Source organism: Ectobacillus panaciterrae DSM 19096 (genome assembly GCF_000430785.1).
Lineage (GTDB): Bacteria > Bacillota > Bacilli > Bacillales > Bacillaceae_G > Ectobacillus > Ectobacillus panaciterrae.
On record NZ_AUMR01000005.1, the window covers coordinates 1 to 114,978 of the forward strand.

Consider the following 114,978-nt stretch of genomic DNA (forward strand, 5'->3'; position numbering starts at 1 on the left):
TTCAACTGGAATTTGGGAGGAATAAGTTGAATCAAATCTTTTGAATCTTCTCCTTCCAACAGCCGGTTGAAGGCATACCGCGTGGCACAGCCATACACGCGCATCAGGTTGTCTAACTCCTCATGTCTCGGTACAAGGGCTTTACAAATACGCGTGACAAACACATGAGTCACCCCCCGAACATCGTTTCTTATCTCTAAGATAACAAACAAATGTTCGAAAGCCTTTTCGATTTGGTAAAAAATGTGTAAAGATACGATTTACAACCAGGATTCACCTCCTTTTCTAGGAATGACAAACAAAATTATGTTACTTTTATACGATATAATACGGTTTTGTACGGTTTATAAAGAACTGTCTACACCTCCCCCACTTGAAGTGGGGGTATTCTCGCCTAATTTATGATAAACGTTTTCATGTATTTCTATTTCTCCCTTCCTATGAGGCTCATAATAATACGAATAATTTTGTTAAACTGCTTAACGTAAGATTCCTTTACTTTTTGCCTCGCCAATCCACAAAGGAAATTCATTCAACAAGCGGTCATATAGTACATCATCACTGATGCTTTCAATATCTTTTATATGGAAAAAATTAGCGTTGTCTATAAATCTGCCTTCCATAGTATCCAGATTTTCCAGAACTTCAAAATTGGCATTACCGATTCCGACAAATTGCCAAAATATCGGTTTATTTGAGGACTCCACAACAGGCTTTTTAATGGTTCTTTTGCATCCTCCATCATTAATGAACACGATAAATGCCGGTTCTGCACTTGGTTCCTCAATAGTGTATTTTTGAATTACATCTTCCATAACTGGCGGCTCATCATTTCTGCCAAATTTATGAATAAGGGAGTTAGATAGAATCGTATTTTCAACATAATTCTCAAAATCCCTTTCAGTTACCGGTTTCAGTCTCGCGAACTCATTATCATAAACCCAAATATCTAGCGCACCGTCATCATCAAATTGACTAGCCACAGCCAGGATTCTTTCTACGACTTTCTGGACGGTTCCGTTTTTATACAGCGTTCTCATAGAACCGGAAATGTCCAGCACCAATCCTACCTTAGCTACGACTCCGGAGAGCTTCTTCTTTTCAAGAACAATATTTACATTTTTCTTCATTAAATTAATTGCACTCATAGCGACACCTCATTCTGTTTGTAATTATGATTTTCTGTACAGGCCAGTTGTTGCAGAAGCGCTGCACCAGCTAATTGCAGTATCTCTTCAGAAGCTAAAATTCCTGATTGTGACGTTCGAATAATATGCTTACTAAGAGTCATACGGTCCAATTCTCCATGTACAGGAGAAAATGCAAAATCTGCTACCTCAAGCATAGGTAAGTCCAACAACGAGTCGCCTGCAGTGGCTACCTTCTTTTTATTTGTCATTTTCTTGATGTATTCAACTGCTTCCCATTTATTTACGGGATTCGGAACGAAATACAACTTCCTTCCCTGTAAGGAGTACGTCCATCCATTTTGCGTCAACCATTCGCCAAATGCTTCCAATTCATCATGAGGAATTCTATCCTGCGCGACAATGGCGTAACAAAACAAATCATCTGCCGTTTTTTGAGTTAAAACCCATTCTTCATGATAAATTTCTTTAAACTTGTTAAGAATGGCCTCTTTAGGCTGACACTCAAAGAGCTTGTTACGGATCTTCTGACTCCACTCCTTATCAACCATCCCTTTATGTAAAATATGCCCTCCGTTGCTAGTCACTGCGTATTCAGGAATAATTTCGTGCTGAAACAAAGAAATACGTCGATACTGTTCTATAGTTCTAGTAGTTACAGGTACAAATAGAACTTGATTGGCTAAATTCTTCAACATGCTGATAGCTTTACGTGTCATGAAGGAAATTTCCTTTCCCTCCAATACTTCAATAAGTTGTACATCCGTTTCTCCCATTTCACACCGAAACGCTTTTTTTGAATAAATGAGCGTTTGATCCAAATCGCTTGCAAACATCATTCTGTGTTTCCTCCCAAAGATTTGATTAGACCGCAACAAGAATAGGACATACGCGGGTAAAGCTCTACAGGTACATTTCTCTCCTTTGCAAGAAGCAAAATATGATGTAAATTCGGATCATCGTAATTGCTAACGAGAACTTTCCACGGCACTCTACGCAACAAAACTCTCGTCGTTTCTCCGACCCCTGGCTTAACTAGATTCATATTTTCAATTCCAAATTCCTTTTGAATGCGTTCCACCTCCTGAAGACCACTCCAAGTTGGTTTGCTAAAAACTGCTCGGAGTAGACCCAGTTCAGTTGAGATTTCATTCTGTACAAGCGGAAATTGTTTCGCAATGGTATTGATGAAATGATTTGAGACGTCTTCTCCCTCAAGTTCCCTATAATACTTTACACCGTGAAAATCGTCAGAGCCTATATACAGTTTGTTTAAAATGGTACGACTCACCAGACCGGAAACAGTGGCATTCAAACATGCGCTTGGAATTAAAAAATCCTCCCGTGTTCCAAAGATTGCGGCACAATGTCCTGGATCTGCTAAAACAGCTATGCAAGCATCTAATTGTTGATTGTATATTTCATTCAACCGCGCAACAGCCTGTTGTAATTCCTTTGTAATTGCCCCTTTTCCAGTCCATCCATCAATGAACTGAATACGTTGGTTTGGATGGTTTTGAAAAATATATTGCATTGCATTCTCGTCGATACCTCTGCCGCGAATAATGGAAACACTGTAATGCGGAAGAGAAAGGCCATGTGTTGCCAATATATAACGTTTGATTAAAATCCCTATTGGCGTACCCGCTCTCGCCAGGGATACCAAAACCGTCTCCGTTCCTTTATTTTCTATAATCTGCTCTGCCACAACTCCGACGGCTACGGCGAGCTTTTTTTTATACATCTCAAGCGAAGAATGAAATAGCTTCATATACTCCTCTGATGGTTTGTATTCCACAGGCAGCATTTCAGAATAATGCGTTCCAGATTGGATCGCTCTTTCGCGTTCCTCCGTTGAGCTTTCCAGCATACTAGAACTTAGATCTTTTAATAGAAATGTAACGTCTTCTTGCAAATAGCTGCCGACAGGCATGAGTGTTGGCAAAGAAGTTGTAAAAGCCATTTTATTCACCTTCACTTTCTTTGTTTTTTCCAAATGACACAACATGAATATGTGAAATGGTCTGACTCAGCCTGTCAATAATGGGGCGAATTTTCGTTTCTGGCAATTCCCTTTCCAGAAACAGAAACACTTCATCGTACATGTCAGGTAACACATTATAAAAATAGTTAGTTATTGTATGGTCTTCTGGACATTCATAAGAAAAGAGTTGCTTAATGACGTAATGGTTTGCTTCACAGCTATAAATTGGACTTCTTGTAGTAGATTGATACGCTACTCCTTCTCCCATTTCCGCCGCTATACGCATAGGCACATACATAAATTCTCCAGTCCCTAAACAAAGAGTCTTCTTGCCTTTTCGTTTTTCCGCTAACAGCTGCCCCGCTTTACTAATGAATGCATCTACTTCTTCTTTTTGATTGCTAGAAAGTCCAAATCTTCCAGTATAAGCAATATATCGACTGCTTGCCGCTCCGTTTTCCATTGGTAAAGCTGTATAAGCAACCATTGGAACAGAAAGCGAATTTATATCCACATGCTCAACTGTCGCATTATGCGAGTGAGTTGGTACTTCATATGCTGCTTCTGTTACAGGCTGTCCTTCCGCTTGGATTGTTCCGGCAACAAGCGACACAGCATGGATAGTAATACCCAATCGACTTTCCATCGCTTTAAACTGTTCCTTCTCTTCCGGCGAACGCCAATCTAAGATAGATACAATAGCGTACTCCTTTCGAGGATATCTGCTTTGAATGGACTCAATAATATTTAGCGTCGTTTTTCCTGTCGTGATTTCATCATCCACCAGAACTACAGGATTCGTATTATTTAAATATTGATCGTCTACGTAGACCCGATGTGACACCGCATGAGAATGTTCTTCTTCAAAAGTAATGACAGGCTCTAATCCATCTACTGCTTCTCTCGTTGTATGGAGAAATGTTGCGTTCTTAAAACAATTAAATACCGAATGCCCCAATGCAGTTGCCGTTTCAGCGAACCCGATGAACAGAGTCTCCCGAGACAGCGTAAAAGAAAAGTCTGTAACCATGCCTAACGTTTGCTCATCGCAAGCACCAGCCTGCATTGCAGCTATAATCTCTTTCTTGAAAGGATGAGATTGCAAGCACACCATTTCCATGTATCTCGCAGAGAGGGCAGCTCCTGTCAGTAGAGACAGACTTGGCTGAACAGGTAAGTGCTTCCCTAACACTTTGCTTACAAATAAAAAGGCTCGCTTTTTATTAATTCGCGCCGCCATGCCAAACAAGTTTTGAAGCCGAATAGCGTACGGATTTATCTGAATCTCTGTCGAAACACGAATCGTATCCAGGATATCAAACGAATATGCGTTCTTCTCTTTTGCTGCTGATGAGATTAATAAAAGATTGTTGTTCATGAAACACTCCATAAATGTTTGACTTGATTAAGATTTTGTTCGCCCAGTTATAGTGCGGTTTTACTTCATTCATTTTATTGGCATACGAGCTTTTCATGACACCATTGAAGCTTTCAGCACTTTCAATTATAGCCTTCGCATCCAGATACTCTTCCTTCGTAACAACCTGTAAAGATTGAACTGTTTTAATATGAGAGGGATGAATAATTGTTTTTCCCACTAAGCCATTTACTTTATCGAGGAGAACTTCTCGAATCAGTCCGTCCTCTAAGCGGTTGGTGATTTCAGTTCGTATCTGTAATCCCGTCTCCTCTGCACCCTGTCGAAAAGGAGTTTGTCTAATCCGCTGCTTCAAAATCTTTGGATTTCCGTTAAAATATTCCCAAACGGCTCCGGAAATCACATATTCATTTTCACTTCTTCCAAAAACGTTTAAAATATCTGCCATACAATCCCTGATGACCGCAATATCATATATAGTAGTCTCGTTGTTCCTGCGAATCCCATACAGTCCGCTAAAATCAGTGCCTCCGATTCTCACATTCAAAACAGAATCATGGTGTTGATCCAGCAATGCTTTTATACCCAATAAGGTCTGCATTCTCGATTCCCGATATATAATTTCAGGAGACTCCAGTATAGGCATACCGTAAAATTTTTGAGAATAGCGATCATTTACATCTTGCAATGTTTGAAAATATAGCTCTCCATTTTCCGGTAAGAACTTTGGCAAAACAAACCCGCTCAATATATATGCAGCACTCCCTAATTCAGCTACTAGTGCAGAAATCTGTAAGGTATTTCGTACTCTAATAAAGATTAATGGGAGGTTACTTCGGCTCAATACACCCGATTCAAGTGCTCTTGCTAAATTCTGTAATTGGGTAATCACATTTAGTTCCGCTTTTTTCACTTCATGATCTCCAATGGAATCTTCTAAACAAAGTACCATTGACGTTAATCCCGCATAACTACCACTTAAATATTTACCAGAAAGTACATCTTTAGAAATGTGTTCTCTCGTCCCCGGTGTGTATAGCAAGGCTCCCAGGGCATATGCTAATATCTTTTTTGGAGTATGTTTTGAAAACTCCATCGGCTGCCGATAAAAAATGTTATGTTTCTCCTGCTCTCCCACATAGTAAAAATGTTTCAATTCTTCATATTCCTCCCCCAACTCAACACGCTGTTTCTAATTATGTACTCGATGGTAAAAAATGTTTGAAAAAACAAGGGAAAGAGCCGTGCTCTCTTCCCTCGTTAGCTGCATTATTTACTAGATTGTATGTCTTTGTTTGAACCCTTTCTAACTGCATGTACGATGAATGTAGCTAAAAAGACCCCTATTAAAATACTGAAGAACAACAATTCTTCTACATGGAAACCAAATGCTGCTCCAATCATTTTGAATCCAATAATTGCAATTAGGACAAAAGCTGTTGTTTCAAATTCAGGAATTTTTTCAATCAATACCAAGAATAACTGAGCTACTCCGCGCATCATCAGTACCCCCAGCATACCGCCTAAGAATAGTACCCAAATTTGATCGGATACACCAAAAGCAGCAATAACACTATCGATACTAAATGCAATGTCTATCATTTCAACAGCCAAAACGGTTCTCCAAAAGCCCATTTTTTTATTTTCGACTTCGTCATCATCGTCATTTTTCTTAATAAAGTGCTGTAGAGATAACCATAAGAGATAAAGACCGCCTGCAATTTTAATCCATGTAATTTTGATTAAGAATACTCCGAGACCAATCGCCAAGAAGCGGAACGCATAAGCTCCTAAGATACCGTAAAACAAGGCCTTTTTCCGCTGCTTCTCCGGCAAATGCTTCACCATTACCGCTAATACAAGAGCGTTGTCAGCTGAAAGTAACCCTTCCAAAATGATTAAGCTGCCGATTACGCCCCAGCTTGCAGGATCTGTAAGTACTTGTTGAATAGCTTCTAACGAAAAGAAAGAAATGTAGCTATCAATTAACTTCTGAAAAAAATCTGTCATAAAAAGTCATTTCTCCTTTTGTTTTGAACACAGGTTATTTTGAACCCTCAACCCAGTTCATATTCCAGCCGAAAGCTCTGTCCATTTCTTTATGCCCGCTAAAATATTGGACTAATTTTCTCACTTTAAAGGTTTCATCGCTTACGTTTTCCAGCATAGCGATGGCACACATACCTAATCCATTCCGGTGCTCATCCATTTTCACTACAATATCAGGACCATTCTGTTGTTTAATTGTCACTACACCATCTACTTGAGACCAATTCGCCGCTCCTTCGTATATGTAAGCAAAAATTAAAATACGCTTCAAATCACGAACCTTATTGCCATTGATGCGAAGATTTTCTCCATTTTGAGAAGCGCCTGTGCGATCATCTTGATCCAAGTGAATATAAGGTATGCTCTCATAAGAACCAAACGTATTGCCTAACGCTTGTACAACTCCTTTTCGCCCTGCTTTAAATTCAAATAAGCAACCTAAATCAAGGTCAACTCCTCGCTGAGATGTACCAAACACAGTAGCAAAAAATCCGCCTGATTGCTGGTTGCTTTGCTGATTCCAATTTAAATTTACAGCAATTTCACCAAGAGGTTTGGATGTTTTGTTAAGATTAATAGCGTCTCCCGATTTTTTTAACTCAATCTTGGAAAGATTGATCGAAGCAGAATTATTAGAATCTAATACCGGCTGTTGTGGCGCCTTCTTCTCGAAGAACATTGGAGGTAAGTGAGATAATCCGTAGCTTTCAGCCAAGGCAATCAAGCCTCCTTCCAGTCCTCTTCCAACAGCACCAAACTTCCATTCGCCTTTATAGCGATATATTTCTCCAAGAACAACAGCTGTTTCAACAGAAAACTCCTTACCTAACTCATAGCGACATATTTCTTGTTTCGTTATCTTATTGCTTATACGCACGAAAGCACGGTTTATTTGCCCAAATGTTTGCTGTCTCTTCGTTGCTTCATGAATAGTAACAGCCAACACAATTCGCTCAATTTGAGGAGGGATTTTTGAAAGATGAATCATAATCTCTTCATCATCACCTTCTCCTACACCAGTACGGTTGTCCTTAGATAAAATAACACCGCCTTGAGAAGCTGTTAAATTGTTGTAATAAACAAGATTTCGCTGAGAAACGATTCTGCCCGTTGTGTCAAGCAACAAAGCGGATGCATCCAAGTCAAAATCATGGGACAAACTTGGATTTACATCCCATCCAAGTCCCACTTTAATAGTTGTTAAAGAAGGAGACTGTTTGGTCAAGTCTACCTTTTGTCCTTTTACGAGAGCAATCAATGATAGCCCCTCCTTTAATAGAGGGTGCTTTATCTAAAGCACCCTTTTGTATGATTTACATTCTATTAAACTTGCAGACCATAGTTACGGCATAAGTCGGCTAATCCCCCAGAAAACCCGCTGCCAATTGCATTAAATTTCCAGTCACCACCGTGTTTATACAATTCACAAACTACGATTGCCGTTTCAATAGAGAAATCTTCTCCCAGATCATAACGAAGAACTTCTTGATTCGTTTCAGCGTTAATCACACGAACAAATGCATTGGATACTTGTCCAAAGTTTTGGCTGCGTGCATCCGCATCGTGAATTGTGACAGTAATTCCGATTTTTTCCACATGAGATGGCATTAACGAGAAATCAACTATAATTTGCTCATCATCCCCTTCTCCTTCTCCAGTACGGTTGTCACCTGTATGTTCTACAGCCCCATTCGAGCTTTTTAAATTGTTGTAGAAGATGAAATCACTATCATTCAATACTCTACCATTTGCATCTGTCAAAAACGCAGAAGCATCTAGGTCAAAGTCATGACCGCCGTTGTATTTGTTTGTATCCCATCCAAGTCCAATAACTACTTTCGTCAATCCGGGATTTGTTTTTGTTAAATCAATTCGTTGACCTTTTGATAAAGAAATAGACATATATACTGTGCTCCTTTTTTATATAAATTTAATAATTTATAAACGAATTTGTGAGCCTATATACAAGTGAATAAAAAAACGTTGATAGTGGGGAGAGATCATCCGGCGACGTGCAGAAGCGGTCAAACCTTTGTAGTGGTTCATGCAAAGGTAAACCAGAGAGAAGAAGCATACCATACTCCCTTTTCGTTGCACATAGCACATGGACATGTCGAAATTATAATTCACTCATATATACTTTATTAAGCGTTTAAACCATAATCGTTTACAAGAGAAGATAAACCGCCTTGGTAACCGCTGCCGATTGCGTTGAATTTCCATTCGCTATTGTGACGGTATAACTCACCTACAACCACAGCTGTTTCAATAGAGAAATCTTCTCCTAAATCGTAACGAATAAGCTCTTCTCCGTTTGCCTCGTTTAAAATACGAACATAGGAGTTGCTGACTTGTCCAAAGTTTTGGCTGCGAGTTTCCGCGTCATGAATTGTAATCGTAAATGCGATTTTTTCAATATTGGCAGGAACGTGCGGAAGATTGATTTTGATTTGCTCATCGTCACCTTCACCTACTCCCGTACGGTTGTCACCTGTATGTACAACTGAACCATTTGCGCCAGTCGCGTTGTTATAGAAAATGAAATCAGTTTCGGAAGCGCATTTGCCGGCACCGTTTAAAAGAAAGACAGAAGAATCTAAATCAAAATCATGTCCGCCGTCATATTTGTTAACATCCCATCCAAGGCCAACAATGATGTTAGTTAAACCTGGATTTGTTTTTGTTAAATCTACTTTTTGACCTTTTGATAAATTAATAGCCATGCTTAATCCCTCACTTTTTTGTTTTGGTTTTAAATCTTATATAATCAGAAATAACGGTTTGCGATTTCACTAATAGAAGTATCTTTTGTTCCCTGTCCAACCGCTGAAAATTTCCACTCCCCATTGTGTCTATAAATTTCACCCGGGAATAGAGCCGTTAATCCTGGCATCACAATCTATATCACTACTACCAAAACTAAAAAAACCACCTTTTTTTACGGCATCCCCCCCTAAACCGACCATAATAGAAGAAAGTCCTGCTCTTCCTTTGGTTAAGTCAATCTTTTGCCCCTTTTGTAAGCTTATAGCCATGCTTTCACACTCCCTCGCATCAATTTAACGTGATATACTGAAATTTTAACATGTTATAGCTTAATCCCCAATACATTTTACATTTTAATACAATTACTTTACCTTAATATAATAATATTAATTAAAACTTTACATTTTATAAAAAATATTGACAATATATTATTTAATTTTGGTTTTTTCTCATTATATACAAGTGAATAAAAAAACGTTGATAGTGAGGAGAGATCATCCGGCGACTTGCAGAAGCGGTCAAACCTTTGTAGTGGTTCATGCAAGGGTAAACCAGAGAGAGGAAGCGAGTGCAGGCTTTGGTTCTGTATAGCAGCGGTTCATATGTCGAAATTATAAATCATTTATATATAGAAACGATCGGGCATATGCTGCCGGGCTTCCATCAATAGACGGACGGGAAAAACGATCAGCGCAAAGCATACTTTAAACAAATTTGCGGGTCCGATACTGTTCAAGTTTCTTTGCCGTCGTCTCCAGATGCAGCGGAACTATTTTTAGGTCAGCTGTTTGCTTTAAGCCGAAATCGCCTGAGAGCGGACCGGATTACAGATATATTCTAGTACTGTTAAGATGAAAATCGCTTTCGTTTTTAGAGATGATTTTCATCCTTTCTTTCACATAAAGACGTCGTTAAGAAAGATGATCTTTAGGAGAAATATCTTTTCTGCCGTTGTCCTTGAGGATTTCTTTTACCTCTCCTTCATCCCCTTTCGCATTGATTACTTCCACAAGTTTAATCAAATCTTCTACTTCATTTTGTTCCTCTTCACGTTTCATTTTTTCCTCCTTCTGCATTTTCTCTTAGCTTTCCCGTCATTCCTAACAGCATTCCTCTCGACTGCAACTTCATTATTTCAGAATAAGATATTGCATTCTTATAATTCACACGCTATAATTACCCTTGACTTTATCAAAATCCAATATCAAAAAATCCTCATCAATCCGATGAGGTAGAGGTCGCGGCTTTTATGAGTATGACGGATGAGACACAGAGAATGTCTTTGACTCCGCCAAGAAAGGAAAAGCTGCCGAAGTTCGTGTTTATCTCTGAGAACATGGGCTGGGGCTGTATCCGAACAGGAACAGAACTGTCACGCTTACGAATAACCAGGGAGTGTGATGCGCTATCTTACGGAAGGCATGATGCGGGTAGTATATAACTGTCGCCAGGTCTTTGGGCGGCTTTTTTTATTCCCCACTCCTTCCAAAATTCTGAACAAGGGAGTGTTTTTTTATGGAAAGCACAGCAAAAAATAACACTGCAAGTACTACGTCATCTCAACCTTCAAACGAATTGAAGCGCGGATTGAAATCCCGTCATTTAACGATGATTTCACTCGGCGGCACAATCGGAACAGGCTTATTTTTAGCAAGCGGCAATTCCATTCATACAGCTGGGCCCGGCGGGGCTTTATTGTCTTATGTAGCAATTGGTATCATGGTTTATTTCTTAATGACAAGCCTCGCGGAAATGGCAACGTATATGCCGGTTACAGGTTCTTTTAGCACGTATGCGACAAAATTCGTAGATCCATCTTTAGGATTTGCGCTAGGCTGGAATTATTGGTACAACTGGGCGATTACGATTGCGGCGGAATTGGCTGCCGTGACGATGATTATGAAGTTTTGGTTCCCGAATACGCCTTCCATCATTTGGAGTGCTGTGTTTTTGGTAATTATGTTTCTTTTAAACTATTTATCTGTTAAAGGTTTTGGTGAAGCAGAATATTGGTTTTCAATGATTAAGGTCATTACTGTTATTGTATTTTTGATTGTCGGCACGCTTATGATTTTTGGTATTATGGGCGGCGAGGCGGTCGGTTTCAAAAACTTCACAATCGGCGACGGTCCGTTCCACGGCGGATTCATGACGACTCTCGGTGTATTTATGGCTGCCGGGTTCTCTTTCCAAGGTACGGAGCTTTTAGGCGTGGCTGCCGGTGAAACGGAAGATCCGCGCCGCAGCATTCCGCGTGCGATCCGCAGCGTGTTCTGGCGTATTCTGTTGTTTTATGTGTTAGCAATCTTTGTCATCAGCTTACTCATTCCTTATACGAATGAAAATCTTGCGAACAGCGATGTAACGGTAAGTCCATTCACGTTAGTGTTCGATAAAGCAGGTATCGCTTTTGCGGCTTCTGTGATGAACGCGATTATTTTAACAGCGGTATTATCCGCAGGAAACTCCGGCATGTACGCTTCCGCTCGTATGCTTTGGGATATGGCGCGCGAGGGAAAAGCGCCGAAATTCTTGGCTAAGCTTGATAAACGCGGCGTGCCTGTGAATGCGTTGATTGTAACTGCTGCTATTGGTGCAGTTGCATTCCTAGCTTCTTTATTCGGCGATGGCGTTGTGTATACATGGCTCCTGAATGCTTCCGGTATGTCCGGCTTTATCGCTTGGCTCGGCATTGCTATCAGCCACTATCGATTCCGTAAAGCATATATCGCCCAAGGACTCGATGTAAAGGATTTGCCGTATCAAGCGAAATGGTTCCCGTTCGGCCCTTTATTCGCCTTTGTACTTTGCTCTGTCGTGATTCTTGGACAAAACTACACGGCATTTACAGGCGGCTCTATCGACTGGAACGGTGTGCTCGTATCTTACATCGGTCTTCCGATTTTCCTTGTGGTATGGCTCGGCTATAAATTTAAGCATAAAACAAAGGTTGTTCCTTTAAATCAATGTGAATTTGAATAATACATGAAAAAACCACTTCTTCTGAAGTGGTTTTTTCTTACTATGAAACTTGTAAAAGAAATTGCTTTTTCTTTTCATTGTATCTAAAGTAAAAAATAAGATGAATTTTCACTCGGAAAGGAGACTGTGTATGTCTTACGTAAATCAACCCGACGGCATATTTCCGTCTGTCTGTTCTTTAGATTGCCCCGATCAGTGCGGCTTGCTTGTGCATAAAAAGGACGGCAAAATCGTCAAGGTGGAAGGCGATCCGAATCATCCGGTCACACAAGGGAACATTTGCAATAAAGTCCGGCATATGGCAGAGCGTATATACGATTCAAAACGGTTGCAGTATCCGATGAAGCGCGTCGGCGCAAAAGGCGAAGGAAAGTTTGAGCGCATCACTTGGGAGGAAGCGATTGCAACAATTGCTTCGCACTGGAAAGAGCTCATTGCATCTGAAGGGCCGGAAAGCATTCTTCCTTACAGCTTCTACGGCAATATGGGGATTTTGAGCGCTGAAGGGATGGACCGCCGCTTTTTCCACCGTCTCGGCGCAAGCAGATTGAACCGGGCAATTTGCAATGCGGCCGGTTCGCAAGGCTACAAGTATACGATGGGCGACAGCTTCGGCACGGACCCCGAAGATACAGTGCACACGAAGCTGTTCATTTTTTGGGGCGTCAATGCAGTGAGTACGAATATGCATCAAATCGCGCTTGCGCAAAAGGCCCGTAAAAATGGGGCTAAGGTGATTGTAATTGATGTTCATAAAAATCAAACCGGCCGCTTCGCGGATTGGTTTATCCCGATTCTCCCGGGTACGGATGCGGCACTTGCGCTTGGGATGATGCATATTTTGTTTGCTGAAAATATGACGGATGCTGCATTTCTTGAACAATACACAGTAGGTCATAAGGAGCTGCAGGAGCACGTCAAGCAGTATGATCCTCATACGGTTTCTGCGATTACGGGCGTACCTGTGGAAGATTTGTACCGCTTGGCAAGAATGTACGTTGAGACGTCCCCTTCTCTCATTCGCATCGGAAATGGACTGCAGCACCATGATAACGGCGGCATGACCGTACGGACAATTTCTTGCCTTCCTGCGCTTACGGGACAATGGCTTGTAAAAGGCGGCGGTGCAATAAAAGGAAACTCTGGCTTTTTAGCGACTAATACGACAGCGGTGCAACGGCCGGACTTACTGGAAAATAAAAAAACGCGTGTCATTAATATGAATTTGCTTGGAAACGCGTTGCTGGAGTTGGATCCGCCTGTTCGTTCTTTGTATGTGTATAACTGCAATCCCGCGATTGTGGCGCCGGAGGCAAACAAAGTGCGGCAAGGGCTCTCTCGTGAAAACTTGTTCACCGTGGTTCACGACTTATTTCTGACAGAAACGGCTCTGTACGCAGACCTTGTTCTCCCTGCAACTTCCGCCTTTGAAAACACGGATTTGTACACTTCTTACTGGCATCATTATATACAAATCCAAAATCCGATCATTGAACGCTGCGGAGAAAGCAAATCGAACATGGAGATTTTCTGTTTGCTGGCACAAGCAATGGGATTCGATAACGAAGCGTTTGTGGATACGGAAGAAGCGATAATTCGTCAGGCTTTAGATAACCCTGATAACCCATATATAAAAGATATTACGTATGAAGCGCTTGCTGAAAAACAATATGTAAAAGCGAACCGGACTGTGATTTTTCCAGAAACACTCTCTACCCCGAGCGGGAAAATCGAACTGTATTCCCAGTTGATGGAGGATGACGGCTATGCGCCGCTTCCTGCATATATACCGCTCCCGAAAGAGTCCGAATTGCCGTTTTTATTCGTACCGGGACCGAACCATAACTTTTTGAATTCGACTTTTTCCAATAATGAAAAACATACGCAAATGGAAAAAGAGCCGCGTCTTCACATGAACAGTGCCGATGCTTCGCAAGCAGGCATTGAAGACGGAGACGTTGTGCACATTTGGAACGAGCGCGGCGCGTGCGAACTTAAAGTATCGGTTGGAGAAAACGTGCTGCCCGGCGTACTCGTAAGCCAAGGACTTTGGGCTGATCTGCCGGGAACGAAATATACAGTGAATGCTCTGACGCCGGACCGGATTGCGGATATGGGCGAAGGCGCGGTGTTCTTTTCCGGGCGTGTTGATTTGAAAAAAGTTCATGAAGTTAGCTTTAGATAAATGAGTTTTAGACATGTAAAACAGAAAGCGGGCACATATGTAATCGGATATGGGCCCGCTTTTTTATGTCATAAAAATACTCATACTCATTTAAATCACCCCAAACTTTCCCCATTATTTTGAAGGATAATTCCTTGCAAAAGCTGAATAAGAACATGTAAGTTTCCTATGAGATGGAAAAAGATAATGTGAACTGAGAGGAACAATTTTCATGAAACTTGACGGAAAAGAAATTTATATACGTTTTACAGAAGAAGCGGATGCAGAGGACGTATTGCGTCTTCAAAACAATAACCGGAATTTTTTTCAACTGTATTCACCTAAAAAAGAAGAATCCTTTTATACGTTGGAGACTCAATTAAAATCTATTCAAGAGGCAATTGAGAAAAGGAAGAATGATCAATTCTATTCATTCGCTATGTTTCATAAAGCTACAAATGAATTAATTGGACTTGTTACTTTCATGGATATTTTACGAGGAGCGCTGCAAAGCTGCTTCATCGGCTATTTTTTAGATCAGAAGCATAATGGGAAGGGCTATATGACCGAAGCAGTGAAATTGGTCGTGCAGTATGGGTTTGAGCATCTATCTCTCCATCGAATCGAAGCAGGCGTTATGCCCCATAATATCGGCTCGATCCGCGTTCTTGAAAAAGCCGGTTTTGAAAAAGAGGGTATTGCCAGAAAAAACGTAAAGATTAACGGAAAATGGGAAGATCATCAAGTATTGGCCATCATAAATGAAAACATGTAAATCGTACTTCGTTAGAAATCATAAATCCCACAACACAAAAGAGAGGAACCTTTATGCTCCTCTCTTTTGCATACACAGCTAAATATCCAAACGATAAAGAAGAACAGCCTACCATTGCTACCTTAATGTGAAACTGGTACAAAAGGGTTAAGAAAAAAACACTAGGGATCTCCTAGTGTTTTTTTCTTTTATGAACCTGGAGAAATTTCCTCTCCTGTCTTTAAATCAATGACATTTGTGTTGTTTTTCGGTGTCGGGATCGTTTTGCTTTTCGGCGCTTGTTTCTTGTTTTCTACCCAATCTACAAGCAAGTCAAAGGATTGATGAACGTATGGAAGTAATGGCTGCATTTCTTTTGTGGCATCTAGGCCGCTGTTCCATACTAAACCGTCGACATGGTTCCCTTTCTCAATTGTGTACAAACGGTGCAAGTTCTGCTTTCCCGCTTTCTTCACCAAATCGTCATAAGCATTCGCATGAACGGATGGAAATATCAGCGCATCCCATGATCCCGTGATACTGATTAGCGGCACATTGATGTTCCCTGTATTTTGAATCTTTTTGACGTTCTGCTTCACGCTGTCTGGACGGGACATATAGTCATAGTTTTGGAAAATATAATCGTATGTGCGATCGCGCAAGCCATTTTTGAAGTTCAGATAGTTGCGCCAGTCAATTCGATTCGGTGCGGTTGGATCCACTTCATCACGATATACATTTAAAGTAACGAACCAATATGCTTGATCATGATAAGCCCACAACTTTTCACTGCCCTTCGGCAAGCCGGCCTTGTACATTTGCTCTGTCGCTTTCTGTTTTTCTTCGCCAGAACCGTAGATAGCTTTTTCAGCGTTGTTCACAACGGTCGTTAAAGAACTGATTAAATTCGGATCATTTGCTCTCCACATCACGCCTTCCCAGTCGATGCCCCCGTCAAATAAAGGCGCTTCTTTTGTTTGCTTCGGATCATCATGTTCAAGCGCATACCGGACGACATAGCCTCCGTTTGAAATGCCGACTGCATAAGTAGGGATAAGATGATACGGTTTCACAAGCTTACTGGCAGGATTTTTACCTTTTGCTGAAATGAGTTTAGAGCGATAGTGGAGAATTAAATAGTCTTGGGTTGCTCGCGTAATTTGCCGGAAACGCTCATTCCATTCTATAATGCTGTCATCCTCTGAAACTAGCGCATTTTTCGTTTTAGCAAGCGGATCGGTCGGATCAACTTCACCTTGCGTTCCTTTATCAATGGCTGCAAATGCATACCCTTTTCCTAGCACAAAATCGCTGAACAATAAATCTGTAGATGTTTCATTTCGTGTTCCTGGAATGCCTGCAACGACCAATTTTCCGTTCCAATTGTCCGGCACCCGAATGACAAACTTCGCGTCCTCGAACATACCGTTCACTTGGACACCAGTTACCTCCCCCGGCTTGTACATGCTGTACCAGCCTGTCCCGGCTTCTTTGTTTCCCCAGTTATAAGGAGTAAGTCCTGCATTTCCAAAAAGAGCGGCAGCCTCATACTGCACAGGGTTTTTCGTTGTAAGCCAGTTTCCATTCTTTCCGTCAAATGCCGTGACCTTCACATCTTGCGCACCCGGTATAACCGAAACATAAGCAGCGGAGACGTTTGTTTCCCATACTGGCAAAGCTGTTGGAAACAGCAAAGCCGAAGCTGTCGCAAATGCAAGAAGTTTACGTTTTATCAAAGTAAATTCCCCTTTCCCCCTCATTTCAGTAAACGCTTTCAATAAATTGTATTGCAACCTGCTGTAACATGCCCTCCTTATCTATCATGCGCTACTCATACATAAGTTGTTAGTAAAATTATACCAAACTGATGTATAGACAACAACTATCAATATACAAATATACCGATATTTTACAAGATTGGAAAACTGCAGAATGCTTATTTCGTCTATAATGAAGCTAAATGAATGATCCACCGGAAAAGGGGAACGTGCATGAAGCTGTTTTTAGATTTTTTTGCTTACGCCGGCATTGGAGTTGTGATACTGTTTGCGGGCCTGGTTATGTTTGAAATCACGACGAAAACGAAGGAATTTGAGCTGATCGGCAAAGGCAACCAGGCAGCTGCGATGTCCATCGGCGGCAAGCTGCTCGGATTGGCTTTCGTTCTTGGATCCGCGATTGCCAATTCTGTTTCCTTAACGGATATGCTCATTTGGGGAGCTGTTGGAATTGCTGCGCAAATCATCTTCTTCTACTTGGCAGAGCTCGTAACCCTTCGCTTCAGCATTAAAAATGCAATTGAGGCGGTCGGCATTATGGCTTTGCTTTTATCGCTTTCTGTCGGCTGGTTGCTTGCCCAATGCTTGACATACTGAAACACACGCATATCGCGTGTGTTTTTCTTTTGTTGCCGCTGTTGTATATGAATGAACAAATAAGGCGAGGATGAAAAAGAGTATACAAAAAGGAGCGAACCCTATGGATGAATACAACGAGCATCATCATAAAGAAGAATACGCCGCAGAAATTTCCCCCGGCTACCGTCAGGATATAAGGACAGAAGAAGGACAGCGCTTGTCCCCGTTTCTTGTCGGACTTAGTGTATTTGTGGTCGTTTTGCTTGTGTTGCTGATCTCTTACTTTCAATAGGCATGTGACACACATGCCTATACTATAATGATTCCTAATCCATTGAATGACTTCACGCGAGCGGCTCCATCGAAGCAACTATCGTACTCATTTCCATCATTGTTTCTCGCCAATGCCTGTGCTTGCTCCCTATTACAAATTGTGTTTTATTCTTTTTTGTTTTGTTCACACTAACCAAGAAAGGAGTGAGTTCTATGAAAGATAAAAACTTGCAGACAAATGCACCAAAGCAAAAATCAATCGGGGTAACATCCGCTCTAAATACGAAAAATCCTTATAAGAGCGAAACGATTTATCCCGGCGACTCCGTAGATGAACATAAAAAGCTTGAGCAGGCAAATATGTTTTTAAACGAAAGCGCTCTGAAGCAGCAAAACGAAAATCTATAATAAGAAAAGCTCCGCCTTCGAGGTGCAGAACATCATATCCCATTTGCTTCTCTCCCTTTCCAAAGATTCCGCTCATTTTTTGTAGAAAATGAGTAAAATGTACAAGCTTTCTAAGGAGCCAAGCATATACTTATAGTGGACATAGTTCTTTTCAACCCTCTCCAGTCCGGAGCTTTGGCAGCTGCTTTTGCAGCTGCCCTTTTTTATATTATAAGTTTATAAATCAGGGCAGCTGACTCCGCCGGCTCTGTTTTGCGTTATTACTATTATTCCGGCTTCAGCAAATTGTCTGCTATTTGCAAAAACATTTGCGCACCGATAACGAGAGCATCTTCATCAATATCAAATCTCGGATGATGGTGAGGATATGTTGTTTCTTTTTGTGTATTTCCAGATCCAAGCTTAAAGAAGCAGCCCTTTGCTTTTTGCAAAAAGGCGGAAAAATCCTCTCCCCCCATAGACGGCGGAATATAGGCAACCGCTTCTTTACCGAACAGTTCAACAGCGCTTTGCTCGACAATCCTTGTCACGCTGTCTTCATTGATTACCGGACGATAGCCGTAGCGATATCGATAAGAGTAAGATGCTCCGTGAGCTTCTGTGATTCCCTTTACAATCTGTTCTATTTTTTGCTCTGCATCCTTGCGCAATGCTTCGTCAAAGCAGCGCACTGTACCAAGCAGCTCTGCCGTGTCCGGTATAATATTATCTGCTGTTCCTCCTTGAAACTGCGTTACAGAGACAACGCGCTGCTCAAATGCACCTGTCCGGCGCGAGACGATGTGCTGCAGATTTGTAATGATTTGCGCGCCGATGACAATCGGATCGACTGTTTCCTGCGGATGAGCCGCATGCCCGCCCTTTCCTTGTATCTTAATTTCAAACACATCCGGTGCAGCCATCATCGGGCCGTATACGATTCCGATTTTCCCCGTCTCGAGTCCTGACATAAGATGCAGACCGATAACAACGTCTACCCCATCCATCACGCCCGCCTGCACCATTTCTTCTCCGCCGCCCGGATATTGCTCTTCTGCATGCTGAAAGAAAAACCTTACTTCACCCGCTAAATTCTCCTTATGTTTTGCAAGGATTTCAGCTGTTCCCAACAAAATGGCTGTATGACCGTCATGACCGCACGCATGCATCACGCCCGGCACACGGGAAGCATAGTCTGTTTTGTTTTCCTCTCGAATCGGGAGCGCATCCATATCTGCACGCATCCCAATCGTTTTACCTGGCCTTCTTCCTCTTACTATAGCCACCACGCTGTAAGGCGTCGGGCGCGAAAGCTCTAAACCGCCGAAGGATTGCAATGTGTCATACACAAACTGGGATGTTTTTTCTTCTTGAAACGACAGTTCAGGATTTTGGTGCATATATCTTCTCCAAGCAATTAATCGTTCCTTTGATATATCATTTTTCCATTCTTTCACCTAGCTTCCTCCATTCAATACATACATTTCTGCCGGAACTCGCAATATAGAGCGCCGCCATAAAAATTTCCAAATTTCATATACATTTATTTTAGAATGTACTATACTAATTTCTGTTTTATTTGCCTTTTTCCTCTTCTGCTCATATGCTATATATAGGTATATGACAAAAATGTAAGGTAAATTTGTTGCGGAAGGGATTTTCTTTTTACCGTATTAGTGCTACTATCAGAAAAGAAAACCTCTCCCCTCATCCATAAGGTGGAAATTCTTTGTTTTACATATACCGGAAATGGGAGAGGCTTGTTTATAGGAGGAACACATGAAAGCGATTAAAGAATTATGGACTCAGCCGCTGACGCAATGGATTTTTAAAACCTTTTATTATCTCGCAATTCTCGTAGCGCTTCTGTGGCTTTACGGATTTAAAGATACGAATACAAGCACATTTATCTATAATGAGTTTTAGGGTGGGGTAAGAACATGAAATTATTAGAACAAATCGACCAGTGGGCGGCTTCGCATCCAAACCAACCTGCTTTTGTTTGGAGAGATCAACAGCTTACTTATGGTCAGCTGAAAACGTATTCTGATGCTCTTGCGCATTGGATTGCAAATGAATATAATGACGACACGCCTATCATGGTATATGGTCATATGCAGCCAGAAATGCTTGTTTGCTTCCTCGCTTGCGTGAAAGCAGGACATGCTTATATCCCTGTTGACATGTCCATTCCGCAGGAACGCATTGTACGCATCGCGGAAAATTCCGGCGCGAAGCTGATGCTTGCCCCGGCGGGCGTATCCGTGCCCGATCTGCCAGTCCGCACGGCAGATATGAGCGAATTAAAAGACATCTTCTCTACCTATCAAAACCAAGCCCCTGCTTCAGAATTGGCTGTGCAAGGAGAAGATAACTTCTATATTATTTACACATCCGGAAGTACAGGAAATCCAAAAGGCGTGCAAATTACACACGACTGCTTAAGCAGCTTTGTGAACTGGATGACGGAAGATTTCAACCTGCAGACAGGTCAAGTGTTCCTGAACCAAGCGCCGTTCTCTTTTGACTTATCTGTAATGGATTTGTACCCTTCCCTTGTAACGGGCGGAACGTTATGGGCAATCGATAAAGATATGATTGCAAAACCGAAGGAACTCTTCGCTTCTTTGGCGCAATCCGGCATTGAAGTTTGGACATCCACGCCGTCATTTGCGGAAATGTGCTTAATGGAGCCTTCCTTCTCTGAAGGCATGCTTCCTTCGTTAAGAACATTCTTGTTCTGCGGAGAGGTGCTTTCTAACGATGCGGCTCGTCAGCTCTCACAGCGCTTCCCGAGCGCTGCAATCATGAATACATACGGTCCGACTGAAGCAACCGTAGCGGTTACTGAAATTGAAGTAACTCGCGATATACTGGAGCAATACCGCTCTCTTCCTGTAGGACGCTGCAAAAAGGACTGCCGCATCCTAATCATGAAGGAAGACGGCACAGTCGCAGAAGACGGCGAAAAAGGCGAAATCGTCATCGTGGGACCAAGCGTAAGCAAAGGCTACTTAGGAAGCCCTGAACTGACTGAAAAAGCATTCACTGTCATCGACGGCGAACGTGCCTATAAAACAGGAGATGCGGGTTATATAATCGACGGTCTTCTTTTCTATAACGGACGATTGGACTTCCAGATTAAGCTGCATGGCTATCGTATGGAACTGGAAGAAATCGAGCATCATTTACGTACGAGCACATACGTGCAAGCCGCAGTTGTCCTGCCGATTAAAAAGGACGACAAATACGATTATTTGCTCGCGGTTATCGTTCCGACAGAGCATTCCTTTGAAAAGGAATTCCAGTTGACTTCCGCTATAAAAAAAGAAATCGGCGCTTTGCTGCCAAACTATATGATTCCAAGAAAGTTCATGTATCAATCATCTATTCCGATGACGGCAAACGGAAAAGCAGACCGCAAAAAATTGTTGAGTGAGGTTACAGCATGACCCCTTATGCAACGTTTTACTACTTTGCCATCTTAGCGATTTTGCTTGCGCCTACTGTAATCGCAGGACTGCGCGGAAAATCTCTGAGAACGTACAACTCAGTTGTAACAGTCATCATTTTGGCAATCATTTTTGCAGGCAAACCGGCACAGGCTGTTTCGCTTATTATATTCACTGCTTGGCAGATTGTGCTTGTGAAGGGCTATTTAGCTCTTCGTAAGCGGGACAATAAAGCCGGCACCTTTTATATAGCAACCGTTCTTTCCATTTTGCCGCTCATCCTTGTAAAAATCATTCCGTTTTTCCATATGTTGAGCGCAATCGGATTCTTAGGAATTTCGTATTTAACCTTTAAAGCGGTACAGATGATTATGGAGATCCGCGACGGGCAAATTAAAGAGGTCTCTCTTTATGACTTTCTTCGTTTCCTGTTGTTCTTTCCGACCATCACATCCGGTCCGATCGACCGCTACCGCCGTTTCCAAAAGGATATTGCGAACACCCCGTCAGGAGAAGAATACAAAGACCTGTTATATATAGGAATCAACCGAATTTTTCAAGGCTTTTTATACAAATTTATCATCGGCTATTTAATTAACAACCATATTCTGTTAACCGATATTGTGAAGCATGGTACGTTCGTATCCAAGCTGATTTACATGTATGCGTACAGCTTTTACCTATTCTTTGATTTTGCCGGCTACAGCGCTTTTGCCATTGGCGTCAGCTACTTAATGGGCATTAAAACACCGGAAAACTTTAATAAACCGTTTTTAAGCCGCAACATTAAAGATTTCTGGAATCGCTGGCATATGAGCTTGTCATTCTGGTTCCGCGATTACGTGTACATGCGTTTTGTTTTCTTTATGACGAAGAAAAAAATCATTAAAGACCGCTATCTCGTTTCCAACATCGGATTCTTTCTGAATTTCTTCCTGATGGGAATGTGGCACGGGCTTCATGTTCACTACATTATTTACGGATTGTACCATGCATTATTGTTTATGCTGTTCGATTGGTTCGAACGCAAAAACAAACAGCATAAATTTTGGCCGAAAAACAAATGGACGCATGCCCTTGCAATCATCATTACGTTCCACTTTGTAGCTTTTGGCTTCCTGATTTTCTCCGGCAAATTAATATAATGTTGCTTTTTGTCGGAGAACGGTTAATATAAATCTATGGAATGATATAAAAAGGAGAATCTTATCATGGCTGAATTAAGAGAACAAGTATTAGACCTTCTAGAAGAAGTTTGCGAAAACGATATCGTAAAGGAAAATCCCGATGTTCTTCTATTTGAAGAGGGTGTTCTTGATTCATTCGGAACGGTTTCTTTATTAGTAGAAATTCAAGAGCGTCTTGGCATTGAAGTTTCTATCTCTGATTTTGACCGCGATGAATGGGCTACACCAAATATGATTGTTAAGAAGCTGGCTGAAATGAAATGAAGCGAACGAACTTTGGTCCCATCCTTCTAGCATTAGCCATTTTTGGCATTTTGCTGTTCATGCCAAGCCGCTATTTGCTTCCGCTTATCAGCGATCAAAAGGTAGAACATGCTGCTGATGCCTTGAACCCTGCTATGTTTCAAGGAACAGCGCTGCAAAAGAAAATGCTCGAAGATAAGAAATACCTTCCAATGTATGGTTCATCTGAATTGTCTCGACTTGACGTGTATCATCCGTCTAATTACTTTAAAGCAAACCCGGACGGTTTTACACCTTTTCTAATTGGACGCGGCGGGACACAGTCCCTTGTGCAATTCATGAACCTAGCAACGACAATAGATGAGCTGAAGAATAAAAAAATTGTGTTCATCCTCTCTCCGCAGTGGTTTACGGCCCAAGGCTTGGACGACACACACTTTTCACCGAACTATTCCTCTTTGCAGGCATATGAACTCGTATTTAACAAGGAGCTTAAGCCAGCTATGAAGAAACAAGCGGCAAAGCGCCTTTTAAAGTTTAAAATAGTGCGCAAAGATAAACTTCTTACGACCATGCTTGAAGGCATTACGCATGATGATATGCAGCATACATGGAAGGCTCGTGCGGTTACACCGTTTGCCTACACATACCGAAACATATTGGAACGCAAAGACATTTTTCAGGCTGTCACTGAAAGAAATATCCCTAAGAATAATGTAGATCCGCATTTAAAACATCTTTCTTGGGATCAGTTGTATCAGCATGCCGAACAAACAGGGAGAAATGAATCCCGCTCCAATCCATTCGGAATTGTAGATAAATATTATGACAGTAAAATCGCAGCGAAATTGCCAGAGTTAAAGGGGTATAAGGCAACAGAGTCTTACGACAAGTCGCCGGAGTATGGAGATTTGCAAATGATTTTGGATTTATTGAAACAAACACATACAAAAGCGTTGTTTGTTTCCATTCCAGTGAACGGCCCTTGGTATGACTACGCAGAATTTCCAAAAGAACGACGCCAAGTGTACTATAACAAGATTCGTAATTTTGTTGAAAAAGATGGATTCCAGGTTGCCGATTTATCGGCTCATGAGTATGATAAATACTTTATGAAGGATACGATTCACGTAGGCTGGAAAGGCTGGGTATACATTGATGAAGCGTTAAAAAGCTTTCATCAAGCGAACTAAAAAAACGCAGCACGGTTCCCGTGCTGCGTTCTTTTTTATTTATGGATGATTGCCATTCGCTCATATGCTTCTTTGACGACACGCTGCACGATATCATATGCAGATTCCTTACGCGCCATGGGAGAAGCTTGCCCTGCCCAGAGCGACATATACTCCCTGTTCTTTTGCGCAGCAGCTTCCTTTCGTATATCTGTTGTCAGCGCGTTTTGAATTGGATACGGCGGGAGCGCATGCTCAACGCTTTGCAGTGCAGTCATGAACTGATTCTCAATACCGCGGGCATATCGGCCTGAGAAAGCCCGTGTCAAGCCTGTGCTTTGGTCGCCGCTTTCTAGAACAGCCTCCTGATGCACAGGGTGTGTGCCGCTTTCTGTACAAGCAAGAAATGCCGTTCCCATTTGTACGGCATCCGCTCCAAGAGCTAAAGAAGCCGCTAATCCTCTTCCGTCCATAATGCCGCCGGCCGCTATAATCGGGATGTGAGGAAGGGCATCGACGAGCTGCGGGATGAGAGCCATTGTCCCGATCATAGAGCTTTCGACAGTTCCTAAAAATGTGCTGCGATGCCCGCCCGCTTCGCTTCCTTGTCCAACGATCAGATCCGCTCCCATATTAGCCAGGATCTTCGCTTCCCGCACATTTGTCGCTGTTCCGATTATTTTTGTTCCCTTGCTTTTTAATGCCTGCAGCTCCGTAAGATCAAGTACATCAAATGCAAAGCTGAATACCGGAATTTTTTCCTCTATTAAAACTGCCAGTTTTTCCTTATACCCTTCCTCTGCAATTGCATAATTGGGAGATTGTATTCCTAGAACACTTCGAATCGGCTCCAGTAGTTCTTGTGCTTTTCGTATGTCTTCCTCATTTGCTTGTACACTTCTTGTGATAAGCAAATTTACCGCAAACGGCTTCTTTGTCTTTTCACGAATGTCTCGGATTGCTTTTCGTATTTCCTCCGGACGCATATAGCCTGCGCCGAGCGTGCCGAGCCCTCCTGCATTGGATACAGCCGCCACTAAATCAGGTGTGGTAACCGTTCCGGCCATTCCTGCTTGAATAATTGGACATGTAATGTGAAGCAATTCGGTTGCTCTTGTTGTATATTTCATGATTTTCTCCTCCTTCTTTTTCCGCTTTAAACTTCTCTTTCTATAGGAAAAACCCTTTTTCTTATGGAATATATTTTTATAAAGGAGGAAGCGAAATGAACAAACCGAACGCTCTACAAGCAGGTGACACCGTCATGATTGTTGCACCGGCAGGTCCTGTCCATGCAGAAAAAGTATGGAATATAAAGCAGCGTTTAGAGAAAATAGGACTGAATGTGTGGCTTGGACGAAATATGTTTGAACAAAACGGATTTTTGGCCGGGGAGGATGCGGCGCGCCTTGAAGACCTGCAGGAAGCCATTTCAAACCCGAATGTAAAAGCTATTTTCTGCTCAAGGGGCGGGTATGGAAGCGCACGGCTGTTTCCTTACTTAGACGTGTCACCGCTTCGAAGTCATCCAAAAATCTTTTGGGGCTACAGCGACATTACGTTTTTGCACATTGTGTTTCAACAAGAAGCAGGGCTCGTCACGTTTCACGGCCCAATGATGGAGGAATGCGGCTCTCCTGACGTGCCGGATCTCACCTTTTCCTCCCTGCAGCAGCTGTTTTCGCCGGCACCCATTTTATTGCAGGCTGCCGAACGAGATGTATATCCGCCGTTTTCCTATCCTGTCAGAGCTCCGATAACAGGCGGAAACTTAACAGTGTTAGTAACAACGCTCGGCACTCCTTATGAAGTGGATACGAGAGGAAAGATTCTTTTGCTCGAAGATATTGGCGAAGAGCCGTATCGCCTGGACCGCATGATAAATCAGCTTCGCCTCGCCGGAAAATTTGATGATTGCGCCGGAATCGTGCTCGCTGATTTTCATGATTGCGAGTCAAAACCGGGCAGACCTTCTTTATCGCTGCCGGAAATTATGTATAATCATATTGTCCCGTATCGTATCCCGATTTTAAGCGGATTCCCGGTAGGACACTGCAGCCCGAACCGCGGTATTCCGCTCGGAGGCTACGCTGTGATGATGGGACGAGAGCAAGCGCTTCTTATTGAGTCTGGTGTGGTATAAGAAAAGCGGAACCGGCTCGTTCAGGTGCAGAACCAGAGGTTCTCCGCCCTAAAAAGCGCTTTTTGCTTTTTGGCGGCGGAGGTTCTCTGATGGCAGCACCTAGCCGGTGGAGCTAGACATTAAGAAAAGCGGAACCGGCTCGTTCAGGTGCAGAACCAGAGGTTCTCACCCCTTAAAGGCGCTTTTTGCCTTTATCCCGCTCTAAGCGTCCGTAACTTAGATGTTTAGACAAGGTGGACAAACGGACGCTAAGAGCCCGATTGATTCAACTAACATCTGTGGAGGAAAAACACCTCCACAGATGAAGTTTCATCTTATGCGGGTGAGGTTCTCTGGTGGCAGCACCTTGCCGGTGGAGCTATATATGAGTGAATGATAATTTCGACATGTCCATATGCTATGTGCAACGAAAAGGGAGTATTGCATACTTCTTCTCTCTGGTTTACCCTTGCACGAACTACTACAAAGGTTTGACCGCTTCTGCACGTCGCCGGATGATCTCTCCCTACTATAAAAAGACGTTTTTTTCACTTGTATATAGACATGCTTCCCTATCGTATACTTTCTTATCTCTTGTTTTATTTTTTCTTCTTATTATTGTTCTTAGAAGAGTTATTATTTTTAGCAGAATTATTGTTTTTAGCAGAATTATTGTTTTTAGTAGACGATGCGTTTTTCTTGGAATTTTTGTTATTCGCCAATTTCCTCAGTTCCTTTCTTAGTCAAGCTACTATTAATATATTGTGAACGAAAAAAATGGCGACACCTTTCATAAAAAAAAGAAGAGGAATTTCCTCTTCTTAGTTGTTCGTATAATAGGTGAAGATTTTGCCGCTTGCAATATCTTCAATCTCATCCGATGTGAACGTCTTGTCTACTTCCGAGCCGATGTTTAATACAACAGCAGCCTTAGGGTCTACAATATCAAACAGCTCTTTGCCGCGAATTGTAATGGCCGGCATGTCCTTCAGTGTTTCTTCCGGCATCGCCCCACGCATATAATCCAAACGCGTGAAGATCGGCAAAACCCATCTGCCGTCTCCTTGGAAATAGCGGAGGTTCACAGTGCCTGTCGCTGCTCCTTCTTCTGCTTCTACTGTTCCAAACGTATATAAATGCGCTTCCAAAAGTGCTTCATAAAATTCTTTTCGTCTTTTTTCATTTGTTTTTGCCATGACTAAAAGCGTTTCAACTTTTGTTATGGCCGGATATTCTGTCATAAGGCCTTCATCCTCGCTTCTCTTGATGATGTTATAAATCATTATACAAAATATTCTTATTTTTTCCCACAAAAACTTTATGCTGCCAGCATAACCAGCGCCAACAGCAGCAAAGCAGCCGGAAGAATAATAAGCTCCATGTATACAATGCGCTTAACGAAAAGCCAAGCCTCACATGCCCCCAGCTTTTCATCCAACTTCTTCTCTAATGCAAGCATTTTTGTACGCAAATGCTCCAGCTCTTCCCATATAGTTTGCTCCGTATGTACAGTCATCAGACTCTCCTTTCGGGCCATGCTTCTCTATTTATCATAATACAGTCTCCTTGTTTTTCCTATGCAAAATTCTTCTGTAAAAAAACATTTCTTTCGCACAAGAATTTTTATTCAAAGAACACTAATAAAAAAAAGCAATAATATATCCAAAAGAGAATAAATATGTTATATTATGAATAAAAATGTATCAGTTAGCACAGAGAGGAGCTTCACTATGAAAATTTGGTTTTATGAACAAGATGAAAAGGATGCGGATTTGTTAGGCATTTGGGACAATGTTCCTGTTATTCCCCGCATTGGGGAAAAGATCGAGATTATTGATCAAACCCGCACTGTTGCAGATATAAAATACGTAAAAAAAGGCGGCAATTTTAAAGTCGAAGTCATTGTAGCGTAGTAAGAAAAGCGGAACCTTCGAGGTGCAGAACCAGAGGTTCTCACCCCTTAAAGGCGCTTTTTGCCTTTATCCCGCTCTAAGCGTCCGTAACTTAGATGTTTAAACAAGGATGAAGTTTCATCTTATGCGGGTGAGGTTCTCTGGTGGCAGCACCTTGCCGGGGGAGCTGGACATCCCCCAAACTTTTATACTTTCTTATGTTATAAAAAAGGAGACCTGTTGAAGGTCCCCTTTTTATTTTTTGAGCATGGCATACAACTTCATACCCTGCCGATGAAAGGTTCCATACATTTGAAACTCGGACTTTTCATACAGCTGAATAGCTCTTTTATTGAAAACAGCTGCGGTCAGTCTCAATTATGTTGAAACATTTTCTTCCATTGAAAAGAGCTTCTTCACGAAATTCTCGGCCGACTTTCCTCCGCTTTCGTTACAATAGCCTTGTTCCCCTGCACCTCAAGCCTTACATAGTCCTCTTCCTGCAATTTAAGCTGATTTACAATCTCATCCGGAAGCTCGACTGCCATGAAGTGATTGGTAATAAGCACTTTGCTGTATACGCCTTTGTCAGGATGAAACAGCTCTTCCTTATAAATCGGCTGCAATACGGGCAGCCCTTTTTCGGCAGCCATTCTCCATGTTTTTCGGATAAACGGCACAATCCAAAACAAACTGAGCACGACGGCGCCGATGCTAATGCCCAGCTCCGGAACAGATCGCAAATCCGAGAGCTTAACAGGACCATCTGTTTGCAGCATATCGCTGCTCCCGATTTGAATGAAGCTGACAATCAAGTTATTGAGCGCATGAACGACCATACCTGTCAGCAAGCTCTTCGTTTTAATATAAAGCAAGCTCATGATGACTCCGAATATGGCTGCCCCGATTATGTCGGAGTGCCCGAGTCCGAATAAAACGGATGACACAATAATAGCTCTTTTGACCCCCCATTTATAAGCAAGACGATTCAAAAAGAAACCGCGGAATACCAGCTCCTCCATAAAAGGCGCATACACGCATGCAGAAATGACGCTGTATATGACGGTAAATGTGTTACTGTTATCTATAATTCCTTCCGCATTCATCATATCCAATATAAAATTCGGCGCAAGATACGATAAAATATAAAATTGCACGGTTGAAATGCCGGATGAAAAAATCATTCCCATCACCGTCGCAATACCTATCAGCTTCCAATTCCACACTTCCGGTTTATCAAGGAAGCTCTTAAACTGTACGTTATGATCCTTTGTTTTATAAATGAGCCATAGGATTGGAAAGATAAAAAAGACAAGCGTATCGCTGATAATTGTATAAAGGCTGTCACCGAGCAGCCCGAACGAGGAGAGAAACGATAACGGAATATAAACAACCGCCGCGGACAACAGCATCCAAAGAAAGAAACTCCGAAGTTTAATATGCGCAAATGCTGCAGAAATAGAAAACACCCCCATCAATCTCTGTTTCTCTTTTCCATTTTACAGGATTTTGTTTCGTTTTTCTTTCTTATTATAAAAAAACTCTCTGCTAAGCAGAGAGTCTATAAAATATCTCGTTTTTGAAACACAGCTGCGGCTGTGATAAGAAATGCTCCTATATAAGCAGCAACAAGAAGCAAGGATGCGGTCATACTGAAATCGGCAAACATAGGCTTCATTCCATGATTCACAAGCGGATTGCTGTCATAAATGCTCGGATATAGATGGAAAACAAACAAGAACTTCGCCCATTTGTAACCGCCCAGCAGCATCATAACGATATTTTCCGAAAACAAAACAAATATCGCCGCTACAATTGGAATGACAGCGCTGCGAAACAGGGTGGCAAAAAGGAAAGAAAATGTTGCATAGAAGATGAGTCTTGGAAGTTGATAGACTAGAATTTTGCTGTATATTCCCGCTGTCAGATTCGTTTCGCCGCCAAATGCAAGGCTGCCGAGCAAAAGGGAAACTGCCGCCGCGAACATCACCATCAACACGATTGCCAATATAACAGTGATATACTTAGAGAGCAATATGAACACACGCTTTTGCGGACGAATTAGCAGCTGCTTGATAGTACCCTTTTGAAACTCTTCCGCCACTATTTTTGCGCCCAATACAACTCCGTATAATGCAATGAAAGACAGCAGGCTGTCAACGTTCATGTTTGCAAAATCAAGCAGAGAATCCACTTTCAGTTCTTGTGGAAGCCACTTCTTGGCAACAACAAGAGATATACCGGAAACCACAACTAAAAATATGGCAAAAATATAAGAGCCTTTTTTGGCATGAAGCTTTAAAAACTCGTTCCGTAATACATTCATTATGCTTTCGCCCCTTCTATTAACGTTAAAAATTCTTCTTCCAGCGACTTATTTTGGACGCCCACACCGTATACACGAACTTCGTTTAAGATCAGCTGCTTCACAAGCTCAGGAATTTCTTCTCGGACAGCCGTCACAAGAACGGTGTTTCCTTGTAATTCTCCATTTAAAATATCCCGTGCACGAACGGCAGGATCTGCTTCGAATAAAACGGAAACAGCCCCTTGTTCATCCTGCTGTTGCTTTAAGCTGTATTCTCTTACAAATTGACCATTTTGTATAATAACAACACGGTCGCACATCAGCTCGATCTCGCTCAGCAAATGGCTGGATACAAGCACGGCAATGCCTTCCTCTTTCGCTAAGTGCTGCAAGTAATCCCGCAGCTGGCGAATGCCTGCCGGATCAAGCCCGTTCGTCGGTTCATCCAAAATCAATACCTTCGGACGATGAAGCAGAGCCTGCGCAATTCCTAAGCGCTGCTTCATTCCCAGCGAATATGTTTTTACTTTTTTATGAATGGCATCCGCCAAATCCACAAGCTCTACAATCTCTTGGATGCGGGCAGACCCTATAGCTGTGGCAGCCATATTGGCAAAATGTTTTAAATTTTGCATGCCCGTCATATATTCATAGAGCTCCGGATTTTCAACGATGGCACCGATATGAGCCAGCGCTTTCTCTCTTTCCGTGCGAATGCTGTGGCCGTTTATTTCAATATCGCCTGCCGTCATGGAAATGAGTCCTGTTATCATCCGAATCGTCGTTGTTTTACCGCTTCCGTTCGGTCCTAAAAATCCGTATACCTCTCCCTCCTGCACCTCGAAAGAAAGGTCGCGTATAATTTCTTTCTTGCCAATCTTTTTGTGTACATTTCGCAGTGATACAACTCCCATATAATCTCCTCCTAGTTCTCCACTTGTTTTTCAATGAGAAAAGCTGTGCCTGCAATGAGTAATATCAGGCACACAATATTAAATATCACACCGTATAAGTGCAACGTACTGGGAAAAATACTAACCGTTAATTGGCCTGCCCCGTCCCCGTATCCGACTTTATTAACATCTTCAAGCAGCGCCCAGTTTGGGAAAGCACCTTCAACAAGTGACCTGATAAAATTCAGGACGGCATTCACAACAAAGAAAAAGATGGCACAGACAATTCCCTTTGCTTTCGCTGCAATCGGAAGAGAGTGAGCTAGAACAATGGCAAAAAAGAGCTGTACAAGCATAGCGTAGCTTTCTGCATATCCGATTATACTAAACAGCCCTTGTTGAGAGGGATTCGCTGTCAGCAGCTGCCGCAAGCCTGCATGAATTTCTGTTTCTCCCGCTGAAGCATGCAAAAGTATATGCATAGCTCCCAGCCCTATTATTTGTACTACTGCGGCCGTAATGGTCCAATACAGCAATGCAGACACAAGATACGTCCATCCGCGAACCGGAATCATTCTTGTCAGCGGATTTTTTATCAACTGCCGAAACATAGAAAACGTCTGAAGCAACAAAAACAGCATTACGGCGAAAAAGGTGAGAAAGGCGCCAACAAAGCTCATCACTTCTCTTGTTTCCTGCTCCGCGCCTAGCATATGAAATACTTTCATATTTAAGAAGATAAGAAGCTGTATCACCACAAAAACAAGCAATACTGTCAGCAAGCTTCTGCTGTTGCTTTTAAATTGATATTGCAATAGCTTTATCATGAGCCAAATACCTCCTTGAACAACTCATCCACTGCCTTTCCTTTTTCAAAGCGCAGCTTCTCCACATTTTCATGTAGCACAACTTCTCCGTCTTTTAAAATAATTACTTCATCAAACAGCTTTTCAATTTCATGGATAAGATGAGTGGAAATAATCATCGTCCGTTCTTCATGGTAAAATTCAATAAGCATATCTAATATTTGTTCCCTGGCAACCGGGTCGATCCCGCCGAGCGGCTCATCTAATACATACAGTTTGGCATTCCTCGACATCGTTAAAATCAATTGCACCTTTTCGAGCGTTCCTTTTGATAAAGAAGCAATTCTGTCCTCTTGCGAAATATTCATGGACGCAAGCGTGGTCACAGCTTTCATCGCATCGAAATCCGCAAAGAAATCATGATAAAAAGCTATCGCATCCTTCACTTTCATCCACTGATCCAAAAACGGGCCGTCCGGCATAAAAGACACGATTTGTTTCGTCTCCAATCCCGCTTCTTTTTCATCAATCATAATTGTTCCTTCACTTTTATGAAGAAGACCGGCTAATAGCTTCAATAAGGTCGTTTTGCCGCTTCCGTTGCTTCCGACCAATCCAATGATTTTACCCGGTGTCAAAGTCAGATTAATGCCGTTCAATGCTGTTTTAGAACCGTACTTTTTGGATACGCCTTCTAGCTTAACAAGATCATTCATGCCTCTTCTCCCTTCTTCTGCAGTGATGACCGAACAAGAACAACAATTTCCTCCTCTGAAAATCCTAACGCGTTCATTCCGTTAATAAAGGCAGTTAAAAGCTCTTTGGACATGTCTTTTTTCATCTCCATAATTCTTCCCCTCTCCTTCGTTACGTACCTGCCCATTCCCCTGCGTGTTTCTATAATGCCTTCCCGCTCCAGCTCTTGAAATGTACGCTGAATCGTATTTGGATTAATCTGCAATTCACCGGCCAGCTCGCGCACGGATGGAACCTTATTTCCCTCATGCAAGCGCCCTGTCACAATCTCTTTCTTGATGTAGGTCATAAGCTGAATATAGATAGGTATGTTTGGATCAAATTCCATTTTCATACTCCCCTCCTAACGTTCTAGTGTATTAGTTAAATAATACACTAATATATGTATGCTGTAAATATATAGAAGTAAAAAAGAAAAAGCCCATTTTATGAGCTTTTTTGTGACGTATTTCAATATGTTGTAATATTTTATCCTGCAAAAAAGAGGTACGTGCATAAAATGTAAGGAATATACAATTATAAAGCTCGCAAAAGGAAGTGTTACAATGAAAAGCTTATATGTGGTATGCTATGAAAGTTCGCCAGAACGCATGCTTTCCCCTTCCATACAAGGCCAAATTCACCAGGTGAATGACTACCTATGCCGACTCGGCATTCAAAAAATTGTATCCGGCTCCTCTCCCCTTGCTTTGCAGCTTATTGAGCCCTCAGCGAAACAGCTTTGCATCCCTATCTTTGTTCATAACCCATTTCATTCTCGAAAGACGGAGCACGCTGCATGTCATGATGCCATTCCTGCTATTTTTGAGGAAGAACTGCGCCTTCCCACTTCTCCTGTCGTTTTTGTGATGAAGAAAGAAAATGCTCTTCGACTTTTTCAATACATTGATCCGTTGTCCCTAGAAGCCGAAGGGACATCATTAAGCAGCATAGAGCTGTTTCATATTGTGTGTGAACAAGACCGCATCGGCATGGAACGGCTATGGAAGCCTTTGCTGCCTTTTTCGGCAGATTAACAGAAAGCGGTCTTATTTCAGAAGCCTTTCAATCGTATCCTGTAGCATGTACTGTTTACAATTTTACTATATAAGTCCACTTTGTTATTCCGACATATCTATCATTTGCCACGTAGAACAAAAGGGAAACTGCGCTCGCTCCCTCTCTCTGGTTTACCCCTGCATAGGGTTTGACCCACTAGCTTAGTCGGATGCTCTCTCCCCCTAAAAGAAAAGTTTCTATGTCGATTTTTTTAGTTGCATTTATATATACAAGAACAGAAGATAGTCAGCTCTTAAATTGAACTGACCACCCTCTGTTATTTACTTCCTTTTCCATATTCTTGTTGGATAATCGCAATATTTTTTGCATGACATTCTTTTGTGAAGCTTGACGGAAACGGCAGTTCCTCTTCCAATGCCTGAACTGTTTCTACGTCTTCCTTCATTACAGCGCAAATCAGACGTTCAAGATAATCCTGCGAAACTCTGATTCTTCGTTTCATTTCTTCTTCGCTTGCCGTCGTTTGACCGTGACCGGGCACCAGTACCTTTACCGCATGAAAATGCAAAATACGTTCAGCTTTTTGAAGGGTTTCCTCGTACGATTTCGCGCTGTCATGTATAAACGGCAGTTCAAAATCAGATACGTAATCACCTGCAATCCATATGCCAAGCTGTCCAATTACAGTAAACAACCCGTCATGCGTATGTCCTGGGGAGAGATAAAAGGTCATCGTTGTCCCTCCAATTGTGAGCTGTTGTCCGTCTTCTTCAATCATTATATCCACTTCCGGAAACGCAATCGGATATGACCGCTTTATATAATAGTCATTGTCAAACTGTCTGATGAGATTCAATTTTTGTTCTTTATTCGGGTGCTCCTGCAGCCCTTTGCTTCCTATTACCTTTGCACCGGGAAAAGCATGATAGCCGATAATATGATCGAAGTCCCCATGTGTAAACAGCAAGTACAGTTCTCTTCCATTTTGAATTTGCGCTACGTACCGCTGTATTTCCTCGATTTCATACGGAAGCCAATTCGGGTCTGTAATTAATATGAACTCATCAGCCTCGACTACAGCACATGTTGTTTGATATAGAGCACTTTGAAATACGGTAAGTCTGTCATTTTGAAATTGGATCATCTGTTTTCCCCTTATGGAATCAATAAAATTTTACCTGTACTCTTGCGGCTTTCTAAATAAAGATGCGCTTCTTGTCCATCATGCAAAGCAAATACAGACGGCTCGTTCATGTGCAAACGGCCTTCCTCCATCCAGCGAAACAGCTCTTGAGATCGGTTGACACGCTCTTCATATGACGTAAGAACATTCCAAAGGTCTCCGCCGGTCAATGTTTTGGATGTATCCATTAGCATGCGCGGATCAACCGGAGCCGGATCTCCTCCTGCCATTCCGTAAAATATAACGGTTCCCCCGATGCGCGTTGCCCCGAAGCTATCCATAAGCGTAGATCCTACTGATTCATAGACAGCATCCACACCGCACTCATTCGTTGCTTCAAGTACCTTCTGCTTCCAGTCTTCATTATAGAGGAATACGAAATCCGCTCCCGCAAATTGTGCTGCAGCTGCCTTTTCCTTTGAAGATGTAAGTCCGATTACTCTTCCGCCAAGCAGCTTCACAATTTGCACAAGCAGCTGTCCTACACCGCCGGCTGCGGCGTGAACGAGCACTATATCATTTTGCTTAATTGCATAGCTGTCCTTCGTTAAATAGTGTGCCGTCAGCCCTTGCAAGAGCACCGACGCCGCTTCTTTAAATGAAATGCCCTCCGGCAACGGAATCGCTTTTTCTTTCGGCACAGCCACAAGCTCTGCATTCGCATATGGCACATCCGCAAAGGCGATACGATTCCCAACAGATACACCCTTCACATGTGCTCCTACTTGCTCCGCGATGCCTGCACCCTCATACCCTAAGATGTACGGAGGCTTCCCTGCCAAATGATAGTTGCCTTTTCTTCTATACACATCGGCAAAGTTCAAGCCGATCGCCTGCATTCTTACTAATATTTCATCAGGACCGATAACCGGATCGGCAATTTCACGATACTCCAATACTTCTGGTCCGCCGAATCTTTCAAAGACAAGTGCTTTCATATGTATACCTCATCTGCAATAAATTTTTGTAATACGCTTTCATTAAAGAGAATTTTCAAAAGAAATGCAAGCAATTGCTTTTGTCGTACTCTTAACGGGCATAGTGCGCCTGCTGAGTATGATCTCCAAATGAAGGAAAGGAATGAGATGCATTGCTGTGAAATTCTATAATTTCTCATTTAAGTCAATAAAAAGTCCAGAAACGTAATATACCTTGGATTGCTCCAAGGTATATTACGTTTCTTGTGTTACTAATTAAACCCGCTGTAACAATAGTGGAGCACGGCTTCTTCTCCGCCTCTCCCAAAGATAGAGGAATCGCCTCACAATTTTATATAGACATAGCCGTCTTTGATTTCTGTTTCATACGTTTGGATACAGCCGTCATCCGGTTTTTGCACTTCGCCTGTTGAGAGAGAGATTTTCCAATTATGAAGAGAACAAAATACATACTCACCTGAAACAATTCCTTCCGTCAACGGTCCGTTTTTATGAGGACATGCGTTGCTAACCGCTTTTACCTCCCCGTTGCTTAAAAGAAACACCGCAATAGATAATCCGTTCACTTGTACTTCCTTGCCGATTTGCGGAGTCAATTCCTCGAGTTTCACTATTTTTACCTTTTGCTGCGAGACTGTTGACATATTCCTTCCTCCTTTATAGGTGCTCGATTTTGTACATGGAGCGCAATTGAGGCGTATCAAGAACTTCCTGCCACGGCTCGCTGTATTTGGCGATGGCTTCATCGAAACGCTCATTCAACTGCTGTACCTTCTGTTCATCCATCAATACTTCTTTTACATGCTCGAAGCCCATACGCTCAAGCCACGGTGCTGTACGTTCTAAATAAATTCCCGTTTCACGGTAATGCTGGACGAACGCCGCTGACAGCCGCTGCACTTCTTCTGCAGAAGACACTGTGCATAAATGCTTCGCTTCTTTTACCTCCGTTCCGCCGTTTCCGCCCACGTAAATCTGGAATCCGTTTTCTACGCCGATGACACCGAAATCTTTTACACCGGATTCCACGCAGCTGCGAGGACAAGCGGAAACGCCCATTTTCACTTTATGAGGCGTATCGATTCTTTCGAACTTCTTCTCCAAAGCCACTCCTAGACTCATAGAATCCTGTGTTCCAAATCGGCAAAACGCCGATCCTACACATGTTTTCACTGTGCGCAATGTTTTTCCGTATGCATAACCCGATAGCATTTCGAGCTCTTCCCACATACTTGGAATATCTTCTTTTTTCACTCCGAACAAACCGATACGTTGTCCGCCTGTCAGCTTGATTAACGGAACCTCGTATTTTTCCGCAACCTCCGCAAGTTTTTTTAGCTGCTTAGCGTCTGTAATGCCTCCGTACATTTTCGGGATGATGGAGTATGTTCCGTCCTTTTGGATATTGGCATGCATACGCTCGTTCACCAAGCGTGAAGTTTTGTCATCTTCATATTCCGGCCACACCATTCCTAAATAATAGTTAAGGGCCGGACGGCATTTCACACATCCTTCTTCTTGTTTCCAGCCCAATACATAGCGGACTTCTTTGGCCGTTTTCAAGCCTTTGCTTCTGATTTCCTCAATCAGCTCGTCGCGAGTGAGAGCCGTACAGCCGCAAATGCCTTCCTCAACTTCTTCTACCTTTCCGCCCAGTGTATGCTCCAGCACTTGCACCACAAGCGGCTTGCATTTTCCGCAAGAGCCACCCGCCTTCGTACATGCTTTCACTTCTTCGAATGTTGTTAACTCTTGTTCGAGGATACTGTGAACGATTTGGCCTTTTGTTACGCCATTGCAGCCACAAATCGTTTCCTCAGGAGACATCGATGCCACAAGCATTTCGTCCCCTTCGTCCTCTTTATGAAGAATGGACGCATTTTTATAATCGCTTATATTTGCTTCCTGCTTCATCATGCGGAATAAGCGATTGCTGTCGTCCACGTTTCCGTACAATACGATACCGGCGATTTTATTGCCGCGAACGAGCACCTTTTTATACATGCCGGCGATTTCGTCATGTACACGAATCGCTCTTGTCGCCTCATCTTCATAAATTTGTCCCGCCGAAAACAAATCGCAGCCTGATACTTTCAACTGAGTAGACAACACGCTTCCCTTGTAACCGTCCGTTTTAATGCTGCAAAGATAGTCTGCAAGCACTGCTGCCTGTTCATATAAAGGAGCCACCAGGCCGTATACATTATTGTTGTGTTCGGCACACTCCCCTACCGCATATATGCACGAATCCGATGTTTGCATATAATCATTCACAACAATCCCACGATTGATATGCAAAGCGCATTCCTGTGCCAACTGCTTATTAGGTCGGATTCCTACAGCCATTACGACTAAATCACAAGGCGTTTCCGTTCCATCGTTAAACCGGATTCCTGTCACTCTTTCATCTCCAAGAATTTCAGCCGTTTGCTTTTCCATCAAAAACTTCATGCCTTGTCCTTCCAGATCGCGTTTGAGCAGTGCGCCAGCTGGTGCATCTAGCTGTTGCTCCATCAAATGAGACATCAAATGAACAACTTCTACTTCCATTCCTAAGTTCAAGAGTCCTCGCGCAGCTTCCAATCCAAGCAATCCTCCGCCGATGATAACCGCTTTTTTATATTCTTCGGCAGTTTTGATCATCATTTCACAATCTTGAATGGTACGGAATCCTGTTACACCCGGCAAATCATTCCCTGGAACAGGCAGTATGAACGGTGCCGATCCCGTTGCAATGATGAGCACATCGTACTGTACAGCACAATTTTGGTTTGTATAAATGCGCTTTTCTCCTCTATCAATTCTGATGACTTGCTCATTCGTATATAAAGTAATTCCATTCTCTTCATACCATGACCAATCGTTCATGATGATTTCATTTTTGTCTGTTTTTCCCTGTAATACAGTGGACAATAGAATGCGATTATAGTTAGGATGAGGCTCGTCGCCAAAAATAATAATATCGTACCGTTCAGTGTTTCTTTTCAAAATCTCCTCTATGCATCGTACGCCGGCCATTCCATTTCCGATCATTACAAGACGCTGCTTTTCCATACTTTATCCCTCGTCTCTTTGTGAAGTATTGATCATTCTTTATAAGACCATTGTAGCAAAATAATATATAAAGCTATAGAGATTGGAAGCATGTGTTAAAAAACTGCCAAATTTTCCTCTGTACTGATAGTGATTATGTAATATACATCACATTTCCCTATGAATTTTCCGTGAACATTTCGCGTATTTTTCTTCATTAAAATTTGAACATAAAATGCAGCACATGAGAAACCTGTGCTGCATTCTTTTTTAAACGGGCATAGTGCGCCTGCTGGTATGGCAACGGCCAAAGCCTTTAAGATGCCCTCGTGCTTTTTTACTAAGTAAGTAGGTTTAATGTCCTATACTGCGAAATCTCTAAGCAAAGGAAAAGGATGCGATGCATTGCTGGGAAATTTTATAATTTCTCATTTTAAAAAGCCTATAATGAATCCTTATCGTTTTTCAAAAGAAAATATGAATTTCCTTACGGCGTATTTCAGCTTACTATAATAGTGAACTCTCAATTGGCACGGAAAGCATGAAATAAGGAGATGATTAGAATGGATGTAAAAAAACAAGTCCAGCAGCAATTCGGCAAAAATGCAGCGCATTATGTCACAAGCGAGATTCATGCGAAGGGAAATGATTTGGCTGCATTGCTTTCTATCTCGCACGCAACTGAACAAGATACGGTCCTTGATATCGCGACAGGCGGCGGACATGTGGCGAACGGATTGGCGCCTCTTGTCAGCAAAGTCACCGCTCTTGACCTTACAGAGAACATGCTGGAGAAAGCGAAAGAGTTTATAGAAGGAAACGGACATACGAACGCGGAATTCGTGCAAGGCGACGCGGAGAACCTTCCATTTCAAGACGAAACCTTCACAATTGTCACTTGCCGAATTGCCCCTCATCATTTTCCTGATATTTCTTCCTTTATAAAAGAGAGCTATAGAGTTTTGAAAAAAGACGGCACTTTTCTTCTTATAGATAATGTCGCTCCTGAGAAAGATGAGCTGGATGTATTTTATAATACAGTAGAGAAAAAACGGGATTACAGCCATAACCGGGCGTGGAAGAAGTCGGAGTGGCTTTCAGGATTGGAAGAAGCCGGTTTTGAGATTGGGCAGCTGATTACATTTTCGAAGACGTTTCAGTTTGATAATTGGTGCGACCGGATGGATTTGGCCGAGAATGAGAAAAGAGAGTTAGAGGCGTTTATGCTGGGGGCTTCTACAGATGTTCAGCGTCATTTTCATGTTACGGCGCAGGATGGGCATATTTTGAGCTTTCAGGGGCAGTCTGTGTTGATTCGATGTAAAAAATGAACTGTTGTATTTATACGGAAGAAGCTCCGTCATTTACAATGACGGAGCTTCTTCCATTTTTAAGATCTATTCAAAATCAAACATAAAATCTTCGTCTGTCAGCTTTTCTACATTCGTCGCTTTTACGTAACCATTTCCTTTACCTGTATATTCCCGCAAGGCCGCTAATCTTGCGGCGGGACGAACCCGGCTCTAGCGTTAGCTAGAGAGTAGACTATATCACCATCCGGTTTGGATGCTCCGCACTTCCACTCGCTTGAGTGTACTCTACTCACTTCCATATCTGCATCGCAAATATGTGCTTTCGATAGTCGTTGCACGTTCCCTCGAAGGGGCTTCGCTCAGGATTGCCATATTAACAGGTTCGTTAACTTAGGCTTCCCCTGAATTCACGGAGTGTTCGATAAGCATTCCTGCTTAAAGCCGCTCAAATCAGAACGGAAAAGAAATCATGGTTTTTCGTATCTGTACGCAATCCGTTCACAACAATCGGGTTGATGTCCTCATCTTCGAAATACGGATCGAATCCTAAGTTCATCAATCCCTTATTTGCATTGTAACGAACGAACCTGTTTACTTCGTCCACAAGTCCGATTTCTGCGTAAATTTCCTCTGTATATGCTTTTTCATTTTCATATAAGTCCAACAGCAACTCCAGCGTTTCTGCTTTTACTTCTTGCTGCTCTTCTTCGGACATCTTCATGAAAATCTCTTGGGCCAACAAGCCGACGAATACGCCGTGAATACTCTCATCCTTTCGTGTTCGCATAGGTTCGCTACACCTATACCGCCGTTTCGGCAGCTTGCTATTACTAGCAAGAACAGGCTATATCACCATCCTAAAGGATGTCCCCCGTTTCGGGCATCAAACGCTTATGCCCTACTCTACTCTGCAAATGTTCTAATTTGCATTTTGATAGCCGTCGAACGTTCCTCAAAAGAGGCTTCGCTGCTGATTGCCCATACCCACCGTGAGTCAATGTACTCGCAAGTATTAGGGGTTCCCAGCAATTAAAGGGATTTTTCCGCTGCCTGTCTCCAAAGCAGGGCCGCAAAATATTTACGGATAATGAGATTGATAATTTCACCGCTCGCCGTCATCTTTCCTTGTCCCGCCAAATACAGCGGATAGAAGAAGCCGCTGTAGAATAAATAGCTTTCTAAGAACACGCTCGCTACCATCGCCATATACAGCTCTTTTTTCGTTACTTCCGGCTTTAAAAGACGGCGGTAGTAGTTCGTGATGAGCTGCGCTTTTTTCTGAAGCAGCGGGTGCTCATCCACCCATTTGAAAATGCCGTCTATTTCTTCTTCTGTCGCAAGCGTCGTGAAAATATGGCTGTACGACTTCGCATGCACCTCTTCCATGGCACCCATGAAAGCAAGTACACTTTTTGCCTGCAGGTTATCTACATGCAAAAGAATAAGAGGCATCCCTTCTCCGCCTTGCTTCGTATCAAGAAGCGTCAAGCCTCCCAATACGCGTTTATAGGCGGTTTGCTCTTCCTTAGAAAGCAGCACCCATGTGTTTTTGTCTGAGGAAACAGAAATCTCCTCTTCCGTCCAGAACTGGGCGATATTTTGCTTCCAAAACATTAAACTATAATCATCTTCTTTTTTATTCCAGTTGACCGCACGCATTTCATTCACCCCTTCTTATACTACGCATGCTACGCATTCTTCTACCGTCAGCTTACGCGTTCTCGTATAATACAAGCTCTTAAGCCCTTTTTTATGAGCGTAAATGTAATAGCGTGCCAGTTCACGTGTAGAAATGTCGCTGTTCACATACAAAATAGTGCTGATGCCTTGATCGATATGCTGCTGAACTTCTGCGATTAAGTCAATCAGCTTGAATTGATTCATATCGTAGGCGGATTTATAGTACCAGAACGTTTCCTTCGATAAATACGGCATCGGATAATACGTTGTCGCATTCGCGTACGTTCTGGATTCAATTTGGTTTACAATCGGCATAACGCTGGATGTAGCGTTTTGGATGTAGCTGATTGACTGCGTTGGAGCGATTGCCAGGCGATATGCGTTGTATAAACCATATTTTTGAACCTGCTCCTTCAACTTGCTCCAATCTTCCTCTGTCGGAACGTACATGCCTTCAAACAGCTTCTGCACCTTTTCTGTGCGCGGGCTGAAATCCGTCGTTTCGTACTTAGCGAAATATGTTCCTTTCGCGTACTCGGATTTTTCGAAGTCTTTGAAAGTTTCCCCGCGCTCCTTCGCGATCATCATACTCTTTTCGATAGAGTAATAATTCAGCATCATGAAGAACGTGCGGGCGAAATCTTTCGCTTCTTCGCTTTCATAGGAAATTTTGTTTTTTGCCAAATAGCCGTGCAGGTTCATCGCACCAAGACCTACTGAGTGAAGCTCTTCATTCGCTTTCTTTACTGTCGGAGCATTCGGAATCACTGTCATATCAGAAACGGCTGTCAAGGCCTCCATGCCCGCGTGAACCGCTTCACGGATTTCTTTATTGTCCATTACGTTTACAATGTTCAATGAACCTAAGTTACAGTTGATATCGCGACGAATAACATCTCCGTGACCGTAGTCGTTGATTTCAGATGTTTCTTGTAACTGGAAGATTTCGGTACACAAGTTCGACATCTTCACAGATCCAATATCCTTCAACGGATGCTGCTCATTCGAATTAGACTTGAACATTAAATATGGATAACCCGATTCAAGCTGAATCATCGCAATTTTGATCAGCATATCGCGTGCGTTTAAATCAAGCTTTCTCTTTTTCACGTTCGGATTGTTGACGAGTTCATCGTACATTTCGTCGATATCTATATCATCAAGATGCTGTCCGTATTCTTTGAACACCGTATAAGGCGCGAATACATGCAGCGGTTCGTTTTTCTCTGCCAACTCCAAGAATTTGCTTGGGATGATGAGACCGATAGATAGAGACTGAATACGGCTCTTCTCATCGGCATTTATTTTTTTGGAGTCAATGAATTCCACGATATCCCAGTGGAAAATATTTAAATATACCGCTCCGGCTCCTTTTCTTTGACCCAATTGATTTGCGTAAGAGAAGGAGTCTTCCAGAAGCTTCATAACAGGCATGACGCCGCTTGCCGCATTTTCGATTCCTTTGATTTGTTCGCCTCTTGCACGCAATTTGCTGAGGTTGAGCGCGACGCCTCCGCCAATCTTGCTCAGTTGCATCGCAGTGTTAATGTTAAACCCGATGGAATTCAAGCTGTCATCAATTTCCAATAAAAAACAGCTTACCATCTCCCCGCGTCTGCTTCGTCCTGCATTCAAAAACGTCGGTGTGGCCGGCTGATAATTTTGCCTGATGATCATACGGGCGAATTGCTGCGCCTTCTTTGCATCTCCTCTTCCTAAGTAAAGGGAGACGATAGCTACGCGATCTGGATAGCTTTCTAAGTATTGCTTTAAATCGTTCGTCTTCAAAGCATAGTCCTTATAAAACTTGGACGCCGCCATGTACGACTGGAACTCGAAGTTTGCTCCGTATGTAACGTCGTAGACTGCTTCGATTTCTTCTAAAGAGTATTCATTAAGTACGTTGTAATAATAATCATGCCGCGTCATGTAGGCGATTCGTTCGCGGACACTGTTGAAATGCAGCGTCTGTTCGTGCACCTCTTTCAAGAACTCCTGCAGCGCCTCTTGATCCTTTTCCAGCTGATAGAAGCCGTCTTCCATTCTCGTAATTTCGTTGTTTAACTCAATGTGTCGCAATCTCCAGCACCCTCTCCTTAAATAATTGTATGTCTTTGCTTGTACCGGACAGTTCGAATTTAGATACAATCGGTACATTGTATTGATTGGAGATTCTATCCGCACTTGCCCCGAAACTGTCACCCCAATTTCTGTTGCCGCTTGCGGATACTCCTTTTAAGCAGGAATGATTGCGTTCCAAAAATTTTTCAACGCGCTCCGGTACATTTCCAAATCCTGTTGTATACGTAACGAGAATAAATTCTTCGTCCATTACTAAGTCCTCGCGAATTTGCATAGCCGGCATTCCTAGTTTATGAATAAATCGTTTTACGTTCCCTGTCATAGAATCATACACAATTCGCATCCTGGATCCTCCATTTTCAAAATATTTTAAATATTCCTAATTATTTTTTGTTCACCTATATATTGTAGTATGTTTTCTCCGCACATACAAGATATATGCAACAATTAGTTTATGGCAAAGTCTTGTCTTTTTCGACAGTAAAAAATCCGCTCCGGAAAATTGAGTACAAAACATATCAAACTACATTCTAAATTCCATGTCAATAAAGACTATTTCAAAAATCTTGTCAACGCATTTGGAGCAATAAAAAAAAGTCAGACATTTATATAAGTCCAATTTAAAAATTCGACATAAGAAACGAGCGTGACTACCGCATTCCTGGATAGAAAAACTATTTCTTGCGGGAGGGGCTAGAGCATCCTCATGTAGAAGCGGTCACCCCCTTCAAGATGTCCGCTGTACGGTTGCATGTTATCGATATTTATCGTGTAGAGGAAATACCTTTTCGCAGAAAATATTTATCTGTGTCGTATGCGTATATGAGACGAGTTTGTATATGTCGGAAAATTAAGATGTATTTATATATAAATACAACTAAAAAAGTCGACATAGAAACTTTTCTTTTAGGGGGGAGAGAGCATCCGACTAAGTATAGAAGCGGTCAAACCCTTTTCCTGGCCCATGCAGGGAGAGAGAGAGAGAGGGAGCGAGCGCAGTTTCCCTTTTGTTCTACGTGGCAAACGATAGATCTGTCGGAATAACAAAGTGGACTTATATAATTAGGGAGAAACATAAGAGGATTTGTAGAAAAATTATTTGAAAGAAGATGAAATTCGCAGACTGGAAAAAGTTATACACATCTATATAAATGCAACTAAAAAAATCGACATAAAACTTTTCTTTTAGGGGGAAGAGATCATCTGGCTAAGCATAGAAGCGGTCAAACCCTTTTCGTGGCCCATGCAGGGGTAAGCCATAGAGAAGGAGTGAGCGCAGTTTCCCTTTTGTTCTACGTGGCAAACGATAGATCTGTCGGAATAACAAAGTGGACTCATATATAAAAGTGAATAAAAAAACCGTTTTTTATAGTTGGGAAGAAATCATCTGGCGACGTGCAGAAGCGGTCAAACCTTTGTAGTGTTCATGCAAGGGTAAACCAGAAGCATACCATACTCCCTTTTCGTTGCACATAGCACATGGACATGTCGATAATTCACTCATATATATAAAATCGACATAAAAAAAGGCCTCGGGGACACGAGGCTTTCTCTTCTCATTCTTCCTGCAGGATATGAGTAATTTATAGGGTTTATTAGGGCGCAGAAAGAACGGAGAAGAAGTTGTGTTGGGACACTGTTTTTGCTGTTTGTGTTTGACTGACAAGTTATATTAATCTGGAAGTACTGCGATACCACATATTGCGTCTGTTTCTCCCCTTTCTATCGCCATCACGAGAGTGGTATATAGGGGCATTCTACACAGAAAAGGACATGTTGTAAACTTGACTCCTTTTGAAGAAAGTTCTTCTTGTATCAAATTTGTTACAAATTTGATACAAGAAGAATTGATAGAAAATACATTCTATTTTATTTAATTTAGACAATACATGATTAGATCGGGATACGTCCGTCCGAGCATTTATTAGAAATCAATATGACCGCTTTATCCAGTCCTAATTCGATACAAACAGCTATGCAACGAGGTTTTTACAATTAAAAGACAATGGCTCTGTGCGGAAGGATATCGTGTACCGGCAGCTGATAGACGGATTTCATATTACCAAGGCAAGTGCGGATGATTTTCTTGAAGATTACATACAACGCTTTCACGAAAGCGTTGTCCTATGCCTGAATGTAAAAACAACATTACGAAAACTTAACGATCAAAACATACAGCTTGCGATTGTTACAAACAGAAAAGAATTATTTCAAATGACTAACATTTGCGAACTCGGTTTACAGGCATACTTTTCTGTCATAGTGATTCCGAAGCTGCGGGTGTCAAACGGATCCGCTCATTTTCCAGCAGGCCCTTCTTTAAACGCAGACGTAAAGGGTTGCTTATTTGTAAGCGACCCTGCCTATGACATACAAGAAGCAAAGACGGCAGCTTTCTTACCTTTTAAACAAGGTGCGCCGTATAATGGCGCACCCTTGTTACTCCTTTATATGTGACCGACTACTTTACCCTGCCGGCATTCATAATAGGCTGTGTTCCTTTTTCAGAAACGATGGCGACCATGAGATTGCTCACCATTTGCGCTTTCATTTCCTCGCTGAGCTGCACGACCTGTTTCTCTTCCAGCTGATTTAACGCAGCCTCTACCATGCCTACGGCTCCTTCTACAATCTTTTGACGGGCAGCTACTACTGCGTTAGCCTGCTGGCGCTGGAGCATCGCATTCGCGATTTCAGGCGCGTACGCGAGATGTGTTAAACGTGCTTCAATCACTTGTACGCCGGATACGCTTAAACGCTCTTGCAATTCCCGTGCAAGCTCGTTTGCAATTTCTTCTGCGTTGCCTCGCAGCGACCACACTTTTTCTTCGTTTGTATCGTACGGATACTTTGTCGCTACGTGCCGAAGCGCCGTTTCGCTTTGAATTCTGACAAACTCGTTGTAGCTTTCCACATCAAACAGCGCCTTAGCAGTATCTGTAACTTTAAATACAACGACCGCTGCAATCTCGATCGGATTGCCGTCTACGTCATTCACCTTCAGCATATCGCTGTTAAAATTCCGCACGCGTAAAGATACTTTTTTACGTATAGATGGAATGGTAATGAAAAAGCCGTCCTCCCGGATTGTTCCTAAATATTTGCCAAAGAAAATGACCGCTACCGACTCGTTCGGCTGCACAACCGTCATGCCGCTTAATACAAAAATAGCGAGAATGCCGGCAACGATGAGATAAAGCGGATTATATTGAATAATGCTGAAATACAATGCAAACACTACAATAACAAGCAGTGCTGCCAATCCGATAAAACCGTTAATCTTCCATACTGCTTTCTCTTTCATGTATTCCGCCCCCTTCTCATAATAATAGAAAAATATTCCTATTTTATTTTACACTGTACAGGAAATTTCCTCAAGAAAAGCGAAACCAGAGCATCTTGCCCGTGAGTTGGACACACCTTACCGTTTAGCTATATGAGTGAATGATGAATTCGACATTTTGTGCTATGTGCAACGAAAAGGGAGTATGGTATGCTTCTTCTCTCTGGTTTCCTCTTGCATGAACCATGAGCACTTCTGCACATCTTTTAATCTCCCCCCACTATCAACGTTTTTTTATTCACTTGTATATACATAAAAAAAGCAGCTCCGGTTATAAGAGCTGCTTTTTTTACTCATTTGTTCGTTCATCGTGCTGCTTGCCGATATGCAAAACGTCGCTCATGCGGATTGTATAATAATTGCCTGCCGCATCCTTTATCAAAATGCTGTTTTCTGCTTCCTGTACACTCCAAATACGCGCGTCTATATCCAAAAAGGAATCGTGATGCAAAATGGTCATCGGTACATAGTCCTGACTTTTGTAAGCATCTGCAATTCTTTTTTTCATTTCCCATAAATAGCGGCCTTCTCGTTTTCTCTGACCTGGAAACAACAGCGCTGCGACAAATTTTCTTCCCTCTTTGTCCTGCCACATGTAGTCCCAGCTTGAAAGGCGCTTATGCTCAAATTCCTTCAATCCTCCAACCTCCTCTGCTGCCCGATTTAAGACCTTGGAACCTCCATGTATGTGTATACCACTTGACCCCCATGAGCGGCAATGCCTCGAAAATGCCTGAAGTCGGGGCGTTGTACAAGCACCTCACGAAACTGATAAAATACTTCTTTCGTTACGGTGTACTCATGTAAGTCTCCATTTTTCAGTTTATCTAAAATCTCGTTTACTAAAGCGGAATCCATTTCTTTCACCTCTGCAATATTTCATTTTACCTTGGTTTCCAAATATGAACAAGAGTGCTAATATAAAAAGTATGAATAAGGAGGAATATTATATTATGATTCGCAAAGCTGTACAAGCAGATCGGAAAGATGCTGCTGTTTTACTATATAACGCCCTTCACGACATTGCCGTAAAGCTGACGGGCGGCACAACCAAGGAAGAAGTGCTGCAAGGGCTCGAATATTGGTTCAGGCAGCCTGACAATCGCTTAAGCTATGAAAACTGCTTAGTAGAACAAATAGACGGGCTTGTAGTTGGTATAATCGTACTTTACCATGGAAGCGAGGCAGAAAAACTGGATGCTCCGATTGTAAAGAAGCTGCGCCGCCTGCATAACGATCCGTCTATTATACTGGAAAAAGAAGCGGAATATGACGAATATTATATTGATACACTCTCTGTGCACCCTGAATATGAAGGACAAGGCATCGGAACGAGTCTCATACGGGCAGCTGAAGAAGCTGCACGCGCGCGCAGTTATACGAAAATCTCCATATTGGTGGAGATTACCAACGACCGCGCATTCTCGCTTTATAAACGCATTGGATATACACAGGATAAAATCGTCTCTCTGATCGGCGAACCGTTCGCTCATTTAACAAAGAATATACAAAAGAAAGCACAGCCTGAGCTCCCGGCTATGCTTATGAAACCGTAAATCCCATGTTCTGAATACCCTCAAGCACGCGGCGGTACGTATATGTTGTACAGCCCCAATGCTCATGACTTATGAAAACGGGACCTGCCCAGCCGCGCTGCTTTAATTCCTTTGCAATCATAGAATTGAAATAGCCATGTCCGACTAACGCAACCTTTTGGTAGCAATGCGCGTAGCCGATTAATAAATCGACAGCCTGCCTCGCTCGGAACCGTGCCTGTTCGTACGATTCTATCTCTTTAGAATGACCGGCAAGCCACAGCATCCGATTCACAAACATCCAGCCATGCGGCTTCAGCTTGATCCATTCCGGGGCACCTAAGACCGATGGAAGCGCCGCATCGCAAAAAATCGGATTTTGTACAAATGAAAGCGAGTTCGTTAACAATGCAGCTGATTGAATGGCACGCGCGGATGTACTTGATATAACAAACTTCGCAGTTTGAATAGCCCGAACCGTGTCCTTCGGGAATTCCGTTTCTTCAGCAATCCCCTCTCTATCATAGTGCTCAAGCCATTCTTGAAATTGCTTCATATTCATAAAATCAGAGTGCAGATTTGAGCGGCCATGTCTGATTAACGAGATTTGCATCTGACTCACGCTCCATTTTCATATGAACTCCTATTATTTTTATCGTTTGTTATACTCTATCATACCATGCAGCGAAAAAAGGCAGCACGAAATATACATGCAACAAACCAAAAGGACAGCCGTGAGCTGTCCTTTTTAATCTGTACTGCGATCTGCTGAGGAACAATCTGCGCCTTCCAAAATTCCGTCAGATGAACTGTAATTTGTTTGAGGTGTACTTTGGTGAACAGCCGAACTCGCTCCAGTTTTGATAAGGCTTACAAGCAAAATCACAAGAATTACTGCGATTACCGCAATTTCCATACGTTTGCCCCCTTTATCATGTAACAGCTCCCCTTTTTGTTACACATGCATACACTCTTTTGTCTTGTTGCAATATTTCGATACATCGTATACAGAATCCTTCTTAGCAAGAGAAAAGAACATTTCATAATCCACCGGAAAAAAACCTTACATTTTTTAGTAAAAGCATGGGCTATTTCCAAGAAATTGTCATGAAAACATTTACAAAAGTGAAATTTTAGTTCAGAATAAGGAGAAGTAGAAAATGAGAACTAGTTTTGTCCTTTCCTACGAAAATATTTGCTTATGAGGAGAATGCTTATGAAGATTGCGGAAGCCGGGGATATCATAGAGTTTAAAAATGGATTGCAGGGCCGCGTCCAAAAGGTCAACACAAACTCCGTCATTGTCGATATTACTATCATGGAAAATTATAGAGACCTTGATCTAGAACCATTAACAGTGGTCAACCATAAAAATTACAAAGTAGTCCAAGAGGCATAATAAAGAAGGATCCTATTCGGATCCTTCTTTTCTTCACTTTATTAACGATTATCAATTTTCTCTGGATATAGGTCATGATTCATCATGCGATATTCCGCCATCTGCTCATACTTCGTACCCGGACGTCCGTAATTGCAGTACGGATCGATGGAAATGCCTCCGCGCGGCGTAAACTTGCCCCATACCTCAATATAGCGCGGATCCATCAGCTTAATTAAATCATTCATAATAATATTCATGCAATCCTCGTGAAAATCCCCGTGATTGCGGAAGCTGAACAAGTACAGCTTCAAAGATTTGCTTTCTACCATTTTAATATCTGGGATATAGCTGATGTAAATGGTAGCGAAGTCAGGCTGTCCGGTTTTTGGCAACTGCAAATATGCAGGTGGACTATATCATATTCTTATCCCACTGCGATATGAAATAAGAACCCTCGCGCTTCCATCATTACAATGTACTCTACTCTCTTCCTCAAACGCTACTTGTCTCGCTTTGCGTTTGAGCGATTTCGATAGTCTCTGCACCTTCCTCTTTGAGGCTTGGCTCAGGATTAGAATAATATTTACTAAGAAGATAGTAAAATTTTTCCTTCCCTGAATTCACGAGGTTTAAGCGACAGTGTCACCACTGAAGTGTGCCCCTATTGACACAAGCTGGTAAACTCCGGACAATTGAACTTCACAAAATAATCGCGGTTCGGATGGTTATTATCAAACGTCTCCAAAATCGCTGGGTCGTACTCAAACAAATATTTCGTATTTTGGTTGCCAAGCAATGTTACATCTTGCAATTCTTCATCTTTACGTCCTGTCATAATGAATCTCCTCTCTTATACGCCGCGTTTATTGCCCCACACTAATGCGTGCAGCTGCGGAAGCACCTTTGCATCATTCATTGCTGTACAATCGACAGCTTGCTCAATCAGCCATTCATAACGGCGAAGCAAACGTGATACAAGGTCTTCGTCGTTTGTTGTATGCACATCTTCATTTCCGACCTGCAAGAAAAACGGAACATGCGGGTAGCGCTGATGAACTGTTTTCGCATACGAAAAATCGGCTTCATCAAACACAACAACCTTCAAGCTTATATTGCGGTCTTTCATACGTTCCATAATGCTATCCAGTACAGCAAAATCAGTTTCCATACCGGAGCTTGGCGGCTTCGGCGAGAATGTGACCTCGTCGATCTCAAGCAGCCAGTCCTGCCATTTGCTTCCCTGTGTTTCAATAGCAGTGCGAATACCGTTCTGCTTCAATAAAGCCACAAGCTCCCCGAGCGATTTCAAGAGCGCCGGGTTGCCGCCGGAAATCGTAACATGTGAAAAACGATCGCCGCCAATTTCTTTTAGCTCCTGCCAAATTGTTTCGGCGCTCATCTGCTGAATTTGATCCTTCGCAGAGCCATCCCACGTAAACGCGGAATCGCACCATGCACAGCGATAATCACAGCCTGCCGTACGGACAAACATCGTTTTTTGCCCCACAACCATTCCTTCTCCTTGAATCGTCGGACCAAATATTTCTAAAACGGGAATGCTACTCACTTTCCATCCACTCCCGTCTCATTTCCGCATAGCTTGTCGGTGTTTCGTACAGTCTCACAAACTCTGTGCGCGCACCTTTATATTGCAAAGGACGCTCTCCTTTTTGCAGCGCCTCGTCCATTTTCTCAAAAATCCATACGACCATATTCTCTGCCGTTGTGTTCATAGGCGGCAGCGTTTCGTTCAAATAGCGATGGTCCAAATACACTTCAATTTCGTTTTTCCATATTTCTTTTATATCGCCAAAATCGATGGCAAGCCCGACTTCATTCACATAACCGCTGATGCCGAACACAACCTTATACGTATGACCGTGAAGGTTCTTGCACTTTCCCTCGTAGCAATGCAAATGATGCGCTGCATCGAAAGTAAATTCCTTGCTCACCATTACGCGTTTGTTGTGGTATTTCAGCTGCTTGCGTTCAATATCCTGACCGATTTTTTGCAGATTTTCTACGATACGAAATCCAAAGAAGTTTTGTTCCATTATGCTTTCGCTCCTTCGCGCTCTGCTGTATACGTATCTAATCCCGCTTTGCGAAGCTTGCAAGCCGGACATTCGCCGCAGCCGTCACCGATGATTCCGTTATAGCAAGTTAATGTTTTCTCTCTGACAAACTCAAAAGCGCCAAGCTCGTCCGCAAGCTTCCACGTTGCTGCTTTATCAATCCACATAAGCGGTGTATGAATAACAAATGGATAATCCATAGACAAGTTTAATGTAACGTTTAAGGATTTCACAAACACATCCCGGCAATCCGGATAACCGCTGAAATCCGTTTCGCATACGCCTGTTACAATGTGCTTTGCACCGATCTGTTTTGCCAATACAGCTGCAAAGGATAAAAAGAGCAAATTGCGTCCGTCCACGAACGTAGATGGCAGCTCTCCTTCTTCCTGTGTGATAGCAATATCACTGCGCGTTAAGGCATTCGGCGCAAGCTGATTCAACAAGCTCATGTCAAGAACGGTATGTTTCACGCCCAGCTCCTTTGCAATGCTGGCAGCACATTCAATTTCCAGACTGTGACGCTGATTATAATTGAACGTAACCGTCTCTACCTCTTTAAAATGTTGCAGCGCCCAAAACAAGCATGTAGTGCTGTCCTGTCCGCCGCTGAATACAACAACTGCTTTTTCCTGTTTCATTTTCACTCATTCTCCTTTTCTTTCGAAAGTAAGAAGAAGAGCGTTCTTGAACTTCGTAATAAGAAAAGCGCAGCCGGCTTGTTCAGGTGCAGAACCAGAGGTTCTTCGCCCAAAAAGGCGCTTTTTGCCAATACGTCGGCGGAGGTTCTCTGGTGGCAGCACCTAGCCGGCGGAGCTAGACACCACGAAAAGCGCAGCCGGCGCGCAAGCCCTTTGCTTTCTTATCCTTAAAAAACAGAAACAATACCCAAAGATATTGTTTTCCCTTAGTTTTTTATAGAGGGAGTTCGCGAACCTCTCCCATGCATCAGCATGGACTTTCTTCTTAAATTATACCGTAACCCATTCTATCATATATAAAACTTCACAACACTAGGAAACTGTTTCTTACTTTATTTTCGAAATATTTTGTATTTATATTCCTTTCTATTAATAGTATGATTAAATTAGGGTCACAACTTCAAAAAAAGGGGGGGACGGCGCTGAAGCTCTTTATCGTACATCTCTTCTTAAATGTCCTATTCATCATCGTTATCATTTTGCTGTACCACTTATTTTGGGTGCGACAGGGGAAGAACCATCCGAAATGGAATGCGTTTGTGTTTATTCTGCTTTGCATAGCGGCCACCTTTATGTGCCTTACCTTTGCAGCAGAGCCTTTTGACGGCTTTCGCTTCGATTTGCGCCATATAGTGCTCATTATCAGCACACTTGCGGGCGGACCGATAGCAGGCGGGATTGTTTGGGCTGTTACGAACATATATCGGGGAATTTTAGGAGGAGACGGCGTACTGCCTTCTTTATTGCTCTCATCACTTTTATACATATTGCTTCTTCTTACGTATCAGACTTTTCTAAAAGTAAATCTCGTGAAAAAAATCGCCCTCGCGATACTTGTGAGCGTCATTTTCACCTTAGGATGGATTCTTTTCTTTGCAGCCCACGCGGGCCATCCTGATTCCTATATAAAATATATTACGGTGTACGAGCTGTGCAACGTATTTGGAACAATGGTGACGCTGTATTTAATAGAAGTTTTAAACTCCCAAGTCAAGCTGCAGGAGGAATTGATTAATGCAGAAAAATTTCAGCTGATCGGCGAAATGGCGGCTTCGATTTCTCATGAAATACGAAATCCCCTCACCTCTACAAGAGGGTTCTTACAGCTGCTGCAGTCAGATATCTGTTCGGAGGATGAACGAAAGGTATACTTAGACATTGCGCTTAATGGCATTGACCAGGCAAATCATGTGCTCACCGATTATTTAACATTCGCAAAACCGAGTATAGATAAAGTACAAGTTCTCGATATAGAGAAAGAGCTATTCAGCACAATTTCTCTCATTACCCCGCTGGCGAATTTTTCAAATGTCATCATTCAATACGATAAATCGGACGATCTGTTTTTCATTCACGGAGAAAGGCAAAAGCTGCATCAATGCCTGCTCAATATTCTGAAAAACTGTATTGAAGCAATGCCAAAGGGCGGTGTGTTAGCAATTTCTGTGTCTCAAAAGCATGAAGTGATTGAACTGTTAATTGAAGATACGGGAATCGGCATGAACGTAGAACAGCTGAATCGTCTCGGTTCGCCGTTTTATTCCACAAAAGAAAAAGGAACTGGGCTTGGGATGATGGTTGTGTTCAGCGTTATGAAAGCAATGAACGGCACCATCCGTATTACAAGTAAATTGAATGACGGCACAAAGTTCGCTTTATGTTTTCCCGATGCAGCAAATACAAAAAAAGCATAACATGCAGCGATATGTCTAGCTCCACCTTTTAGGCGTAGAACCTTAGCTTCTGCGCCTAAAAGGTTCCGCTCTTCTTATTTTTTCTCTTCCCCTGCAAGCTCAGCAAAAGATTTCACTTTGCCGTGGGGCTGCTGGTTTTCTTTTCGTGCTTTCCACTGTCTTGCTTTTTCACGCTTTTTATCACTCATAGATGAACATCTCCTTACAACTGTTGTCTTCTTTAGAATGGCACAGAATAAGAAAAATATGCTTTATGAAATACCTTTATCCCAGTGATGTATGAATTGTTCTTCCGCCGTCAAGAACGGGTATAAGAAAACGGCTCAGGCATACAACCTGAGCCGTTCTTTATTTTCGCAATAAAGCCCGCTTCGCTTCTTGTATTTGCTCCAAATGACGCTGCTCATGAAGGTCAAGAAACTCCAGCCATTGGTATAAGCTTAACTCGCCGAATACAGGGTGCTGAAGCGATTTTTCAAACAAGTCTTGTTCATCCGTCACACTGTGCAGCATATGGAACAGCTTATCGCGGGAAGACTGCAGCAGTGTGCAAATTTGCTCCCGCTTCATAATCGTTTCTGTCGGCTTCATTTGATCGGGCACTTCTCTTTTATGTGTACGATCTGCTGTCAAATGAACAGGCTTCAATGCCACATCTTTTCGCTCGCTTTTATGAAGAGCATACGTAATGCCGGATGTAACAGCTTGCTCTACTAAATGAAGGTGATGCAGGTTTTGCACAATGCTCCACTTTTCCCGTCTCGGCTTTTCGTTTAACTGTGTATCGCTTAATCCATCCAGCTCTTGAATGACCGTTTCTCTTGTGGATGACAGCGCCTTTAAAATTGTTTTCACACTTGCATTCGTCTTTTGATTTACCATATCTTCTTCCCCCTTTATACAAAAAGGGGTGCCCCGCAGAAAGAAGCACCCCTAAAATCAACTCATTCAAGTATATAGGAGTTCTTCCTATAGCTTTCCTTTATTATCCCATGAATGAGAGTGAAAGTCGATGTGTAATAAGTCAGAAAATTGAATTAATTATTACATTTTTGTGTCATCTACGCTGTCCAGCCATGTCTGAATCTCCTGCACAACAGATTCAACACATCCCTCTTCAAACGGAGATTGTAAATTCGCGACCTCTACAAGCTCTAAGAATGACTTGCTTCCGCCTTGCTGACAAAGGTTCACATAGTCGCTCCAAGCTGCTTCCCGTTCTTCACGCGAACGCTTCCAGAATTGGAACGCACAAATTTGCGCCAGCGTATAGTCGATATAATAGAACGGTGAATTATAAATATGCCCTTGACGCTGCCAAAAACCGCCGTGTTCTAAGTATGCGTTATCTGCATAATCGCGGTGCGGCAAATACTTTTTCTCAATGCTGCGCCATGCCTGCTTGCGCTCCGCAGGCGTTGCATCCGGATTTTCATACACAAAGTGCTGGAACTCATCCACCGTCACGCCATACGGCAAAAACAGCAAGGCAGAGCTTAAATGAGAGAAGTAATATTTCTCTGTATCTTCTTTGAAGAACAGCTCCATCCACGGCCATGTGAAGAACTCCATGCTCATGGAATGAATCTCGCACGCTTCATATGTCGGCCAATAGTATTCCGGAACGGCAAAGCCACGGCTTTCATACACTTGAAACGCATGACCGGCTTCATGTGTCAGAACGTCAATATCGCCGGATGTACCGTTAAAGTTAGAGAAAATAAATGGCGCTTTATAGTTTTCAATATATGTACAATAACCGCCGCCCGCTTTCCCCTTTTTCGCTACAAGATCCATTAGATTGTTGTCGAGCATGAATGTGAAAAATGCATTTGTTTCCTCTGAAAGCTCGCTGTACATCTTTTTGCCGTTTTCCACAATCCACTCGGGACTGCCCTTTGGCACAGGGTTCCCGGACGGATATTCAAAGCCTTCATCATAAAATTTAAGCTTATCAACACCGATGCGGGCTTCTTGACGTTCGCGAAGCTTCGTTGCAAGCGGCACGATATATTCCAGCACTTGCTTTCGATAATTCGCGACCATTTCGGCGTTATAATCTGTACGATACATTCTTACGTAGCCAAGCTCCACAAAGTTTTGAAATCCAAGCTTTTTCGCAATGGATGTGCGCACTTTTACAAGCTTATCATAAATGTCATCGAGTTCTGCTTCATGCTCGGCCAAAAATCCGTAAAGCTCGGCACTCGCACGCTTTCTCATATCCCGGTCTTTATGCTGCATGAACGGAGCGAGCTGAGAAAGCGTACGCTCTTCTCCTTCAAATTCGATTTTGGCTGATGCAAGAAGCTTCGTATATTGTGAAGATAATTTATTTTCTGTTTGCAGGTCTGCCAGCACTTCATCGGAATATGTTTTTAATTCGCATTCTGCCAATGCAAACAGCTGGCTTCCGTACTTATCCTCCAACTCCTGACGATACGCTGAGCCTCCGAGTTCCTTGTAATATCTGCTCACATACCCTTTTAATACAGGCATAGTTTCATCAAAAAAGTCCTGCTCACCTTTGTAAAAATCATCATTCGTATCAATCGTGTGGCGTACATGGCAAAGATTTGCCATCGTATTGTAGTCGTTGCGGATTTCGTTAATGCGTTCCATTGCCTGTTCCTGTTCCTGGGCAGAAGAAGCACTTGAAAATTGCTGCAGCGCGTCTGTAAATCTATTCTCGATCACTTTCATATCTGGTCTTGTGTATACATATTTTTCAAAGCTCATCGTCTCACCTCTATTTTAAATTCGAAGTTATTGCTACATCCTGTATTATTCCATACCGTTTTGAAATCCCCTTTTCTCTGTAAAAAACTTTAAGAGAAGCTCTCAAAGTTTTTTATGAAATCGTTTGGCACAATTTCAGGCCGTTTATGTTTGCAGCGCAAAAGAGCTCATCACGATGCGTCATTCGAATCTTCAGTTTTTCCAGGGATATGATACTTTCCGATTTTTTTCAATAATGCAAGCAGCTCTTGCTTCTCATCCGCCGCAAGTACAGAAAGAGCTTCATACAGCTTCTCTTCATGAAGAGGAAAAATTTCCGCCATAAGCTCTCGTCCTTTCGTTGTCAGCTCTGCAAAAATAACACGGCGGTCGTAGCCGCACGGTTTTCTTACTGCAAGCTCCTTTTTCTCCAGCTTGTCTACAACATATGTAATACTGCCGCTAGCAATCAAGATTTTTTCACCGATTTGCTGAAGCGGCTGATTTCCTTTATGATACAAAAGCTCCAGTACTGCAAACTCCGTCGGATTCAGTCCATAGCTTTGAGCAGACCGGTTCGATATGTCCATCAACGCGCGCTGAACACGGGACAAAGCAATAAATACTTTAAGCGATAATCCAACATCTTCTTTTTCATATGACAGACTCATGTATTCTCATCCTTTTAATTTAAAATATCTCAAAGTAAAGATATTATAACGGAAACAATTGGAAAATGTCAATATATTTCCCATATATACCCATTGTGAATGCAATTTGCAACTTCAACTTCTTTAAAGAAAAAACGACAAAAATATTATTTTTTTACGCTAAAGTTTTATATACTAGTATAAATAATAAACTAAAGGGAGCAGTCGCTGTGAATTCAATTGCACGAACCGTTTTGTCATACGTGTTGTTCGTTATTCTCCCTACCGCTATTGTATGTGCGCTTCTCCTTGCCTATCATACGATAAACATGCAAAAAGAAAATGAAGCAGATGCACAAAATGTATATGATGTAAAAGACATTGTGAAAGAAGTATCGCTCATTATTCAGTCTGAGGCGAATTTGCATGGTGTTTCTCTTCTCACCTTAATGGAAAATAAACCGATTCAAATTCAATGCTCGAAAGACCATATGAAACAAGTAATTTTAAATATCACGAAAAATGCCTTCGAGGTGCAGAACCAGAGGTTTTCCGCTTAATACTTTCTTGCCTTTTAAAAAAATCCCTCCGGCCGGAGGGATTTTTGCATGCTATTATAACTTTAAAAGGCTGGCAAACATGGATTGAATTGCGGCCTTTGAAAGAAATTCTCTTTTCTTCAGAAGCGTGCTGGTGAGAAATATGCTAATTCCCGAAGGCTTGTCCATTTTCTCTTTATAACGCTGATATTCTAAAATTAACACGTCCAGTTCCTGGCTCGTTTGAATCGTTTCGGAGCTGTTAAACCCTGTTTGTAATCCGAGTTCAATCATTTCTTCCTGTTTTACCTTAATTTCCAACAACAGCTTGTCCATCACATACTTTCTTCTTGCCGTGAACATGAGTCTCTCCCTTCTCCTTCTCCCCAATATCTTTACGAAGCAATACGTTGTTATATGTACAATCAGCCATTTATCTGCAATCCCTATAATTTACAATTTTTTAACCTCACCTTGAGAATTATTACAAATAATTCTATCTTTGTAAATACATTCGCAATAATAGACAATTTTTTCGTTCGTTTTTTTCCATACTTTCAAAAGAACTGCATGACTCCTTATATTTTTCAACTTTCCCCATATCCATCTCGACATTTTGTGCGATTACATTCGTTACAAATTGCAAAAACTAACAAAAACTCACATTCTTTACACAGGGGTGATAACAATTGAGAAAGCTTTTTTTAGCTGTTTGTATGTTCAGCTTTGCCTTAGTCCCTTCTATTGCTTCAGCTAAAACCAATCATCAGGTTGCTATCGTGATTGATGATTTCGGCAACAATATGAAGGGAACAGATAAAATGCTCTCCCTGCCTATTCCGTTAACAGCTGCCGTTATGCCGTTTCTTCCTTCTACAAAAGAGGATGCCGAGCTGGCGCATAAGAAGGGGTACGAGGTTATTGTCCACTTGCCGATGGAGCCTATTAAAGGAAAGAAAAGCTGGCTTGGACCAAACGCCATTACAACGGATTTAAGTGATGAAGAAATTCGGAAGAGGGTTGAAATGGCCATTAAAGACGTGCCATTTGCGATTGGAATGAACAATCATATGGGGTCAAAAGCTACCGCCGATACAAGAGTCATGCGGATTGTGCTTGCCGTTTGCAAAGAACATGGTTTCTTCTATTTAGACAGCAAAACAAATCCGAAAAGCGTCGTTCGAAAGACGGCAAAGGAAGCAGGGGTGCCCGTTATTGAGAATAAATTATTTTTTGATGATGTGTATACGCATGCCCACGTTGCCAAACAAGCAAATCTGCTGCTGCAAAAAACAAAGGAAGAGCCTGTGATGATCGCAATCGGTCACGTCGGCCCTCCCGGTGAAATTACCTCAAGTGTAATTGCTTCCTATATTCCAAAAATCAAACAGGAAGCAAACTTTGTATTCGTTTCGCAGCTGCTGCCCCCTCGTCCGCCTTTGTTTTCGCCGAATTAAGAGAGGAGAATTCTCCTCTCTTAAATACGGTCTACACGGCTTACACGAAAGTCTTTCTTTTCTAATTTTGCAATTAGCTTTTCAAGATGTGCATCTTCTAAATCATCCATTTGGTTGCACATAGCACATGGACATGTCGAATTTATCATTCACTCATATATAGATCCCGAAATTAAAACGCTTACATTTCTCGTAGTTCCTGATAGTAAAAACACTCTTTAGGCAGCTTACCTAAGGAGTGTTAGTTTCGTTAGATGACAGAGCTTCGCGCGCCTTTAATCATCAATAATTTAACATGATAATTCATTAAGTATTCCAAGCCTTCAAGCCACTTCTTTGTTTCCTCCGGCTTGCTTGCCCAAACAATAAGGCCGTAATTTTCTACTAAGACGGCGCCGCGGCTCGATGTAAAGGAAGGCACTTCCTCTTCAAACAAGGTTGCAAACGCCTGCTCATTTTCAACAATAGGAATCGTAATAGTTTCAATCCCTTCTCGTCCGAATACGCGCGTTACGTTCTTTCGTTCAAACGTCACTTCCTTCTGATCGCCGTATATTTCTGAAACGAGGTGGCAGTCTACAGTTTGAACCTGCAGCACGCAGCCTGCTTCTGTTTTCTTGTATACATTAGCATGCAAAGAAGATTCGGAGGCCGGCTTTTCTGTTGCTTCAAATACAGGTTCACACGACGCGTTCACCACAATGAAATCATCTTCCGCATATAACCCTTTGTCTTTTCCTTCAGCATTAATTAAGAACGTAAGCGGCTCATCGGAAGCACGCATAGATAAACTGATTTTCGTTCCATAGAACCAGTCGCGCAAAGCAAGCTCCATCTTAATATCACTTAATTCCTTCCACTTTCTAAGAAAAAATAACATCCTTTCACCCCCGTATAATTTTGCTGCAGTGTATTTTTTATATATTAACGTTCCTACTTTAAAGTTTTTTGATAATTCTCAAAATTTAATTGAATTATCACATGAGAAGGACCTTTTTGTCAATAAGTTTTCTGATGGTTTAGACAATTATTTCCTAAAAAATATTTTATTGAAAAAGATACAGAATAAATAAAAAAGCCCTTAAAAGGCTTTCTTTTGCACGCTTATTTTCAAAATTTCCTGCTTCTCTTTTTCACTGATAATTTGCAGCTTTTGCAGCAGTTTTGCATAAAATTCAATTTTCCCCTGTGTCCGCTGATTCATACCCGTCCCCTTCTTTCCTTTAGTCAACTTTTTTTCTCATAGTAAAGTATATGAAAGGCCGCTTGAAAAGTGTACAAAAAGTTGCTTACAAACAACTTCTTCAGAAACATTTTGTTTCCATTGTCTTTTTTCCTTAGTATGCCTATACTAGGAAAGTGTCGAAACTATGACCAAAACTAGAGTTGAGGTAGATAACATGAACGTTATAATGAGCACATTAAATGCAAAATATATTCATACAAACTTGGCCATCCGTTACATTAAGGCCTATGCTGCGCCGGAGTTCAGCATAGAAATGGCCGAGTATACGATTAAAGACCCGGCGATGAACATCGTAACGGATTTATACCGCCGCAATCCAGATGTAATCGGCTTCAGCTGCTACATCTGGAACATTGAAGAAACCATTCAAGTTATGAAAATGCTAAAAAAGATTAATCCAGATCTCATTCTTTTTGCAGGCGGACCGGAAATAACTTACGACGTAAAAGAATGGCTTGAGCGCGTACCTGAAATTGATTTCATCATCATTGGCGAAGGAGAAGCAGCTGTTAAGAATCTTCTCTTTGAAATACAAGGCAGCAAACAATACGAAAATCTGGACGGCATTGCTTTTGTAAAAGAAGACGGTACATTCGTTATGAAGCCGCAGCGCGAAAAGCTGAACTTAAATGAAATTCCGTCCCCTTACCGCTTCCCTGAAGATATCCCCCATTTAGGCAAGCGGATTGCGTATATTGAAACAAGCCGCGGCTGTCCGTTCAGCTGCCAATTTTGCTTATCTTCTATTGAAGTAGGAGTTCGCTATTTTGACCGTGAGCGCATTAAAGACGATATTCGCTATTTGATGCAGCACGGTGCAAGAGTCATTAAATTCGTGGACCGCACCTTTAATATAAGCCGCAGCTACGCTATGGATATGTTCCAATTTTTAATTGACGAGCATATTCCTGGCACTGTGTTCCAATTCGAAATCACAGCGGATATTATGCGCCCTGAGGTCATTGACTTCTTGAACAAGCAGGCGCCGCCGGGATTGTTCCGCTTCGAAATCGGCGTTCAGTCTACGAATGACCGAACGAATGAGCTTGTGATGAGGCGCCAAAATTTTGAAAAGCTGACTCGCACCGTAACAATGGTAAAAGACGGCCAAAAAATCGATCAGCATTTAGATTTAATTGCCGGACTCCCTGAGGAGGATTATCATTCCTTTAAGAAAACATTCAACGATGTATTCGCGATGCGTCCTGAAGAGCTGCAGCTCGGTTTCTTGAAAATGCTTCGAGGCACAGGTCTTCGCTTACGCGCAAAAGATCATAACTACGTGTATATGAATCATGCACCATATGAAATTCTTGGAAACAACGTTCTTCCGTTTGATGATATTATCCGTATTAAACAAGTAGAAGACGTATTAGAAAAGTACTGGAACGCACACCGTATGGATTATACACTGGAGTATCTCGTGACAGAAGTGTTCGAAACGCCGTTCGACCTCTTCCAGGATTTCGGCAGCCATTGGGACGAACAGGGCTGGGCTCGTATCGGTCATCAATTGGAGGACCTCTTTAAGCGTCTGTATCAATTTTTAGAAGAAAAGAACGTGCCGCAGCTTCCCGTCATTAAGGATTTGATGAAAGTCGACTACTTGCGCAATCATAAATATAAACCTCGCAAGCCGTGGTGGGATGAACGGATCGACAAACAAAATCTTACTTCTTACTATCAAGCGATTGCCGAACAGCCGGCTCTATTGGGAGAGGATTTTGCTGCTCTTGGTTTGTCTGATAAAGATTTGCATAAGCATACGATTATCGAGTCTATTTCCTTTGATTTTACACACTTTATACAGCATGGCGAAATTGTGGAGAACGCCTCTGTTGTATTGGTATATTTCAATCCAAAAACGCTGCAGTGTGAGCTGTATGGCGCGCGTAAAGACGCCTTTTCCCATCTGCCTTCCGTAAGTTAAACGTTCTTCTATCTCTCTTTCCTTCATACGTATGGAAGAAGGGGGAACGCATATGCATGAGACAAAACGCAAATCATTCGGATTTGCTTTACTGATTTGGCTCTTTTTAGGCGGAATCGGCGGCCACCGCATTTATATGAAACAAGAAATCAATACCATTCTTTGGTACTGGCTCGCTTGTTTCCTTACCTTCGGACTGATTTGGGCGGCAGATTTGTTATTTTTATATAAATGGATAGCAGCACAAAAATGAGGCATGAAACCATGCCTCATTTTTGTTATATATTTTTCTTTCCTTTTTTCGAGTTGCGGTTTGCGTATTTTGCAATGTCTTCATTTGCGTATTCTACTGCAAATTCACCGTCCGGCAAGCTTTCCTTAGGTGTTTTATTATGGTTTGTCGCAGGCTTATAGGCTACTTTTCGTTTGACCATCGTAATCTCTCCTCATGAAAAAGTGTGAACATTACAACTTTAGTATGTAACAAGTGTGTAACAGCATAAGTGGTAACTTTTAACACCTTGTAAAAGAGAATATTTCTTTTCTGATGGTCACACTATATTGAGAAAAACTTAGCACGGAAAAAAACGTGCAAAATTCTTTTAGGTAGACATAGCGCGCCTGCCGTGTGTAGTACCCTCCAGTGTCTTTTGACTAAACAAGCAGGTTTATCCTTTTTTGTGTGTCATACACTGCGAACAGCATAGGTTGCCAATCATATATGAGTGAATTATAAATTTAAAAAGGAGTGTAGCTATGATGGATCAAAACAATGTCCCTTCTCCAATTTTGGATGAAACAATCCCGCATCAAATGAATTTTCCATCCTTTAAAGGTACCGGCATTACGATGGAGCCCCCGTTTGTGAATGAGTACGGAGTTGTAATTGGAGACAGCCTATATGATTCCCCGGACAGCCCTTTAAATAACTGGAGCGATGAAGTTGACCCTTTCATCATGGCAGGAAATGAGTGGATTCATCCGACCAACGATATCGGATGGACAGCAGAAGAAAATCAAGAGCTGCTTGCGGAACGAAAACAACTGGATAATGGTCCAGACATTTTCATGCACCCGCAGTTTGGCATCAATGACTAAAGCAGGAATGTCCCTGCTTTTTTTTAAGAAAGTATAAAATAAAGGGGCATGTCTAGCTCCACCGGCTAGGTGCTGCCGCCAGCCCTCCGCTAACGAATTAGAAAAAAGTTCCTTTCTTAGGCAGAGAACTTCTCCATACTATGTGTGCCACTAGTATATTACGGCATGAACAAGAAATACGTATTGTCCACAATAAAAAACAGCCTGCTTCTCAGCAGGCTGCACAATCAGTCAGAGCGTTTCTCCAACCAGTCGCCGATTGTCGGATATGTTTGCTTCACGGCTGTCGGGCCATACACAATGGACATATGTCCTGTAGGGATGCATACATATTCAGCGTCTTTACTTGAAATACGGTCGTGGAGCGCTTCCACTTGGCAAGGCAGCGCGATGTGATCCCGTTTTCCAGAGATATTCAGCACATTTGCCTTAATATTTTCAAGTTTTACCTTGCGTCCGCGAATTTCAAGCTCGCCGTTGATCAGCTTGTTTTTCTGATAAAATTCACGGATCCATTGACGGTACGATTCACCCGGAAACGGAATGCCGTCTGCCACCCATTTTTGAACGAGCTTCCAGCTTTCCACAAAGCGTTGGTTGTCAGAACGGTCTACAAGTGTTACATAAGGACCGGCAAAGTTTGTGATCGGCTTTAGCATTTTATTGCCGAAATCAATCATCTCCGGAGGAATGTTTCCGTACGTATCTACTGCTTTATCAAGATTGAAATATCTTTCATCTAATAAAGGAGCGTACAACCCTGTATCGGAGAAATCAAACGGGCTTGTCATGAAAACGATGTTACGAATCGGAACTTCTGGATGAAGCGCTGCATAAATGGACGTAAGCGTCCCGCCCATGCAATAGCCAAGCAAAGAAATTTCATCCGCGCCAGATACGCGAAGCACCTTCTTCACCGCTTTTGCAATATAGTCCATTACAAAATCGTCAAACTTTAGGTGACGGTCTTCTAACCCGAATGTGCCCCAATCCAGCATGTATACATCATAGCCGCGGTCCACCAAATATTCAATAAGACTGTTTCCAGGCGTTAAATCCATGATATACGGCTTGTTGATTAAAGCATAAATGAGCAAGAGCGGCACGCGCTTCGTTTTCTCCTGCTTCGGAACATAACGGTACAATTTCGCCTTATTCTTTGTCCAGATGACTTCCTTTGGCGTTAAGCCGACTTGCGGCTCCGGTTCACGCCATAACACATCGCCTGCACGCTTGAGGCGTTTATATGCCTGACGATACTCTTCCGGATAGTGTTCCAATTGCTTTTCCCATTCCTGTAACAACGTTGCCATTCTTTATCCTCCTCGTTTCAAAAAAGAAGTGCATTCTTGCAAATGCACCTCTTTTATTTTTTAAAACTTCGATTACATGTATAAGCCGCCGTTAATATTTAATTGTTGACCTGTAATATATGCGCCGTCACGGCATAGATATAAAACACCTTTAGCGATTTCTTCCGGTGTGCCAAGACGCTGCTTCGGAACTTTCGCAACAATTTTTTCAAGAACTGCTTCTGGCATTTCCGCCACCATATCTGTACCGATGAATCCAGGGCAAATTGCATTGACAGTTACATTTGTTCTTGCAAGCTCAAGTGCCAGTGATTTTGTGAATCCAATCATTCCTGCCTTCGCCGCAGAGTAGTTTGTTTGGCCGAATCCGCCCGCTTGACCAATGATAGAGGAAATGTTAATGATTCTACCTTCTTCAGATTCTGTTATGTAAGGAAGGGCAGCGTTTGTCGTGTTATAGACACTACCTAAGTTTACGTCGATTACACGATCCCAGTCCTCACGGCTTAGCTTCTTAAACGTGCGATCTCTTGTAATTCCCGCATTGTTTACAAGAATGTCCACTTTTCCAAAGCGTTGTACCGCTTCTTCCACAAGACCTTTTGCTTCTTCTAACTTAGATACGTCCGCTTGACATGCATATACTTCGCACCCTTCGGCTGCAAGCTTGTTTACTAGCGCCTCTGCTGCATCTTTGCTGCTGTTATAGTTAATGACTACTTTTACCCCTTCTTTTGCAAGCGCTGTTGTAATTACTTCTCCAATTCCTTTTGCCCCGCCTGTTACGATTGCTACTCTTCCTTCTAAATGAGTCATTTCTGCTCCCCCTAAAATGTGTTGTATGGTATGATGTTTCATCTATAGAATCAAAAAGCTTACTGCTTTGACTCTTTTGGTTGATTTGCTTTTTCCAGATACTCCAGAATTTTATCTACTTTGCTTTCCAAAAGACGAAGATCGCTCTTCACTTTCGTCATATCGCGCTTTGCAGCAGAAGACTGCTCTAAAGTATCTACTTTTTCTTCGAGAAGCTCCTCGATGTTATCCACTTTGCTTTCTAAATTCACAACAAGAGATGCAACTCGGGCGATATCCTCCTGAGTCGGCATGTTGATCTTTTCTAAATATCCCTTTGTGACGTCATTTAGCATTTTCTGATAAAACACATTTACATCCAAAACACTGCCCATCCAAGCGGAATACTCCTCTGTGCCAAGCGTATCATTCAGTGTTTTTCCCCAATACTTTTCTGTTTGGTCGTACACTTCCTTCCACGCTTTGAGCGGGTCAAACTTTTGATCAATCATTTCTTTCACACCCCTTTTGTTATATTTTAAAAAAACAATTCAACCTATTTTTTATTTTCCAATATTTTTCCCATTGTGACAAGGGCTTATTTAATTATTTTTTATTTTCAATCATTTTGTTGACTTTCAAAACAGATAAGTGTAAATTACACATATAAGAAATAATTACCACTCTCCAAGCTGTCATGAGGTGATCGTATCATGCTAAAAAATGAACCCGGACAAAACGAAGTGTTTGAAGAAACACAAGCCAAATCATTAAACTCCATGCCAAAAAACTTCCTTGTTCCTTTCCTTCTTCTTTGTTTAAAAGACTGGAGTCTTCACGGCTATAAGCTTATTCAGATGTTGATAGATATCGGCTTTTCTTCTATCGACCAAGGCAATGTATATCGAACACTGCGAAAGCTCGAAAAGGAAAATTTAATTTCCTCTACTTGGGACACAAGCGAAGGCGGCCCTGCTAAGCGCATTTACTCTTTAACAAAGTACGGCGAGAAATATCTCGCAACATGTGCTTGTTCCTTTGAACAATACCAAAAAATGCTGGGTACGTTCTTCAACTTATATGCCAACGCATTCTTCCCATTTCCAAACACCAAGGAAACAGACAGAAACAGCGGTGATTCTGCAGAATAACCTGCATTCACAATATGTAAAAAAATATTTGGAGGTTAAGTCATGGAAAACAAACCGTACGAGATGGTCGAATCATTTTGGAGCAATTGGTCTCATTCCCTTTCTCTGCTTACTTCTGCTGGAAAACAAATGGAGCAGTTTACGCTTGAAACAATGAAACAGCAGCAAGAAGCCTTTCATAAACTAACGGAAGGCATGGAAGCAATGGAACAAGAAATAAAGCAGTACGCGTCTCAAATGAGTACACAATATACAGATTACATGAAGCAGCTTACGGGCGGTCAGTTCTCTGCTCAAATCGATGAGTGGCAAGAAAAATGGAACGACCTGTCCCAGCAAATGCAGCAAGCTTCTGTATCTCCTGCAAAAGCATCTCTGTCCGTTCTTTCTCAAACAAGCGGACAATTCGAAGAAACGCTGAAGCAATTCATCTCCCAGCATCAGCAGCAGCGCGAAGAGGTTCAAAAACAAATGGAAAATTTTTTACAAGAGCTAAAAAGCATGCAGCTCGACTTAGTAAAGAAGGTAGAAGAGAGCTCCAAGCACGTATTTCCTTTTGCGAAATAAGAAAAATGTGGCTTCATGGCGCCAGTGAAACTCGTCTGTTCCTGTCTCGACTCTCATCCTTATCGCTTGCATTTTTCGGCATAAGAAAAAAGGAGGATGACATGAATCTATTTAAAGAAGCAGAACAAGTTCCTGAGCTTCGGTATGATGGTATTCACGTGGGAGATCAAGCTTCTCTTGTCAAAACGATTACAGACGAGGACATTCAAACATTTGCACAGCTCACTGGTGATGTAAACCCTGTGCATCTGCTTGATGCATTTGCCCAAACCACAATGTTCAAAGAGCGCATTGCGCACGGCATGCTGATTGCAAGCTATATCTCCACGATTTTAGGCACAAAGCTGCCAGGCAAAAACACCATATATCTTTCTCAAAATGTGGCGTTTAAAGCTCCTGTGAAAATCGGAGATACGATTCGCGTCGTTGCCGAAGTCATTCAAAAACGAGATGACAAAAAAATTATTACGCTGCAAACAAACGTCTACAATCAATTCGATAAATTGGTGGTAGAAGGCTCAGCAGCCGTCTTAAAATTAGAGTAGCTCCGGCTGCTCTTTTTTGATGGATAAGGAATGATGAGTATTGGGCTCTGCACCTCGAAGGCTCCGCTTTTCTTTATGTCTAGCTCCTCCGGCTAGGTGCTGCCGTCCAAGGACCTCCGCCACAAAAAGGAAAAAAGCGCCTTTTAGGACGAAGAACCTTGGACTCTGCACCTGAACAAGCCGGATCCGCTTTTCTTTTTATCCAAGAACTGTTAACTTGCCCTGTTACTTCCGAGTATGCGAAAACGGGATTCGCCGCATGATAGTAGTACCAGCAACTCGCTGGAATGAATAAAAAGGAGACTAACACAATGGCACGCACAAGTAAATTGCTTGTACCAGGCGTTGAACAGGCGCTTGATCAATTTAAATATGAAATCGCCAGCGAATTTGGCGTAAGTCTTGGATCTGATACAGCAGCTCGCTCTAACGGTTCTGTTGGCGGAGAAGTAACAAAGCGTTTAGTTGCAATGGCACAAAGCCAATTGCGTGGATAATCTTATATCATATGGCTATAGCGGGCAGAGCCTTCTGCCCGCTTTTATCTGTCCAGGCCATGACTCTCCGTATCACTACATAAAGTTCTATTTTTGCGAGAGAAAATGTAAGCCTTTTTCAGAGAAGTGTGTATATTTAATGACAGATGCAAAAGACTATTGAAAGAACATCCAAACAGGCGTATCTTAAATTATGTGAATTGTTTCACAAACTAATACTAACATATTAAAGAGGTGCTTCCTTATGGAACAAGGAATGGAGTATCTAGTAGAACTCGCTGTTAAAAAGAAAAAGATGCTGGACACAAACCCGAAGCAATACTTGCTGCGCGCTGCGCTTGCAGGCATTTATATCGGATTTGTCATTATCGTTTGCTTTAAACTGGGAGAGTTTTTCCGGGCAGCAAATTCGCCTGCAACATACTTGGCTTCCTCCTTCTTTTTTGGCACTGCACTCGTATTAATTATGTACGGAGGAGCTGAGCTGTTTACCGGAAATACTATGTATTTCACTGTTGCAACGATGCGTAAGGAAACAACGGTAATGGATACATTGAAAAATTGGACCGCTTGTTATGCAGGCAACTTAATTGGCGCTGTGTTCTTCGCTATCCTCTTCTATGCGACCGGCATTTTTGAACATATCAGTAACGAGCATTTATTGAATCAAGTTGCAGGCATTAAAATGAACGCAACAACAACTCACCTGTTCTTTAAGGGGCTTCTTTGCAACTGGCTCGTATGCCTTGCCTGCTTCCTGCCGTCACGCGTGAAAGGAGACGGCGCGAAAATCGCTATTATGATGCTCATTGTATTTGCTTTCTTCTTATCAGGATACGAGCATAGTATCGCAAATCTGTCCCTGTTCTCGCTTGCCCTGCTGCTTCCGCATCCTGATACGATTACACTGGCGGGCGCTCTTCACAACCTCATTCCCGTGACACTTGGCAATATTGTCGGCGGTGCTGTTTTCGTCGGCATGGTATATCAATATTTAAGCAAACCTGCACCAGTAAAAGAACAGGCTTCAGATGACGCACAAGAGCTGATCCGCTTAAAAACAGCGGCAAAAGCTTAACGTAAGAGACCCGCAGCGGTCTTTTATTTTTTCTCTATACCAACACAACGACAGGAAGATATAGTAAAATGTTATTGTGTTGAAGTTAAAGAACGGAGGGGTTATATGAGCTTTACATTTACCGGCATCGATCATGTGCAATTAGCTGCACCGAAAGGCTGTGAAGAGCAGGCAAGAGAATTTTTCGGCAACAAGCTTGGACTGCCTGAAATCCCGAAACCCGCCAACCTGCAAGGACGCGGCGGCTGCTGGTTCGTATGCGGCAAGCAAGAAATACATATTGGCGTGCAAGAGAACTTTGTTCCGGCGAAAAAAGCACACCCGGCTTTTTGTGTAGAGAATATCAATGAATTTCGCGCCCATTTAGAGCAAGCAGGCGTGTCTATAAAGGAAGAGCCAGCAATTGAAGGACGAACAAGGTTTTTTGTTGATGACCCGTTCGGAAACCGAATTGAATTTTTGGAGTACGAAAAATAACCTGCAAGTTTTCTGCAGGTTATTTGCATGATTGCGGTTCAATCGGATTTGTCCGTTCTTTGCAAAGCGGCGGCAGCTCAATATCGGGAGTGCCTTTTTCCAAGTCTTTCAACGGCATATAATACGTTGTTAATGTTAGCGTACAGCTGTAGGGCTCCTGCTTTGCGTCGGGAGATAAACTTTCCTCCCGTCCCTTAAAATCGATTCCTTGTACATACGTCACGCGCGGCAGCTCCTCCACTTCCTTTAAAAAGGTTTGCAGTTGCTCATATACGTCATATTTCACTTCAACGGTTAACATAAGCGGAACAGGCACTGCCCCGTTCGCAGTCTTTTGTTGTTCACGTGAAGCTTGTACAGTATTCGTATCTTGAAGCGCAACAGCTTGGATCGTCACACCAGACAATCCTTCTGCTTTTGTTAAATCTAATATGTATTGATCTAGCATCGGCTTAACAGGGAGCTGCTTTTGCATATAATCGGTTAAAGATGCCCCGTCGTCGGCGGCCTTTTTCTGCAAACTGTTCGCTTTGATCGCTTTTTCTGTTTTTAGCTCTTTATTCAGCTGCTGTCGATTTAACTGAACCGGCTGCAGCAAGGCAAAATATATATATGTAAATAACAGACCTGCAATTAAAAGGCCCGTCATGAACAAAAGCAGCTGCTTTTTGGAAAAGTGAATACTCATGACTTCTCCTCCTTCTCCAACGCTTTCGCCTTATCTCTTTTTACGGTAATTTCATAATGTGCAAGATAACGCGGCATGCCGGCTGCCTTACCTTGCTCGTCCTGCACCTCAATCGCCTTTAATGAAGAAAGCTTCGCCTCCTGCACCCAGTCTTCTTCCTGCAAGCGGCTGTAGAAATAAGCAGCTGCGCTCTTGTCATCAAAGCGAATTTCTATAATCATAATCCCGGTTTCTTTATAGGAAAATGCTTGAAACACGCCTCTTGCCGGCAAAAAGCTTGTCGTCTTCTTTAACAGCGGAACAGTTTTCACCTGGTCTGCTTCCAGCTTCTTCAGCCCTTGAACCAGTTGCTCTGCAGCTTGCTGCGACTGCACGGCATTCGCTGTATGCTGCTCCGTTTGTACTTTTGCGACGAGCAGCTGTTTTTTTACAGCCGCCGCTTCTTCATTTATGCTATTGATCTTATAGTACATCCAGCCGCCTCCGGCAAGAAGAACGGCAAGAAAAGTCACTACTAGTATAAGAGAAGATGAAGTTTCTTTTTCGCGTTTTGGCAATAAGTTAATATTTGCTACCATACACTACACTCCTTTTAACACGAGACCGAGCGACGGATAGTATTTAGAATGAAGTGCCTTGTCTTCCGCTGCAATGGATGGATAAGAAACGTGATCAATCATAAAGGGAAAACGGTTTTGCAGCATCGCATGCATGTCTTGCATAAGAGGGTGATCTCCCACAAGCAGCATTTTTTGTATGGCTGCTGCACCTGCCGCAAAAGAATATTGATAAAAGTGTAAAATACGACCAATTTCTTCAAACAGCCCTGTTGCCTCATTCATAATAAGAACATGGTCCTGTACTTCCATCCCGGCAGGAGTCACTTCAATCGCTCCCTCATAGGAGAAGCTATGATGCTGCATAAACACAGGTGTACCGTTTTGAAAAATCGTAATGTTGGCATCGAATGCATCCAGCTTCAATAGCAACACATTCTCCTCTTTTGGCTGCTCCATTTCATGATGCAAGCGGCTGAAGGAAATGGAAGTAAGCTCTGCCGAAACCGGGTGCAGCTTCACCTTCTCCAGTATTTCTGCATATGACACGACAAGGTCCTCCGGAGCGGCAAACAATAAAATTTCCTGCTTATCCTCTTTTTCTCCAAGAACAACATAATCGAACGTCGGATGCTCAAACGGCAAATGAATGCTCCGTCCAAGCTCCAGGAAAATGTAGCCGCGGATTTCCTCTTCCGTAATATCGGCAGGAATGGCTTGTTTGCGTATTACCACATACGTATCTGGAACCACAAAATGCACCTGCTTATTTTTCAGACCCCACTTTGCCGCGCAATTGCGTAAAATCACCTCAAACGCCCGGGCATCCACGATTACACCGTTCCGAAGCACGCCGGGCGGCACATATATCTCCCCCCACGATGTCATAGGAGAGGCCGTGCCTTTTCTTCCATCCACATACCGAATGACATAATCTTTAATTTCTAAACCGACTGATTTTTTATTTGATAATAGAAATGCCATAGTTATCCCCACCGCTTATCAAAAAAATGAAATGTAATATTGAATCAAACGATGCCCAAAAAAGTACGACGTTAACGCCCCAAGCATAATAAACGGCCCGAACGGCATCGGCTTTCCCCGCTTCACATGACCGGTGGCCAAGCCGGCCAAACCAAATATCGTTCCAAAAAAGCAGGACAGCAAAAAAGCTAAAATGACGAGTTTTCCGCCAAGCACGAATCCCAGCACGCCAAACAGCTTCACATCTCCTCCGCCCATGCCCCCCTTGCTAAGGACTGCAATTAAAAAGAGCAGAATAAAACCAATCGCAGCACCCATAATGCTCTCCCACCATGGATGAAGCGGAACACAAATACGCTCGATCACAAAAACAATCATAAAAAACAATAAAATTTTATTGGGAATGAGCATATAAGATAAGTCAGAAACGACAATAATCATGAGCAAAGACACGAGCGTCCAGCCGATGAACACCTCTGCATCCCAGCCAAGCCAATAAAATGTGAATGCAAACAGCAAGCCTGTTAAAAGCTCAAAAACCGGATACACAGGCGAAATGCGTGTACGGCAATTGCGACACTTCCCGCCCTGCCATACGTATGACAAAACAGGAACCAACTCCCGCGCCGTCAGCGTATGAGAACAAGACGGACAAGCGGACCGCGGCCTCACAATCGATTGCCCGGCCGGAACGCGCATGCCGACTACATTATAAAACGAACCGAGCACCAAACCGACTATAAAAATATAAATATATAAACCGAGCATACGTATCCTTCCTTTTCTGTCGTTTTGGTACAAGCGCACCCGCTTTTACATAAAAGAAAGGGTATGAGAAAGGGAACTTGGTTAGGTTCCTTTTCATACCCTTTTTATAGTTTTAAATTAAGTTATGCGATATGTTTATTGAGTAGTTACTGCTGAACCTGTAGCATTGATAGTACGGTTTTTACCATAGTCTTTATCTGCATTAATAGTGCTTACTGTAGCATCATTAAATGTGATTGTAATTTTACCTACTGTTATAGCGTTAGTTGTTAATTGGAAGACTTTCCCGTCGCTAGATACTTTTACACTGTATGTATTTGATAAATCTGCTTTATCTATATATTTATCCAAATCATCTTTAGAAATTGTTCCAGTTGTTGTTGTAGGGATACCATTTTCAGCAACGTACGTTTTAGCTGCACTTAACACCTGAAGCGCATCTGCTTTTATTGCATTTTCTTTAGATTTCTGAATCACACTTCCGATTGTCGGAACCGCGATAGCTGCAACGATACCTAAAATAACGATAACTGCCAATAATTCTACTAATGTTAAGCCTTTTTCATTTTTTAAGAACTTCTTAAACATAATGTCAATCTTCCTCTCAATTTCTATTGAATTGTATTATACAGTTTAAACAATGGAATCATTATGGCTAAAACAATTGTACCGATAGCCGCTGACAAGAAAACAACCATAACCGGTTCAATTAAGGATTTAAAGCGGTCAGCAGCGATTTCTACTTCTGCTTCGTAGAAATCTGCAACCTTTGCGAGCATTTGATCAAGTGATCCTGTTTGTTCGCCGATAGCAATCATGCTTGAGACGAGGGGCGGGAAGACCCAATGCTTTTTCAAAGGATCGGAAAGCGGGTTTCCGTTTTGCAGCGCTGTACGAGATTTGCGAATCTCTCTCGCTACCACCTCGTTATCTACTACATCTTCTACAATCGTTAATGCTTGCAAAATAGGAACCGCACTCGAGACGAGTGAACTGAGTGTACGTGCCATGCGCGCTATGACACTTTTTTGTAATAGTTTTCCTATTAAAGGCATTCTCAGTATAGCATAGTCCCAATAATATTTACTACCCTTCTTCCGAATGATTAGCAAAAAATTTAAATATACAAAAACATCTATAAGAAAAAATATCCACCACTCCTTTTGCATCCATCCGCTGGCGGAAATAACCATTTTTGTGAGCCATGGGAGCTCTATATTATTTTCCTTAAACATCTCAACAAACGTCGGAACAACCTGCACAAGCAGGAAAATAACGACAGCGATCGCGATGATGCCGACTGTAATCGGATATGCCATGGCGGATTGAATTTTTTGACGGGTGCGCAGCTGCTTTTCATAATAATTCGCCATGCTTTCTAATGCCTCATCGAGTTGGCCAGTTGTTTCCCCTGCGCGCACCATGCTGATGAACATACGGGAAAACAGCCTTTTGTGAATGCTGTATGCTTCAGAAAGGGCGCGTCCGGCTTTCAGCTCATCTTCAATGCTCTCAAGCGCGCACCGCAATACTTTGCTTTCCGTTTGATTAGCAAGAATGCGCGTGGCATCCACCACTGTAACGCCTGCTTGTAAGAGCGTCGCAAACTGACGAAGATACACGACAAAATCCTTCAGCTTTAGCGGGTTTATGAATGTAATTTCTTTGTTTAATAGCGTTTCGGGCATCTCTTTTACTTCCAACACGCGCATTTCCCTCTCCCTCAGCTTTTCATAAGCTTCTCGCTGAGAGATGGCTGTAATTTTACCAGTTTGCTTTTTTCCTGTTTTCATTCGAACAACATATTGAAACTGCGGCATATTATTCTATCCTTTCCTGTTCTTGCAGAAATGGCAGAGCTGCTTCATAAGAGATGATGCCGCGTGCCATATATTCTTTAATAGACGTTTGCAGCATATGCATGCCTTCGCTCTTGCTTGTGAGCATGACGCTTGGAAGATGCTCAATTTTTTCATTGCGGATTAAATTCGAAACGGCAGCATTGTTAACCAAAATTTCTGTCGCTGCAATACGTCCATTTCCGTCCATGCGTGGAAATAAGCGCTGCGCTACAGCTGCAATCAGCACAGTGGCCAGCTGCAGACGAACCTTATTTTGCTGCTCGGCCGGAAACACATCAATAACCCGCTCGATTGTCGCTGCCGCGCTCGATGTATGCAGCGTCCCGAGCACGAGATGTCCCGTCTCGGCAGCCGTAATCGCCGTGCTGATCGTTTCCAAATCACGCATTTCTCCTACTAAAATCACATCTGGGTCTTGCCGAAGCGCAGCACGCAAACCGTTTGCAAAGCTTTTCGTATCGTGTCCGACCTCCCGCTGCTGAATGATGCTGTTTTGATGAAAGTGCACGTATTCAATGGGATCTTCAAGCGTTACAATGTGTTTGCGCTGTGTTTTATTCATATAATCGATCATAGCAGCAAGCGTAGTCGACTTCCCGCTTCCTGTCGGTCCGGTTACAAGCAGCAGCCCCTGCGGCTTTGCGAGGAGCTGTTTTAAAACAGGCGGCAAAAACAAATCATCTAAAGCCGGAATTGTATTGGGGATGACGCGGATTGCAAGCGACAACAGACCGCGTTGCCGGAACAGGTTCAAACGGAATCGGGACAGCTTTTCAAGCTCATAGGAAAAATCAAGCTCGCCCTGCTCTTCGAACCTGCGCCATTGCTCTTCGGTCGTTACGCCTTTTGCCACTTCATATATATCCTCGTTTTGCAGCGGCTCTTCCTGCATCCGATGCAACTCGCCGTAAATGCGCAGCGCGGGAGAGAGACCTGCTGTGATATGTAAATCAGAAGCCTTCATTTGACAAGCTTTATAAAGCAAATCATGCATTTTGTTCATTCGCTCTTCTCCTTATTGCTGTTCTGTTGCAACGCGCAATACTTCTTCCGTTGTTGTATAGCCTTGCTTTACCTTTAACAGCCCGTCATCAAGCAAAAAGATTGTATTATTGCGAACGGCCAGTTCCCTAAGCTTAGGGGAGCTGTCTCCGTTTGCAATTGCGCTGCGCATCTCTCTATCTACAATAAGGAGCTCATGAATGGCAATCCGTCCTTTATACCCGGTCATATTGCACACCGGGCAGCCTCTGCCGCGCTGCACCTTTTCAATAGAAAGGCCGCGCTCTACGAAAATTTCCTTTTCACGCTTCGTTGCTTCTTGTTCCTCCCGGCAGTCACGGCATACTCTGCGAATTAAGCGCTGTGATACAATTCCCGTAAGTGACGAGGCCAGCAAAAAAGGCTCGATGCCCATATCAATTAAGCGGGTAAGGGTACCGATGGCACTGTTCGTATGAAGCGTACTGAGCACAAGATGCCCGGTCAAGGAGGCGCGAATCGTAATTTCTGCCGTTTCCCGGTCACGTATTTCCCCGACCATGATCACATTTGGGTCTTGACGCAAAATGGACCGGAGTCCTGTTCCAAACGTCATGCCTGTATTTGTATTCACTTGAATTTGGTTCACGCCCTCGAGCTGATATTCCACCGGATCTTCAATCGTAATAATATTCACGTCTTCATTATTTAATTTATTTAATGCCGCATACAGTGTAGAGGACTTCCCGCTTCCCGTTGGTCCTGTAATGAGTACGATGCCGTGCGGATTTTGAATTAAGCTTAAAAAGCGCTGCAGATTCAGAGAATTAAATCCGAGCTTTGTCACATCGTTCAGTGCGTTGCCTAAGTCCAGCAAACGAAGCACAAGCTTTTCCCCGTGAATGGTCGGCAAAGAAGAGACACGTAAATCAACTTGATAAAACTCATAGTTAAATTTAATGCGTCCGTCCTGCGGTACGCGCTGCTCGGTAATATCCATCGCAGCCATAATTTTAATGCGGGCTGTCAGCATGCCATACATATGCTTTGGCAGAACGCGTTCCGTGTGCAAACGGCCGTCAATGCGGTAGCGAATAACGACCTTCGTTTCTTGCGGATCGATATGAATATCGCTCGCTTTTTGCCCAATCGCATATTGCACAATTTGGTTGACGAGCTTCGCCGCAGGAGAATCGCTGTCCTGTACCGCTTCATCCTCTTGTACAGCCTCTTTTTCGATTTCCCAGCCTTCAAATGATTCCTGTAAATCATAGTAGCGATTGATTGTTCGCAGGATATCATCTTTTATAGCAATAAGCGTTTCAATTTGAAAGCCTGTCGAAAGGCGCAAATCGTTAATAACGAAATAATCCATCGGATCAGACATTGCCACGTACAGCTTCTCTCCTTGCTTTTTCAGCGGTACCACTAAATTTCGCTTTGCCGTTTCTTTCGGTATCAGATGAAACAATGACTCATCGAACGGATAACGGTATAAGCTGACGTGAGGAATGCCAAGCTGAACCTCCAGCACTTCAATGAGCTGCTGCTCCGTTATATAGCCCCGCTGCAGCAAAGCATCACCGAGCTTTTGAACCGGATCTTTTTCAGCAAGTGTTTGCTGAAGCTGCTCAGGTGTTACTAAACCTTGCTGTACGAGTAAATCACCAAGACGTACACGTTTCATATCTTTCTCTCCTTATTTTGCAGTTGAAGACGCTTGAGATGATGGGATTGCGAGAGCTTCATTTTATTGCTCTGAAACTCCAGACTGATTCGATCCAGTTTGAGGAGCGGCAGTCGAAGGTGTAACAGGCTGTGTTCTCGGCTGAACCAAAGCCCATTTCACTTGATTGGTCGGCAAATAATAATCCTCTGCCATCTTTTCACGCTTTACGAACGAACCATTGGAGCGGTACAATTCGCGATATACTTTTACAACATACCCATCTTCCCCGGAACTTTGCGGCACTACGGCATCATGCTTAGCTCCGTTTGCCATAACAGCTTCCACCACCGTTTGCTTAGGGATAGACGAAATCTCCTGCCGATTCACCGCATACACATGCACAAACGGCAGCCCCTCCACAAAAAGGCGCGCAGTATTGTCTGTTAACTCAAACTTAAGAATATAAGGCGTTTCATTTGGATTGTAAAACACAAAATCCGCCCTGTTCTTTTCAAAGCGAGCTTCTTCCCCAAGCTCTGCGTATGGCGGTAAATGTAAGCTGATGCTGCGCTGGCGCACTTGGAAATTTGTCGGCAAAATCGTTTTATACATAAGAGTGGCCAATACGCTCAACGTCTCGTTGTCAGCCTGTACATTTTTTTCTTTCACAAGCTTAGCTAATGAAACCTCGCTCTTTGGCGGCACTGTAAGTGTTGCATACTGCTCGGCCCATTGCTGCAGTCCCGTATATTTTGTAGCACCCAAAACCGTACCTTGGGCGACTGTCTTTTTAGAACCAGCCTGATCCAACAAGCTGATAACAGGCACATTCATTTTGGGCGTAAACGAAGCAGCCGCCTTCAAAAGCTCGCCCTCCAGCTTTTTCATATCAAGCTTAGCAGCAATTTCCCCGTTTAGCTTATCAAGCAGAAGCGTCTGCAGTTCTTCCTTATTAATACTTACTGTAAGAGGCGTGTGCTTCCCATTTTGAACGTGCTGGATACTATCGACAACGTCAAAAATAAACATGGATGCCGGTATGGCGATGACAACATCTTGATACACGAGCTGAATGCGGGATTCAGAGACCCAAGCCTCCGTTTTTTTGCCCAGGTCCGCCTCTGCCTGCTCCTTTACTTCCCCGCCAATATCCACTGCTCCGACAATTGTACCTTTTGAAAAGCCTTTTGTTGTATCAAACAGCTTCATCATAACGGCACTTAAACCATACTGCATGGAAAAAATAAATATGGTGGACAATAAAACAATGATAAACAATCGCATAGAACGTATCTTCACAGCGGATTTTCCTCCTTCTTATTCCGCTGCAGCAGCTCTTCCAAACCGCCTTCATCTGTCGGCTCTGTTTTTTCAAATAAAAGCTCCGAAGTGCTTTCGTACTTATCCTTGTACTTATCTAAAAACAAAGAATACGCATCCTCCTCTGGCACAGCTTCAGATGAAACATCCTCTGGATTCGCCGCCGCGAATACCCGATGAGAAAATTTCGTCTGCAAAAGATACGTTACACATAGCCCCAAAAGCAGTACGAGCAGACACGCCTGCCAAAGCGGGAATATGCTTCGTAATAACAGAACGATCAAAACAAGAATAAAGGATAAAAGGGCTGTTATCACATTTCCGATTTGCGACAATCCTGTTTTTATAAAAAACAAAATAAAAAATAATAAAATTGATGCCAACAATGTTGGAAATATGTATTCCATTTCTGCACCTCTTCTGTAAAATAAAATAGTATCACTTTTACAATATATCATTATATTATACTAAGAAATTACAGGAAAGAAGGGTGGAAATGCAAAAAAAATGTGAAAACGGCCTCACTCTCGTAGAAGTACTCGCATCCATCACTATTTTATCTATTATTACCATTGGATTATTTGCCGTTTTTCCAAAGGCTTACTTATTTACGAAAGAAAATCAGTCTAAAACAGTCGCTGTCAATATTGCGCGCGGCGTACTTCATTATTTCGAGAAGCAAGATTATGATTTGCTGCACGGTTACCTTTTAGCACTTCCAAATCATAACGTTGCCATAATTGACAGCACCGCAATTTGCAGTGAAGAGAAACCCATTCAGCTGCCGGACAATATAACAGAAACAGCAAAGCTGTTTCCAGACGCGGAAAAAGAAAGCTGTGAAAAAATCCTTTCTCCGACTGTAAACGGCTTAACATATGACAAAAATATACAAGTATTTTTACTTCCGTCAAATTGGGGAGATCAGCAAGCGAGTGAAATTTTGGACAGCATTAAAAAGGCGCAATCAGGCAAGCGTTCATCCGAGACCATTTCAAATACATTAAAGAAGCTGCAGGAATCGGACGCAAACAAAACCCCAAGCACAACAGATGCATCCTACTCACCGATTCGTATGCTTGTATACGTAGATTTAAATGCAACAGACGATAAAGAAGGCGTATTGCTAGAAGGGAGCATCGCTCATGAATCGATTCGCTAATCTAGTAAAAAACGAACGCGGCGTCACTATGATTGAGCTGCTCGGAACGCTCGTCATCGTTTCAGTTATCGCAGGCTCCATGTACAGCGTTTTTACAATGGGCTTAAAGACATATCAAAAAACCACGATGGAAGCAAAGCTGCGCGACGAGGCCGATTATGTTGTCTCTATGATTATGAATCAACTCTATTCTTCAGATTATGATGATGTGAAATATAACGAGACGACACAAACACTTGAGTTTTATAAACGAAAATCAGACAAGCCTCTCTTTCAAAAAGACGACGTGACCTACGAGTATAATAACAGCACTGCACCGGCAGCGCGCTTGCGCATTGAGAACGGCGAAATGCTGTTTCAGGAGCTGAATGAAAAGGGGGAGCCGACAAAAACGCATTCTTTTACACAAGACAACAGCATTAAACTCAAAACTGGCTCCGAGCTGGACATGGTTTGCACAAGACAAGGAACGATATTCCCCCGTGTTAATCATGAACTGGAGCCTCTGAATATATGCAAAAGCGGCATTCTGCAGCTCACCTTCGTCTTTGAAGCGCAGCATACTAATCTTGCACCGCTCGCTGTAACGAGCGAAATTGGATTTTAAAGGGGGGGCATACGATGAAGAATGAACGCGGCTATACACTTGTGCTTGTGCTGCTCGTCAGTCTTGTCTTTGTAACGGCCGGGCTGACCATTTTTTCGATTACAATTAACGGAGCGAAACATACAGAAATTCGGAAAAACGATGTCATTACAACGCAAAAGTCTATCGAGGAAATGAATGAAGTCATTGCGGATTTTAAAGGAAAGGTCTCTGCCTTATCTTTACAAGGACTTTCAAAAAGCGAATATACAGCTAAAATCGCATCCATAAAAAGCGAACTCACTAACAAATATACAGCACCAAAGGATTCGCCAAACAGCGTCTTGACCATTAAGGATCAAGCTCTTGCGGATCATGCAGATCCAAACAAAAGCCCTGATTTGGGAACATACTTTACACGCTACTATGAATTTGCGCTTGTGTATGTAAACGACGCGAACAGTGCACACCCGGAAATCACGAAAACAATTAAACGTAAAGTGCTCATTTCACCGACGCCAAGCTTTTTACAATATGCGGTAGGGTCTGAAAATACGCTGAATTTGAACGGAGCTTCGGATGTTGTCGGGAATGTGTATGGGGAGACAGTGAATCTCGCAAATCAAGCACGCTATGCGAACGCATTAATCAGTAGCGGAGCACTCGAATATTTGCCGAAATTCACCACTCAAGACACCTTATATCCCTCCATTCGCGGTGACTTAGTTATCAATAAAGAATTGGACATTTATAAGGATACAACGAGTGCAGACGGCTCAAAAACAAGCAGCACCAGCTCACACCTTCTTTCTTTGAAAAATCCAAAGGACTTTACACCATATTTTTATAAAAACAGCAATCCGCCCATTATTCGAAAGCCTTATGATTCCTTTACTTCAGTAGATTTTCGGCAAACCTTCGCTGATAAATTGAACAAGCTAAGCCCGGGACTCAATATAAAGAAAGAGGATGTTCCAAGCACCGGAGGAATATTGAATCCGACGGACGAGCAGCTTAGAAATGCCATTGTGCAAAAAATCCAAAGCAATCCGTCCGTATATGTAATGGATAAGAGCGGTCTTCCTTTTAACTTCACAACGGGAATACCATCATCCAAAACGGCCATTCTTATAACGGACAGCACAAGCACCTCCTCTTCCATCGGCACCGGAACAGGCGCTGCAGATGCAGGCAAAAAGCACTTTGTGATCGACAGCGACGTCACACTTAACGACAATCAATGGCTTATCGTAAACGGAGACCTAGAAATTTATAGCAATAAAAAGCCTTTGTCTATTCAAGGAAACATACTGGTGATGGGGGATCTCGTCATTCGCGGCAACGCGTATGACTTTGAGAAGGAACAAGACAGCATCTCATTCGATTCCACCATATACGCAACAGGGAAAGCGAGCATTTACAGTACAGACATAATCGGAAAAGAAGATAAGCAGCTCGTGCTCCTCTGTCAAGATGATTTGCTCATTACTCGCATCAACGAATTTAAGAGCACAAATGACAACGCTGCTCCGATTGACGCTTACTTTTATACAGATAAGAACGCCGAGCTATACGGAGTCGGTTCGCTGTTTAAAATCCACGGCGGACTGTTTGCGAAGCAGGAATTGACGATTAATGCTGTACGCCAAGATACATTCGGCACTCTTGGCAACCTGCTCAGCGCCACAGACCAAGTCATCTCTCTTCCGCTTGAATCAAGGGCGCTGCAAGAAGATCAAAAATCACGCTTTGTCGTGGAATATGATAAATCCGTTGTGCTTGATCAGATGGATGCTTTGCCGTATGCAGACAAGCTGCAAACGATTATCGAAGACTACACAATTGAGTCCGGAAAACAAATAGAAGACGATGCCCCTTAAGCATCGTCTTTTATTACCAGCGTAATAACGGCTTTCCTTCAAACTCGGGAATAACTCCTCCACCCGTGCTGCTCCCAGTAATTGTTACAGTCGTTGTTGCTTTCAAACCATTTTCCGTTTCGGCAGTAACTATAACATCCCCAGGTATATTTCCATGTATATTTCCGTTTGGATCTATAGTCGCACGCGCCGAATCGCTAAGCTTCCAGTACTGTATCACCTTTCTCGTTGCATTTTCGGGAATAAACTGTATATAGGAATATAAGTTTACAGAAGTCCCTTCCTTCATGGTAATAGGGTCTTGTGTAAAACGTATGCCAGTCACCTCCACAGAGTTTACCTTGACAGTAATTGTCCGTTGTACTGTATCTCCATACTGATTGCTAGCCGTAACAATAATAGAGGTTGTGCCTGGAGAGACACCGTATACTTGCTGTGATTGAGGATAAAACACAGCTATATTTTCATCTGCCGTCTTCCACCTTAGAGTTGCATCAGCAGGGGTAACTGTAATATTTAAAGCTTTTGTGTTTCCAGCAAACAATTCGATATAATCATCAGCTTGAATGACAGGCGGTGTACTTACAACAGTAATGTTTAGACGCTTTGACACTGAAGTGCCAAACACATCTGTCGCCCTTACAATGAGCGTTGCGTTTCCCGTTTTTTGAGGCGTGATAATCAAATTATTATTTTGTATGCTAGCTGCAATAACATCTTGTCCGCTCTCTAGGGAATAATCTAATGATTGAAGAATCGCTCCATCCGGACTGCTTTTTATTACAAACGTATTGACACCATTGCTTATATTCACGGTTGCCTCATTAATTTCTTTATCCAATTGATTTGGAACATATATAAAGATATCTGTTAGAGCATCTTGTACAGCAATGGTTAACGGCGCAAAAGAAGCTGTTGTTACTTTATTGTCTGAGTCATTATAACTGAGGCTCGATTGCTCCAATTTATACGGCTGATTTTGCTGGGATGCTTGTAAAGCAACAATTGCCAAAGAAAAATCTATGTTATTAGATTCATAATCACCATTTTCATTTTGATTAAATAAAACATCTCCAAAAGATCCGGTGACCGTAACACCAGAATCTTTATCACCGCTTTTCTTGAATCTCGAATCATTCGTCACAATATCTAATCCCTTTGGAAATTTTTCTGTAAACATAGCATTCTTTAATGAAAATGTAGTAGCTCCAATAAATCCCTGAAACGTACCCGTTACGGTCGTATTGCTTACTACATTTAATCTTAGTTTTACGAATCTCGTAAATTCCGGATCTTGTTTATCCAACTCCGCTACAACTGGTATGATTACCGTCGGATCATTATTATGACTCAAAAAGTATTGAACAGCATCCACAATCTCTCCGTTATTATTACTATTGCCAGTAATCATTATTTTCTTATATTCGTTTAAATCTTGAATAGAAAGTGCAGGGGCATAACCGTTCTTAATTTGGTCTAATACATCTTGCTGCTTTTCTGTGTAGCTAATCAACCCGCGCATTCCCTTGTCAAATTTATTTGCTAATACAAGATCATTTCCTAATTTTACTTGCTGTAAATCACTTTCTTCTAAAACAAAGGGACGCAAGCCCGAAATTTTTGTCGTTTGTATACTCTCACGATTCACATCACTCCCTTTTATTATATCCGGACGAATATGATATTGAATATCCGTGCGGCTGCCCGTTTTCATAAGTACTTCATTTGGTAATTTTCTAATGATATCTTGAGAATTACTGGAAGAGAATTCACGGGATAACTTTTGTTCGATAACAGTTGTTTTCACTGAATCAGGAACAGATTGACAAGCTGATAAAAGCAAAAAGACTGCGCAAACACTTATAGCAATTCGTCTAATCATATATACCCTCTTTTATGTTTAATTATAAAAATATATTGTACTTGCATTATATCTATTCTGTTTACCCTTTCCTATCTATTTTCGTAAACATTGTTACTTTTTTTTGACAACCTCAGGCAAGCTGGTGATTAACCAGCACTCCAGCCACATTCTTTTATATAAATGCAACTAAAAAAATCGACATAAAAACTTTTCTTTTAGGGGGAGAGAGCATCCGACTAAGCGTAGAAGCGGTCAAACCCTTTTCGTAGCCCATGCAGGGAGAGAGAGCGAGCACAGTTTCCCCTTTGTTCTACGTGGCAAACGATAGATATGTCGGAACAACAAAGTGGACTTATATAGGAAACAGCCAAGCTATACGCAGCATCTGCAGGTCAGCTATATAAGTGCGGAATAACTATAAAAAAAGAACGAGTCGGCCCCGACTCGTTCTACCTATTTATCAAACTACCAAATAATACGCCTTCAACGGACCATGCACGCCGACAACTAGGTTCATTTCAATATCTGCCGAGTTGCTCGGACCGGAAATGAAGTTGATGCAGGAAGATAGCGCTTCTCCGCTCTCCACGCGGTTGTTCAAATCATGAACCGCTTGTGTGATACGCGGCACGATTGTGGTGCGCGGAATGATTGCGACGTAAATCTTCGGTAGGAAATGAAGCGCTCGCCCTTGGCCTTCACGCGCCTGCACAACGATTGTGCCTGATTCTGCCAATGTGTAATCGCTGAATACGATACCGAATGTTGCTTGTTCTGCAATTTTGAAGTTCTCTTCTTTTTTCGCCGCTTCCCATTCGTATACGTCGACACCATTAGCAGGCAGTTCCTGCTTTAACAAGCTTGTTAAACCGTATTCTGCAAAACGCGGGTCTTGCGATGTCATGATGGAGCCGCTGCCGTTTTCTTCAATAATTTTCTTCAAGTCTTCCGATACTTGCTCTTTCGATGTTTCGATGACTGTCGTATGAATATTGCTGCATTGCTGCTTGAATATTTCAAGCAGCTCGTCTTCTGTGCAGTCTTTGAGGACATCCCAGTTTACATTATTTTTCCAAACTGGACGTTTGACGCCTTCTGTTTTACGCTTGCGGCCAAGCTGCTTTGCCAAATTATCTAAAAATGCATCTCGGTTATGAACGGTTCCCTGCATTAGTTGTTCCCGCCTTTCTTATGCTCTTTGAACCAGTCGCGGAAGCGTTCCTTGCTCGGTGCCGGGAACTCGCGAATATCCGTCCAGTTCTTCAGCGGTCCTACACCTTTTGTTACACGTTCTCCCGATGTGAACGGACTCATGGCCGCCGGCGCAATTTTAGAGCCAAGCTTGTAAAGAGCCGCAGAGGATGCGCCCATTCCGAACATTTTCATCGCCAGCTTTTCAGCCATCGGTGCACGTCCTTCTTTTTCTACGATCACTTGACGGTGCTTCAGCAAAAGCTCATGCAGCGGAATTTTCACCGGACAAGCGTCTGTACAAGCTGCACAAAGGCTGGATGCGTACGGCAGCTCTTTGTAATCATCATAACCGCCAAGCAGCGGCGTCAGCACGGCACCGATCGGACCTGGGTAGATAGAACCGTAAGAATGGCCGCCCACATGACGATATACAGGACATACGTTAATGCATGCCGCACAGCGAATACACTGCAGCACTTGCCGGAACTCGGATCCTAAAATTTCAGAACGGCCGTTGTCCACAACTACGAGGTGGAACTCTTCCGGCCCGTCTCCCTCACCTTCAGTAATCGGGCCGGCAACTGTAATGTAGCTTGTTAATTTTTGACCGACCGCACTGCGGCAAAGCAGCCCGACGAGAACGTCCAATTCCTCCATCGTCGGAACGAGACGCTCCATCCCCATTACCGCGATTTGCGTTTTCGGGATGGACATGACAAGGTCTGCATTTCCTTCATTCGTAACTAAGCAAAGGGAGCCTGTGTTGGCAACGGCAAAGTTACAGCCCGTTACCCCCACTTCTGCTTCCATAAATTTCTCACGTAAAATTTTACGGACGAATTTCGTCATTTCATACGGGTCTTCAGATTCCGTATAACCAAGCTTTTCTTCAAACACTTCGCGAATTTGCGATTTATTTTTATGAAGCGCCGGCGCCACGATATGGGACGGCGGCTCATGGTCGTCAACCTGCAGTATGTATTCGCCAAGGTCGCTTTCCACCACCTCGCAGCCGATGCTTTCGAGCGCTTCGTTCATGCTGATTTCTTCCGTTACCATAGACTTGGATTTTACCACTTTTTTCGCGTTTTTCTTTTCTGCAACATTTTTAATATACTCGGCAGCTTCTTCTTTTGTTTTCGCAAAGAAGACGTGCCCGCCGCGTTTGGATACGTTCTCGCTTAGCTGCATTAAATAATAATCGAGATTTTCTAGCGTATGCTGGCGGATTTGCTCGCCAAGCTCGCGCCATTCTTCCCAGTTTCCGAGTTCATCCGCAGCTGACAGACGGCGTGTATATAAGCGCTCTTGTGCAGAAGATACAGCACCGCGCATCACAGGATCTTGAATGCCTTCCGCGATGCGATCATAAAATTTTTCATTGCTTGTTTTCATAGACATAATAATTCCCCCTCAGCGGCTGTTCAGCACTTGGGCGATGTGCAGCACTCGTACGTTTTTATCTAAGCGCTCCATGCGTCCGCCAATGTTCATCAAGCATCCGCAATCCGCCCCGATTAAATAATCTGCACCTGTCTGCATCACGCTGTTCACTTTTTCATCTACCATTTGCTCGGAAATCGGCATCATTTTCACCGAGAACGTTCCGCCGAAGCCGCAGCAGTTTTGCGCATTTGGCAGCTTTTCGATTTTTAATCCTTTTACATTAGAAAGAAGAGTGAAAGGCGCATCCTTAACGCCAAGCAGGCGTGTCATATGGCAGGATGTGTGATATGTCGCTGTTCCTTCCAGTCTCGCTCCTACATCTGTTACCTTCAGCACGTCCACGATAAATTGTGTCAGCTCATACGTTTTGTCAGCAAGCGCTTTTGCGCGGTTCTCCCATTCCGGGTCGCCTTTAAAGATATGCGGATATTCTACAAACATCGTCGCACAAGAACCAGACGGCGTCACAACGTATTCGGCATGCTCAAATGTACGAATCATATTTTTCGCTGCTTCCTTCGCTGCTTCTACATAGCCGCTATTATATGCAGGCTGACCGCAGCAAACTTGCGACTCGGGAAATTCAACCTCGCACCCTAAGCTCTCCAACAATTCAACAGTCGCTTTTCCGACATTCGTCTGGAACATGTCAATCAAACAAGTAACAAACAAAGTAACTTTCATTTGAAACTTCCCCCTCAATTTCTGCTCGCCACCATTCATCTGGTCATCTGATGACTTGATGAAAAAGAAAGAATCGTTTCCTCCCTATTGGCATACACGAATCTTCTTTTTTGTTTACAATTATTCGAAAACGCTTTCTTCTGTCCTTATTATAACAAAGAAAACAGGCTTTGACATCATAAAAAATATGACTTACAGTTTTTCCTCATTTTCTTTTTCGCGCATGAATTCCAGCATGTTCTCTACACCCGTTAAATGATCGAACATGGATTGCTGCGCTTTGTCAGGCATTTGGTTGACCACTGCGTCAAAAATCTCCCGGTGCTCTTCCGCCAGCGTTTCTGTCGTGGTTTGTTCCCCATACAGCACGATGTGGCGCGTTTCTCCAATCGTTTCGGCAATCATACCTGACACATGGTTCATAAGTTCAAGAAGAATAGCATTATGCGAAGCCTTGGCGATTGCCATATGAAAACGAAAATCCGCTTCCTCTCCGGCTGACTCGTCTCCTACAGCACTCTTCATCTCTTTGAGCCAACGCTCCATTTCGGCAATGTCATCATCCGTTCGTCTTAAAGCAGCAGCCCGCACCGCTCCCGCTTCCAGCACTTTACGCACTTCAAGCAGATTCGCGATATCCTCTTGCTTCATGAGCATCGCTGTATGTAACGATGAAGTCACTGCAGAAGCTTCAAAACTCTTTACGTACGTTCCTTCTCCCTGACGCATTTCAATTAGTCCCATTGCACGCAGCGCACTGAGAGCCTCGCGCACGGCAGAACGGCCCACCTGAAATTCCTCCGCCAGCTGATGAACCGGCAAGAGCTTATCACCTGGTTTTAACGTACCATCTTTTATCATGGATAAAATGGCCTCAGACACCTCTTCGTATATTTTCTTCGGCCGAATAGATTTGTACTCCAGAAAAACACCACCCCAACATCCTCGCCAAACGAGGCAAAGTTTCAATTCATACCTTCTATTGTAGTAGCAAATGCACTGAAGCTCAAATAATTTATCGATGCTGTCAAAAAATCTATATAAGTCCACTTTGTTATTCCGACATATCTATCGTTTGCCACGTAGAACAAAAGGGAAACTGCACTCGCTCCCTCTCTCTCCTTGCATGGACCACGAAAAGGGTTTGACCGCTTCTATACGTCGCCGGATGATCTCTCCCCACTATCAAAAGCCGGTTTTTTTATTCACTCATATATAAAAATATAAACTACTCTATTCTAAAATCGGCAGCTCGATTAAAATTTTTGTTCCTCTTCCCTCTTTGCTTTCAATCTGAATTGTACCTTCATGTATTTCAATGATTTGTTTTACGATCGCAAGTCCAAGACCTGTTCCGCCTTTTTGACGGCTGCGTGCTTTATCCACACGGTAAAACCGTTCCCCGAGCTTCTCTACATGCTCTTTCGGAATGCCGATGCCTGAATCGGCAATGCTCATTCTGCACATGCTGCCTGCTCGTTCTAACTGAACTGTTATGCCGCCTTGTACCGTATAGCGGATCGCATTGTCCATAATATTATGAATGACCTGCCGAATACGGTCTTCGTCTATATTCGCAATGATACCCGGGTCTAAATCCTGCTTTAGAACAATATGTTTCTCCGCAAGCTTCGGCTCATACGTTTCCAGCTCATCTTCAATCAGCTGCGCAAACACGGTAGGCTGTTTTTTTAATGGGAATAAATCTCCCTCAAGCTGCGCCAAATCCAATAAATCATGAACCAAGCGCTGCATACGGCCCGCCTCCCTATGGATGAGCGCAATATACTTTGGCTGCCCGTCCGGTTTCACGACCCCATCCATAATTGCCTCACTGTACCCTTTCATATAACTGAGAGGAGTGCGCAGTTCGTGTGAAACGTTGGCCAAAAATTCCTTTCTCTGCAAGTCCTCCTTCTGTAAAGCCCGAGCCATACTATTGAAAGCTGCTGCCAGTCTGCCCACTTCATCGTTGGAATGGATCTCGATGCGTTCAGTAAAATCGCCCTCGGACATCTTATAAGAAATGCGCTCCATTTGAGAGAGCGGCTTCGTGACAGCTATAACAATCTTCCGTCCAATCCAAGCTGTAAGAACAATCAACAGGATGGAAAGGGGCGCTAAAATAAAACCAAGATCAAATATCAAATCCTTTACACCCTTTAACGGAATGTAGGAATAAAGAATACCGACAAGCTTTTTGTCATGAAGCACCGGAATGACCGTACCCATAATACGTCTGTCAAACCGCGGTTCGTATCCAGACTTTGTAATGATTTCTCCGTCCAAAAGCCTTTGACGGTCATCCTCGCTGATAATCGGGTTATATTGAATTTCAAACGGCAAGCATGCGCTTAAATCACGCGGATTGCTTACAAATAAAATGTCCGCCTCCGATAACGTATTAAAATCTGCTACCTTTTTTGAGAAAACGTCAATTCCTTCTTCACTGTTGTACTGTGCTACAAGACGCTTTCCTTCTTTTGTCAGCGTTTCCTCTACATTTTGCACATACAGCTTTTCATAAGAATAAAGGGACACAAAATAGAGAAACGATACGGTAATGATGGCAACAGAGCTAATTGTCAGCCATAGCTTTTGTACCATAGTCAATTTTTTCATAGCTCTACACCTCAAATTTATATCCTACGCCCCATACGGTTTGAATATAATCTCCGCTGCTGCCGAACTTTAATCGAATCGTCTTCACATGTGTATCCACCGTTCTTGTGCTGCCGGCGTAATCATAGCCCCAAACTTTCTCCAACAGCTGCTCGCGGCTGAATACTTGTCCCTTATGCTGACATAAAAACAGCAGCAAATCAAATTCCTTTACAGTAAGAGGAATGGCCTCTCCGTCCACTTCTACACGGCGGCCCTTTTCATCAATAAAAATAGGGCCCCATTTTTGCTCATTCTTCACTTCTATTTTTGTATACCTGCGAAGCACTGCCTCTAACCTTGCAATCAACTCGCCTGGGCTGAACGGCTTTACGATATAATCATCTGCGCCTGTACGCAGCCCGGTTACACGATTCCACTCTTCTCCCTTGGCAGTTAAAAAGATAACGGGGATATCCGATTTTTTGCGAATCTCCCTGCATAGCGCAATCCCATCCATTTCCGGCATCATCATATCCAAAATGAGCAGGTCAAACGATTGCTTCTTCATTTTCTGCAGAGCCTGTACACCGTTTTCCGCCTCTTCCCATGCATAACCGGAGTTTTCCAAATACATGCCCACAAGCTGCCGCATATCGCTTTCATCATCTACGATTAGTATATTATATCGTTTCATGCTCTCTCCCCTTTTCGTTCTGTGAAGTGAAATGGCCCTTTTCCCACGGAAAGCGTTTTGATGACTTTCATGGTTTTTGTATCTATCACATATACTTCGTTGCTGTCATAGCTTGCTACGTACAAATTGCTTCCTTCCAATGACACAGCAAACGGGTTGGAACCTACTTCAAGCGTTGCTTCTTCATGATATGTGGCTGCATTAAATTTGCGAAGTGTGGCAGAGCCATGGCTCAATACATAAATGTACGTATTATCTGTAGCGAAGCTGATTGGCATAGACGGTGCAGGAATGCTGCGGATAAGCTGATTGCTGTTTGTATCATAAATATGAACGCTCTCATTCACTTCTTCTCCGTTACCGTGGCCGCCAAGCCAAAGCTCGCTTCCTGACAACTGCGCACCGATAGAAGAAAACGGAATGGACATCGTACCAGAAATCTTCTGCTTATCCCAATCGATGACAGACAGCTTTGTATCCTGAAAATTCATCACATATACATGCTTTTCATCCTGTACCATTGTCATCGGACTATGCCCCACAGAAATTTCCGCTTTCTTTTTTCCTTCTATTGTATATAACTTAACTGTATTGGTTTGCTGGTCCGCTAAAATGACATCTTTACCGTTATATGAAACAAGCGCGTTGGCAATTCCCTTCCCTGTCTTCCACTCGTCTATTTTCTTTCCGTCTTTTAAGGAATATAAGTATACATTCTCCAGCTGCTTTCCATATACGGCAAGCGTATCGCCATCCGGAAATAAAACTGTGCCCATCATCGCCTTATTCAAATGCCATGTCGTCAGTACACGATTTGAATTCGTGTCAATGAAGCTGATGCTTCCTTCTTTTATGTTTGTTGTAATCAAAATGGGTTCCTTAGAGGAAACGGATGTATATGTTTCTGCATTACAGCCTGCAAGCACGACAACCAACAGTATAAGTATCATCCACCGCTTCAATAGCTTCACCTCTTGCGACTTTTCTTTACAATAGCAAATAATTGTGTGGAATGTGTGAAAAATTTCGCTCTTGCTCCATCACACTATATAATAAGAAGAGAATGATTGACAATAGAGGTGGACATCATGCTTTTTCCGGATTTGGCAAAGAAAATCGTCCGCGAAGTGCGGCGGCTCATTGATGAACATATTATTATCATAGATGTGAACGGCATGATCATCGCCAGTACAGATTCAACGCGCCTCGGCACGTTTCATGAAGGGGCGCTGCTTTGCTGTCAGCAAAAGAAAACCGTTATTATTACAAAAGAAGATGAGCACCGGCTGCTTGGAGTCAAGGCCGGGATTAATCTGCCCCTTTTGTTCCATGATGAAGTCATCGGCGTAATCGGGATAACAGGCGCTCCGGAAAATATCTCGCAGTACGGTGAAATTCTCCGAAAGATGACTGAGCTGCTTATTCACGAAAATTATTTTGTTGAGCAATTGGAGCTCGAGCAACGCTCCTACGAAGCATTTGTCTTTGATTGGCTGCAAAGCCGCGACTGGTCTTCCACGTTCCTTGACCGTGCAAAAACGCTTGGAATCGATATGGACCACCCGAAGCAACTGATTATTTTAGCGATGAACCGCGATGACTCCTTGCTGCAGCGCAAGCTTTGGCAGCACATTCACGGCATGCTTCCAAAGCAAGATTTATTTGTACGCTGGGGGAATAACCGATTTATTTTGCTTAAAACCGTTTCACCGCAATCTAAAAAAGAGCTGTTTCCTTATTTAAAGCGGTTGAAGCAGGATTGCGAGTCATTGTTTTCCATTACATTATCGATTGGCGTAGGGCAAGCTGTTTCACCACATAACATGCCGAATTCGTATGACCAGGCGCTTCGGGCTCTTGATATTTCCGTACAAATGAAAGAAATTGTCTTTCACGAGGATTTGCGTCTTGAAATGTGTTTGCAGGATATATCAGATTACACGCGAAGTGAATTTTTAAAAAGAACGATTGAAGACATGTATGAGGAAGAAGAATTACTAGCGACACTGCAGCTGTTCATTGATAACAATCAATCGTATAAAGCGACAGCCGAGCTTCTTCACATTCACATTAATACACTTCATTATCGATTTAAGAAGATCGAGGACATAACCGGTTTAAATCCAAAATCCTTTAAAGATCTTGTCACATTATATTTCGCCACTCTTTTACTGGATAATCATCCAAAAAAAATCCGTTAAAACCGTTTTACTTTTGGATATTTACACATAGCGAGGCTTCCTCGCTTTTTTTATTATAGTATATAGAACACAATATCACAGCATTGCCAGTAAGCAAGATTTGTAAATGCTTTACAAGGGGGAACTTTCATTATGCTAGAACAGCACATTATTGATAAGTTGGCATCGATTGTCGGTTTAGAAAACGTGGATGTATCCAATATGGGCCGCTTGACTTACAGCTACGATGCAACACCTCAATTTCAATCCATGCCGGATGGGGTTGTATCTCCCCGCAGCACACAAGAGGTAGCCGAAATTTTAAAAATATGCAATGAACACAAAATTCCGGTCGTCCCTCGCGGATCAGGAACGAATCTTTGTGGGGGAACCTGTCCTGTAGAAGGCGGAATCGTCATCATCTTCAGACATATGAACAGCATTTTGGAAATTGACGAAGACAACTTGACGGCAACAGTGCAAGCAGGTGTTGTTACGCTTGATATGATTAACGCGGTTGAAGAAAAGGGCTTGTTCTATCCGCCGGATCCAAGCTCCATGAAAATTTCTACAATCGGCGGCAACATCAATGAAAACTCCGGCGGCTTACGCGGCTTGAAATACGGCGTAACACGCGATTACGTGATGGGACTTGAAATCGTTCTTCCAAACGGCGATATCATTCGCACAGGCGGAAAGCTTGCAAAGGATGTGGCAGGCTATGACTTAACCCGCCTATTCGTCGGCTCTGAGGGCACGCTTGGAATTATAACAGAAGCGATTTTGAAATTGATTCCTATGCCGGAAACGAAGAAAACGATTTTAGCGCTGTATGAAGATATTGAAGATGCAGCTCGTGCTGTTTCTGCAATTATCGCTAACAGAATTATCCCGACAACACTCGAGTTCTTAGACCAGCCTACAATTGAAGTAGTGGAAGCTTATGCACAAATCGGTCTTCCGACAGAAGCACAGGCTGTTCTTCTCATTGAACAGGATGGTCCGCCTGAAGTGGTAGAGCGTGATATTGCGAAAATCGAAGAAGTTTGTAAAGCGCTAAACGCTGTGGATGTTCGTGTCGCAAAGGACGAAGCAGAAGCAGAAGCCCTTCGCACAGCACGCCGTAATGCATTATCTGCCTTAGCTCGTTTAGCTCCGACAACCATTTTAGAAGATGCGACTGTGCCTCGTTCTAAAGTGGCGGCAATGGTACGTGCAACAAACGAAATTGCCCAAAAATACAACGTAAAAATTTGTACATTCGGTCATGCAGGCGACGGCAACCTTCACCCTACTTGCCCGACTGACGTTCGCAACCAAGATGAAATCCACCGCGTGGAAGCAGCTTTCGCAGAAATCTTTGAAAAAGCGGTCGAGCTTGGCGGCACCATTACAGGCGAACATGGAGTAGGCGCGATGAAGGCCCCTTATTTGGAATTGAAGCTCGGCCGTGCCGGCATCGAAGCGATGAAATCCATAAAGAAAGCATTCGATCCGAACAACATTATGAACCCTGGTAAAGTATTTGCGAAGGATACACGCAAAAGAGTGGTGGCAGAATAATGACAACGCTAGATAAAGCAAAAATTCAAGAAGAATTTAAAGCGCGCATGGATGAAGATGAGCTGCTGAATTGCATGCGCTGCGGCTTCTGTCTTCCGACTTGCCCGACTTACATTCAATCCGGATATAAGGAATCTCACTCCCCTCGTGGACGCATTGCTTTAATGAAGGCTGTTGCAGACGGTTTGATTGAACCGGATGAAGATGTGGAAAATACATTAAACGTCTGCCTTGGCTGCCGCGCTTGCGAGCCTGTTTGTCCGTCCGGCGTAAAATACGGTCACTTGCTTGAAGAAGCGCGCGACATTATTAACCAAAACAAAAAGTTTTCCGCACCTATAAAAGCAGTACGCAAACTTGTATTTAATGAGTTGTTCCCTCATCAAAACCGCATGAGAACGATGACTGGTCTTCTCGGTCTTTATCAGCGTTCCGGTTTACAAACAGTAACGCGCAAAACGGGCATCATGAACTTGTTCCCGGAAACGCTGGCAACTATAGAGCGCGTCCTTCCGAAGGTGCCGACAATGAAGGAAATGAAAAACCGGCCGGAATTCTTGCCTGCCCAAGCTCCGAAGCGTAAGCGCGTAGCCTTCTTTAAAGGCTGCTTGATGGACACGATGTTCTTGGAAACAAACAACGCCACAATGAAGCTGTTGCAGCTTGCGGGCTGTGACATTGTCATTCCGAAAGAACAAAACTGCTGCGGCGCGCTTCACGGTCATGCCGGCGAAAAGAGCGGCGCAAGAGAATTGGCAAAGAAAAATATCAAGGCATTCGAAGACCTCGGCGTTGACTATATTATTACAAACGCCGGCGGCTGCGGTGCGTACCTTGTGGACTATGACTACTTATTAAAAGATGAGCCGCAGTGGGCAGAGCGCGCAAAGCAATTCACAGCAAGAATTAAAGACATTTCCGCTATTCTTGTGGCGCTTGATTTCCATAAACGGAAACTGCAGCTGCCGGTGCAGATCACGACATACCAAGACTCCTGTCACTTGCGTAATGTGCAAAAAACAGCTGCACAGCCTCGTATGCTGCTGCAAGCAATTGAAGGTGCAAATTACCGCGAGATGAAGGATGCAGACCGCTGCTGCGGATCTGCAGGCATTTACAATATTGTTCACTCTGAACTCTCTATGCAATTTTTAGACTATAAAATGGAGCGCGTCCATGAAACAAGCGCGACAACGATTGTTACCGCTAACCCTGGCTGCTTGCTGCAAATGAAGCTCGGCATCGAGCGGGAAGGTCTCGCAAGTAAAATGAGAGCCGTGCACATCGTAGATTTCCTGCTAGAAGCAGTTGAGTATACAGAAAAACAGGAAAAAGACGCATTAGCGGAGCGGGCGAGGTTCTCTGGTGACAGCGCCTAGCCGGCGAAGCTAGACATACCGTTTTTTATATGATTTCCTATTCTATATATGAGTGAATGATAATTTCGACATTTCCATGTGCTATGTGCAACCAAAAGGGAGTATGGCATGCTTCTTCGCTCTGATTTACCTTTGCCTGAACCAAAGGTTTGACCGCTTCTGCACGTCTTTTAATCTCTCCCCACTATCAACGTTTTTTTTATTCACTTGTATATAGTACAAAAGGCATCTCCTCCTTAGAGATGCCTTTTTTCGTTCATGTTGCAATATTAACGCTATGTTACCGCATTGTTAACAAAAGCGACAGCAATGTTACAAACATGTTAAAAACTTTCCATAATTATCCCTCCTTACACCTTCAAAACCCTTATTTTGCGCCTTTTTTCAACTTTAACTCTAGAAATTTTATCCATCTATTCTATCAAGAAATACTTCGTTTTTTTGGAGTATCTTTCCTTTCATTTATTTGCAACACCTTACTATGTCTCATTTTGAAAACGAAAAAATTCGCTTTTATATCGTATTTCAAAATCAGGATTTTAGGAAAAAGACGGAAAAAAACTATCGTAAGAAAAGTTTTCCATCTTTTCTTCCTAGCAAACTATGTTACTATGAGTTTGTCAGCAACAACGGTTGGCAAATAACAAATAACCATACCGAAAACATTCGTTTCTATATAAAAGAAACAAATACTTTCAGGAGGTACTAACATGAAAAAAACTCTTTTATTATCTTTGGCAGCAGCAACTGCTTTTACATTCGGTGCAACAGGGAATCATGCGAAGGCTGAAACGATCCAGCCGGCTAACATTCAAAAGGTAACATTCTCAGCACCACTTAACTGTTTATATCAACCTATGAATCAAGCAGATTTGCAGGAATTTATCACGAAGTTCTTTGCTGAGCATCAAATTGATTGGAAACCAATTATCGTTCAGCCAAGCGGCAACGCACCAACAGACAACGTGACACCAGTTCCGGCTCCGGCTCCGGTATCTAAACCGACAACAGCTCCGGCTCCGGCATCTAAACCGACAACAGCATCTAAACCGACAACAGCATCTAAACCGACCACAGCATCTAAACCAACTACAGCATCTAAACCAACTACAGCATCTAAACCAACTACAACATCTAAACCGACAACAGCTCCGGCTGCTGGCTCACTTAGCCAATATGAGCAGCGCGTTGTGGATTTAACAAACGCAGAGCGTGCAAAAGCGGGTCTTCCTGCGTTGAAAGTGGATTCAACACTATCAAAAGTAGCAAAAGCGAAATCACAAGATATGTACAATCAAAACTACTTTGATCACAACAGCCCGACTTACGGTTCTCCATTTGATATGATGAAGCAATTCGGTATCTCTTACCGTACAGCAGGCGAGAACATCGCAATGGGTCAACGTACACCGGAAGAAGTTGTAAAAGCTTGGATGGATAGCCCAGGACACCGTGCCAACATCTTGAACAACACTTACACGTATATCGGTGTGGGGTATGTAGAAGGCAAAAACATCTGGACACAAGAGTTCATTTCAAAATAAGCGATAGCCTCCCTTTTATGGGAGGTTTTTTTATTGTATACATATTTCGTTTCTTTATACTGCACACCCCTTCCTTTCATGTGAATTATTGCTAAACATGCTTTTCAGCCAAATAGCAACACTATAAAGGATAACTCTTATCCTAAAAGGAGGGCATCATTATGAAGAAATCTCGTCTCATAACAGGCGTAACAGCATTGGCGCTTTCTTTATCTCTTTTAAGCGGCTGTAATGTAGGAACCAAAACGAGTCAAGAAAATCGTAAAATAAATGATTCAGCCACAAAAAAGGTAGTAAATACAGGTAGAGGATATATTACAATGCGTCCGATTTCAGCCACACCGAATACGAATACGGCTGATCAGGATTTGAATCGCTATACAAGGGAGCGTTACAACCGTTATCCTAGCAATTATTATGGCTACAATCCAAGGGTGGCACAGCCGCAGGCGCCAAATACGACAACACCGAATACGACATCGCCAAAAACAACAACACCGGCTCCAGCAATTCCGGATACAGTAACACCAGCTCCGACTCCGCCTACTCCTAGCTCCAATATTGCCCCCATTGACAGCACACTGATGCAGGTCGTGGACCTCGTAAACGCAGAGCGAAGAAAAGCCGGTCTATCCGATTTAATAATGGACACTTCTTTATCAAGCGTAGCAGGCACAAAAGCGCTTGATATGGAAAACAAGGGCTATTTCTCTCACCTAAGCCCGACGTATGGTTCTCCTTTTGACATGCTAAGATCCTTTGGCATCACGTTTCGTTCTGCCGGAGAAAATATCGCAAAAGGCCAACGAAGCGCACAGCAGGTTGTAACAGATTGGATGAACAGCCCGGGCCACCGTGCTAACATCCTGAACAGCTCCTATACGCATATCGGCGTAGGACACACAACGGGAAAAAACTGCTGGGTACAAATGTTTGTCAGGAAATAAGGAAAGCGGAGACGGCTCGCTCAGGCGCAGAACCAGAGGTTCTCGCCCCTCAAAAGCGCTTTTTGCTTTTGTGCGGGCGAGGTTCTCTGGTGGCAGCGCCTAGCCGGCGGAGCTAGACATCAAGGAAAGCGGAGACGGCGCAGCTTTTCCCCAAGCTCCATACTTTCTTACATTTAAAAAAAAATCGGCTTAACAGCCGATTTTTTTATTTTAATGAAAAAGCTCATTTACATTTGAATAAACTTTTTTAAGTCTGCCGGCAGCGGAATTTCCACTTCTATCTGTTCATGTGTAATCGGATGAAGCAAGCGAATGCGTGCTGCATGCAGCGCTTGCCGTTTTAAGAGCGAAGTATGGCCGCCGTACAGCGTATCTCCTATGAGCGGGTGTCCGAGATGGCTCATATGAACGCGAATTTGATGTGTTCTTCCTGTTTCCAGCTCCAGTTCGACTAAAGTTATGTTTTGCTTAGGAAGATAACGCACCGCCTTGTAATATGTAACTGCCGGATCTCCCTTAGGCGAGACTCTTCTTCTCGTGGCATGATGGCGGTCACGACCAATCGGTTCGTCAATTTTTCCTTGCCCCTTCTTTACTTTTCCTTCTACAAGCGCCCAGTATGTACGTTTAATCTTGCGCTCCGTCAGCAGCCGATCCATGATGGCTCCTGCCAATGCGTGCTTTGCGAATACGACACCTCCTGTCGTATCCTTATCCAAACGATGAATGTGGCGCACCTTTGTATGAATGCCTTCTGTCTGGAGATGAAAAGCGACGGCGTTTGCAAGCGTACCTTTGCCCCCCTTTTCCGACGGATGCGTATCCATACCATACGGCTTGTCTGCAATTAGAACATGATCATCTTCATACACGATGTCAGCCTCTATGTACTCCGGTTCTATGCCGTACACCTCTTCCGGAAACAGCCATACCTGCAGCGTATCTCCCTCTTTTACAGCCTCCGTCCATCGCACAGCTTCTCCGTTATATAAGACAGCTTTTTCCATCCGAAATTGATGCAGCAGCTTTTTCGGGACCTGCCATTCTTCTTTTAAAATTGTTTCAATGGTTTTCCTGCTCCAAGCAGCAGGAACAATAACGAAGCACCATTCCCCTCGCTTCTCTGTATACACTCTTATCACCTTGCTCTCTTTATTATATAAGAAAAGCGCACCGGCTCGCTCAAGCGAAGCTAAACATACTCCGGAATTTTATACTTCCCTATTGTACATAAAAAAAAGGCTCGTTTCCACACGAGCCCTTTTCTTTAAACTCCTTCACATGCTTGCCGATGAATTTCAGCCAACTCGATAACTAACGGCAGCTTCGGATCGGCAGTTGTGCATTTTTTCACGCGCTTCTTCATCACTGTCGTCTTTATATACTCTTGGTAAATACTCACATAACGTTTTCACAAATATTACATTAACATTTATTACTTTTTCACTTGCATCATTCTAATTTTTTTGTTATATTTTAATATTTTATTAAATTTTCGTAAAGGAGACAGATTCTTTCTGCAGGCCTTCAGTCATATGATAAAATAAGAATATATCTTATACAGAAAGGATTTTGATACCATGCTTGCTCGAAGGAGCATCTGGCAACGTCGAGATTTGTCTTACACTTAGCGTTTCTGTTTACTGAGTCCATCTAGGTAAACAAAAACGAAAGTGGGCGAAATTATGTTGGATCAACGGCCTTGTTATTCCTTCTGTTATATATAGCAGCGCAGTTAGTTGTGAAACTAACTGCACATAAAGAGCGTCTGCTCTTTCTATATATGGCGTAGTTAGTTTCTGAAATAATAAAAAACTAACTGCGAAAGAGGAATAACTATGAAATGGATTCGTTGGCGAGAAGTAAGTATGATAGTATTCGGTTCATTTGTATTAGCAGCAGCATTTTACCACATTCACGTGCAAAACAATCTGGCAGAAGGCGGATTTATTGGTATTGCTTTATTAGTGAAGCAATTCTTCAATGTCTCCCCGTCTATCACCACTCTCCTGCTCGATATTCCTTTAATCTTACTTGGTTCAAGATTACTGGGCAAACGATTGGCGATTAAGACGATTATCGGAGCGGCATCCTTCTCCTTCTTTTATGCGTTGATGGAACGTTACTCACCGTTTAAGATCAATCTATCCGGACATTTATTTATCGCAGCCGTTATCGGCGGCGTTCTTGTAGGATTTGGTCTTGGTCTGATCTTGAGATACGGCGGTGCTACAGGAGGAGACGATATTTTATCACTGATTGTAAGCAAAATATCTCGTCTTTCAGTTGGAAAAGTTTACTTTTTATTTGACGGCATTGTTTTAGCTGTATCGCTTATTTATTTGAACTGGAACCAAATCGCTTATACTGTCTTATCCGTTGCTGTGTGTGCTTATATTACGGATTTGGTAATGGCGTATCATAAGAAAGATTCTGCTGAAGAAGCATATATATAAGAAAAGCGGAACCGGCTTGCCCAGGCGCTGCCGGGGAAGCTGGACAATACCGACAAACGCAGCACGTGAGAAACTCGTGCTGCGTTTTTTATATGGGCATAGCGAACCTGCCGAGTATGGTAACGGTCAAACACTTTGAAGCGCCCTCTCCTGTATCTTTTTACTAAGCATGCAGGTTTTTTTGTGTGATTACCGTGAGCATCATGGGTTTCAAAAGTGTCAAAGAAATATGGAACGGCTCGTCACGAAGCCGTCATGAAAAAAGTCCGCCTCACGCAGGCGGACTTTTTTCATGACGGACTTCTTTCATTTTGCCGAGCATTTCTTCCGCCTTAATCTCATAAGACAAATCGTTGAAAAATGAAGCCAATCTTCTGTAGTCATTATAAGCATCAAGCAAGGAATCAATTTGCTCCTGAGGCGTAGCTACGGGCGTCTTTTTGATATTCTTCACCTTTACCGGATAACTGTAGCCCCACATGTCATTGATTTTATAGTATTCATCCTCTACCTGCACAACCTTTACAAGCTCGTCCTCTTCCGCATCCATCGTATAACTGTCAAATTCCCGCAGCAATTCATATACAATATGCGTCCACTCATCCTGCGGATAAAATCCCTTTTCCAGACGATAACCGACGATACGGTAGATATGTCCATCGTTTTGTGCAAACTGCACTGTGTCATTCAGCTTGAACTTAAAATACCGAAACATCTGCCCTCACCCATTCTTGTAAGAAATCTCCTTACCACATACTATTGGCAAAAGTGAGGGAACTCTATTCATAAAGTCTTCGCATACGCTGCAAAACTGCTTCCTTGCAGACATTTTTTCCTGCGCCGAATTAAATGAAAGAATATATACAGTTTGAGAGTATCTCCGGCTTATCACAAACGGCGTATGGACGCCGGTTCATGCTCCGCTTTTCGCTTCTTTTTGCACCTTCTGCTTTGCAAAGAACCACCAGTTCCAATCTCCAAACAGCTTCATCAAGCTTGGAACGAGCAGCAGCCGCACGACAGTAGCGTCTAAAAAGATAGCCAATGCAACACCTAGTCCCATTTGCTGCACAGGCAAGATATCGGTAAACGCAAATGCGCCTGTTACAACAATCATAATTAAAGCAGCTGATGTAATGATCCGGCTTGTCGAAACAAGACCTTCGAGCGTTGCATAATTATTATCCCGTGTTTCATTGTATAGCTCATACATTCTCGAGATTAAAAAGACCTCATAATCCATGCTGAGCCCGAATACAAGACCAAAAATAAATACAGGAAGCACAAACATCACCGTGCTTTGCTCAAGACCAAACCGGCCGCCCTGAAAGAGCCAGACAATGATTCCAATTGTCGCGCTTAAGCTTAGAATGTTCATGACAATGGCCTTTAACGGAATGAGCAGAGACCGAAACGCAATCATTAAAATCAAGAAGGTTGAACCGAGAATCACCGCCATGCCAAGAGCGATTTTGTTAATAATCTCATCTTGCAGCTCCTGTTCAAATTTTGTAAGTCCGCCTACATAATACGTAATTCCTTCTTGCTTATAATTCTTTTTGAAATCCCGCACCCACCGCTTCGCTACTGCCGCCTTTGGCTTCGCTTGCAGCGCCACTTGAATAAAGGTGCGGTTCTTATTCGTATATGCTTCAACTGCGGGCTGCACCTGTCCTTTTTGCGGCGATTGCAGTATTCCGTATAACTGATCGCTTGGCATATTGTTCAGCGCCTCATATACGCTTGTCACTTTGTATACAGCTTTATCCTGCTGCAGCTTCTTCACGATCCGATCAAGCGCCGCCAAGTTTTCTTTTTCTGTTACATTGCCGTTCATCTCAACGACAATCGTTGCATCTGCATGCATCTTAACAATATTGTTGAACTCCTTTTCATACCGTTCATGGGAGATGCGCGCGTCGCTCGTTTCCGGTAAGGATTCGACCCCAGGAAACTGAAAATCCGCACCGCGCAATGGCAGCAAACAAACGAAAATAACAGCCAGCACAGCAACAACCATCATAACAGGACGCTTCATCACAAAATTTGCAAATGTGCGCCAAGCGCCTGCCGATTTGCTTTCGCTCCACTTTGTCCGGCGCGCCAGACGTTTCCCGATTATGGACAAAGCGGCAGGCAAAACCGTAAGCGAAAACAAAATGCTCATCACAACAACGATCATGCCGCTGATTGCAACGGATTGTATGTAATCGATTTTGAAAAAGAACAATCCCGAAAGACCTACAAATACACAAAGTCCGGAAAAAACAATCGAACGGCCTGCTGTTTGATAAGTAACGGCAATCGCTTCGCCAATCTCCCTTTTCTCAAGCTCCTCGCGGAAGCGATTGACAAACAATAAAGCAAAATCAATGGACAGCGCAAAGCCAATCATCGGCGCCACGTTCAGGACGAAAATCGAAAGCTCCTTTTGCTGACCGACAAAATATAAAATCCCCATTGTCGCAACTACGCTGAGAATCCCGTTTATAATTGGAAGTAAAGATGCGATCAACCTTCCGAACGAAAACAGCAAAACAAGAAAGGCAATCGGCAGTCCGATCATTTCCGCCTTTTTCAAATCGCTTTGACTTCGTGCATTGATTTCATCATTGATCACCGCAAAGCCGGTCGGCGATACTTTGACAATTTTATTGCTTTCTTTTTTAATACTTTTGGCAAAAGCAAGCGTATTGTCCGTCAATTCTTTATTTGTTTTTCCTTTGAATAAAATTGTCGCGTAAGCAATGTCACTCTTTTTCATCGCCGGATTATGTAACGGATGCCGAAAAGAAGCATAGCTTTCGGATGACTCAACCTTTTGGACAATTCTTCTGATTTCATCCGTAAATTGCTGCTCCGACGCGCCTTTCTCTTTTTGAAAAACAAGAAACAGTGTATCCTGAGACTGCTTAAAATCCTCTTCTAAAATCTTTCTCGTTGTTTGATAATCACCTTTTGTTTTAAAGCCGTCTCCCCCTAATATTGAGGGAAGTCTCGGTGCAAAAAAAGCGAGAGCCACGGCAAATGCCAAGACAAGCAAAATGAAGGCGAAGCGAAACCGGTGAATAAAGAGGCCGATGCCCCCCCATGCATCCCTTTTTGCAACAGTTGTTTTCATGAATTTTTCCCTCCTCAAAACGATTATATAAGAGAGACGGCAAAAAGTTCACTAAGCAGCGCTCTTGCTTCGCTGCCAGCGCTGTGCATAGGCGTTCACATATAAAAACAAAATAAACATCATCCCTCCCATGCAGTAGCCGCCAAGGATATCTGATGGATAATGAACTGATAACACAATACGGCTAAGACCGACTAAAAGAATAAGCAAAGCTGCCAACAATAGGACAATTGCTTTTTTAGCTTTTCCCATTTCTTGGATGATAATGACAGCCGCCAAAAATCCGTATGTGACAATGCTTAGCATCGCATGCCCGCTCGGAAAGCTGTATCCAAGTCCATCTACCGCTGCATTTAGAGAAGGCCGTTCTCTCGCAACAATTGCTTTCAGCACTTTATTAACAATACGTGTAGCTGCCACTGCCAATATAAATGCGATAATGGTCGGATACCTCTTTTTTCTCCAAAGCCAAATGGAGCTTAACAAAAGCGTACCTACAATCCCGATTCCCGAACCAAGTTCTGTAATCGCTTCAAAAAATGAAATACCGCCTTCCCCTTGCAGCGACTGCAAGCGTCCCTTCATCCATACATCGACGAACACCGCTTCTTTGTTCATAATTTTTGTCATGATTAATCCGGCAAACGTAAGAAATACGAGTATAAAGGCTATTGCATATGTATGTTTATTTATATATCGTTTCATTTCACTCTCTCCTATCAAAAAAAGCGAAGGCTACACTAGACATATTCCCGAAATTTTATATTTCCCCATCCATAAATGAAAACACGATTTCTTGCAGAAATCGCGTCCTTTAATTGTTCCTTCTCTAAACGTTCGTAAACTGTCTGCTGTTCAATAAGATCCCGAGTCTCTTTTTATTTTTCTTTACCCGTCTTAAGCTTTGTCCAATATTCATCGTATACACGAGTCTGATTTCCTACATCAACGAGCCACTCTGTACGCCCCAGCTCTTCCTTGGTTAAGAAAATCATATGATTATCCCGGTATTCTTTGCTGTGAAGCGGATACGCCTTCTCATTCGGGTTGCTATATCCGATTGATTCGTAATTCTTCACGCTTACCTTTGAATCCATTAAGTAATTAATGAATTTCTCGGCGAGCACCTTATGCTTGGCGCCTTTTGGAATCGCCAGGGTATCTGCCCAAATCGTGCCGCCTTCTTTTGGCACAACATATTCTACATCCTTATTATCCTTTGCGATGAAGGCCGCATCACCGGACCAAACTGTCCCGATCCACGCTTCTTCCGCAATAAACTTTTGCTTGATGTTATCCGTATCAAATGCAAGAACGTTCGGCAGCACCTTTTGTAAGTCCTCGTAAGCTGTTTTAATCTCACCTTCGTTTTTCGTGCTGTTAGAAAATCCATTCTTTTTCAGCGCCATCCCCAGCACTTCACGAGAGTCATTCAGCATCACAACGCGGCCTTTATATTTCGGATCCCAAAGGTCGTTCCAGCTTGTCGGAGCCTCTTTTACATATTTCTTATTATAAGCAATCCCAGTTACACCCCAAGTATATACAAGAGAATAGTTATTGCCTGGATCATACGGCGGTGTTTGGAAAGTAGAACTAAGATTGCCGAGGTTCGGGATATTTTCCTTGTTTAACGGTTCGAGCAGCTTCAACTTAATCATCGTTGCCACCATGTAATCGGACGGCTGAATTAAGTCATATTTCGCCCCGCCCGCTTGAAGCTTCGCCAGCATCTCTTCGTTGCTTGCATATTTGTCATAGTTTATTTTCACATTGTACTTTTTCTCAAAATCTTTAAGAACTTGATCATCAAAGTTATCTGCCCAGCTATAAATATTAAGCTCTTCCTTCTTTTCTCCGCACCCCGCCAATGCACCGCCGATTAACGTAAAGCTAAGCACAGCACCAGCTGCTATTTTCAGCCACTTCATAAAAACCCCTCCTTTAATCTATAACGGCAATCTTCTGCTACTTGTTCCTTTGCTCCGGAACAGTTCAGATGCAATCATAAGTCCTACAATCAACACAATTAAAATTGTAGAAAGTGCATTGATTTCCGGGGTAATACCGCGCTTTACCATACTGTAAATATATAGCGGCAGCGTCGTGGAACCTGGTCCGGAAACGAAAAAGCTGATAACAAAATCATCAATTGACAAAGTAAACGTCAGCAATGCCGCTGATACAATGCCAGGCATTAAGCTCGGCAGCGTAACGTAGCGAAATGTTTGCCACGGAGTTGCGCCGAGGTCATTTGCCGCTTCCTCCAATTCTCTTCCCATGCCGGCAAGCCGCGCTGATACAATTACAACAACAAAGGAAATACTGAAAGTAACATGAGCGAGAATAATCGTCATTTTCCCAAGTTCCAGCTGAAGCTGGCTGAATAAAATCAAAAGCGACAAGCCCATTAAAATATCCGGAACAAGAATCGGCAAATATACAAGACCACCCAGCGCATGCTTAAAGCGATATGTATACCGGTGCAGTGCGATGGCACAAAGCGTTCCCATCACGGTCGCCAGAAGAGTCGCAGCCAGTGCTATGACGAGACTGTTGATAAAGGCGCTGATGACATCTGAATTTTGAAGCAAATCGCTGTACCAATGAAGCGTAAAGCCCTTCCACTGTGCATTGATGCGTGAATCGTTAAATGAGTACACAACCAGCACCATCATCGGCAAATATAAAAACAGCAGCACGAGCCAGGAATAGGTTACTAAAAACTTCTTCATCCGTTATTCCCCCTTACTCTCATAGTTGTATACTTTTGCTGCGCGATAATACAAATAAATGAGCAAAATGGAGAATAACACGATTACAAGCGAAAGCGCAGAGCCAAACGGCCAGTCGCGCGCGCCTAAAAACTGATTTTGAATTACATTCCCGATTAATGATACTTTAGAACCGCCCATAACGTCCGAGACTACAAACATGCCGATAGAAGATACAAATACGAGAATAGAACCCGTCACAACACCGGACATCGTCATGGGCAGCGTAACATGCCAAAACGCGCGAAGCGGCGAAGCGCCTAAATCGTATGCAGCCTCCAGCTTTCGCTTATCGAGCTGTTCGATGGAAGCGTAAACAGGCAAAATCATAAATGGAAGCAAAGAATAAACCATGCCCAGAATAACTGCAGGTGTATTATACAAGAGCTTTAAAGGCTCATCGATCACGCCTAGATTTAAAAGAACCGTATTTACCAATCCTTGCGAGCGCAGAATGACAATCCATGCATAGGAACGCACAAGAAAGTTAATCCAAAACGGAATCGTGACAAGCAGCAGCAAAAGAGGCTGCCATTTCCGGTCTACTACGGTTACTGTATACGCAAACGGGTAGCCCATCAAAAGACAAAGAACCGTCGTGACAATTGCAATTTTCAGCGTTTCCCACAGAACACTTATGTACAAGGAATCAAATGCACGGCTAATATTTTCAAGCGTAAAGGTCATTACAATTTCACCGTACGTTCCTCTTTGAAAGAACGAAAATACCATTACAGCCAACAAAGGAACGAGGAAAAATACAAGTAACCAGACAGCTGCCGGCAGCGCCAGCCATTTCCCCTTCCTCAACGCAAAGTCACCTCGTCCTCTTTGCTCCAGCCGACATATACAAAGTCACCGATATGCCAATGACGGGATTCCTCCCCTTGCTGGTACGCAACTATCAGTTCTGCCGTTGCCGTATCCCGAATATATAGCTTCTCGGCATTCCCAATGAACTCCGTATCTTCAATACGGCCAAGACGATAGCCTAGCGCATTCGGTTCTTCAGAAGGACGCACCTTCACCTTTTCCGGACGAATCGCCACACAAGCGTCTCCGTCTGCAAAAATATTATTCTCACCAATGAACGTTGCCACAAACATCGTTTTCGGTTCATGATAAATTTCCTTTGGCGCACCAATTTGCTCAATGCGTCCTTGATTCATCACCGCAATTCGATCGCTCATGCTCATCGCTTCTTCCTGATCGTGCGTCACATAAATGAACGTAATGCCCAAATTGCGCTGCAGACTTTTCAGCTCCCTTTGTAAATCTTTGCGAAGCTTAAAGTCCAACGCCCCGAGCGGCTCATCAAGAAGCAACACCTTCGGATTGTTGACGATGGCACGCGCAATGGCAACACGCTGCTGCTGTCCGCCGGAAAGCTGAGAAGGCTTGCGACTGCGAAATTCAGTAAGCTGCGTCAAACGCATCGCTTCTTCTGCCCGCTCTTTTTGCTCTTTCTCCGGAACATTCTTCATTTGAAGACCGAATCGGACATTCTTTTCCACAGTCATATGCGGAAAAAGCGCGTAATGCTGAAATACTAAATTCATATCCCGTTTATAAGGAGGCAAGTTTTCGATTGCTTGCCCGCTCAATAAAATGGTGCCGTCAGTCGGCGCCTCAAACCCCGCAATCATGCGAAGCAACGTCGTTTTTCCGCATCCGCTCGGTCCTAGAATCGTCAGGAATTCTCCTTCTTGAATATCCAGAGACAACGGCGGAATAATCACATGATCCCCAAACTGCTTTTCTATCGCTTCAATTTCAATTATCTGTTTCATCAGCTCTTCCTATCTATCTCATATTTTTCATGCATTTGTATGAACTATAAGTAGAATGCGCCAATGCTATATACAAGTGAATAAAAAAACTGTCTTTTCATAGCGGGGAGAGATTAAAAGACGTGCAGAAGCGGTCAAACCTTTGGTTCATGCAAGGGTAAACCAGAAGCATACCATACTCCCTTTTGGTTGCACATAGCACATGGACATGTCGAAATTATCATTCACTCATATATAGCCTTACCCGTAGTGTGCATTGCTTTACGTTCTGCCATACCCCGAACAGAAAAACCCCTTCATGCGAAGGGGGTAGCTGCAAATTGACGAAAAATTTATATATTATACTTATTTTAACAATTTTCTTATAAATTTTAAAGCGCTTTTATTTAGATAATAGCGAAATTTAACATCCATGTATAAAGATTTAAATCGGTACTTTCTTTTTCAACTGGCATCCTCTCCTAAACACTTTTTATGTCTAACAATTTGAAAATATTAAATCCTCTACATAACTCCAATTCATTTACATATTTTGTAATATTTTTAATAAAATTGTAAATATTTAGTAAATTAATATTAACTTTTTTAAATTTTTTGATAATTATTGAAAAACATGCGAAAATCCTTTACAATTTGTATAACAATGCCGTAAATTGTCTTTTCATTCTAAATATCACATATCCTTACATAAAAATAACATTCTACTTTCTATGTTTTTTTGCAGTATTACAATATAATTAGGGAGGAAATGAAATTGGAAGCACAACAATTGGACATGCTTGATTCAGAATGGATTGATTTGATGGTAGTTGCATTGGATTTAGGACTGAACCCCCAGGAAATTCAATTTTTCCTTCAAACTACCGCACCATAATCTTACAATTCTTTACCTTCCTAACATTTCGTACATAAATATGTTATAATAATTTTATCTAACGGTATTACTTAAGAAAGGTGCGTTTAATTATGATTGGCGAGCGTATAAAGCGATTGCGCCTTCAGAGAGGCATCTCCTTAACCGAGTTAGCAGAAAAGGCAGGCGTAGCAAAATCATACATAAGTTCGATTGAACGAAATTTGCAGCAAAATCCATCCATTCAGTTTTTGGAAAAGATTGCACATGTCTTACACGTTCCTGTCGATTCCCTTCTCTATGACTATCCTTTAGGAGAGAAGGACTTGGATTCAGAGTGGATGCAGCTTGTAAAAGAGGCAATGTCTTCCGGAATTTCCAAAGATCAATTCCGGGAATTTTTAGAATTTAACAAATGGCGATTGGAAAAAAAATAAACATTGCAGCACAAATAGAGCAGCCTTATATAGGCTGCTCTAACTTTATGCACGTTTTCTTACCTTTTAGACGATTTTTTATTCACTTGTATATAGCTGGACATATCCTCCAAATTTTATACTTTCTCTTTCAAAAAAGACCGCGTTCTAAAAACGCGATCACATTTTACCAACATTTCTCTTTCTTTTTTTCACCATAACTCCGAATCCGCTCGTAAACAAAAGTCCAATTACAATAAAGAACATCGGAAACGCCGAACCTTTTTGCGCCATCACTTCCGTTACCGGCTTTTCAAACTTCACATCAGCCTTCGCAAGCATCTTAATAGAATCAATAACTTTCCCGTTCTTCATAAGATCGACCTGCCCAAGCACTTCACCTTTACGAATCCCTTCTTCATACAGCTTCTTGTGCTCAAATTGAAGCGGATGGAATACAGTCTCTATGTGCTTTCCTTCTCCCTGCTTCAAGGAAAGCTCATATCCCCTCTCCAGTTCTACCGGCACAGACTTGTCCAAATAAGAAATTTGCTGGCTCCACACATTCTTATCTAAAATACTTTGCTTCGCAAACTGCGGAAACGCATAGTCTGAAATGACTTTCATATCATTATAAACGGCTGGATTTTGAGAAGCCATCACAACATTTACAATCTCACTGTCATCCTTTTTATCAATCTGCACAAGCGTATTGTGCGCTTCATTCGTAAACCCCGTCTTCGCCCCGATACAATTCGGGTCATTGAAAAACTTTCCTTTATTAAAGATAGAAACTGTTTGACGAGACGTGGTCACATTCGTACGCTTTGTAATCATCGCCTTCATCAATTCAGGATGCTTGCGCGCTTCTCTTGCAATCATTGCCATATCATACGGCGTTGTATAATGATTCGGATTATGCAAGCCATTCGGTGTTATAAAATTGCTGTCCTTCGCGCCGAGCTGCTTTGCTTTCTCATTCATCAGCTTCGCAAACGCTTCCGTATTCCCCGAAACATGCTCTGCGATCGCATACGCCATATCATTGGCGCTCAACACCATCAAAATCATAAGAGCCGTCTCCCTGTCTACCGTCTCCCCAGGCTGAAACTCGATTTGATAGTTGCTCTTCTCTTCCTCCAGCGCTTTTTGAGAAAATGCAATTCTCTCTCCCGGCTTCGTATGCTCCAACAGCAATACCCCCGTCAAAATCTTCGTCGTACTTGCCGGAAACGCCCGATGATGCGCTTCCTTATCAAACAGTACGTCCCCTGTCTTCGCATCAATCGAAACCGCATACTTCCCTGTAACCTCCGGCTGATTTGCGTACACAGACGATGCGCCAAACAACAACATCACAATCATCAATAACGCTACTCTTTGTTTTTTCATCTCATTCTCCTTCCATTCAATTTATCTGTAAACACGAGAATGTAACTTCCCCACAACTTTTATAATTACATAAATTGTAAATACGAGATTGCGCTTTCAAATACCTTTTCACTATAACATAATTTAAAATAGATTTGGCTGCTTTCAAAACGCTTAATTATAAAATCAAGATTTAACAATAAAATATACTAAGTACCAACGCAGCAATTTCTTTTTCCCGCTCATATCTCCCGATCCGCATCAACACTATAATTCTGAGACAGTGCATATTTTTATAGACTTTGCAGTATGCATTTGATAAGGTGTTCAAGACAGACAAAAAATGAATAAACTACTATGAATTGGAAGTGTTTAACATGAGAAGAACCTTTAAAATGAAAGTTCCCAGAAACACAGCAATCATGATTAACGGCTCCATTTTGGATGTAGACGTATCTCATAATGAATTTCTAAACGAATTTATTGAATGGGTCGAATCCAAAGGCTGGAACTTCATGGGTGCTACAGCTGAAGTAACGGAAGAAGAAGCTGCGGAGAATTTAATGCGCTTTATCAAAGACCAGAAGGCGAATGAGGAAGAGTAACATCTTTTGATTCGTCTTCCTTCATTAATATAGTGTTTTGTAAATAGCGGCGCAGAATAAGAGTGTGAAAAAAATGATGAATGGATTGTAAAAAGCTATTGATTTCATGAGGCTTGTACTATAAAATAGACATTACATCCCATATCGTGATCCTATAGCTCAGCAGGGAGAGCGCCACCTTGACAGGGTGGAGGTCGCTGGTTCGAGCCCAGTTGGGATCATTACGTTACGAAAACCGTGTCAGATTAACGTCTGATACGGTTTTTCTTTTCCGTTGACTTATCGCTGACTTGACGCACGGTGGCGGTCGGCTAAGGCGGATAGTTATACGTCTCTCATCTCGTTTTCAATAACGAAATGGGAGGTGTTTTTCTATAATGTACGTGTAACAAAAAACGCGAGTATCTCAAAAAAAGCTAGTACTTTTGGGATGTTGCTTCCATACATATCCATCACTAAGCACTATTCGCTTACAACACACCCCTTCCGTTTGTGATAGGGTAGCCCTATGCAAATATCCTCGATTATTATTCAATTGTTATATCATATTCCATTCTTTTTGCTGTCTTATCAGCTATTTCAACTCCCAAAAGACTTTTTATAATGTGGAATGACATGTTAATACCTGCTGAAATTCCACCAGATGTTATAATATTTCCTTCATCAACAAACTTAGCATTTCTCTGAACCTTGATAAAAGGGAACTCCTTCTCTAAACGATCTAGATCCATCCAATGAGTAGTCGCTTTTTTATTATTTAATAATCCTCCTTTGGCAAGTAAAAAAGCACCCGTACAAACAGAAGCTAAAATCTCTACCTTTTTCGCTTGATGTTTGATCCAGTCAATTACAATAGAATTATGAATTTCAATCTCTTCAGCTCCGTATCCACCAGGTACGATAAGGATATCAAACATAGGTGCATCTGAAAAACTATAATCAGGTTTTACCATTAAACCATTACGTGCTTTAATCATTTCTCCGGATTGGGACACTGTTTTAACTAAAAATGGTTTGTTATCAGAGTGGGGTTCCGTAGTAAGAGAAAAAACCTCAAAAGGTCCAGCAAAGTCTAATACTTCAACTTCGTTAAAAAGTAGTATACCGACGATTCTTTGTTCCATAGATAAACTTCCTTTCAAATTGAAATTCCCTTCACAGTTCACATAATCGCACTTATCAGAAGTAAATTAATTTATTAGCTCGTATCTATACCAACGATAAAATAAAAAATTATATAAATCAATGAGGAATTAACCATACGACAATATCTCTTAAATTCGCTTCTTCTAAACGGGTAATAACACAAAAAGACAGTGAATAAAAAAACCGTCTTTTAATAGTGGGGAGAGATTAAAAGACGTGCAGAAGCGGTCAAACCTTTGTAGTGGTTCATACAAGGGTAAACCAGAAGCATACCATACTCCCTTTTGGTTGAACATAGCACATGAACATGCCGAATTTATCATTCACTCATATATAAAAAACTCAGGTTAGATAACCTGAGCCTTTAGGACACGATGTACTTTTATTTCTTACGACGTAAGGACATAATCAATGCTACGATTGAAAGTAAAAGGGAGAGAATCGATACAACCATTGTAGTTGTTTGGGTACCTGTGTTCTCTTTCGCTGTTTTAGTTGTATCTTTGACAGAATGATCTTGGCTTATATTTTGTTGGCTTGTTGCCGTAGTAATAGTAGTAATGGAATGTGGTTTATCTGTCCCTTCCCCCCCTGTCCATTCTACAATGCTGCCATCTTTATAGTATTGGTAAGCATCCCAAGCTGCTTTTTCTGTGTTGCTTGGATTTTTGGCAACAAACGTGAATTGCTGAAATTGTCCAGGCAAAATCCCTTCACCAGATGTCATCCAAGTAACAGCGGTTACTTTTCCATCACTGTTTTTTTCTGTACTCACCGTCCATCCAGATACGGGCTCATA

121 protein-coding genes, 1 tRNA gene, 3 pseudogenes and 2 riboswitches (1 of these 127 only partly in view) are annotated in these 114,978 nt (G+C 42.6%); of the genes and pseudogenes, 42 read left to right on the forward strand and 83 right to left on the reverse strand.

The window, feature by feature from the left end; all coding sequences use genetic code 11:
- Positions 1-479: 479 nt before the first annotated feature.
- From H540_RS0102720 to H540_RS33960, 12 genes and pseudogenes are all read right to left on the reverse strand, one after another.
- Positions 480-1,148, reverse strand: a complete 669-nt coding sequence (locus tag H540_RS0102720) for a vWA domain-containing protein (RefSeq protein WP_028399308.1) — start codon at positions 1,146-1,148, stop codon at positions 480-482.
- On the reverse strand, positions 1,145-1,987 hold the full coding sequence (locus H540_RS28820) for an HAD family hydrolase (protein ID WP_051316967.1): 843 nt from the start codon (positions 1,985-1,987) through the stop codon (positions 1,145-1,147). Before H540_RS28820 ends, H540_RS0102720 begins: the two co-directional genes overlap by 4 nt.
- Positions 1,984-3,111: a cysteine protease StiP family protein gene (locus tag H540_RS0102730; protein ID WP_425388067.1), complete on the reverse strand. Its 1,128-nt coding sequence runs from the start codon at positions 3,109-3,111 to the stop codon at positions 1,984-1,986. The genes H540_RS28820 and H540_RS0102730 overlap by 4 nt, the downstream gene beginning before the upstream one ends.
- A 1-nt stretch (position 3,112) precedes the next feature.
- Entirely contained in the window at positions 3,113-4,510 is a 1,398-nt protein-coding gene (locus tag H540_RS0102735; protein ID WP_028399310.1) for a phosphoribosyltransferase family protein, read from the reverse strand.
- Positions 4,449-5,666, reverse strand: coding sequence for an HpcH/HpaI aldolase/citrate lyase family protein (locus H540_RS0102740; RefSeq protein WP_028399311.1), 1,218 nt, complete (start codon positions 5,664-5,666; stop codon positions 4,449-4,451). The genes H540_RS0102735 and H540_RS0102740 overlap by 62 nt, the downstream gene beginning before the upstream one ends.
- A 113-nt stretch (positions 5,667-5,779) precedes the next feature.
- Positions 5,780-6,520, reverse strand: coding sequence for a TerC family protein (locus H540_RS0102745; RefSeq protein WP_028399312.1), 741 nt, complete (start codon positions 6,518-6,520; stop codon positions 5,780-5,782).
- Between the two features lie 34 nt (positions 6,521-6,554).
- On the reverse strand, positions 6,555-7,817 hold the full coding sequence (locus H540_RS0102750) for a TerD family protein (protein WP_028399313.1): 1,263 nt from the start codon (positions 7,815-7,817) through the stop codon (positions 6,555-6,557).
- Positions 7,818-7,882: 65 nt separating this feature from the next.
- Positions 7,883-8,461, reverse strand: a complete 579-nt coding sequence (locus H540_RS0102755; RefSeq protein ID WP_028399314.1) for a TerD family protein — start codon at positions 8,459-8,461, stop codon at positions 7,883-7,885.
- Positions 8,462-8,703: 242 nt separating this feature from the next.
- On the reverse strand, positions 8,704-9,282 hold the full coding sequence (locus H540_RS0102760) for a TerD family protein (protein WP_028399315.1): 579 nt from the start codon (positions 9,280-9,282) through the stop codon (positions 8,704-8,706).
- A 44-nt stretch (positions 9,283-9,326) separates the two neighbouring features.
- The gene (locus tag H540_RS35440; RefSeq protein WP_425388074.1) at positions 9,327-9,452 is read right to left on the reverse strand and encodes a TerD family protein; all 126 of its coding nucleotides are present in this window, start codon (positions 9,450-9,452) and stop codon (positions 9,327-9,329) included.
- Positions 9,442-9,594: pseudogene (locus H540_RS35445) on the reverse strand (TerD family protein); the annotation flags it as partial. The gene H540_RS35440 and the pseudogene H540_RS35445, both read right to left, overlap by 11 nt.
- 642 nt (positions 9,595-10,236) lie before the next feature.
- Positions 10,237-10,383, reverse strand: coding sequence for a hypothetical protein (locus H540_RS33960; protein WP_169729562.1), 147 nt, complete (start codon positions 10,381-10,383; stop codon positions 10,237-10,239).
- 166 nt (positions 10,384-10,549) lie between these two features.
- Positions 10,550-10,741, forward strand: a riboswitch (Lysine riboswitch).
- A gap of 99 nt (positions 10,742-10,840) precedes the next feature.
- Here H540_RS33960 and H540_RS0102780 point away from each other — a divergent pair.
- From H540_RS0102780 to H540_RS0102790, 3 genes are all read left to right on the forward strand, one after another.
- A complete protein-coding gene (locus H540_RS0102780) occupies positions 10,841-12,307 on the forward strand; it encodes an amino acid permease (RefSeq protein ID WP_028399316.1) in 1,467 nt (488 codons plus the stop codon).
- Positions 12,308-12,437: 130 nt separating this feature from the next.
- Positions 12,438-14,492, forward strand: a complete 2,055-nt coding sequence (locus tag H540_RS0102785; protein WP_028399317.1) for a molybdopterin oxidoreductase family protein — start codon at positions 12,438-12,440, stop codon at positions 14,490-14,492.
- A 211-nt stretch (positions 14,493-14,703) separates the two neighbouring features.
- The gene (locus H540_RS0102790) at positions 14,704-15,246 is read left to right on the forward strand and encodes a GNAT family N-acetyltransferase (RefSeq protein WP_028399318.1); all 543 of its coding nucleotides are present in this window, start codon (positions 14,704-14,706) and stop codon (positions 15,244-15,246) included.
- A gap of 188 nt (positions 15,247-15,434) precedes the next feature.
- On the opposite strand, the gene H540_RS0102795 is transcribed toward H540_RS0102790, so the two are convergent.
- The gene (locus tag H540_RS0102795; RefSeq protein ID WP_028399319.1) at positions 15,435-16,958 is read right to left on the reverse strand and encodes a peptide chain release factor 2; all 1,524 of its coding nucleotides are present in this window, start codon (positions 16,956-16,958) and stop codon (positions 15,435-15,437) included.
- 258 nt (positions 16,959-17,216) lie between these two features.
- Between H540_RS0102795 and H540_RS0102800 the strand changes: the two genes are divergently transcribed.
- The 3 genes from H540_RS0102800 (at position 17,217) to H540_RS28825 (ending at position 18,263) form a co-directional block, all read left to right on the forward strand.
- A complete protein-coding gene (locus tag H540_RS0102800) occupies positions 17,217-17,600 on the forward strand; it encodes a DUF350 domain-containing protein (protein ID WP_028399320.1) in 384 nt (127 codons plus the stop codon).
- Between the two features lie 103 nt (positions 17,601-17,703).
- Entirely contained in the window at positions 17,704-17,874 is a 171-nt protein-coding gene (locus H540_RS32900) for a 2-isopropylmalate synthase (protein WP_155890919.1), read from the forward strand.
- Positions 17,875-18,068: 194 nt separating this feature from the next.
- Positions 18,069-18,263 (forward strand): hypothetical protein, encoded by a 195-nt coding sequence (locus H540_RS28825; RefSeq protein ID WP_034670236.1) that lies wholly within the window; start codon positions 18,069-18,071, stop codon positions 18,261-18,263.
- A 266-nt stretch (positions 18,264-18,529) separates the two neighbouring features.
- Here H540_RS28825 and H540_RS0102815 read toward each other — a convergent pair whose 3' ends face one another.
- Positions 18,530-19,699, reverse strand: coding sequence for an amidohydrolase (locus tag H540_RS0102815; RefSeq protein ID WP_028399321.1), 1,170 nt, complete (start codon positions 19,697-19,699; stop codon positions 18,530-18,532).
- 322 nt (positions 19,700-20,021) lie between these two features.
- Here H540_RS0102815 and H540_RS0102820 point away from each other — a divergent pair, with 322 nt between their 5' ends.
- The 5 genes from H540_RS0102820 (at position 20,022) to dltD (ending at position 24,317) form a co-directional block, all read left to right on the forward strand.
- Positions 20,022-20,168 (forward strand): teichoic acid D-Ala incorporation-associated protein DltX, encoded by a 147-nt coding sequence (locus tag H540_RS0102820; protein ID WP_028399322.1) that lies wholly within the window; start codon positions 20,022-20,024, stop codon positions 20,166-20,168.
- A gap of 14 nt (positions 20,169-20,182) precedes the next feature.
- A complete protein-coding gene (gene dltA / locus H540_RS0102825) occupies positions 20,183-21,694 on the forward strand; it encodes a D-alanine--poly(phosphoribitol) ligase subunit DltA (RefSeq protein ID WP_028399323.1) in 1,512 nt (503 codons plus the stop codon).
- Positions 21,691-22,839, forward strand: coding sequence for a D-alanyl-lipoteichoic acid biosynthesis protein DltB (dltB, locus tag H540_RS0102830; RefSeq protein ID WP_028399324.1), 1,149 nt, complete (start codon positions 21,691-21,693; stop codon positions 22,837-22,839). Before dltA ends, dltB begins: the two co-directional genes overlap by 4 nt.
- A 66-nt stretch (positions 22,840-22,905) precedes the next feature.
- A complete protein-coding gene (gene dltC, locus H540_RS0102835) occupies positions 22,906-23,145 on the forward strand; it encodes a D-alanine--poly(phosphoribitol) ligase subunit DltC (protein WP_028399325.1) in 240 nt (79 codons plus the stop codon).
- Positions 23,142-24,317: a D-alanyl-lipoteichoic acid biosynthesis protein DltD gene (dltD, locus tag H540_RS0102840; RefSeq protein ID WP_028399326.1), complete on the forward strand. Its 1,176-nt coding sequence runs from the start codon at positions 23,142-23,144 to the stop codon at positions 24,315-24,317. Before dltC ends, dltD begins: the two co-directional genes overlap by 4 nt.
- Positions 24,318-24,352: 35 nt before the next feature.
- On the opposite strand, the gene H540_RS0102845 is transcribed toward dltD, so the two are convergent.
- A complete protein-coding gene (locus tag H540_RS0102845; protein WP_028399327.1) occupies positions 24,353-25,426 on the reverse strand; it encodes an NAD(P)H-dependent flavin oxidoreductase in 1,074 nt (357 codons plus the stop codon).
- Between the two features lie 95 nt (positions 25,427-25,521).
- Between H540_RS0102845 and H540_RS0102850 the strand changes: the two genes are divergently transcribed.
- A complete protein-coding gene (locus H540_RS0102850) occupies positions 25,522-26,439 on the forward strand; it encodes a S66 peptidase family protein (protein ID WP_028399328.1) in 918 nt (305 codons plus the stop codon).
- Positions 26,440-27,239: 800 nt separating this feature from the next.
- Here the strand turns inward: H540_RS0102850 and H540_RS0102855 are convergent.
- Entirely contained in the window at positions 27,240-27,659 is a 420-nt protein-coding gene (locus H540_RS0102855; protein ID WP_028399329.1) for an SseB family protein, read from the reverse strand.
- A gap of 77 nt (positions 27,660-27,736) precedes the next feature.
- The gene (locus tag H540_RS0102860) at positions 27,737-27,934 is read right to left on the reverse strand and encodes a hypothetical protein (protein ID WP_028399330.1); all 198 of its coding nucleotides are present in this window, start codon (positions 27,932-27,934) and stop codon (positions 27,737-27,739) included.
- Positions 27,935-28,148: 214 nt separating this feature from the next.
- Between H540_RS0102860 and H540_RS0102865 the strand changes: the two genes are divergently transcribed.
- Positions 28,149-28,331 carry a DUF3913 family protein gene (locus H540_RS0102865; RefSeq protein ID WP_028399331.1) on the forward strand — a complete coding sequence of 61 codons (183 nt, stop codon included), beginning with the start codon at positions 28,149-28,151 and terminating at the stop codon, positions 28,329-28,331.
- A 395-nt stretch (positions 28,332-28,726) separates the two neighbouring features.
- On the opposite strand, the gene H540_RS0102870 is transcribed toward H540_RS0102865, so the two are convergent.
- The 6 genes from H540_RS0102870 to H540_RS0102895 all read right to left on the reverse strand — a co-directional run bounded on the left by H540_RS0102870 (position 28,727) and on the right by H540_RS0102895 (position 33,407).
- Complete coding sequence (locus tag H540_RS0102870) at positions 28,727-29,785, reverse strand: type II CAAX endopeptidase family protein (RefSeq protein ID WP_034670237.1); 1,059 nt, start codon at positions 29,783-29,785, stop codon at positions 28,727-28,729.
- Positions 29,786-29,871: 86 nt separating this feature from the next.
- Positions 29,872-30,636, reverse strand: coding sequence for an ABC transporter permease (locus H540_RS0102875; protein ID WP_034670238.1), 765 nt, complete (start codon positions 30,634-30,636; stop codon positions 29,872-29,874).
- On the reverse strand, positions 30,636-31,532 hold the full coding sequence (locus H540_RS0102880) for an ABC transporter ATP-binding protein (protein WP_028399334.1): 897 nt from the start codon (positions 31,530-31,532) through the stop codon (positions 30,636-30,638). Before H540_RS0102880 ends, H540_RS0102875 begins: the two co-directional genes overlap by 1 nt.
- Before the next feature lie 11 nt (positions 31,533-31,543).
- The gene (locus H540_RS0102885) at positions 31,544-32,338 is read right to left on the reverse strand and encodes a hypothetical protein (protein ID WP_028399335.1); all 795 of its coding nucleotides are present in this window, start codon (positions 32,336-32,338) and stop codon (positions 31,544-31,546) included.
- A complete protein-coding gene (locus H540_RS0102890) occupies positions 32,335-33,033 on the reverse strand; it encodes an ATP-binding cassette domain-containing protein (protein ID WP_028399336.1) in 699 nt (232 codons plus the stop codon). The genes H540_RS0102885 and H540_RS0102890 overlap by 4 nt, the downstream gene beginning before the upstream one ends.
- Positions 33,030-33,407 carry a GntR family transcriptional regulator gene (locus H540_RS0102895; protein ID WP_028399337.1) on the reverse strand — a complete coding sequence of 126 codons (378 nt, stop codon included), beginning with the start codon at positions 33,405-33,407 and terminating at the stop codon, positions 33,030-33,032. Before H540_RS0102895 ends, H540_RS0102890 begins: the two co-directional genes overlap by 4 nt.
- Before the next feature lie 211 nt (positions 33,408-33,618).
- Between H540_RS0102895 and H540_RS0102900 the strand changes: the two genes are divergently transcribed.
- Positions 33,619-34,089, forward strand: a complete 471-nt coding sequence (locus tag H540_RS0102900; RefSeq protein WP_028399338.1) for a hypothetical protein — start codon at positions 33,619-33,621, stop codon at positions 34,087-34,089.
- 299 nt (positions 34,090-34,388) lie between these two features.
- Here H540_RS0102900 and H540_RS0102905 read toward each other — a convergent pair whose 3' ends face one another.
- The 4 genes from H540_RS0102905 to nirB form a co-directional block, all read right to left on the reverse strand.
- The gene (locus tag H540_RS0102905; protein ID WP_028399339.1) at positions 34,389-35,216 is read right to left on the reverse strand and encodes an MBL fold metallo-hydrolase; all 828 of its coding nucleotides are present in this window, start codon (positions 35,214-35,216) and stop codon (positions 34,389-34,391) included.
- 11 nt (positions 35,217-35,227) lie between these two features.
- Positions 35,228-36,193: a quinone oxidoreductase family protein gene (locus H540_RS0102910; RefSeq protein ID WP_028399340.1), complete on the reverse strand. Its 966-nt coding sequence runs from the start codon at positions 36,191-36,193 to the stop codon at positions 35,228-35,230.
- A gap of 323 nt (positions 36,194-36,516) precedes the next feature.
- Positions 36,517-36,837 carry a nitrite reductase small subunit NirD gene (gene nirD / locus H540_RS0102915; protein WP_028399341.1) on the reverse strand — a complete coding sequence of 107 codons (321 nt, stop codon included), beginning with the start codon at positions 36,835-36,837 and terminating at the stop codon, positions 36,517-36,519.
- Between the two features lie 13 nt (positions 36,838-36,850).
- Positions 36,851-39,247 carry a nitrite reductase large subunit NirB gene (nirB, locus tag H540_RS0102920; RefSeq protein WP_028399342.1) on the reverse strand — a complete coding sequence of 799 codons (2,397 nt, stop codon included), beginning with the start codon at positions 39,245-39,247 and terminating at the stop codon, positions 36,851-36,853.
- A gap of 542 nt (positions 39,248-39,789) precedes the next feature.
- Here nirB and H540_RS0102925 point away from each other — a divergent pair.
- Complete coding sequence (locus tag H540_RS0102925; protein WP_028399343.1) at positions 39,790-40,557, forward strand: class I SAM-dependent methyltransferase; 768 nt, start codon at positions 39,790-39,792, stop codon at positions 40,555-40,557.
- Positions 40,558-40,984: 427 nt separating this feature from the next.
- On the opposite strand, the gene H540_RS28830 is transcribed toward H540_RS0102925, so the two are convergent.
- From H540_RS28830 to nrdI, 4 genes and pseudogenes are all read right to left on the reverse strand, one after another.
- Positions 40,985-41,326, reverse strand: a complete 342-nt coding sequence (locus tag H540_RS28830) for a ribonucleotide-diphosphate reductase subunit beta (RefSeq protein WP_034670241.1) — start codon at positions 41,324-41,326, stop codon at positions 40,985-40,987.
- A 293-nt stretch (positions 41,327-41,619) separates the two neighbouring features.
- A pseudogene (locus H540_RS28835) lies at positions 41,620-42,198 on the reverse strand (ribonucleotide-diphosphate reductase subunit beta); the annotation flags it as partial.
- A gap of 15 nt (positions 42,199-42,213) precedes the next feature.
- Positions 42,214-44,298: a class 1b ribonucleoside-diphosphate reductase subunit alpha gene (gene nrdE / locus H540_RS0102940; protein WP_028399344.1), complete on the reverse strand. Its 2,085-nt coding sequence runs from the start codon at positions 44,296-44,298 to the stop codon at positions 42,214-42,216.
- Positions 44,285-44,644 (reverse strand): class Ib ribonucleoside-diphosphate reductase assembly flavoprotein NrdI, encoded by a 360-nt coding sequence (gene nrdI / locus H540_RS0102945; protein WP_028399345.1) that lies wholly within the window; start codon positions 44,642-44,644, stop codon positions 44,285-44,287. The genes nrdE and nrdI overlap by 14 nt, the downstream gene beginning before the upstream one ends.
- A 1,685-nt stretch (positions 44,645-46,329) precedes the next feature.
- On the opposite strand from nrdI, the gene H540_RS0102950 reads away from it, so the two are divergent.
- Positions 46,330-46,758: an HAD hydrolase-like protein gene (locus tag H540_RS0102950; protein WP_028399346.1), complete on the forward strand. Its 429-nt coding sequence runs from the start codon at positions 46,330-46,332 to the stop codon at positions 46,756-46,758.
- A gap of 4 nt (positions 46,759-46,762) precedes the next feature.
- Here H540_RS0102950 and H540_RS0102955 read toward each other — a convergent pair whose 3' ends face one another.
- From H540_RS0102955 to H540_RS0102965, 3 genes are all read right to left on the reverse strand, one after another.
- The gene (locus tag H540_RS0102955; RefSeq protein WP_028399347.1) at positions 46,763-47,605 is read right to left on the reverse strand and encodes an SPFH domain-containing protein; all 843 of its coding nucleotides are present in this window, start codon (positions 47,603-47,605) and stop codon (positions 46,763-46,765) included.
- A gap of 328 nt (positions 47,606-47,933) precedes the next feature.
- Positions 47,934-48,281: a hypothetical protein gene (locus tag H540_RS0102960; RefSeq protein WP_028399348.1), complete on the reverse strand. Its 348-nt coding sequence runs from the start codon at positions 48,279-48,281 to the stop codon at positions 47,934-47,936.
- 26 nt (positions 48,282-48,307) lie between these two features.
- Positions 48,308-48,502, reverse strand: a complete 195-nt coding sequence (locus H540_RS0102965) for a hypothetical protein (RefSeq protein ID WP_028399349.1) — start codon at positions 48,500-48,502, stop codon at positions 48,308-48,310.
- Between the two features lie 95 nt (positions 48,503-48,597).
- Between H540_RS0102965 and H540_RS28840 the strand changes: the two genes are divergently transcribed.
- A complete protein-coding gene (locus H540_RS28840; RefSeq protein ID WP_051316968.1) occupies positions 48,598-49,200 on the forward strand; it encodes a GNAT family N-acetyltransferase in 603 nt (200 codons plus the stop codon).
- Here H540_RS28840 and H540_RS0102975 read toward each other — a convergent pair.
- Positions 49,187-49,792, reverse strand: a complete 606-nt coding sequence (locus H540_RS0102975; RefSeq protein WP_028399350.1) for a histidine phosphatase family protein — start codon at positions 49,790-49,792, stop codon at positions 49,187-49,189. The genes H540_RS28840 and H540_RS0102975 overlap by 14 nt on opposite strands.
- Before the next feature lie 135 nt (positions 49,793-49,927).
- The gene (locus tag H540_RS32910; protein ID WP_155890920.1) at positions 49,928-50,095 is read right to left on the reverse strand and encodes a hypothetical protein; all 168 of its coding nucleotides are present in this window, start codon (positions 50,093-50,095) and stop codon (positions 49,928-49,930) included.
- A 300-nt stretch (positions 50,096-50,395) separates the two neighbouring features.
- Here H540_RS32910 and H540_RS0102985 point away from each other — a divergent pair, with 300 nt between their 5' ends.
- Positions 50,396-50,578: a YkvS family protein gene (locus H540_RS0102985; RefSeq protein ID WP_028399351.1), complete on the forward strand. Its 183-nt coding sequence runs from the start codon at positions 50,396-50,398 to the stop codon at positions 50,576-50,578.
- Positions 50,579-50,619: 41 nt separating this feature from the next.
- Here H540_RS0102985 and queF read toward each other — a convergent pair.
- The 5 genes and pseudogenes from queF to queC form a co-directional block, all read right to left on the reverse strand.
- Positions 50,620-50,952, reverse strand: a pseudogene (gene queF / locus H540_RS28845) (preQ(1) synthase); the annotation flags it as partial.
- Between the two features lie 269 nt (positions 50,953-51,221).
- A complete protein-coding gene (locus H540_RS31720) occupies positions 51,222-51,395 on the reverse strand; it encodes a hypothetical protein (RefSeq protein WP_425388068.1) in 174 nt (57 codons plus the stop codon).
- A 15-nt stretch (positions 51,396-51,410) separates the two neighbouring features.
- A complete protein-coding gene (queE, locus tag H540_RS0102995) occupies positions 51,411-52,127 on the reverse strand; it encodes a 7-carboxy-7-deazaguanine synthase QueE (protein ID WP_028399352.1) in 717 nt (238 codons plus the stop codon).
- Positions 52,120-52,614, reverse strand: coding sequence for a 6-carboxytetrahydropterin synthase QueD (gene queD / locus H540_RS0103000; RefSeq protein ID WP_028399353.1), 495 nt, complete (start codon positions 52,612-52,614; stop codon positions 52,120-52,122). The genes queE and queD overlap by 8 nt, the downstream gene beginning before the upstream one ends.
- Positions 52,614-53,276, reverse strand: a complete 663-nt coding sequence (gene queC / locus H540_RS0103005; protein WP_028399354.1) for a 7-cyano-7-deazaguanine synthase QueC — start codon at positions 53,274-53,276, stop codon at positions 52,614-52,616. The genes queD and queC overlap by 1 nt, the downstream gene beginning before the upstream one ends.
- A gap of 260 nt (positions 53,277-53,536) precedes the next feature.
- Positions 53,537-53,580, reverse strand: a riboswitch (PreQ1 riboswitch).
- A gap of 232 nt (positions 53,581-53,812) precedes the next feature.
- Between queC and H540_RS0103010 the strand changes: the two genes are divergently transcribed.
- Positions 53,813-55,030, forward strand: a complete 1,218-nt coding sequence (locus H540_RS0103010; RefSeq protein ID WP_028399355.1) for an ATP-binding protein — start codon at positions 53,813-53,815, stop codon at positions 55,028-55,030.
- A gap of 74 nt (positions 55,031-55,104) precedes the next feature.
- Here H540_RS0103010 and H540_RS34360 read toward each other — a convergent pair whose 3' ends face one another.
- The 4 genes from H540_RS34360 to H540_RS0103030 form a co-directional block, all read right to left on the reverse strand.
- Positions 55,105-55,218: a DUF6254 family protein gene (locus tag H540_RS34360; protein ID WP_028399356.1), complete on the reverse strand. Its 114-nt coding sequence runs from the start codon at positions 55,216-55,218 to the stop codon at positions 55,105-55,107.
- A gap of 160 nt (positions 55,219-55,378) precedes the next feature.
- Positions 55,379-55,912 carry a DinB family protein gene (locus H540_RS0103020; RefSeq protein ID WP_028399357.1) on the reverse strand — a complete coding sequence of 178 codons (534 nt, stop codon included), beginning with the start codon at positions 55,910-55,912 and terminating at the stop codon, positions 55,379-55,381.
- 162 nt (positions 55,913-56,074) lie between these two features.
- Positions 56,075-57,769, reverse strand: a complete 1,695-nt coding sequence (locus H540_RS0103025; protein ID WP_028399358.1) for a M3 family oligoendopeptidase — start codon at positions 57,767-57,769, stop codon at positions 56,075-56,077.
- A gap of 170 nt (positions 57,770-57,939) precedes the next feature.
- Positions 57,940-58,419 (reverse strand): MarR family winged helix-turn-helix transcriptional regulator, encoded by a 480-nt coding sequence (locus H540_RS0103030; RefSeq protein WP_028399359.1) that lies wholly within the window; start codon positions 58,417-58,419, stop codon positions 57,940-57,942.
- 209 nt (positions 58,420-58,628) lie between these two features.
- Here H540_RS0103030 and H540_RS0103035 point away from each other — a divergent pair, with 209 nt between their 5' ends.
- Positions 58,629-58,958, forward strand: coding sequence for a hypothetical protein (locus tag H540_RS0103035; protein WP_028399360.1), 330 nt, complete (start codon positions 58,629-58,631; stop codon positions 58,956-58,958).
- Between the two features lie 54 nt (positions 58,959-59,012).
- Here H540_RS0103035 and H540_RS31725 read toward each other — a convergent pair whose 3' ends face one another.
- Together H540_RS31725 and H540_RS35095 are read right to left on the reverse strand one after the other, a co-directional pair.
- Entirely contained in the window at positions 59,013-59,300 is a 288-nt protein-coding gene (locus H540_RS31725) for an aspartyl-phosphate phosphatase Spo0E family protein (RefSeq protein WP_081414984.1), read from the reverse strand.
- Positions 59,248-59,370, reverse strand: a complete 123-nt coding sequence (locus tag H540_RS35095; protein WP_281172454.1) for a hypothetical protein — start codon at positions 59,368-59,370, stop codon at positions 59,248-59,250. Before H540_RS35095 ends, H540_RS31725 begins: the two co-directional genes overlap by 53 nt.
- 283 nt (positions 59,371-59,653) lie before the next feature.
- Between H540_RS35095 and H540_RS0103045 the strand changes: the two genes are divergently transcribed.
- Positions 59,654-60,394 carry a divergent polysaccharide deacetylase family protein gene (locus H540_RS0103045; protein WP_155890925.1) on the forward strand — a complete coding sequence of 247 codons (741 nt, stop codon included), beginning with the start codon at positions 59,654-59,656 and terminating at the stop codon, positions 60,392-60,394.
- Between the two features lie 250 nt (positions 60,395-60,644).
- Here the strand turns inward: H540_RS0103045 and H540_RS0103055 are convergent, their stop codons facing one another.
- Both H540_RS0103055 and H540_RS35100 read right to left on the reverse strand, forming a co-directional pair.
- Complete coding sequence (locus H540_RS0103055; protein WP_028399362.1) at positions 60,645-61,274, reverse strand: class II aldolase/adducin family protein; 630 nt, start codon at positions 61,272-61,274, stop codon at positions 60,645-60,647.
- 201 nt (positions 61,275-61,475) lie between these two features.
- A complete protein-coding gene (locus tag H540_RS35100; RefSeq protein ID WP_281172448.1) occupies positions 61,476-61,598 on the reverse strand; it encodes a hypothetical protein in 123 nt (40 codons plus the stop codon).
- A gap of 196 nt (positions 61,599-61,794) precedes the next feature.
- Here H540_RS35100 and H540_RS0103065 point away from each other — a divergent pair, with 196 nt between their 5' ends.
- Together H540_RS0103065 and H540_RS0103070 are read left to right on the forward strand one after the other, a co-directional pair.
- Positions 61,795-63,570, forward strand: coding sequence for a B12-binding domain-containing radical SAM protein (locus H540_RS0103065; protein ID WP_028399363.1), 1,776 nt, complete (start codon positions 61,795-61,797; stop codon positions 63,568-63,570).
- A gap of 52 nt (positions 63,571-63,622) precedes the next feature.
- Positions 63,623-63,823, forward strand: coding sequence for an NINE protein (locus H540_RS0103070; protein ID WP_028399364.1), 201 nt, complete (start codon positions 63,623-63,625; stop codon positions 63,821-63,823).
- A 25-nt stretch (positions 63,824-63,848) separates the two neighbouring features.
- Here the strand turns inward: H540_RS0103070 and H540_RS33965 are convergent, their stop codons facing one another.
- Positions 63,849-64,004 (reverse strand): hypothetical protein, encoded by a 156-nt coding sequence (locus tag H540_RS33965; RefSeq protein ID WP_028399365.1) that lies wholly within the window; start codon positions 64,002-64,004, stop codon positions 63,849-63,851.
- Positions 64,005-64,326: 322 nt separating this feature from the next.
- Between H540_RS33965 and H540_RS0103080 the strand changes: the two genes are divergently transcribed.
- Positions 64,327-64,668: a DUF3905 domain-containing protein gene (locus H540_RS0103080; RefSeq protein ID WP_028399366.1), complete on the forward strand. Its 342-nt coding sequence runs from the start codon at positions 64,327-64,329 to the stop codon at positions 64,666-64,668.
- 227 nt (positions 64,669-64,895) lie between these two features.
- On the opposite strand, the gene phaC is transcribed toward H540_RS0103080, so the two are convergent.
- The 3 genes from phaC to phaR form a co-directional block, all read right to left on the reverse strand.
- Positions 64,896-65,981 (reverse strand): class III poly(R)-hydroxyalkanoic acid synthase subunit PhaC, encoded by a 1,086-nt coding sequence (gene phaC, locus H540_RS0103085; RefSeq protein WP_028399367.1) that lies wholly within the window; start codon positions 65,979-65,981, stop codon positions 64,896-64,898.
- 72 nt (positions 65,982-66,053) lie between these two features.
- On the reverse strand, positions 66,054-66,797 hold the full coding sequence (gene phbB / locus H540_RS0103090) for an acetoacetyl-CoA reductase (protein WP_028399368.1): 744 nt from the start codon (positions 66,795-66,797) through the stop codon (positions 66,054-66,056).
- Between the two features lie 59 nt (positions 66,798-66,856).
- Positions 66,857-67,288, reverse strand: coding sequence for a polyhydroxyalkanoic acid synthase subunit PhaR (gene phaR, locus H540_RS28855; RefSeq protein WP_034670247.1), 432 nt, complete (start codon positions 67,286-67,288; stop codon positions 66,857-66,859).
- A 201-nt stretch (positions 67,289-67,489) separates the two neighbouring features.
- On the opposite strand from phaR, the gene phaQ reads away from it, so the two are divergent.
- The 6 genes from phaQ to H540_RS0103125 all read left to right on the forward strand — a co-directional run bounded on the left by phaQ (position 67,490) and on the right by H540_RS0103125 (position 71,091).
- The gene (gene phaQ / locus H540_RS0103100) at positions 67,490-67,927 is read left to right on the forward strand and encodes a poly-beta-hydroxybutyrate-responsive repressor (protein WP_028399369.1); all 438 of its coding nucleotides are present in this window, start codon (positions 67,490-67,492) and stop codon (positions 67,925-67,927) included.
- A 42-nt stretch (positions 67,928-67,969) separates the two neighbouring features.
- Positions 67,970-68,494, forward strand: coding sequence for a polyhydroxyalkanoic acid inclusion protein PhaP (gene phaP / locus H540_RS0103105; protein WP_028399370.1), 525 nt, complete (start codon positions 67,970-67,972; stop codon positions 68,492-68,494).
- Between the two features lie 101 nt (positions 68,495-68,595).
- Positions 68,596-69,039, forward strand: a complete 444-nt coding sequence (locus tag H540_RS0103110) for a MaoC family dehydratase (protein ID WP_028399371.1) — start codon at positions 68,596-68,598, stop codon at positions 69,037-69,039.
- Positions 69,040-69,350: 311 nt separating this feature from the next.
- A complete protein-coding gene (locus tag H540_RS0103115) occupies positions 69,351-69,536 on the forward strand; it encodes an alpha/beta-type small acid-soluble spore protein (RefSeq protein ID WP_028399372.1) in 186 nt (61 codons plus the stop codon).
- Between the two features lie 244 nt (positions 69,537-69,780).
- On the forward strand, positions 69,781-70,614 hold the full coding sequence (locus H540_RS0103120) for a formate/nitrite transporter family protein (RefSeq protein ID WP_034670250.1): 834 nt from the start codon (positions 69,781-69,783) through the stop codon (positions 70,612-70,614).
- 105 nt (positions 70,615-70,719) lie between these two features.
- Positions 70,720-71,091 carry a VOC family protein gene (locus tag H540_RS0103125; protein WP_028399374.1) on the forward strand — a complete coding sequence of 124 codons (372 nt, stop codon included), beginning with the start codon at positions 70,720-70,722 and terminating at the stop codon, positions 71,089-71,091.
- Between the two features lie 19 nt (positions 71,092-71,110).
- Here H540_RS0103125 and pilO read toward each other — a convergent pair whose 3' ends face one another.
- The 10 genes from pilO to H540_RS0103175 form a co-directional block, all read right to left on the reverse strand.
- Positions 71,111-71,779, reverse strand: coding sequence for a type 4a pilus biogenesis protein PilO (pilO, locus tag H540_RS0103130; protein WP_028399375.1), 669 nt, complete (start codon positions 71,777-71,779; stop codon positions 71,111-71,113).
- Positions 71,776-72,357 carry a PilN domain-containing protein gene (locus H540_RS0103135; protein WP_028399376.1) on the reverse strand — a complete coding sequence of 194 codons (582 nt, stop codon included), beginning with the start codon at positions 72,355-72,357 and terminating at the stop codon, positions 71,776-71,778. The genes pilO and H540_RS0103135 overlap by 4 nt, the downstream gene beginning before the upstream one ends.
- A 3-nt stretch (positions 72,358-72,360) precedes the next feature.
- Positions 72,361-73,320: a type IV pilus biogenesis protein PilM gene (pilM, locus tag H540_RS28860; protein ID WP_051316969.1), complete on the reverse strand. Its 960-nt coding sequence runs from the start codon at positions 73,318-73,320 to the stop codon at positions 72,361-72,363.
- A gap of 18 nt (positions 73,321-73,338) precedes the next feature.
- The gene (locus tag H540_RS0103145) at positions 73,339-74,088 is read right to left on the reverse strand and encodes a prepilin peptidase (protein WP_028399377.1); all 750 of its coding nucleotides are present in this window, start codon (positions 74,086-74,088) and stop codon (positions 73,339-73,341) included.
- Positions 74,089-74,223: 135 nt separating this feature from the next.
- Complete coding sequence (locus H540_RS0103150; protein WP_028399378.1) at positions 74,224-74,676, reverse strand: type IV pilin protein; 453 nt, start codon at positions 74,674-74,676, stop codon at positions 74,224-74,226.
- Positions 74,677-74,699: 23 nt separating this feature from the next.
- Positions 74,700-75,908 carry a type II secretion system F family protein gene (locus tag H540_RS0103155; RefSeq protein ID WP_028399379.1) on the reverse strand — a complete coding sequence of 403 codons (1,209 nt, stop codon included), beginning with the start codon at positions 75,906-75,908 and terminating at the stop codon, positions 74,700-74,702.
- A 1-nt stretch (position 75,909) separates the two neighbouring features.
- Positions 75,910-76,953, reverse strand: coding sequence for a type IV pilus twitching motility protein PilT (locus tag H540_RS0103160; RefSeq protein ID WP_028399380.1), 1,044 nt, complete (start codon positions 76,951-76,953; stop codon positions 75,910-75,912).
- A 12-nt stretch (positions 76,954-76,965) separates the two neighbouring features.
- Positions 76,966-78,618, reverse strand: a complete 1,653-nt coding sequence (locus H540_RS0103165) for a GspE/PulE family protein (protein WP_028399381.1) — start codon at positions 78,616-78,618, stop codon at positions 76,966-76,968.
- Between the two features lie 63 nt (positions 78,619-78,681).
- Positions 78,682-79,899: a VanW family protein gene (locus H540_RS0103170; RefSeq protein ID WP_028399382.1), complete on the reverse strand. Its 1,218-nt coding sequence runs from the start codon at positions 79,897-79,899 to the stop codon at positions 78,682-78,684.
- A complete protein-coding gene (locus H540_RS0103175) occupies positions 79,896-80,327 on the reverse strand; it encodes a hypothetical protein (RefSeq protein ID WP_028399383.1) in 432 nt (143 codons plus the stop codon). The genes H540_RS0103170 and H540_RS0103175 overlap by 4 nt, the downstream gene beginning before the upstream one ends.
- 89 nt (positions 80,328-80,416) lie before the next feature.
- On the opposite strand from H540_RS0103175, the gene H540_RS31275 reads away from it, so the two are divergent.
- Genes H540_RS31275 through H540_RS0103190 form a run of 3 tightly spaced genes read left to right on the forward strand, consistent with a single transcriptional unit; the run spans position 80,417 to position 83,548 of the window.
- A complete protein-coding gene (locus H540_RS31275) occupies positions 80,417-81,082 on the forward strand; it encodes a prepilin-type N-terminal cleavage/methylation domain-containing protein (RefSeq protein ID WP_028399384.1) in 666 nt (221 codons plus the stop codon).
- Positions 81,066-81,689, forward strand: a complete 624-nt coding sequence (locus H540_RS31280; protein ID WP_051316970.1) for a PilW family protein — start codon at positions 81,066-81,068, stop codon at positions 81,687-81,689. The genes H540_RS31275 and H540_RS31280 overlap by 17 nt, the downstream gene beginning before the upstream one ends.
- A gap of 14 nt (positions 81,690-81,703) precedes the next feature.
- Complete coding sequence (locus H540_RS0103190) at positions 81,704-83,548, forward strand: hypothetical protein (protein WP_028399385.1); 1,845 nt, start codon at positions 81,704-81,706, stop codon at positions 83,546-83,548.
- 13 nt (positions 83,549-83,561) lie between these two features.
- Here the strand turns inward: H540_RS0103190 and H540_RS0103195 are convergent, their stop codons facing one another.
- The 8 genes from H540_RS0103195 to H540_RS0103230 all read right to left on the reverse strand — a co-directional run bounded on the left by H540_RS0103195 (position 83,562) and on the right by H540_RS0103230 (position 92,996).
- Positions 83,562-85,430, reverse strand: a complete 1,869-nt coding sequence (locus H540_RS0103195; protein ID WP_028399386.1) for an Ig-like domain-containing protein — start codon at positions 85,428-85,430, stop codon at positions 83,562-83,564.
- A gap of 442 nt (positions 85,431-85,872) precedes the next feature.
- Entirely contained in the window at positions 85,873-86,583 is a 711-nt protein-coding gene (locus H540_RS0103200; protein ID WP_028399387.1) for a LutC/YkgG family protein, read from the reverse strand.
- Positions 86,583-88,007, reverse strand: a complete 1,425-nt coding sequence (locus H540_RS0103205; protein WP_028399388.1) for a LutB/LldF family L-lactate oxidation iron-sulfur protein — start codon at positions 88,005-88,007, stop codon at positions 86,583-86,585. Before H540_RS0103205 ends, H540_RS0103200 begins: the two co-directional genes overlap by 1 nt.
- Positions 88,008-88,019: 12 nt before the next feature.
- Entirely contained in the window at positions 88,020-88,736 is a 717-nt protein-coding gene (locus H540_RS0103210; RefSeq protein WP_028399389.1) for a (Fe-S)-binding protein, read from the reverse strand.
- A 192-nt stretch (positions 88,737-88,928) separates the two neighbouring features.
- Entirely contained in the window at positions 88,929-89,618 is a 690-nt protein-coding gene (locus tag H540_RS28875) for a FadR/GntR family transcriptional regulator (RefSeq protein ID WP_281172452.1), read from the reverse strand.
- Between the two features lie 351 nt (positions 89,619-89,969).
- On the reverse strand, positions 89,970-91,358 hold the full coding sequence (locus H540_RS0103220) for a sensor histidine kinase (RefSeq protein ID WP_034670254.1): 1,389 nt from the start codon (positions 91,356-91,358) through the stop codon (positions 89,970-89,972).
- A 4-nt stretch (positions 91,359-91,362) separates the two neighbouring features.
- A complete protein-coding gene (locus H540_RS0103225) occupies positions 91,363-92,034 on the reverse strand; it encodes a response regulator transcription factor (RefSeq protein WP_028399391.1) in 672 nt (223 codons plus the stop codon).
- Positions 92,031-92,996: a YncE family protein gene (locus tag H540_RS0103230; protein ID WP_028399392.1), complete on the reverse strand. Its 966-nt coding sequence runs from the start codon at positions 92,994-92,996 to the stop codon at positions 92,031-92,033. The genes H540_RS0103225 and H540_RS0103230 overlap by 4 nt, the downstream gene beginning before the upstream one ends.
- Before the next feature lie 126 nt (positions 92,997-93,122).
- Here H540_RS0103230 and H540_RS0103235 point away from each other — a divergent pair, with 126 nt between their 5' ends.
- The 5 genes from H540_RS0103235 (at position 93,123) to H540_RS0103255 (ending at position 99,647) form a co-directional block, all read left to right on the forward strand.
- Positions 93,123-94,235: a CdaR family transcriptional regulator gene (locus tag H540_RS0103235; RefSeq protein ID WP_028399393.1), complete on the forward strand. Its 1,113-nt coding sequence runs from the start codon at positions 93,123-93,125 to the stop codon at positions 94,233-94,235.
- A gap of 132 nt (positions 94,236-94,367) precedes the next feature.
- Positions 94,368-95,777: a glycolate oxidase subunit GlcD gene (gene glcD / locus H540_RS0103240; RefSeq protein ID WP_028399394.1), complete on the forward strand. Its 1,410-nt coding sequence runs from the start codon at positions 94,368-94,370 to the stop codon at positions 95,775-95,777.
- A complete protein-coding gene (locus H540_RS28880) occupies positions 95,777-97,156 on the forward strand; it encodes a (Fe-S)-binding protein (RefSeq protein WP_081414986.1) in 1,380 nt (459 codons plus the stop codon). Before glcD ends, H540_RS28880 begins: the two co-directional genes overlap by 1 nt.
- 710 nt (positions 97,157-97,866) lie before the next feature.
- Positions 97,867-98,700, forward strand: coding sequence for a CAP domain-containing protein (locus H540_RS0103250; RefSeq protein ID WP_028399395.1), 834 nt, complete (start codon positions 97,867-97,869; stop codon positions 98,698-98,700).
- 161 nt (positions 98,701-98,861) lie between these two features.
- Positions 98,862-99,647: a CAP domain-containing protein gene (locus H540_RS0103255; RefSeq protein WP_028399396.1), complete on the forward strand. Its 786-nt coding sequence runs from the start codon at positions 98,862-98,864 to the stop codon at positions 99,645-99,647.
- Between the two features lie 227 nt (positions 99,648-99,874).
- Here H540_RS0103255 and H540_RS0103260 read toward each other — a convergent pair whose 3' ends face one another.
- A complete protein-coding gene (locus H540_RS0103260) occupies positions 99,875-100,780 on the reverse strand; it encodes an RluA family pseudouridine synthase (protein ID WP_028399397.1) in 906 nt (301 codons plus the stop codon).
- A gap of 134 nt (positions 100,781-100,914) precedes the next feature.
- A complete protein-coding gene (locus H540_RS35105) occupies positions 100,915-101,049 on the reverse strand; it encodes a hypothetical protein (protein ID WP_281172449.1) in 135 nt (44 codons plus the stop codon).
- Between the two features lie 466 nt (positions 101,050-101,515).
- On the opposite strand from H540_RS35105, the gene H540_RS0103265 reads away from it, so the two are divergent.
- On the forward strand, positions 101,516-102,103 hold the full coding sequence (locus H540_RS0103265) for a YitT family protein (protein WP_051316977.1): 588 nt from the start codon (positions 101,516-101,518) through the stop codon (positions 102,101-102,103).
- A 271-nt stretch (positions 102,104-102,374) separates the two neighbouring features.
- Here the strand turns inward: H540_RS0103265 and H540_RS0103270 are convergent, their stop codons facing one another.
- The 7 genes from H540_RS0103270 to H540_RS0103300 form a co-directional block, all read right to left on the reverse strand.
- A complete protein-coding gene (locus H540_RS0103270; protein WP_028399399.1) occupies positions 102,375-102,818 on the reverse strand; it encodes a hypothetical protein in 444 nt (147 codons plus the stop codon).
- Between the two features lie 198 nt (positions 102,819-103,016).
- On the reverse strand, positions 103,017-105,224 hold the full coding sequence (locus tag H540_RS0103275) for an MMPL family transporter (protein ID WP_028399400.1): 2,208 nt from the start codon (positions 105,222-105,224) through the stop codon (positions 103,017-103,019).
- Between the two features lie 51 nt (positions 105,225-105,275).
- Positions 105,276-105,929: a phosphatase PAP2 family protein gene (locus H540_RS0103280; RefSeq protein WP_028399401.1), complete on the reverse strand. Its 654-nt coding sequence runs from the start codon at positions 105,927-105,929 to the stop codon at positions 105,276-105,278.
- 173 nt (positions 105,930-106,102) lie between these two features.
- On the reverse strand, positions 106,103-107,155 hold the full coding sequence (locus H540_RS0103285; RefSeq protein WP_028399402.1) for a polyamine ABC transporter substrate-binding protein: 1,053 nt from the start codon (positions 107,153-107,155) through the stop codon (positions 106,103-106,105).
- Positions 107,156-107,173: 18 nt separating this feature from the next.
- On the reverse strand, positions 107,174-107,959 hold the full coding sequence (locus H540_RS0103290) for an ABC transporter permease (protein ID WP_028399403.1): 786 nt from the start codon (positions 107,957-107,959) through the stop codon (positions 107,174-107,176).
- 3 nt (positions 107,960-107,962) lie between these two features.
- Positions 107,963-108,808 carry an ABC transporter permease gene (locus H540_RS0103295; RefSeq protein ID WP_028399404.1) on the reverse strand — a complete coding sequence of 282 codons (846 nt, stop codon included), beginning with the start codon at positions 108,806-108,808 and terminating at the stop codon, positions 107,963-107,965.
- Positions 108,805-109,788: an ABC transporter ATP-binding protein gene (locus H540_RS0103300; protein ID WP_028399405.1), complete on the reverse strand. Its 984-nt coding sequence runs from the start codon at positions 109,786-109,788 to the stop codon at positions 108,805-108,807. Before H540_RS0103300 ends, H540_RS0103295 begins: the two co-directional genes overlap by 4 nt.
- Positions 109,789-110,754: 966 nt before the next feature.
- On the opposite strand from H540_RS0103300, the gene H540_RS0103310 reads away from it, so the two are divergent.
- Positions 110,755-111,078, forward strand: a complete 324-nt coding sequence (locus tag H540_RS0103310; RefSeq protein ID WP_028399406.1) for a helix-turn-helix domain-containing protein — start codon at positions 110,755-110,757, stop codon at positions 111,076-111,078.
- 159 nt (positions 111,079-111,237) lie between these two features.
- Here the strand turns inward: H540_RS0103310 and H540_RS28885 are convergent, their stop codons facing one another.
- Entirely contained in the window at positions 111,238-112,422 is a 1,185-nt protein-coding gene (locus H540_RS28885) for a D-alanyl-D-alanine carboxypeptidase family protein (protein ID WP_081414994.1), read from the reverse strand.
- A 401-nt stretch (positions 112,423-112,823) separates the two neighbouring features.
- Between H540_RS28885 and H540_RS0103320 the strand changes: the two genes are divergently transcribed.
- Together H540_RS0103320 and H540_RS0103325 are read left to right on the forward strand one after the other, a co-directional pair.
- Complete coding sequence (locus H540_RS0103320) at positions 112,824-113,033, forward strand: hypothetical protein (protein ID WP_028399407.1); 210 nt, start codon at positions 112,824-112,826, stop codon at positions 113,031-113,033.
- A 148-nt stretch (positions 113,034-113,181) separates the two neighbouring features.
- Positions 113,182-113,254: transfer RNA gene (locus H540_RS0103325), tRNA-Val, on the forward strand.
- A gap of 306 nt (positions 113,255-113,560) precedes the next feature.
- Here the strand turns inward: H540_RS0103325 and H540_RS0103330 are convergent.
- Together H540_RS0103330 and H540_RS0103335 are read right to left on the reverse strand one after the other, a co-directional pair.
- Positions 113,561-114,157 carry a DJ-1/PfpI family protein gene (locus tag H540_RS0103330; protein WP_028399408.1) on the reverse strand — a complete coding sequence of 199 codons (597 nt, stop codon included), beginning with the start codon at positions 114,155-114,157 and terminating at the stop codon, positions 113,561-113,563.
- A gap of 404 nt (positions 114,158-114,561) precedes the next feature.
- Positions 114,562-114,978, reverse strand: the 3' portion of a protein-coding gene (locus H540_RS0103335) for a YcnI family copper-binding membrane protein (protein ID WP_034670263.1). 204 nt of this gene lie beyond the right edge of the window; the window shows 417 of its 621 coding nt (coding positions 205-621); its start codon lies off the right edge, out of view — the gene reads right to left on this strand; it ends in the stop codon at positions 114,562-114,564.

Coding starts and splice junctions, on each gene's coding strand:
- H540_RS0102720 (WP_028399308.1), bottom strand. CDS start 1,148: ATGAGTGCAATTAATTTAATGAAGAAAAATGTAAATATTGTTCTTGAA.
- H540_RS28820 (WP_051316967.1), bottom strand. CDS start 1,987: ATGATGTTTGCAAGCGATTTGGATCAAACGCTCATTTATTCAAAAAAA.
- H540_RS0102730 (WP_425388067.1), bottom strand. CDS start 3,111: ATGGCTTTTACAACTTCTTTGCCAACACTCATGCCTGTCGGCAGCTAT.
- H540_RS0102735 (WP_028399310.1), bottom strand. CDS start 4,510: ATGAACAACAATCTTTTATTAATCTCATCAGCAGCAAAAGAGAAGAAC.
- H540_RS0102745 (WP_028399312.1), bottom strand. CDS start 6,520: ATGACAGATTTTTTTCAGAAGTTAATTGATAGCTACATTTCTTTCTTT.
- H540_RS0102755 (WP_028399314.1), bottom strand. CDS start 8,461: ATGTCTATTTCTTTATCAAAAGGTCAACGAATTGATTTAACAAAAACA.
- H540_RS0102760 (WP_028399315.1), bottom strand. CDS start 9,282: ATGGCTATTAATTTATCAAAAGGTCAAAAAGTAGATTTAACAAAAACA.
- H540_RS35440 (WP_425388074.1), bottom strand. CDS start 9,452: ATGCCAGGATTAACGGCTCTATTCCCGGGTGAAATTTATAGACACAAT.
- H540_RS33960 (WP_169729562.1), bottom strand. CDS start 10,383: ATGAAACGTGAAGAGGAACAAAATGAAGTAGAAGATTTGATTAAACTT.
- H540_RS0102780 (WP_028399316.1), top strand. CDS start 10,841: ATGGAAAGCACAGCAAAAAATAACACTGCAAGTACTACGTCATCTCAA.
- H540_RS0102785 (WP_028399317.1), top strand. CDS start 12,438: ATGTCTTACGTAAATCAACCCGACGGCATATTTCCGTCTGTCTGTTCT.
- H540_RS0102790 (WP_028399318.1), top strand. CDS start 14,704: ATGAAACTTGACGGAAAAGAAATTTATATACGTTTTACAGAAGAAGCG.
- H540_RS0102800 (WP_028399320.1), top strand. CDS start 17,217: ATGAAGCTGTTTTTAGATTTTTTTGCTTACGCCGGCATTGGAGTTGTG.
- H540_RS32900 (WP_155890919.1), top strand. CDS start 17,704: ATGGATGAATACAACGAGCATCATCATAAAGAAGAATACGCCGCAGAA.
- H540_RS28825 (WP_034670236.1), top strand. CDS start 18,069: ATGAAAGATAAAAACTTGCAGACAAATGCACCAAAGCAAAAATCAATC.
- H540_RS0102820 (WP_028399322.1), top strand. CDS start 20,022: ATGAAAGCGATTAAAGAATTATGGACTCAGCCGCTGACGCAATGGATT.
- dltA (WP_028399323.1), top strand. CDS start 20,183: ATGAAATTATTAGAACAAATCGACCAGTGGGCGGCTTCGCATCCAAAC.
- dltB (WP_028399324.1), top strand. CDS start 21,691: ATGACCCCTTATGCAACGTTTTACTACTTTGCCATCTTAGCGATTTTG.
- dltC (WP_028399325.1), top strand. CDS start 22,906: ATGGCTGAATTAAGAGAACAAGTATTAGACCTTCTAGAAGAAGTTTGC.
- dltD (WP_028399326.1), top strand. CDS start 23,142: ATGAAGCGAACGAACTTTGGTCCCATCCTTCTAGCATTAGCCATTTTT.
- H540_RS0102845 (WP_028399327.1), bottom strand. CDS start 25,426: ATGAAATATACAACAAGAGCAACCGAATTGCTTCACATTACATGTCCA.
- H540_RS0102850 (WP_028399328.1), top strand. CDS start 25,522: ATGAACAAACCGAACGCTCTACAAGCAGGTGACACCGTCATGATTGTT.
- H540_RS0102855 (WP_028399329.1), bottom strand. CDS start 27,659: ATGACAGAATATCCGGCCATAACAAAAGTTGAAACGCTTTTAGTCATG.
- H540_RS0102860 (WP_028399330.1), bottom strand. CDS start 27,934: ATGACTGTACATACGGAGCAAACTATATGGGAAGAGCTGGAGCATTTG.
- H540_RS0102865 (WP_028399331.1), top strand. CDS start 28,149: ATGAAAATTTGGTTTTATGAACAAGATGAAAAGGATGCGGATTTGTTA.
- H540_RS0102870 (WP_034670237.1), bottom strand. CDS start 29,785: ATGGGGGTGTTTTCTATTTCTGCAGCATTTGCGCATATTAAACTTCGG.
- H540_RS0102875 (WP_034670238.1), bottom strand. CDS start 30,636: ATGAATGTATTACGGAACGAGTTTTTAAAGCTTCATGCCAAAAAAGGC.
- H540_RS0102880 (WP_028399334.1), bottom strand. CDS start 31,532: ATGGGAGTTGTATCACTGCGAAATGTACACAAAAAGATTGGCAAGAAA.
- H540_RS0102885 (WP_028399335.1), bottom strand. CDS start 32,338: ATGATAAAGCTATTGCAATATCAATTTAAAAGCAACAGCAGAAGCTTG.
- H540_RS0102890 (WP_028399336.1), bottom strand. CDS start 33,033: ATGAATGATCTTGTTAAGCTAGAAGGCGTATCCAAAAAGTACGGTTCT.
- H540_RS0102895 (WP_028399337.1), bottom strand. CDS start 33,407: ATGAAAATGGAATTTGATCCAAACATACCTATCTATATTCAGCTTATG.
- H540_RS0102900 (WP_028399338.1), top strand. CDS start 33,619: ATGAAAAGCTTATATGTGGTATGCTATGAAAGTTCGCCAGAACGCATG.
- H540_RS0102905 (WP_028399339.1), bottom strand. CDS start 35,216: ATGATCCAATTTCAAAATGACAGACTTACCGTATTTCAAAGTGCTCTA.
- H540_RS0102910 (WP_028399340.1), bottom strand. CDS start 36,193: ATGAAAGCACTTGTCTTTGAAAGATTCGGCGGACCAGAAGTATTGGAG.
- nirD (WP_028399341.1), bottom strand. CDS start 36,837: ATGTCAACAGTCTCGCAGCAAAAGGTAAAAATAGTGAAACTCGAGGAA.
- nirB (WP_028399342.1), bottom strand. CDS start 39,247: ATGGAAAAGCAGCGTCTTGTAATGATCGGAAATGGAATGGCCGGCGTA.
- H540_RS0102925 (WP_028399343.1), top strand. CDS start 39,790: ATGGATGTAAAAAAACAAGTCCAGCAGCAATTCGGCAAAAATGCAGCG.
- H540_RS28830 (WP_034670241.1), bottom strand. CDS start 41,326: ATGCGAACACGAAAGGATGAGAGTATTCACGGCGTATTCGTCGGCTTG.
- nrdI (WP_028399345.1), bottom strand. CDS start 44,644: ATGCGAATTGTGTATGATTCTATGACAGGGAACGTAAAACGATTTATT.
- H540_RS0102955 (WP_028399347.1), bottom strand. CDS start 47,605: ATGAAAGAGAAAGCAGTATGGAAGATTAACGGTTTTATCGGATTGGCA.
- H540_RS0102965 (WP_028399349.1), bottom strand. CDS start 48,502: ATGGATTCCGCTTTAGTAAACGAGATTTTAGATAAACTGAAAAATGGA.
- H540_RS28840 (WP_051316968.1), top strand. CDS start 48,598: ATGATTCGCAAAGCTGTACAAGCAGATCGGAAAGATGCTGCTGTTTTA.
- H540_RS0102975 (WP_028399350.1), bottom strand. CDS start 49,792: ATGCAAATCTCGTTAATCAGACATGGCCGCTCAAATCTGCACTCTGAT.
- H540_RS32910 (WP_155890920.1), bottom strand. CDS start 50,095: ATGGAAATTGCGGTAATCGCAGTAATTCTTGTGATTTTGCTTGTAAGC.
- H540_RS0102985 (WP_028399351.1), top strand. CDS start 50,396: ATGAAGATTGCGGAAGCCGGGGATATCATAGAGTTTAAAAATGGATTG.
- H540_RS31720 (WP_425388068.1), bottom strand. CDS start 51,395: ATGACAGGACGTAAAGATGAAGAATTGCAAGATGTAACATTGCTTGGC.
- queD (WP_028399353.1), bottom strand. CDS start 52,614: ATGGAACAAAACTTCTTTGGATTTCGTATCGTAGAAAATCTGCAAAAA.
- queC (WP_028399354.1), bottom strand. CDS start 53,276: ATGAAACAGGAAAAAGCAGTTGTTGTATTCAGCGGCGGACAGGACAGC.
- H540_RS34360 (WP_028399356.1), bottom strand. CDS start 55,218: ATGAGTGATAAAAAGCGTGAAAAAGCAAGACAGTGGAAAGCACGAAAA.
- H540_RS0103020 (WP_028399357.1), bottom strand. CDS start 55,912: ATGGTAAATCAAAAGACGAATGCAAGTGTGAAAACAATTTTAAAGGCG.
- H540_RS0103025 (WP_028399358.1), bottom strand. CDS start 57,769: ATGAGCTTTGAAAAATATGTATACACAAGACCAGATATGAAAGTGATC.
- H540_RS0103030 (WP_028399359.1), bottom strand. CDS start 58,419: ATGAGTCTGTCATATGAAAAAGAAGATGTTGGATTATCGCTTAAAGTA.
- H540_RS31725 (WP_081414984.1), bottom strand. CDS start 59,300: ATGTTCACGGCAAGAAGAAAGTATGTGATGGACAAGCTGTTGTTGGAA.
- H540_RS35095 (WP_281172454.1), bottom strand. CDS start 59,370: ATGGCTGATTGTACATATAACAACGTATTGCTTCGTAAAGATATTGGG.
- H540_RS0103045 (WP_155890925.1), top strand. CDS start 59,654: ATGTTCAGCTTTGCCTTAGTCCCTTCTATTGCTTCAGCTAAAACCAAT.
- H540_RS0103055 (WP_028399362.1), bottom strand. CDS start 61,274: ATGTTATTTTTTCTTAGAAAGTGGAAGGAATTAAGTGATATTAAGATG.
- H540_RS35100 (WP_281172448.1), bottom strand. CDS start 61,598: ATGAATCAGCGGACACAGGGGAAAATTGAATTTTATGCAAAACTGCTG.
- H540_RS0103065 (WP_028399363.1), top strand. CDS start 61,795: ATGAACGTTATAATGAGCACATTAAATGCAAAATATATTCATACAAAC.
- H540_RS0103070 (WP_028399364.1), top strand. CDS start 63,623: ATGCATGAGACAAAACGCAAATCATTCGGATTTGCTTTACTGATTTGG.
- H540_RS33965 (WP_028399365.1), bottom strand. CDS start 64,004: ATGGTCAAACGAAAAGTAGCCTATAAGCCTGCGACAAACCATAATAAA.
- H540_RS0103080 (WP_028399366.1), top strand. CDS start 64,327: ATGATGGATCAAAACAATGTCCCTTCTCCAATTTTGGATGAAACAATC.
- phaC (WP_028399367.1), bottom strand. CDS start 65,981: ATGGCAACGTTGTTACAGGAATGGGAAAAGCAATTGGAACACTATCCG.
- phbB (WP_028399368.1), bottom strand. CDS start 66,797: ATGACTCATTTAGAAGGAAGAGTAGCAATCGTAACAGGCGGGGCAAAA.
- phaR (WP_034670247.1), bottom strand. CDS start 67,288: ATGATTGATCAAAAGTTTGACCCGCTCAAAGCGTGGAAGGAAGTGTAC.
- phaQ (WP_028399369.1), top strand. CDS start 67,490: ATGCTAAAAAATGAACCCGGACAAAACGAAGTGTTTGAAGAAACACAA.
- phaP (WP_028399370.1), top strand. CDS start 67,970: ATGGAAAACAAACCGTACGAGATGGTCGAATCATTTTGGAGCAATTGG.
- H540_RS0103110 (WP_028399371.1), top strand. CDS start 68,596: ATGAATCTATTTAAAGAAGCAGAACAAGTTCCTGAGCTTCGGTATGAT.
- H540_RS0103115 (WP_028399372.1), top strand. CDS start 69,351: ATGGCACGCACAAGTAAATTGCTTGTACCAGGCGTTGAACAGGCGCTT.
- H540_RS0103120 (WP_034670250.1), top strand. CDS start 69,781: ATGGAACAAGGAATGGAGTATCTAGTAGAACTCGCTGTTAAAAAGAAA.
- H540_RS0103125 (WP_028399374.1), top strand. CDS start 70,720: ATGAGCTTTACATTTACCGGCATCGATCATGTGCAATTAGCTGCACCG.
- pilO (WP_028399375.1), bottom strand. CDS start 71,779: ATGAGTATTCACTTTTCCAAAAAGCAGCTGCTTTTGTTCATGACGGGC.
- H540_RS0103135 (WP_028399376.1), bottom strand. CDS start 72,357: ATGGTAGCAAATATTAACTTATTGCCAAAACGCGAAAAAGAAACTTCA.
- pilM (WP_051316969.1), bottom strand. CDS start 73,320: ATGGCATTTCTATTATCAAATAAAAAATCAGTCGGTTTAGAAATTAAA.
- H540_RS0103145 (WP_028399377.1), bottom strand. CDS start 74,088: ATGCTCGGTTTATATATTTATATTTTTATAGTCGGTTTGGTGCTCGGT.
- H540_RS0103150 (WP_028399378.1), bottom strand. CDS start 74,676: ATGTTTAAGAAGTTCTTAAAAAATGAAAAAGGCTTAACATTAGTAGAA.
- H540_RS0103155 (WP_028399379.1), bottom strand. CDS start 75,908: ATGCCGCAGTTTCAATATGTTGTTCGAATGAAAACAGGAAAAAAGCAA.
- H540_RS0103160 (WP_028399380.1), bottom strand. CDS start 76,953: ATGAACAAAATGCATGATTTGCTTTATAAAGCTTGTCAAATGAAGGCT.
- H540_RS0103165 (WP_028399381.1), bottom strand. CDS start 78,618: ATGAAACGTGTACGTCTTGGTGATTTACTCGTACAGCAAGGTTTAGTA.
- H540_RS0103175 (WP_028399383.1), bottom strand. CDS start 80,327: ATGGAATACATATTTCCAACATTGTTGGCATCAATTTTATTATTTTTT.
- H540_RS31275 (WP_028399384.1), top strand. CDS start 80,417: ATGCAAAAAAAATGTGAAAACGGCCTCACTCTCGTAGAAGTACTCGCA.
- H540_RS31280 (WP_051316970.1), top strand. CDS start 81,066: ATGAATCGATTCGCTAATCTAGTAAAAAACGAACGCGGCGTCACTATG.
- H540_RS0103190 (WP_028399385.1), top strand. CDS start 81,704: ATGAAGAATGAACGCGGCTATACACTTGTGCTTGTGCTGCTCGTCAGT.
- H540_RS0103195 (WP_028399386.1), bottom strand. CDS start 85,430: ATGATTAGACGAATTGCTATAAGTGTTTGCGCAGTCTTTTTGCTTTTA.
- H540_RS0103200 (WP_028399387.1), bottom strand. CDS start 86,583: ATGCAGGGAACCGTTCATAACCGAGATGCATTTTTAGATAATTTGGCA.
- H540_RS0103205 (WP_028399388.1), bottom strand. CDS start 88,007: ATGTCTATGAAAACAAGCAATGAAAAATTTTATGATCGCATCGCGGAA.
- H540_RS0103210 (WP_028399389.1), bottom strand. CDS start 88,736: ATGAAAGTTACTTTGTTTGTTACTTGTTTGATTGACATGTTCCAGACG.
- H540_RS0103220 (WP_034670254.1), bottom strand. CDS start 91,358: ATGAAAAAATTGACTATGGTACAAAAGCTATGGCTGACAATTAGCTCT.
- H540_RS0103225 (WP_028399391.1), bottom strand. CDS start 92,034: ATGAAACGATATAATATACTAATCGTAGATGATGAAAGCGATATGCGG.
- H540_RS0103235 (WP_028399393.1), top strand. CDS start 93,123: ATGCTTTTTCCGGATTTGGCAAAGAAAATCGTCCGCGAAGTGCGGCGG.
- glcD (WP_028399394.1), top strand. CDS start 94,368: ATGCTAGAACAGCACATTATTGATAAGTTGGCATCGATTGTCGGTTTA.
- H540_RS28880 (WP_081414986.1), top strand. CDS start 95,777: ATGACAACGCTAGATAAAGCAAAAATTCAAGAAGAATTTAAAGCGCGC.
- H540_RS0103250 (WP_028399395.1), top strand. CDS start 97,867: ATGAAAAAAACTCTTTTATTATCTTTGGCAGCAGCAACTGCTTTTACA.
- H540_RS0103255 (WP_028399396.1), top strand. CDS start 98,862: ATGAAGAAATCTCGTCTCATAACAGGCGTAACAGCATTGGCGCTTTCT.
- H540_RS0103265 (WP_051316977.1), top strand. CDS start 101,516: ATGATAGTATTCGGTTCATTTGTATTAGCAGCAGCATTTTACCACATT.
- H540_RS0103270 (WP_028399399.1), bottom strand. CDS start 102,818: ATGTTTCGGTATTTTAAGTTCAAGCTGAATGACACAGTGCAGTTTGCA.
- H540_RS0103275 (WP_028399400.1), bottom strand. CDS start 105,224: ATGAAAACAACTGTTGCAAAAAGGGATGCATGGGGGGGCATCGGCCTC.
- H540_RS0103280 (WP_028399401.1), bottom strand. CDS start 105,929: ATGAAACGATATATAAATAAACATACATATGCAATAGCCTTTATACTC.
- H540_RS0103285 (WP_028399402.1), bottom strand. CDS start 107,155: ATGAAGTGGCTGAAAATAGCAGCTGGTGCTGTGCTTAGCTTTACGTTA.
- H540_RS0103290 (WP_028399403.1), bottom strand. CDS start 107,959: ATGAAGAAGTTTTTAGTAACCTATTCCTGGCTCGTGCTGCTGTTTTTA.
- H540_RS0103300 (WP_028399405.1), bottom strand. CDS start 109,788: ATGAAACAGATAATTGAAATTGAAGCGATAGAAAAGCAGTTTGGGGAT.
- H540_RS0103310 (WP_028399406.1), top strand. CDS start 110,755: ATGATTGGCGAGCGTATAAAGCGATTGCGCCTTCAGAGAGGCATCTCC.
- H540_RS28885 (WP_081414994.1), bottom strand. CDS start 112,422: ATGATTGTGATGTTGTTGTTTGGCGCATCGTCTGTGTACGCAAATCAG.
- H540_RS0103320 (WP_028399407.1), top strand. CDS start 112,824: ATGAAAGTTCCCAGAAACACAGCAATCATGATTAACGGCTCCATTTTG.
- H540_RS0103330 (WP_028399408.1), bottom strand. CDS start 114,157: ATGGAACAAAGAATCGTCGGTATACTACTTTTTAACGAAGTTGAAGTA.